The sequence below is a fragment of the Enterobacter sp. 4974935 genome (assembly GCF_058661735.1).
Window position 1 is genome coordinate 3305659 of record NZ_JBZWGT010000003.1, and the last position, 115343, is coordinate 3421001.

General features: G+C 55.6%; 106 protein-coding genes, 1 other RNA gene and 1 pseudogene (2 of these 108 only partly in view). 41 read left to right on the forward strand and 67 right to left on the reverse strand.

Going from position 1 to position 115343, the window contains the following annotated elements; all coding sequences use genetic code 11:
* Together AC4OVS_RS17130 and yczE are read right to left on the reverse strand one after the other, a co-directional pair.
* Window positions 1-247 carry the beginning of a LacI family DNA-binding transcriptional regulator gene (locus AC4OVS_RS17130; RefSeq protein ID WP_063163460.1) on the reverse strand. The gene continues 824 nt to the left of window position 1, outside the view, so only the first 247 of its 1071 coding nucleotides appear in the window; it begins with the start codon at window positions 245-247; its stop codon lies off the left edge, out of view.
* A gap of 75 nt (window positions 248-322) precedes the next feature.
* On the reverse strand, window positions 323-934 hold the full coding sequence (gene yczE, locus AC4OVS_RS17135) for a membrane protein YczE (RefSeq protein ID WP_022647263.1): 612 nt from the start codon (window positions 932-934) through the stop codon (window positions 323-325).
* A gap of 84 nt (window positions 935-1018) precedes the next feature.
* Between yczE and yczR the strand changes: the two genes are divergently transcribed.
* Window positions 1019-2440, forward strand: a complete 1422-nt coding sequence (gene yczR / locus AC4OVS_RS17140; RefSeq protein ID WP_045622302.1) for a MocR-like transcription factor YczR — start codon at window positions 1019-1021, stop codon at window positions 2438-2440.
* Between the two features lie 70 nt (window positions 2441-2510).
* Here yczR and AC4OVS_RS17145 read toward each other — a convergent pair whose 3' ends face one another.
* The 3 genes from AC4OVS_RS17145 to ffs form a co-directional block, all read right to left on the reverse strand.
* Window positions 2511-2726, reverse strand: coding sequence for a hypothetical protein (locus tag AC4OVS_RS17145; RefSeq protein ID WP_006809861.1), 216 nt, complete (start codon window positions 2724-2726; stop codon window positions 2511-2513).
* A complete protein-coding gene (locus AC4OVS_RS17150; protein WP_022647261.1) occupies window positions 2723-2974 on the reverse strand; it encodes a hypothetical protein in 252 nt (83 codons plus the stop codon). The genes AC4OVS_RS17145 and AC4OVS_RS17150 overlap by 4 nt, the downstream gene beginning before the upstream one ends.
* Window positions 2975-3221: 247 nt before the next feature.
* Window positions 3222-3318: signal recognition particle sRNA small type (ffs, locus tag AC4OVS_RS17155), an RNA gene on the reverse strand.
* 170 nt (window positions 3319-3488) lie between these two features.
* Here ffs and AC4OVS_RS17160 point away from each other — a divergent pair.
* Window positions 3489-3800, forward strand: coding sequence for an MGMT family protein (locus AC4OVS_RS17160; RefSeq protein ID WP_022647260.1), 312 nt, complete (start codon window positions 3489-3491; stop codon window positions 3798-3800).
* A 37-nt stretch (window positions 3801-3837) separates the two neighbouring features.
* Here the strand turns inward: AC4OVS_RS17160 and AC4OVS_RS17165 are convergent, their stop codons facing one another.
* Window positions 3838-4365: a YbaY family lipoprotein gene (locus tag AC4OVS_RS17165; protein ID WP_022647259.1), complete on the reverse strand. Its 528-nt coding sequence runs from the start codon at window positions 4363-4365 to the stop codon at window positions 3838-3840.
* Between the two features lie 203 nt (window positions 4366-4568).
* Between AC4OVS_RS17165 and tesB the strand changes: the two genes are divergently transcribed.
* Entirely contained in the window at window positions 4569-5429 is an 861-nt protein-coding gene (tesB, locus tag AC4OVS_RS17170) for an acyl-CoA thioesterase II (RefSeq protein WP_022647258.1), read from the forward strand.
* Between the two features lie 93 nt (window positions 5430-5522).
* Here the strand turns inward: tesB and amtB are convergent, their stop codons facing one another.
* The 5 genes from amtB to AC4OVS_RS17195 form a co-directional block, all read right to left on the reverse strand.
* A complete protein-coding gene (amtB, locus tag AC4OVS_RS17175; RefSeq protein ID WP_022647257.1) occupies window positions 5523-6809 on the reverse strand; it encodes an ammonium transporter AmtB in 1287 nt (428 codons plus the stop codon).
* A gap of 35 nt (window positions 6810-6844) precedes the next feature.
* The gene (glnK, locus tag AC4OVS_RS17180) at window positions 6845-7183 is read right to left on the reverse strand and encodes a P-II family nitrogen regulator (RefSeq protein WP_006809867.1); all 339 of its coding nucleotides are present in this window, start codon (window positions 7181-7183) and stop codon (window positions 6845-6847) included.
* Between the two features lie 211 nt (window positions 7184-7394).
* Window positions 7395-9176 carry a SmdB family multidrug efflux ABC transporter permease/ATP-binding protein gene (locus tag AC4OVS_RS17185; protein WP_023299457.1) on the reverse strand — a complete coding sequence of 594 codons (1782 nt, stop codon included), beginning with the start codon at window positions 9174-9176 and terminating at the stop codon, window positions 7395-7397.
* A complete protein-coding gene (locus AC4OVS_RS17190) occupies window positions 9169-10923 on the reverse strand; it encodes a SmdA family multidrug ABC transporter permease/ATP-binding protein (protein ID WP_045307882.1) in 1755 nt (584 codons plus the stop codon). Before AC4OVS_RS17190 ends, AC4OVS_RS17185 begins: the two co-directional genes overlap by 8 nt.
* A gap of 30 nt (window positions 10924-10953) precedes the next feature.
* The gene (locus AC4OVS_RS17195) at window positions 10954-11412 is read right to left on the reverse strand and encodes an Lrp/AsnC family transcriptional regulator (RefSeq protein ID WP_022647254.1); all 459 of its coding nucleotides are present in this window, start codon (window positions 11410-11412) and stop codon (window positions 10954-10956) included.
* 115 nt (window positions 11413-11527) lie between these two features.
* On the opposite strand from AC4OVS_RS17195, the gene AC4OVS_RS17200 reads away from it, so the two are divergent.
* Window positions 11528-12574 carry a PLP-dependent cysteine synthase family protein gene (locus tag AC4OVS_RS17200; protein WP_023299455.1) on the forward strand — a complete coding sequence of 349 codons (1047 nt, stop codon included), beginning with the start codon at window positions 11528-11530 and terminating at the stop codon, window positions 12572-12574.
* Window positions 12575-12615: 41 nt separating this feature from the next.
* Here the strand turns inward: AC4OVS_RS17200 and cof are convergent, their stop codons facing one another.
* Entirely contained in the window at window positions 12616-13434 is an 819-nt protein-coding gene (gene cof / locus AC4OVS_RS17205) for an HMP-PP phosphatase (RefSeq protein WP_023299454.1), read from the reverse strand.
* A gap of 101 nt (window positions 13435-13535) precedes the next feature.
* On the opposite strand from cof, the gene AC4OVS_RS17210 reads away from it, so the two are divergent.
* Both AC4OVS_RS17210 and queC read left to right on the forward strand, forming a co-directional pair.
* Window positions 13536-15236: an SgrR family transcriptional regulator gene (locus AC4OVS_RS17210; protein WP_199159589.1), complete on the forward strand. Its 1701-nt coding sequence runs from the start codon at window positions 13536-13538 to the stop codon at window positions 15234-15236.
* Between the two features lie 66 nt (window positions 15237-15302).
* The gene (gene queC, locus AC4OVS_RS17215; protein ID WP_022647250.1) at window positions 15303-15998 is read left to right on the forward strand and encodes a 7-cyano-7-deazaguanine synthase QueC; all 696 of its coding nucleotides are present in this window, start codon (window positions 15303-15305) and stop codon (window positions 15996-15998) included.
* Between the two features lie 62 nt (window positions 15999-16060).
* Here queC and AC4OVS_RS17220 read toward each other — a convergent pair whose 3' ends face one another.
* The 9 genes from AC4OVS_RS17220 to bolA form a co-directional block, all read right to left on the reverse strand.
* Window positions 16061-16459: a YbgC/FadM family acyl-CoA thioesterase gene (locus AC4OVS_RS17220; protein WP_017694410.1), complete on the reverse strand. Its 399-nt coding sequence runs from the start codon at window positions 16457-16459 to the stop codon at window positions 16061-16063.
* A 97-nt stretch (window positions 16460-16556) separates the two neighbouring features.
* The gene (locus tag AC4OVS_RS17225; RefSeq protein WP_022647249.1) at window positions 16557-16937 is read right to left on the reverse strand and encodes a helix-hairpin-helix domain-containing protein; all 381 of its coding nucleotides are present in this window, start codon (window positions 16935-16937) and stop codon (window positions 16557-16559) included.
* Window positions 16938-17085: 148 nt separating this feature from the next.
* Window positions 17086-18957 (reverse strand): peptidylprolyl isomerase, encoded by a 1872-nt coding sequence (gene ppiD, locus AC4OVS_RS17230; RefSeq protein ID WP_023299452.1) that lies wholly within the window; start codon window positions 18955-18957, stop codon window positions 17086-17088.
* Between the two features lie 212 nt (window positions 18958-19169).
* The gene (gene hupB / locus AC4OVS_RS17235) at window positions 19170-19442 is read right to left on the reverse strand and encodes a nucleoid-associated protein HU-beta (protein WP_002444653.1); all 273 of its coding nucleotides are present in this window, start codon (window positions 19440-19442) and stop codon (window positions 19170-19172) included.
* A gap of 210 nt (window positions 19443-19652) precedes the next feature.
* Complete coding sequence (gene lon / locus AC4OVS_RS17240; protein WP_006809878.1) at window positions 19653-22007, reverse strand: endopeptidase La; 2355 nt, start codon at window positions 22005-22007, stop codon at window positions 19653-19655.
* 184 nt (window positions 22008-22191) lie between these two features.
* A complete protein-coding gene (gene clpX, locus AC4OVS_RS17245) occupies window positions 22192-23466 on the reverse strand; it encodes an ATP-dependent protease ATP-binding subunit ClpX (RefSeq protein ID WP_006809879.1) in 1275 nt (424 codons plus the stop codon).
* A gap of 127 nt (window positions 23467-23593) precedes the next feature.
* Complete coding sequence (gene clpP / locus AC4OVS_RS17250) at window positions 23594-24217, reverse strand: ATP-dependent Clp endopeptidase proteolytic subunit ClpP (protein WP_006809880.1); 624 nt, start codon at window positions 24215-24217, stop codon at window positions 23594-23596.
* A 260-nt stretch (window positions 24218-24477) separates the two neighbouring features.
* Window positions 24478-25776, reverse strand: coding sequence for a trigger factor (gene tig / locus AC4OVS_RS17255; RefSeq protein ID WP_006809881.1), 1299 nt, complete (start codon window positions 25774-25776; stop codon window positions 24478-24480).
* 331 nt (window positions 25777-26107) lie between these two features.
* A complete protein-coding gene (bolA, locus tag AC4OVS_RS17260) occupies window positions 26108-26425 on the reverse strand; it encodes a transcriptional regulator BolA (RefSeq protein ID WP_003859051.1) in 318 nt (105 codons plus the stop codon).
* A gap of 303 nt (window positions 26426-26728) precedes the next feature.
* Here bolA and AC4OVS_RS17265 point away from each other — a divergent pair, with 303 nt between their 5' ends.
* The 7 genes from AC4OVS_RS17265 to cyoE all read left to right on the forward strand — a co-directional run bounded on the left by AC4OVS_RS17265 (window position 26729) and on the right by cyoE (window position 34091).
* A complete protein-coding gene (locus AC4OVS_RS17265) occupies window positions 26729-27307 on the forward strand; it encodes a lipoprotein (protein ID WP_022647246.1) in 579 nt (192 codons plus the stop codon).
* A gap of 45 nt (window positions 27308-27352) precedes the next feature.
* The gene (gene ampG, locus AC4OVS_RS17270) at window positions 27353-28828 is read left to right on the forward strand and encodes a muropeptide MFS transporter AmpG (RefSeq protein ID WP_022647245.1); all 1476 of its coding nucleotides are present in this window, start codon (window positions 27353-27355) and stop codon (window positions 28826-28828) included.
* A 478-nt stretch (window positions 28829-29306) separates the two neighbouring features.
* The gene (gene cyoA / locus AC4OVS_RS17275; RefSeq protein ID WP_006809886.1) at window positions 29307-30254 is read left to right on the forward strand and encodes a cytochrome o ubiquinol oxidase subunit II; all 948 of its coding nucleotides are present in this window, start codon (window positions 29307-29309) and stop codon (window positions 30252-30254) included.
* Between the two features lie 16 nt (window positions 30255-30270).
* The gene (cyoB, locus tag AC4OVS_RS17280) at window positions 30271-32262 is read left to right on the forward strand and encodes a cytochrome o ubiquinol oxidase subunit I (protein WP_006809887.1); all 1992 of its coding nucleotides are present in this window, start codon (window positions 30271-30273) and stop codon (window positions 32260-32262) included.
* Window positions 32252-32866, forward strand: coding sequence for a cytochrome o ubiquinol oxidase subunit III (locus AC4OVS_RS17285; RefSeq protein WP_022647243.1), 615 nt, complete (start codon window positions 32252-32254; stop codon window positions 32864-32866). The genes cyoB and AC4OVS_RS17285 overlap by 11 nt, the downstream gene beginning before the upstream one ends.
* Window positions 32866-33192, forward strand: a complete 327-nt coding sequence (locus AC4OVS_RS17290) for a cytochrome o ubiquinol oxidase subunit IV (RefSeq protein WP_006809888.1) — start codon at window positions 32866-32868, stop codon at window positions 33190-33192. Before AC4OVS_RS17285 ends, AC4OVS_RS17290 begins: the two co-directional genes overlap by 1 nt.
* An 11-nt stretch (window positions 33193-33203) precedes the next feature.
* On the forward strand, window positions 33204-34091 hold the full coding sequence (cyoE, locus tag AC4OVS_RS17295; protein ID WP_022647242.1) for a heme o synthase: 888 nt from the start codon (window positions 33204-33206) through the stop codon (window positions 34089-34091).
* Window positions 34092-34131: 40 nt separating this feature from the next.
* On the opposite strand, the gene fucU is transcribed toward cyoE, so the two are convergent.
* The 3 genes from fucU to fucI are packed head-to-tail and all read right to left on the reverse strand — an operon-like array spanning window position 34132 to window position 37784.
* The gene (fucU, locus tag AC4OVS_RS17300; RefSeq protein ID WP_023299449.1) at window positions 34132-34560 is read right to left on the reverse strand and encodes an L-fucose mutarotase; all 429 of its coding nucleotides are present in this window, start codon (window positions 34558-34560) and stop codon (window positions 34132-34134) included.
* Window positions 34553-35956, reverse strand: coding sequence for an L-fuculokinase (gene fucK / locus AC4OVS_RS17305; protein WP_491922592.1), 1404 nt, complete (start codon window positions 35954-35956; stop codon window positions 34553-34555). The genes fucU and fucK overlap by 8 nt, the downstream gene beginning before the upstream one ends.
* A 49-nt stretch (window positions 35957-36005) precedes the next feature.
* A complete protein-coding gene (gene fucI, locus AC4OVS_RS17310; RefSeq protein WP_491922593.1) occupies window positions 36006-37784 on the reverse strand; it encodes an L-fucose isomerase in 1779 nt (592 codons plus the stop codon).
* A gap of 407 nt (window positions 37785-38191) precedes the next feature.
* Here fucI and AC4OVS_RS17315 point away from each other — a divergent pair, with 407 nt between their 5' ends.
* The 7 genes from AC4OVS_RS17315 (at window position 38192) to AC4OVS_RS17345 (ending at window position 46483) form a co-directional block, all read left to right on the forward strand.
* Window positions 38192-39691, forward strand: a complete 1500-nt coding sequence (locus AC4OVS_RS17315) for a sugar ABC transporter ATP-binding protein (RefSeq protein ID WP_023299446.1) — start codon at window positions 38192-38194, stop codon at window positions 39689-39691.
* A gap of 2 nt (window positions 39692-39693) precedes the next feature.
* Window positions 39694-40677 carry an ABC transporter permease gene (locus tag AC4OVS_RS17320; RefSeq protein ID WP_022647237.1) on the forward strand — a complete coding sequence of 328 codons (984 nt, stop codon included), beginning with the start codon at window positions 39694-39696 and terminating at the stop codon, window positions 40675-40677.
* Window positions 40678-40723: 46 nt separating this feature from the next.
* Window positions 40724-41674, forward strand: coding sequence for an ABC transporter substrate-binding protein (locus tag AC4OVS_RS17325; RefSeq protein WP_000858088.1), 951 nt, complete (start codon window positions 40724-40726; stop codon window positions 41672-41674).
* An 11-nt stretch (window positions 41675-41685) separates the two neighbouring features.
* Window positions 41686-43275, forward strand: a complete 1590-nt coding sequence (locus AC4OVS_RS17330; protein ID WP_032670931.1) for an FGGY-family carbohydrate kinase — start codon at window positions 41686-41688, stop codon at window positions 43273-43275.
* Between the two features lie 60 nt (window positions 43276-43335).
* The gene (locus tag AC4OVS_RS17335) at window positions 43336-44331 is read left to right on the forward strand and encodes a LacI family DNA-binding transcriptional regulator (RefSeq protein ID WP_023299444.1); all 996 of its coding nucleotides are present in this window, start codon (window positions 43336-43338) and stop codon (window positions 44329-44331) included.
* Between the two features lie 28 nt (window positions 44332-44359).
* Window positions 44360-45007, forward strand: a complete 648-nt coding sequence (gene fucA, locus AC4OVS_RS17340) for an L-fuculose-phosphate aldolase (protein WP_017383181.1) — start codon at window positions 44360-44362, stop codon at window positions 45005-45007.
* A 114-nt stretch (window positions 45008-45121) separates the two neighbouring features.
* Window positions 45122-46483 carry an MFS transporter gene (locus AC4OVS_RS17345; protein WP_126490094.1) on the forward strand — a complete coding sequence of 454 codons (1362 nt, stop codon included), beginning with the start codon at window positions 45122-45124 and terminating at the stop codon, window positions 46481-46483.
* Between the two features lie 32 nt (window positions 46484-46515).
* Here AC4OVS_RS17345 and AC4OVS_RS17350 read toward each other — a convergent pair whose 3' ends face one another.
* The gene (locus AC4OVS_RS17350) at window positions 46516-47007 is read right to left on the reverse strand and encodes a YajQ family cyclic di-GMP-binding protein (protein ID WP_022647233.1); all 492 of its coding nucleotides are present in this window, start codon (window positions 47005-47007) and stop codon (window positions 46516-46518) included.
* Between the two features lie 125 nt (window positions 47008-47132).
* Between AC4OVS_RS17350 and panE the strand changes: the two genes are divergently transcribed.
* Window positions 47133-48044, forward strand: coding sequence for a 2-dehydropantoate 2-reductase (gene panE, locus AC4OVS_RS17355; protein WP_046620560.1), 912 nt, complete (start codon window positions 47133-47135; stop codon window positions 48042-48044).
* Window positions 48007-48597, forward strand: a complete 591-nt coding sequence (gene yajL / locus AC4OVS_RS17360) for a protein deglycase YajL (RefSeq protein WP_023305575.1) — start codon at window positions 48007-48009, stop codon at window positions 48595-48597. The genes panE and yajL overlap by 38 nt, the downstream gene beginning before the upstream one ends.
* Before the next feature lie 87 nt (window positions 48598-48684).
* Here the strand turns inward: yajL and thiI are convergent, their stop codons facing one another.
* Window positions 48685-50133: a tRNA uracil 4-sulfurtransferase ThiI gene (gene thiI / locus AC4OVS_RS17365; protein WP_022647230.1), complete on the reverse strand. Its 1449-nt coding sequence runs from the start codon at window positions 50131-50133 to the stop codon at window positions 48685-48687.
* Between the two features lie 178 nt (window positions 50134-50311).
* On the opposite strand from thiI, the gene xseB reads away from it, so the two are divergent.
* The 4 genes from xseB to AC4OVS_RS17385 all read left to right on the forward strand — a co-directional run bounded on the left by xseB (window position 50312) and on the right by AC4OVS_RS17385 (window position 54378).
* Window positions 50312-50554, forward strand: a complete 243-nt coding sequence (gene xseB, locus AC4OVS_RS17370) for an exodeoxyribonuclease VII small subunit (RefSeq protein WP_003859094.1) — start codon at window positions 50312-50314, stop codon at window positions 50552-50554.
* Window positions 50555-51454 (forward strand): (2E,6E)-farnesyl diphosphate synthase, encoded by a 900-nt coding sequence (gene ispA / locus AC4OVS_RS17375; RefSeq protein ID WP_038415485.1) that lies wholly within the window; start codon window positions 50555-50557, stop codon window positions 51452-51454.
* A 24-nt stretch (window positions 51455-51478) separates the two neighbouring features.
* Window positions 51479-53341 (forward strand): 1-deoxy-D-xylulose-5-phosphate synthase, encoded by a 1863-nt coding sequence (gene dxs / locus AC4OVS_RS17380; RefSeq protein WP_022647228.1) that lies wholly within the window; start codon window positions 51479-51481, stop codon window positions 53339-53341.
* A 62-nt stretch (window positions 53342-53403) separates the two neighbouring features.
* The gene (locus AC4OVS_RS17385; RefSeq protein WP_032624758.1) at window positions 53404-54378 is read left to right on the forward strand and encodes an aldo/keto reductase; all 975 of its coding nucleotides are present in this window, start codon (window positions 53404-53406) and stop codon (window positions 54376-54378) included.
* 69 nt (window positions 54379-54447) lie between these two features.
* Here the strand turns inward: AC4OVS_RS17385 and thiL are convergent, their stop codons facing one another.
* The 5 genes from thiL to nrdR all read right to left on the reverse strand — a co-directional run bounded on the left by thiL (window position 54448) and on the right by nrdR (window position 58053).
* Complete coding sequence (thiL, locus tag AC4OVS_RS17390; protein ID WP_046620562.1) at window positions 54448-55419, reverse strand: thiamine-phosphate kinase; 972 nt, start codon at window positions 55417-55419, stop codon at window positions 54448-54450.
* Between the two features lie 77 nt (window positions 55420-55496).
* The gene (gene nusB, locus AC4OVS_RS17395; protein ID WP_006809908.1) at window positions 55497-55916 is read right to left on the reverse strand and encodes a transcription antitermination factor NusB; all 420 of its coding nucleotides are present in this window, start codon (window positions 55914-55916) and stop codon (window positions 55497-55499) included.
* A gap of 21 nt (window positions 55917-55937) precedes the next feature.
* Window positions 55938-56408, reverse strand: coding sequence for a 6,7-dimethyl-8-ribityllumazine synthase (ribH, locus tag AC4OVS_RS17400; RefSeq protein WP_003859098.1), 471 nt, complete (start codon window positions 56406-56408; stop codon window positions 55938-55940).
* Window positions 56409-56495: 87 nt separating this feature from the next.
* A complete protein-coding gene (ribD, locus tag AC4OVS_RS17405; protein WP_022647225.1) occupies window positions 56496-57599 on the reverse strand; it encodes a bifunctional diaminohydroxyphosphoribosylaminopyrimidine deaminase/5-amino-6-(5-phosphoribosylamino)uracil reductase RibD in 1104 nt (367 codons plus the stop codon).
* A 4-nt stretch (window positions 57600-57603) separates the two neighbouring features.
* The gene (gene nrdR, locus AC4OVS_RS17410; RefSeq protein ID WP_003859099.1) at window positions 57604-58053 is read right to left on the reverse strand and encodes a transcriptional regulator NrdR; all 450 of its coding nucleotides are present in this window, start codon (window positions 58051-58053) and stop codon (window positions 57604-57606) included.
* A 152-nt stretch (window positions 58054-58205) separates the two neighbouring features.
* On the opposite strand from nrdR, the gene AC4OVS_RS17415 reads away from it, so the two are divergent.
* Window positions 58206-58745, forward strand: a complete 540-nt coding sequence (locus AC4OVS_RS17415) for a SadB/YajI family lipoprotein (protein WP_022647224.1) — start codon at window positions 58206-58208, stop codon at window positions 58743-58745.
* A 268-nt stretch (window positions 58746-59013) separates the two neighbouring features.
* Window positions 59014-59898, forward strand: coding sequence for a nucleoside-specific channel-forming protein Tsx (locus AC4OVS_RS17420; protein WP_032621817.1), 885 nt, complete (start codon window positions 59014-59016; stop codon window positions 59896-59898).
* Window positions 59899-59986: 88 nt separating this feature from the next.
* Here the strand turns inward: AC4OVS_RS17420 and AC4OVS_RS17425 are convergent.
* From AC4OVS_RS17425 to queA, 6 genes and pseudogenes are all read right to left on the reverse strand, one after another.
* A pseudogene (locus tag AC4OVS_RS17425) lies at window positions 59987-60097 on the reverse strand (DNA-binding transcriptional regulator); the annotation flags it as partial.
* Window positions 60098-60167: 70 nt separating this feature from the next.
* Window positions 60168-61139, reverse strand: coding sequence for a protein translocase subunit SecF (gene secF, locus AC4OVS_RS17430; RefSeq protein ID WP_003859105.1), 972 nt, complete (start codon window positions 61137-61139; stop codon window positions 60168-60170).
* 10 nt (window positions 61140-61149) lie between these two features.
* Window positions 61150-62997: a protein translocase subunit SecD gene (gene secD / locus AC4OVS_RS17435; RefSeq protein ID WP_032621613.1), complete on the reverse strand. Its 1848-nt coding sequence runs from the start codon at window positions 62995-62997 to the stop codon at window positions 61150-61152.
* 27 nt (window positions 62998-63024) lie between these two features.
* Window positions 63025-63357: a preprotein translocase subunit YajC gene (gene yajC / locus AC4OVS_RS17440; protein WP_003859109.1), complete on the reverse strand. Its 333-nt coding sequence runs from the start codon at window positions 63355-63357 to the stop codon at window positions 63025-63027.
* Between the two features lie 22 nt (window positions 63358-63379).
* Complete coding sequence (gene tgt / locus AC4OVS_RS17445) at window positions 63380-64507, reverse strand: tRNA guanosine(34) transglycosylase Tgt (protein WP_003859110.1); 1128 nt, start codon at window positions 64505-64507, stop codon at window positions 63380-63382.
* Between the two features lie 53 nt (window positions 64508-64560).
* Complete coding sequence (gene queA / locus AC4OVS_RS17450; RefSeq protein WP_022647221.1) at window positions 64561-65631, reverse strand: tRNA preQ1(34) S-adenosylmethionine ribosyltransferase-isomerase QueA; 1071 nt, start codon at window positions 65629-65631, stop codon at window positions 64561-64563.
* Between the two features lie 92 nt (window positions 65632-65723).
* Between queA and acpH the strand changes: the two genes are divergently transcribed.
* The gene (acpH, locus tag AC4OVS_RS17455; protein WP_038415474.1) at window positions 65724-66305 is read left to right on the forward strand and encodes an ACP phosphodiesterase; all 582 of its coding nucleotides are present in this window, start codon (window positions 65724-65726) and stop codon (window positions 66303-66305) included.
* Window positions 66306-66432: 127 nt separating this feature from the next.
* Window positions 66433-67035 (forward strand): peroxiredoxin C, encoded by a 603-nt coding sequence (locus AC4OVS_RS17460; protein WP_003859113.1) that lies wholly within the window; start codon window positions 66433-66435, stop codon window positions 67033-67035.
* Between the two features lie 50 nt (window positions 67036-67085).
* On the opposite strand, the gene AC4OVS_RS17465 is transcribed toward AC4OVS_RS17460, so the two are convergent.
* The 7 genes from AC4OVS_RS17465 to phoB all read right to left on the reverse strand — a co-directional run bounded on the left by AC4OVS_RS17465 (window position 67086) and on the right by phoB (window position 78769).
* Complete coding sequence (locus AC4OVS_RS17465; RefSeq protein WP_491922594.1) at window positions 67086-68465, reverse strand: DUF3999 domain-containing protein; 1380 nt, start codon at window positions 68463-68465, stop codon at window positions 67086-67088.
* The gene (locus tag AC4OVS_RS17470) at window positions 68462-71071 is read right to left on the reverse strand and encodes a DUF2339 domain-containing protein (RefSeq protein WP_491922595.1); all 2610 of its coding nucleotides are present in this window, start codon (window positions 71069-71071) and stop codon (window positions 68462-68464) included. The genes AC4OVS_RS17465 and AC4OVS_RS17470 overlap by 4 nt, the downstream gene beginning before the upstream one ends.
* A gap of 90 nt (window positions 71072-71161) precedes the next feature.
* Window positions 71162-72979 (reverse strand): maltodextrin glucosidase, encoded by a 1818-nt coding sequence (gene malZ, locus AC4OVS_RS17475; RefSeq protein WP_063137854.1) that lies wholly within the window; start codon window positions 72977-72979, stop codon window positions 71162-71164.
* A gap of 599 nt (window positions 72980-73578) precedes the next feature.
* Window positions 73579-74952 (reverse strand): proline-specific permease ProY, encoded by a 1374-nt coding sequence (gene proY / locus AC4OVS_RS17480; RefSeq protein WP_023299434.1) that lies wholly within the window; start codon window positions 74950-74952, stop codon window positions 73579-73581.
* 81 nt (window positions 74953-75033) lie between these two features.
* Window positions 75034-76353 carry a branched-chain amino acid transporter carrier protein BrnQ gene (gene brnQ, locus AC4OVS_RS17485; RefSeq protein WP_038415468.1) on the reverse strand — a complete coding sequence of 440 codons (1320 nt, stop codon included), beginning with the start codon at window positions 76351-76353 and terminating at the stop codon, window positions 75034-75036.
* A gap of 409 nt (window positions 76354-76762) precedes the next feature.
* Window positions 76763-78058 carry a phosphate regulon sensor histidine kinase PhoR gene (phoR, locus tag AC4OVS_RS17490; RefSeq protein ID WP_023299433.1) on the reverse strand — a complete coding sequence of 432 codons (1296 nt, stop codon included), beginning with the start codon at window positions 78056-78058 and terminating at the stop codon, window positions 76763-76765.
* Between the two features lie 21 nt (window positions 78059-78079).
* Window positions 78080-78769 (reverse strand): phosphate response regulator transcription factor PhoB, encoded by a 690-nt coding sequence (gene phoB, locus AC4OVS_RS17495; RefSeq protein WP_003859122.1) that lies wholly within the window; start codon window positions 78767-78769, stop codon window positions 78080-78082.
* Window positions 78770-78956: 187 nt separating this feature from the next.
* Between phoB and sbcD the strand changes: the two genes are divergently transcribed.
* Complete coding sequence (sbcD, locus tag AC4OVS_RS17500) at window positions 78957-80162, forward strand: exonuclease subunit SbcD (protein WP_038415466.1); 1206 nt, start codon at window positions 78957-78959, stop codon at window positions 80160-80162.
* The gene (gene sbcC / locus AC4OVS_RS17505) at window positions 80159-83290 is read left to right on the forward strand and encodes an exonuclease subunit SbcC (protein ID WP_491922596.1); all 3132 of its coding nucleotides are present in this window, start codon (window positions 80159-80161) and stop codon (window positions 83288-83290) included. The genes sbcD and sbcC overlap by 4 nt, the downstream gene beginning before the upstream one ends.
* An 87-nt stretch (window positions 83291-83377) precedes the next feature.
* Here sbcC and mak read toward each other — a convergent pair whose 3' ends face one another.
* On the reverse strand, window positions 83378-84283 hold the full coding sequence (gene mak, locus AC4OVS_RS17510) for a fructokinase (RefSeq protein ID WP_003859127.1): 906 nt from the start codon (window positions 84281-84283) through the stop codon (window positions 83378-83380).
* A 123-nt stretch (window positions 84284-84406) separates the two neighbouring features.
* On the opposite strand from mak, the gene rdgC reads away from it, so the two are divergent.
* The gene (rdgC, locus tag AC4OVS_RS17515; protein WP_006809928.1) at window positions 84407-85321 is read left to right on the forward strand and encodes a recombination-associated protein RdgC; all 915 of its coding nucleotides are present in this window, start codon (window positions 84407-84409) and stop codon (window positions 85319-85321) included.
* 47 nt (window positions 85322-85368) lie between these two features.
* On the opposite strand, the gene ppnP is transcribed toward rdgC, so the two are convergent.
* The 5 genes from ppnP to AC4OVS_RS17540 form a co-directional block, all read right to left on the reverse strand.
* Window positions 85369-85656, reverse strand: a complete 288-nt coding sequence (gene ppnP, locus AC4OVS_RS17520; protein WP_003859131.1) for a pyrimidine/purine nucleoside phosphorylase — start codon at window positions 85654-85656, stop codon at window positions 85369-85371.
* 71 nt (window positions 85657-85727) lie between these two features.
* Window positions 85728-86405, reverse strand: a complete 678-nt coding sequence (locus AC4OVS_RS17525; protein WP_003859133.1) for an AroM family protein — start codon at window positions 86403-86405, stop codon at window positions 85728-85730.
* A 236-nt stretch (window positions 86406-86641) separates the two neighbouring features.
* A complete protein-coding gene (gene yaiA, locus AC4OVS_RS17530; RefSeq protein WP_023305565.1) occupies window positions 86642-86833 on the reverse strand; it encodes a protein YaiA in 192 nt (63 codons plus the stop codon).
* A 44-nt stretch (window positions 86834-86877) separates the two neighbouring features.
* A complete protein-coding gene (gene aroL, locus AC4OVS_RS17535; RefSeq protein WP_023305564.1) occupies window positions 86878-87402 on the reverse strand; it encodes a shikimate kinase AroL in 525 nt (174 codons plus the stop codon).
* A gap of 144 nt (window positions 87403-87546) precedes the next feature.
* Window positions 87547-88005, reverse strand: a complete 459-nt coding sequence (locus AC4OVS_RS17540) for a YaiI/YqxD family protein (RefSeq protein WP_022647211.1) — start codon at window positions 88003-88005, stop codon at window positions 87547-87549.
* A 97-nt stretch (window positions 88006-88102) separates the two neighbouring features.
* On the opposite strand from AC4OVS_RS17540, the gene proC reads away from it, so the two are divergent.
* The gene (proC, locus tag AC4OVS_RS17545) at window positions 88103-88912 is read left to right on the forward strand and encodes a pyrroline-5-carboxylate reductase (RefSeq protein WP_023305563.1); all 810 of its coding nucleotides are present in this window, start codon (window positions 88103-88105) and stop codon (window positions 88910-88912) included.
* Window positions 88913-88928: 16 nt separating this feature from the next.
* Here proC and adrA read toward each other — a convergent pair whose 3' ends face one another.
* From adrA to AC4OVS_RS17570, 5 genes are all read right to left on the reverse strand, one after another.
* On the reverse strand, window positions 88929-90032 hold the full coding sequence (gene adrA, locus AC4OVS_RS17550) for a diguanylate cyclase AdrA (protein ID WP_023305562.1): 1104 nt from the start codon (window positions 90030-90032) through the stop codon (window positions 88929-88931).
* A gap of 102 nt (window positions 90033-90134) precedes the next feature.
* Window positions 90135-90455, reverse strand: a complete 321-nt coding sequence (psiF, locus tag AC4OVS_RS17555) for a phosphate starvation-inducible protein PsiF (RefSeq protein ID WP_491922597.1) — start codon at window positions 90453-90455, stop codon at window positions 90135-90137.
* Window positions 90456-90749: 294 nt separating this feature from the next.
* A complete protein-coding gene (gene iraP, locus AC4OVS_RS17560) occupies window positions 90750-91010 on the reverse strand; it encodes an anti-adapter protein IraP (protein ID WP_003859148.1) in 261 nt (86 codons plus the stop codon).
* Between the two features lie 199 nt (window positions 91011-91209).
* Window positions 91210-92433, reverse strand: coding sequence for a multidrug efflux MFS transporter (locus AC4OVS_RS17565; RefSeq protein ID WP_425968814.1), 1224 nt, complete (start codon window positions 92431-92433; stop codon window positions 91210-91212).
* Between the two features lie 169 nt (window positions 92434-92602).
* A complete protein-coding gene (locus AC4OVS_RS17570; RefSeq protein WP_250116712.1) occupies window positions 92603-93286 on the reverse strand; it encodes an extensin-like domain-containing protein in 684 nt (227 codons plus the stop codon).
* Window positions 93287-93390: 104 nt separating this feature from the next.
* Between AC4OVS_RS17570 and ddlA the strand changes: the two genes are divergently transcribed.
* Window positions 93391-94488: a D-alanine--D-alanine ligase gene (gene ddlA / locus AC4OVS_RS17575; protein ID WP_022647205.1), complete on the forward strand. Its 1098-nt coding sequence runs from the start codon at window positions 93391-93393 to the stop codon at window positions 94486-94488.
* A gap of 3 nt (window positions 94489-94491) precedes the next feature.
* Here ddlA and AC4OVS_RS17580 read toward each other — a convergent pair whose 3' ends face one another.
* Entirely contained in the window at window positions 94492-94710 is a 219-nt protein-coding gene (locus AC4OVS_RS17580; RefSeq protein ID WP_022647204.1) for a DUF2754 domain-containing protein, read from the reverse strand.
* Between the two features lie 248 nt (window positions 94711-94958).
* Here AC4OVS_RS17580 and AC4OVS_RS17585 point away from each other — a divergent pair, with 248 nt between their 5' ends.
* Window positions 94959-95261, forward strand: a complete 303-nt coding sequence (locus tag AC4OVS_RS17585; RefSeq protein WP_003859159.1) for a DUF2755 family protein — start codon at window positions 94959-94961, stop codon at window positions 95259-95261.
* Here AC4OVS_RS17585 and AC4OVS_RS17590 read toward each other — a convergent pair whose 3' ends face one another.
* The 3 genes from AC4OVS_RS17590 to AC4OVS_RS17600 all read right to left on the reverse strand — a co-directional run bounded on the left by AC4OVS_RS17590 (window position 95262) and on the right by AC4OVS_RS17600 (window position 98240).
* Window positions 95262-96359: a DUF1615 domain-containing protein gene (locus AC4OVS_RS17590; protein ID WP_491922598.1), complete on the reverse strand. Its 1098-nt coding sequence runs from the start codon at window positions 96357-96359 to the stop codon at window positions 95262-95264.
* A gap of 12 nt (window positions 96360-96371) precedes the next feature.
* Window positions 96372-97592 (reverse strand): peptide antibiotic transporter SbmA, encoded by a 1221-nt coding sequence (gene sbmA / locus AC4OVS_RS17595; protein ID WP_022647202.1) that lies wholly within the window; start codon window positions 97590-97592, stop codon window positions 96372-96374.
* 114 nt (window positions 97593-97706) lie between these two features.
* Window positions 97707-98240, reverse strand: a complete 534-nt coding sequence (locus tag AC4OVS_RS17600; RefSeq protein ID WP_320678479.1) for an isochorismatase family protein — start codon at window positions 98238-98240, stop codon at window positions 97707-97709.
* A gap of 204 nt (window positions 98241-98444) precedes the next feature.
* Here AC4OVS_RS17600 and ampH point away from each other — a divergent pair, with 204 nt between their 5' ends.
* Window positions 98445-99605, forward strand: a complete 1161-nt coding sequence (gene ampH, locus AC4OVS_RS17605; RefSeq protein WP_022647200.1) for a D-alanyl-D-alanine-carboxypeptidase/endopeptidase AmpH — start codon at window positions 98445-98447, stop codon at window positions 99603-99605.
* 2 nt (window positions 99606-99607) lie between these two features.
* Here the strand turns inward: ampH and AC4OVS_RS17610 are convergent, their stop codons facing one another.
* Both AC4OVS_RS17610 and AC4OVS_RS17615 read right to left on the reverse strand, forming a co-directional pair.
* Complete coding sequence (locus AC4OVS_RS17610; protein WP_022647199.1) at window positions 99608-100234, reverse strand: helix-turn-helix domain-containing protein; 627 nt, start codon at window positions 100232-100234, stop codon at window positions 99608-99610.
* A gap of 87 nt (window positions 100235-100321) precedes the next feature.
* Entirely contained in the window at window positions 100322-103096 is a 2775-nt protein-coding gene (locus tag AC4OVS_RS17615; protein ID WP_126291979.1) for an autotransporter outer membrane beta-barrel domain-containing protein, read from the reverse strand.
* Window positions 103097-103548: 452 nt separating this feature from the next.
* Here AC4OVS_RS17615 and hemB point away from each other — a divergent pair, with 452 nt between their 5' ends.
* Together hemB and olsF are read left to right on the forward strand one after the other, a co-directional pair.
* Window positions 103549-104523 carry a porphobilinogen synthase gene (gene hemB, locus AC4OVS_RS17620; RefSeq protein ID WP_003859169.1) on the forward strand — a complete coding sequence of 325 codons (975 nt, stop codon included), beginning with the start codon at window positions 103549-103551 and terminating at the stop codon, window positions 104521-104523.
* A 125-nt stretch (window positions 104524-104648) separates the two neighbouring features.
* Window positions 104649-106373 carry a bifunctional ornithine lipid synthase OlsF gene (gene olsF, locus AC4OVS_RS17625; protein WP_171932812.1) on the forward strand — a complete coding sequence of 575 codons (1725 nt, stop codon included), beginning with the start codon at window positions 104649-104651 and terminating at the stop codon, window positions 106371-106373.
* A 69-nt stretch (window positions 106374-106442) separates the two neighbouring features.
* Here olsF and tauD read toward each other — a convergent pair whose 3' ends face one another.
* The 6 genes from tauD to mmuP all read right to left on the reverse strand — a co-directional run bounded on the left by tauD (window position 106443) and on the right by mmuP (window position 112397).
* Entirely contained in the window at window positions 106443-107294 is an 852-nt protein-coding gene (gene tauD / locus AC4OVS_RS17630) for a taurine dioxygenase (protein ID WP_063163716.1), read from the reverse strand.
* Window positions 107291-108118 carry a taurine ABC transporter permease TauC gene (tauC, locus tag AC4OVS_RS17635; RefSeq protein WP_022647195.1) on the reverse strand — a complete coding sequence of 276 codons (828 nt, stop codon included), beginning with the start codon at window positions 108116-108118 and terminating at the stop codon, window positions 107291-107293. The genes tauD and tauC overlap by 4 nt, the downstream gene beginning before the upstream one ends.
* Window positions 108115-108882, reverse strand: a complete 768-nt coding sequence (tauB, locus tag AC4OVS_RS17640) for a taurine ABC transporter ATP-binding subunit (protein ID WP_022647194.1) — start codon at window positions 108880-108882, stop codon at window positions 108115-108117. Before tauB ends, tauC begins: the two co-directional genes overlap by 4 nt.
* Window positions 108883-108892: 10 nt before the next feature.
* Window positions 108893-109855, reverse strand: a complete 963-nt coding sequence (tauA, locus tag AC4OVS_RS17645) for a taurine ABC transporter substrate-binding protein (RefSeq protein ID WP_032624781.1) — start codon at window positions 109853-109855, stop codon at window positions 108893-108895.
* A 222-nt stretch (window positions 109856-110077) separates the two neighbouring features.
* The gene (gene mmuM, locus AC4OVS_RS17650) at window positions 110078-111010 is read right to left on the reverse strand and encodes a homocysteine S-methyltransferase (protein ID WP_063148328.1); all 933 of its coding nucleotides are present in this window, start codon (window positions 111008-111010) and stop codon (window positions 110078-110080) included.
* Window positions 110997-112397, reverse strand: a complete 1401-nt coding sequence (gene mmuP / locus AC4OVS_RS17655; protein WP_023305550.1) for an S-methylmethionine permease — start codon at window positions 112395-112397, stop codon at window positions 110997-110999. Before mmuP ends, mmuM begins: the two co-directional genes overlap by 14 nt.
* A 158-nt stretch (window positions 112398-112555) precedes the next feature.
* On the opposite strand from mmuP, the gene AC4OVS_RS17660 reads away from it, so the two are divergent.
* Both AC4OVS_RS17660 and AC4OVS_RS17665 read left to right on the forward strand, forming a co-directional pair.
* Window positions 112556-113665, forward strand: coding sequence for an AI-2E family transporter (locus AC4OVS_RS17660; RefSeq protein WP_022647190.1), 1110 nt, complete (start codon window positions 112556-112558; stop codon window positions 113663-113665).
* Window positions 113666-113779: 114 nt separating this feature from the next.
* Window positions 113780-115343 carry the 5' portion of a sensor domain-containing diguanylate cyclase gene (locus AC4OVS_RS17665; RefSeq protein WP_491922599.1) on the forward strand. Its footprint extends 221 nt past the window's final position, so 1564 of the gene's 1785 nt are visible here — the first part of the coding sequence; its start codon is at window positions 113780-113782; the stop codon falls past the right edge of the window.

Here is a 115343-nt window from a genome sequence, read left to right on the forward strand (position 1 = left end):
CAGCTGAGGCGATTTGCGACGGCGCATGCAGCGCCAGATCGCTGGTCATCAGCCCCAGCGTGCGGGTGCGTTTTCCGGCCAGCTGCTGTGCGCCACGGTTAGGTACATAGTGTAGCGCCGCCATGGCCTGTCGGACCTTTTCCCGCGTACGGGCAGAAACGTGTTCCGCGTCGTTAATCACCCGGGAAACGGTCTGATAAGAAACGCCCGCTACGCGGGCAACGTCATAAAGAGTGATCGCTTTCATAGATTCTGGCGTCGTAAAAGGTAGTCACTATTCTGACACAGTTACGCCATTATAGCCTGTGAGCGCTTCGCAAAATTAAGCAATCCGCTCCGGCTGCGCGGCTTTCTGCATGCGCGGTCTCTGGCGAAACCACGGCAAACAAAGCTGGATCAGCGGGCCGATGGTTAACGCATACAGCACGGTTCCGACGCCAAACGCTCCCCCGAGGAGATAGCCGACGATCAACACGGTCACCTCGATTGCGGTACGCACGCTGCGGATCGACCAGCCCAGCCGGGCGTGTATGCCGGTCATCAGACCGTCGCGCGGGCCTGCGCCAAAACCCGCGCCGATATACATTCCGGTGGCAAGGGCGTTAACCACAATGCCGGAAACCAGCAGGGTGATGCGCACGGGCAGCGAGGTGAGTTCCGGGATCAATGCCATTGACGCATCTGCCGCCAGGCCAATACAAATCACGTTACTGACCGTACCCAGCCCCGGAAGCTGACGCAGCGGGATCCATAGCAGCAGCACCGCAGCCCCGGTTAAAATCATCACCGTGCCGATGCTCATTCCGGCCTGGATGGCGACGCCAAGGTGAAAAACATTCCAGGGATCAACACCCAGATCCGAACGAATAAACATCGCGGTTGAAAGTCCGTAAAGGGCTAAACCGACATAAAGTTGTACCAGACGACGCACCATTTTCTCTTCTCCGAAGAACCAGCTTCCATCTTCGCTGAAAATGGCACTATGATTAATGTCCAGTTTTCAAATAGTGGACTGCACATGTCATCACGTCGTTTTGGAAGCCAGTCTCTGGTTCGCCTGTTAGGGCACTGGCAACAAACCTCTTCCCGCACCCCGCGGTGGCGCCAGCTGGCTGACGCGTTACGCCTGTTAATTCTGGATGGCAGGCTGGCGCTAAACACGCGCCTGCCCGGAGAGCGGGAACTGGCCGCCGCACTGGACGTCAGCCGCACCACCATCAGCAGCGCGCTGGCGCATCTGCGTGAAGAGGGTTTTCTGGAGAGCCGTCACGGCAGCGGTTCCCGGGCGATCCTGCCAGACAGCCGGGCCGTGCCCACGCTTTCCACTGCCAGCGCGGCGCTGGATCTCTCAACCGCCGCGCTCAACGCAGGGCCAGAGATCCATCAGGCCTACACCCACGCGCTGACGACCATTACGCCGAATCTGGCGCTGACCGGGTACGATCAGCTTGGGCTTCCAGCGCTGCGTGAAGCTATCGCCGCCCGCTACACCGCACGCGGTCTGCCCACCCGGGCAGACGAAGTGATGGTGGTGAACGGTGCCGTCAGCGGCTTCGCCCTAATCTTAAGAATGATGACCGGGCCCGGGGATCGCGTGGTGGTGGATCATCCCACCTACCCGCTGGCGATAGCCGCGATTCAGGGGGCGCAATGTCGGCCCGTGGGCGTCTCGCTGCCAGAAACGGGCTGGGATACCGATGGTTTTGCCGCAACGCTTGCCCAGACAGCCCCGCGTCTGGCCTATCTAATGCCGGATTTTCATAATCCGACCGGGCGCTGCATGGATGCCGCGACGCGTCAGAGCATAACCGACATCGCCGCGCAAACCCGCACCACGCTGGTGGTGGATGAAACCATGGTCGATCTCTGGTTCGATGCTCCCCCGCCGCCGCCGCTGGCCGCCTTTAACCCGGAGGCCGCGGTGATTACGCTGGGTTCCGCAGGCAAAAGCTTCTGGGGTGGGCTTCGTCTCGGCTGGATCCGCGCCTCGTCCCGCACTATCGCCACGCTCGCACAGACGCGCGACACGCTGGATCTGGGCTCTCCGGTGCTGGAACAGCTGGCCACGCTGTGGCTTATCGAAAACAGTGAAACCTTCCTGCCTGCCCGGCGGGAAATGCTGGCAGAACGGCGTGACCGCTGCGGCCAGATGTTACGGGAGCATTTCCCCGAATGGCGGTTTCAGGAAGCGGAGGGAGGACTTTCATACTGGATTGAACTACCCGGCATGCTGGCGACTCAACTGGCGGCACGTGCGGAAACGACAGGCATCATTATGGGCACCGGCACGCGCTTTGGGCTTTCAGGCGCGTTTGACCGCTACCTGCGTATGCCCTTCTCACTCAATTCGCCAGAACTTGAAGAGGCATTACTGCGTATCAAACCGCTGTGGCTTGCCTTAAATAAAAGTACACCGCCAGTAAAACGGAGCCTGGTGTAAATTATTCGCCAGAAACAATAAAAACAGCTGACTGTAACGCATGCAGTCAGCTGTTTTCATGAAGAACAACTTAATGTTGAGGAGGAATCGGGAAGCCTTTCAGCGAAATAATGAAATTTTCACCTTCTTTCTTTATTTTCGCACCGGTATCACACCAGTCAGACGCAATTCGAAAGAACTCATCGCTTCCGACATTCCAGCCAAGACGAACATGTTTCACATAGCCCGAACGTAACAGATTGCAGGCCTCGTTGTAATCGCTGGCAGTCGATAGTTGTTGTTTCATTTTCTCTTCTTCAGAAGTTTACGTAGTGCTTTGATTTCTTTAGGAGTAAATGGATTTACGCTCTCTTCTTCCGTATGCTGATTATCAACATCCTCTTCCGATACTCCCGCCTCTTCTACTGCTTCAAATGCCAGCAGCAGCAGTTTCTCTGTGGTCACGCTTAAATTCTCATTATTGTCTTCCGCATAGTGGCGGAGTCTTTCTTTTAGCGCTTCATCAATTTTAACGTTTAAAACCGCAGTTACCATGATTGTCACATCCTTTCGGAACACGTGTTTAATTTAATACACGAAGATAAGTTTGTTATCCAGATATATATTTTTTTGCTTATGACAACAAAAAGACGCCCGATAATAAAATGACAGTCTATTATTACAGGTTTATGACATTATTATTTCAGTTCAATGAAGGAGATATTGCACGAACAAAATAGGCACATAATTGAGAAGGTTTATATAGGGGGAAACTTCAGAGAAGAACACAAATGGGTGGGGGCCCTGCCAGCTACATCCCGGCACCCACGTCGTCTGCCCTGGCTGCTTCCTTCCGGACCTGACCTGGTGAACAGAGTAGCGTTGCGGGAGAACCAACAGAGCCCCCATTGAGAGCGTTGATAACCAACGCGCTGGCGCATTATCCCTGTGGAGCACCTCAATTGCAAGCCGCTGGCAACTGGATGCTGGATTATTGCGCAAACTGACCCGACAATCTTCTTTATCTTCGTATAACATTACCCTTCGCTGAATTCCCGCTGGAGAAACAATGGACGAACACGACTCTTTCCCACAGCGAGTGTGGCAAATCGTGGCCTCGATTCCGGAAGGCTGTGTTACGACCTATGGGGAAGTCGCCCGACTGGCGGGCTCTCCGCGCGCAGCGCGTCAGGTTGGCGGCGTGCTAAGAAGGCTTCCGGAGGGAAGTACGTTACCATGGCACCGGGTCGTTAATCGCCATGGTGCCATTTCCCTCACCGGGCCAGACTTGCAGCGCCAGCGTCAGGCATTACTCTCAGAAGGGGTGCAGGTGTCCGGGACGGGACAGATAGATATGCAGAAGTATCGCTGGGAATACTGACGCCCTCTCCCGTCAAGATGAAGAGGGCGAAAGAAAGTTACAACTGTGTTGGCGGTGTAGGCAAGGTCGGCTGATTGGTCTGCGTTGCCACAGGCACTTCAGTCTGCTGCACCGGGACCAGGGTCAGGTCGATTTTGGTGCCCCCTTTGTTGACCGCTTCCTGCACGGTATCGGTGATAAAGACCAGCTTATCGTTGATCGTTACCGCCGCGCTCAGGAGGATACGCGCGTTAGGCTGAACGTCAGACGGGTTGTACGGCAGCACAAAGCTGAACGGCGCCTGTTTACCCTCTGTACGAACTGCACGCTGTGCAAGGACTTTAGACGGTGCATCCGCCAGAGACGCATCGGATAACGTGACCGTTAAAACCGCGTCCGGCGGCAGAGCGACTTTCTGTTTGATCCAGATGGTACCGGACACGTTAGGCTGTCGAATAGCTTGCTGTGAAAGGGTGTTAATCCCGTTTGGGGTCGCCGTTGGCACCGCTACATCGGCACTCTTATCCGCACAGGCGGACAACGCCACCGCCATTGCAACACCGCTTAACATAGGCACGAGTTTCATTGAAGTCTCCTTATCATCAATGCACCGGCGGGATCGATCCCATCCGATGTCGTTTTATTCACATAACGTAAACAAGTGTGGCACAAATCACGGATTTATGCCTAATTTTGCCCAGGTATTAAGATAATTCTACCCATCGGACCACTATCGTTTCTGCGTTATACTCAGCGTATCTTTCGCCACGGCGTTTATTGAGGACCACTATGAGTCAGGCACTGAACAATCTGCTGACATTGCTGAACCTGGAAAAAATAGAAGAAGGGCTTTTTCGCGGACAGAGCGAAGATTTAGGCTTACGCCAGGTTTTTGGGGGCCAGGTCGTGGGGCAAGCGCTATATGCCGCTAAGGAGACCGTTCCGGCAGACCGTCTGGTGCACTCATTCCACAGCTACTTTTTACGCCCCGGTGACAGCGCTAAACCGATTGTGTACGACGTGGAAGTTCTGCGTGACGGCCAAAGCTTCAGCGCTCGCCGTGTGGCGGCCATCCAGCATGGGAAACCCATCTTCTACATGACCGCCTCCTTCCAGGCGCCAGAGCCGGGCTATGAGCATCAAAAACAGATGCCGTCTGCCCCATCGCCGGACGATCTGAAATCGGAAACCGAAATTGCCCGCGCACTCGCACATCTGCTGCCGCCGCAGGTAAAAGAGAAGTTTCTGTGCGATAAACCGCTGGAGATCCGCCCGGTCGAATTTCATAACCCAATGAAGGGGCATACTGCTGAGCCCACCCGCCAGGTGTGGATCCGCGCCAACGGCAGCGTACCGGCAGACTTGCGCGTGCATCAGTATCTGCTGGGTTATGCGTCGGATTTCAACTTCCTGCCGGTTGCGCTACAGCCGCACGGCGTGGGATTCCTGGAAAAAGGGATGCAGGTCGCCACGATTGACCATTCCATGTGGTTCCATCGTCCTTTCGATATGAACGAGTGGCTGCTTTACAGCGTAGAAAGTACCTCTGCGTCCAGCGCACGCGGTTTTGTTCGCGGGGAGTTTTACACCCAGGATGGTGTGCTGGTGGCTTCTACCGTGCAGGAAGGTGTGATGCGTAATCGCGGGTGAGGTAAAAAGCCCGGTCGCTACGCTTACCGGGCCTGCAAATTTCACTTTTTCAGGCCGGGTAAGGCGAAGCCACCACCCGGCAAGGCACTCAAATTATGCGTTGTACGCATTCTCGCCGTGGCTGTTGACGTCCAGACCTTCGCGCTCCTGCTCTTCCGGTACGCGCAGCCCCACGGTCATATCGGCCAGCTTGTAGCCGATAAAAGCTACAACTCCCGACCAGACAACCGTAATCGCGATACTTTCAAGCTGGACCAGCACCTGATGCATCATGGTCACGCCTTCAGCATAACCTACGCCGCCCAAAGATTGTGCAGCAAAGATTCCGGTCATGATACAGCCGATAATGCCGCACACACCGTGTACGCCGAATACATCACACGGATCGTCAACGCGCAGAATACGTTTCAGTGCGGTAACGCCCCACAGCCCCGCCAGACCCGCGACGATACCGATCAGCAATGCGCCGCCCACGCCCACGTAACCGCATGCTGGCGTAATACCTACCAGACCGGCAATCGCCCCAGAACAGGCACCCAGCAGGGATGGCTTGCCGCGAACGGCCCACTCGCCAAATACCCATGAGAGGATGGCCCCGGCAGTTGCCACCACGGTATTCACGAAGGCCAGCGCGGCGATTTCGTTAGCGGCGCTGGCTGAACCTGCGTTGAAGCCGAACCAGCCAAAGTAGAGGATGGCGGTGCCGGTAAAGACCATCGGCAGGTTGTGCGGCTTAAATGCTTCTTTCCCGAAGCCCACGCGCTTACCAATCAGGTATGCGCCTACCAGACCTGCTACGGCGGCGTTGATGTGAACAACGGTACCGCCCGCAAAGTCCAGAGCGCCATGGGAAGCCAACAGACCACCGCCCCAGACCATATGCGCAATCGGGACATAGGAGAGCGTCAGCCAGACCACCACGAAAATCAGTACCGCAGAGAAGCGGATACGCTCAGCCAGCGCGCCCACAATCAGCCCCACGGTGATGCACGCGAATGAGCCCTGGAACGCGACATGAATATACTGATAGAAGCTGCCCATTACCGCGGTCAGTTCGATATTTTTCAGCATCGCCCAGTTAACGTTGCCGAAGAAGGCGTTGCCCTCCCCGAAGGCCAGCGAGTAACCGTAAACCACCCACAGCACGCACACCAGCGCGAACGTGACGGCAACCTGCGTCAGCATGGAGAGTACGTTCTTGCCGCGGATCAGGCCGCCGTAAAACAGCGCGATCCCCGGAATCGTCATGAACAGCACCAGCGCGGTGCAAATCATCATAAAGGCGTTATCGGCTTTGTCTGCCACAGCAGGTGCAGCCATTGCCAGGCCCGGCAGCAGTGCCAGCGAACCCAGACCTGTTTTCATTGTTGCTTTCATCATTTTCTCGATCCCTATCACTGTGTGCCAGGAGTTACTTACAACGCCGCTTCGTCAGATTCGCCGGTACGGATGCGAATGACGCGCTGTAGTTCGGCAACGAAAATTTTGCCGTCGCCAATTTTTCCGGTGTAGGCCGCTTTGCTGACGACATCAATCACCTCATCAAGCTGATCGTCGGCAATCGCCACATCAATCTTCACTTTTGGCAGGAAGTTAACGCTGTATTCCGCCCCGCGATAAAGCTCGGCATGACCTTTCTGACGCCCAAAGCCTTTCACTTCGGTGACAGTCAGTCCCTGAATACCCATGGAAGACAGCGCTTCACGCACGTCTTCGAGTTTGAATGGTTTGATTACCACCGTAACCAGCTTCATATATCCCCTCCAGTCAGAATTCGGTAATGGCCGCAGCTAACACGAGAGGTATATTGCAAAGGGTGTGCCAGAAGTGAAATGTGAGGAGGAAAGCGCCGCGGCGCGCATGCGCCGCGAAGGGGTGAAAAAAAACGCACCATGGCAGTGCAGGGTGCGTTTCAGTTTTGCACCAACGGTTAAGACTGTTAGCGCATTGCCTTGTTATGGTGCATCAGGCGCTGAGCGACTCCTCCTCGCGCACGCTGGCGGCCAGCTCGTCGCCTGCCAGCTGCAACTGATACATCTGCCAGTAGCGTCCTTTCGCCTCGAGCAGCGCTTTGTGCGTACCCCGTTCAACGGCCTGGCCACGGTGCAGCACCAGAATGGTATCGGCATCGACGATCGTTGAGAGGCGGTGAGCGATCACCACCAGCGTAGTGCGATCCCGCACGGCAGCCAGCGCCAGCTGGATCGCCTGTTCGGTACCGGAGTCGATGCTTGCGGTCGCTTCATCCAGAATCAACACCTGCGGCGTCTCAATCAGCACGCGCGCCAGCGCCAGGAGCTGCTTTTGCCCGACAGAGAGGTTATTGCCTTGCTCGCCCAGCCGGGTATTGATCCCCTCGCTTAACCCGCGCGCCAGATCTGCCAGCTGCACCGTTTCCAGCACCTCCCATACCTGCTCAGGCGTGAAAGATCGTCCCAGCGTCACGTTGGCATAAAAGGTATCCGCCAGCACTACCGGATCCTGCTGCACCATCGCGACGCCTTTACGCAACGCGTTGTGGCTAAGCGCGGAAAGAGGCCGTCCATCCAGACGGATCTCCCCCTGCGTCAACGGATAGTAGCCCATCAGCAAACTGGCGAGCGTGCTTTTGCCGCTGCCGGTATGCCCAACCAGGGCGACAAAACCGCGCGACGGTACCTCGAGGTTGATATCCTGCAAGACAAGCTGATCGTCGCGGTAGGCAAACGAGACATGATCAAACGCTATGGATCCACTTTCCAGCGGACGTTCATCATCGCCATAGGTCTGACGCGGCCTGTCCATCAGCTCAAACACACGCTCACCCGCGACTACCGCCTGTTGCAGCATCGATTGCTGCGTAGTGAGTTCAATCAGCGGTTCGTTAAGACGGCCAAGGTAACTGATAAACGCGTACAGCACTCCCACCTCAATGGTTCCGCGCGTCGTCAGGCCAAACAGCATCAACATCCCGCACAGCACCAGCGCAGAGAAGAGGCTCAGCAGCGGGCGTAACAGGAAGCCGTCCAGACGTAACGTCTGCATCCGCGCCATATAGTGCGAGCGGCTGGCTTCTCCCATTCGCTCGCCAAAACGCGCCTGCTGGCGAAACTGCTGGATAACGCTCATGCCGTTGATCACTTCGTTGAAGCCATCATTGATATCTGCAAGGTAAGCGCGCACGCGACGAACAATCGGCGTGCTGTAGCGCTGGTAAATTACCATCACAATCAGCACCGCCGGGAAAATAGCGATCGCCACCAGCGCCATCCGCCAGTCCAGACTGAACATCGCCACCAGCATCGCGCCAATCAATGCGGCACTGCGCAGAACCGTTGCGACAACGGTCACATAAAGGTCGCGGATCACCTCGGTGTCATTGGTGACGCGCGAAATAACCTGCCCGACCGGCTGGGTATCAAACTCGCTCAGCGGCTGACGCAGCGCGGCATCCATCACATCCGTGCGTAGCTGCTGGACCACGCCCACGGCGGCCCGGTTAAACAGCAGCGACTGCGCATAGTGCAGCCCCGCCGCCGTCAGCTGTAGCCCGACATACGCCACACCCAGCCCCGCCACCAGCCCCAGCGGCAGATAGCTTTTCGCCACCATGTTATCGATAAAATAGCTGATAAGCAGCGGACCGGTCACCTCCGCAATCGCGGCGATCCACAGTAACAGCACGGCGATGGAAAGCGGTTTGCGCCACGGTGAGCCATAGGCGAGCAGCCGTTTTAACGTCGGCCACATCTGTCCAAACTTACGCATCGGTGACCTCCTCATCCAGCGCAGCTTCAAGCTGTTGATAGCGGTACATATCCCGATACCAGCCGGCCTGCCCGGCAAGCTGCTCATGCTGACCACGCTGAGCAATATGCCCGTGCTGAAGCACCAGAATTTCACTGGCTTCGGTAAGGGCCGACAGACGGTGCGCGCTGATGATGACCGTGCGCCCCTCCCCCCACTGGCGAAGGTTATGCAGAATTTGATGCTCGGTACGCCCGTCAACCGCGGACAGCGCATCATCCAGAATCAGGATCTCAGCGTCCAGCAGCAGCGCGCGGGCAATAGAGATACGCTGTTTTTGTCCACCGGAGAGCATAACGCCCCGCTCACCCACTTCTGTGTCGTAGCCCTGCGGCAGGCGCAGAATATCCTCATGGACGCTGGCTAAGCGCGCCACATGCTCGATCTGGTCCTGTGTCGCCGTCGGGCACCCGAGCGCGATATTGTTGGCTATGGTGTCTGAAAACAAAAACGGCGTCTGGCTGACGACCGCCAGGCGGCTGCGCCAGTCATCCAGCAGCAGACGTGGCAGGGGGACGTCATGGAAACGGATATCGCCTTCGCTCACGTCAAAATGGCGCTGAATCAGTGACAGAATGGTGCTTTTACCGGAGCCCGTCGGGCCGCAGATGCCCAGCATCTGACCAGGACGCAGCGTGAAACTGACGTTTTCAAGCACCGGATGTTCCGTTTGCGGGTAGATAAAGACGCGGATATCAGCCTTCAGAACACCCGGACCTTCCGGTACCGGCTCGCTGCCATCGTTCACTACCGGCACTTCCGCCAGCATGGCGCGGATACGGCTGTAGGCGGCGCTCCCACGTTCAACGATGTTAAACATCCAGGCCAGCGCCAGCATCGGCCAAATCATCAGCCCGAGGTACATCGCAAAGCTGGTTAACTGCCCGAGGGTCATGGTGCCTCGCACCACCATCCAGCTGCCGCCGCCCACCGCCAGCAGGTTCGCCATGCCAATCGCAATATAGATTGTCGGATCAAAGCGGGCGTCTATACGCGCCACGCGCATGTTTTTCGCACCGGTATCGGCGGCGTCGGCCGCAAACAGCGCGGACTGCCTGTCTTCCAGACCAAACGCTTTGATCATGCGGATGCTGGTCATGCTCTCCTGGGTGCGATCGTTTAACGACGAGAACGCCGCCTGCGCCAGCTTAAAGCGTTCATGGAGCTGCTCGCCGTAGCGGTTAATCGCCAGCGCCATCAGCGGCATCGGCAGCAGCGCCAGCAGCGTGAGCTCCCAGCTAATTTGCGTAGACATCACAATCAGTACCGCACAGCCCATCACCAGGGAATCCACCAGCGTTAACACCCCTTCACCGGCGGCAAACACCACACGGTCCACATCGTTTGTGGCGCGGGCGATGAGATCCCCGGTACGATGACGCAGATAAAACTCAGGGTGCTGGCGGCTCAGCTGGCGGTAAAAGTCCTCGCGCAGCTCAACGGCAAGCTGATAGGACGCGCCGAACAGCAGCACGCGCCAGACATAACGCAGCAGGTAAACCACCACGGCCGTCAACACCAGCGTACCGACCCACATCATCACCCGTGCGGCGGTGTAATGTTGTTCCGTAACACCATCCACGACGTATCCCACCACTTTAGGCGGGATCAGTTGCAAAATGGCAATGATAATAAGCAGGGCCACCGCGCCGAGGTAGCGTTGCCACTCCCGACGAAAGTACCAGCTTAATTGGGCAAATAATCGCACGCGGTCTTTTCCTGAAGATATTTTATGAATTTATTCAATGGGTAACGCTGTGGTGTATTTAATCTGTTCCATGGCGAAACTGGAGGTGACATCGGACAAGCCCGGTACGCTATTGACCAGCCGCTTGTAAAAATCATCGTAGCGCTTCATGTCTGCCACCTGAACGCGCATCAGATAGTCGTATTCCCCCGCCATGCGCCAGAAGCCGAGCACCTCGGGCATGTCGGAAACCTGGGTGACGAAGCGGCTGTACCATTCGCTGCTGTGATGCTGCGTTTTTATCAGGACGAAGGCGGTCAGTCCAAGCCCCAGTTTTTCGGGGTCCAGCAGCGCCACACGTCCCAGCAGAATGCCATCGTCTTCCAGCTTCTTGAGGCGCTTCCAGCACGGTGTGGTGGTCAGATTAACGGCATCTGCCAGCGCCTGCAAAGAGAGGGTGCAGTCGCTTTGCAGCAAAGAAAGCAGCTTGCGGTCAATTTTATCTAGCATATCCACCTCCCAGAGAAAATTATTCTCCTTACATTCTATTTTAAAGGCCAGATAGCAACAATTTTTTCTGTGCTTTTCGCTATGCTGGGCACAAAATGACAAACGGATAACTACGATGAATAGCACCTGGGTTAAACATGCCATCAGCGAAATAAATGCCGACTATCAGCGCTCGGCAGATACCCATTTGATCCGCCTGCCTTTGCCTGGATTTCCCGGCATCCAGCTTTACCTGAAGGATGAAAGTACCCATCCTACCGGCAGCCTGAAGCATCGCCTGGCGCGTTCACTCTTTTTATACGGTTTATGTAACGGCTGGATTAAAGAAGGCACCACGATTATTGAATCGTCGTCCGGATCAACTGCCGTCTCAGAGGCCTACTTTGCCCGCCTGCTGGGTCTGCCGTTTATCGCTGTGATGCCCTCCTGCACGGCGAAACGTAAAGTTGAACAGATCGAATTTTACGGCGGACGCTGCCACTTTGTGGAAAGCGCCTGCGAAATCTATGCGGCCTCCGAAATGCTGGCCCGCGAACTAAATGGTCACTATATGGACCAGTTCACCTTCGCCGAGCGCGCCACCGACTGGCGCGGCAATAATAACATTGCGGACAGCATTTTCCGCCAGATGACCCACGAGCCACATCCCGTCCCCTCATACATTGTCATGAGCGCGGGCACGGGCGGAACCTCCGCCACCATCGGACGTTATATCCGCTGTCAGGGTTATGATACGCAGCTGATGGTGGTTGACCCTCAGAACTCGGTGTTCCTTGATTACTGGCAATCTCGCGATGCCAGCCTGCGCAGCCCTGTGGGGAGCAAGATCGAAGGAATTGGTCGCCCGCGCGTCGAACCCTCGTTCATTCCGGACGTTGTGGATGAGATGCTCCGCGTGCCGGACGCCGCCAGCGTCGCGACGGCGCACTGGCTGGAGACACAGCTTGGCCGTAAGGTCGGAGCCTCTACCGGCACCAATATGTGGGGGGCGCTACAACTGGCCGCGAGAATGCGTGAAGAAGGCCTAAGCGGCTCTGTCGTCACGCTGCTGTGCGACAGCGGGGAACGCTACCTGGACACCTATTACAACGCAGAATGGGTACAGGCCAATATTGGCGATGTTGAACCGTGGAAAGCGCAGATTTTGCATCTGGTGAAATAAAAAAAAGCCAGGCTTTAGCCTGGCTTGCTGGAAGGATCTCGCTATTCGGGGGAATATGGGAGGTTATTTTTGTCCAGCCAATGCGTCAAAAAATGGGACACCGCTTCGTTACGACAGTGTCCGATAACCGGTAAATGCGGGAGCGCGGCGATAAGTTGCGGCATCGCGTTCCCCATAATCAGACCACGGCCTACGCTGCTCAGCATCTCGTGGTCGTTCATGGCGTCACCAAAGGCCATACAGTCCTGCATCGTCAGCCCCAGACGATCGCTCAGCACCGCCAGCGCAGATCCTTTGTTACAGCCCACCGGCAGCACTTCAAGACAGTCCACCGCCGAGAAGGTCAGGTGCGCCCGGTCACCCAGCGCCTCGTTAAGCTGAATACGCAGGCGGCAGAGATCGTCGTGATCGCCGCAGAAGCAGATCTTGGTTACCTTGTGGGCCGGAATGCGGCGCAAATCGATGAGCTGATATTTAAAGCCACTGTAAACGTGAGCGTGCAGCAAGGCCGGGATCTCACGCCCGGTAAACCAGCCTTCATCGTTAAAAACATGCACGCTGGCCTGCGTATCCCAGGTGCTGTGCAGGACGATGTCCGCCACTTCCGGATCCAGATCCTGACGGTGCAGCACATCGCCCTCGACGGAGTGAATGCGCGTCCCGTTGCCGGTGATCAGGAACGCATCGAGGGCAAATGTTCCCAGCAGATGGCGCATCTCCAGCACATGACGACCAGTGGCAAACGTCAGGGTGACTTCACGCTCGCGCAGGCGCTTAAGTGTGTTCAGGGTTTTCTCCCCTAAACGGTGATCCGGCATTAACAGCGTGCCGTCCATATCAAATGCAGCGAGCCGAGCCATAATTACTCCCGAAATGTGATGCGGTTAACTTGTGCATCAGTATTACGTGAGATATACGGAAGTAATAGTGAATAGATGATAATTATTGTTCCGGGTTTTTCATGCGCCAGCTTAACCGTCTTAACCAGTATCAGCGTCTGTGGCACCCCTCCGCCGGCGCAACGCAGCAGGTGACCATCAGTGAACTTGCCAGCCGCTGCTTTTGCAGCGAGCGACATGTACGCACCCTGCTGCGCCAGGCGCAGGAGGCGGGCTGGCTAAGCTGGCACGCCCGCTCCGGACGAGGAAAGCGTGGGGAATTACGCTTTCACGTCACCCCGGATTCGTTGCGTAATACGATGATGGAAGAGGCCCTGAAAAGTGGACAGCAGCACAACGCGCTGGAGCTGGCCCAGCTCGCGCCTGAAGATTTGCGAACGCTGCTGCATCCGTTTATGGGCGGGCAATGGCAGAACGATACGCCGACGCTGCGTATTCCTTACTATCGTTCGCTGGAGCCGCTTCAGCCGGGGTTTCTCCCTGGCCGGGCGGAGCAGCATCTGGCGGGACAGGTATTCTCTGGTTTGACGCGTTTTAATGGTAACAGCAGTGAACCCACGGGCGATCTGGCGCATCACTGGGAAGTCTCTGATGACGGCCTGCGTTGGCATTTCTACATACGCTCCACCCTGCACTGGCATAACGGCGATAAAATAGAGACGGCACAGCTCAGGCAAAGCCTGACGGCGCTGCTATCGCAGCCCGGCATGGACACGCTTTTCCGCAGCGTCTTACGTATCGAAACCACGCATCCGCAAAGCCTGACGTTTATTCTGCATCAACCTGACTATTGGCTGGCGCACAGGCTGGCAACCTACTGTAGCCGTCTGGCGCATCCTGATTACCCCGTGGTGGGCAGCGGTCCCTTTCGGCTGAGCGTTTTTGAGCCTGAACTGGTGCGTCTGGAAAGCCACGAGCAGTATCATCTTGGCCATCCGTTGCTTAAGGCTATCGAGTACTGGATCACGCCCCAGCTTTTTGACTACAGTCTGGGCACCAGCTGTCGCCACCCGGTGCAAATCGCCATTGGCGAGGCCGACGAGCTGGCCAGCCTGCGGCTGGTGAGTAACAGCACCAGTCTGGGCTTCTGCTACCTCACGCTGAAACAAAGTCCGCGTCTGAGCGAACTTCAGGCAAAGCGGCTGATTAATATCATTCATCTCTCAACGCTGCTTCACACGCTTCCCCTGAACGAAGGGCTCATCACTCCTACCGAAGAACTGCTTCCCGGCTGGGCGATCCCCCAGTGGACTGATTTAACCGACGTTGTGCTGCCAGAAGCATTGACGCTCGTCTACCACCTGCCGGTTGAGCTTCACACCATGGCCAGCCAGTTAAAAGCATACCTTGCGCGGCAAGGCTGTGAACTGACCGTCATCTTTCACGACGCCAAGACGTGGGACGGTTGCCAGCAGCTTGCCGATGCAGACATCATGATGGGAGACAGACTGATTGGCGAAGCGCCAGCGTACACCCTTGAGCAATGGCTCCGCTGCGATGCGCTCTGGCCGCATCTGCTGAGCGCACCGGCATACGCCCATTTGCAGGCCACGCTGGATGCGGTGCAGACGCAGGCCGACGAACGTGACCGACACGCAGGACTTCAGGCTATCTTCAGCCGATTAATGGAGACAGCCGTCCTGACACCGCTCTTTAACTACCAGTATCAAATCAGCGCGCCTCCGGGGGTCAACGGCATACGCCTTAACACTCGCGGCTGGTTTGACTTCACCGAAGCCTGGCTTCCTCCACCAAACGCGTGAAGAAGCTGGTCGCCGCTTTAGCCAGGCGTTAACATGACGCTTTTACCGTAACTGTCGAGATGATCTATGAAACGTGCCGTCGTCGTGTTCAGCGGAGGACAAGATTCCACAACCTGCCTGATTCAGGCACTTCACCAGTATGATGAAGTGCACTGCGTCACTTTTGATTATGGTCAGCGTCATCGCGCTGAAATCGATGTCGCTCGTGAACTGGCCCTCAAACTGGGCGCCCGCGCTCATAAAGTGCTGGACGTGACGCTGTTAAATGAACTGGCCGTCAGCAGCCTCACTCGCGACAGCATTCCGGTGCCTGATTACGAACCGGATGCCAGCGGCATTCCGAATACCTTCGTACCTGGGCGTAATATTCTCTTCCTGACCCTGACGGCAATCTATGCCTACCAGGTGAAAGCCGAAGCGGTGATCACGGGCGTGTGTGAGACCGACTTCTCTGGCTACCCGGACTGTCGGGATGAATTCGTGAAAGCACTCAATCACGCCGTCGATCTGGGTATGGCAAAAGAGACCCGCTTCGAAACGCCGCTGATGTGGCTGGATAAAGCCGAAACCTGGGCGCTGGCCGACTACTGGGGCAAGCTGGATATCGTTCGCAACGAGACCCTGACCTGCTACAACGGCATTAAAGGGGACGGCTGCGGGCAGTGTGCCGCCTGTAACCTGCGCGCGAACGGTCTGAATCATTATCTTGCGGATAAAGCGGGCGTGATGGCCGCGATGCAGAAAAAGACCGGTCTGAAATAAGGGCTAACTGTCCGCGCTGTCGTACAACAGGAGTCGACAGCGCGGGCATTCCTGAATATTACTTATGCGATCATCAGCTCCAGCTTTTCGCGCAACTCCCCTTCCAGCGGCAACGCTTTCTGGGTTTTGAGATCGATACAGACAAAGGTGATCAGCGCATCGGCCACCACCTGCCCTTCTGGCTCAAGCGTGACGACCTGGCTCAATACACCACTTTTGCCATTCAGTTGTTGGACCTCACTGGTCACGGTGAGCACATCCCCCAGCACAGCCGGGCGGCGGTAGTTAATGTTGATGTTGACGACCACAAACGCGATGTTGTGTGCGGTCAGCCACTGGAAGCTTTCGCTGTTCTCCAGGCCATCCCAGCGCGCCTCTTCAAGAAATTCAAGGTAGCGGGCGTTATTGACGTGCTGGTAAACATCGAGGTGATAACCACGGACTTTGATTTGTGTCTGCATAGCGCAATAGCCTTTCGTTGTTATAGGTTCAGAGGTCATAACTGGTATGACCTCTTTATCCTGGCAAATTTTTGCCGCAGTGCAAGTGATTACGCGATTACAGCGTCAGGTGTGCGAGATTGCGCTCAACCAGCGCGCTGCCCATACCCGGCACCTGCTTGAGATCGTCAAGGGTTTTAAAAGGACCGTACTCCTCGCGGTAGCTAACAATGGCCTGGGCTTTTTTAAGTCCCACACCGTTCATCACGCGCGCGAGCTCTTCTGCCGATGCCGAATTGATGCTGACTCGCGTACCGTCATCCTCTGCACTTTTACCGGCCTCAGTCGCTTTTGATTGCGTATGAGCCTGCGCAGCTGAGTCTGTTTTGGTCTGTGCAGCCTGCGCTTTAGCCGAGGGCGACGCCGCCAGCGCTCCCGCACTCATCCCGGAAGTGGCAATAGCCAGTGTAATTAACAGTGCTTTGATTCCACATTTCATGCTGTTTTCTCCTTGTTTGTTGACAGCCACGCCACGATAGCCGTACGAGAAAACAGGGACAAACAGCAGATTGCAGAAATGGAAAAGGCCGCGAAAGCGGCCTTTAGTTTTTGCAGAGCGTTACGAAAATCTGCGAGCAGGTACGTAATTATTGCTCCTGGGTCACCACATCACCCAGCTTGATTTTGGCTTCTTTACGCAGGTTGCTCATCATCGCTTCGAAAGCAATCTGGGCATTATTCTGGGTAATTCCCTGAACCATGGCCTTCTTCTGCGCGTCTGGCAGCGTGCCGGCTTTGACTTCATCCAGCGCCAGAATCACCACGTTACCCTGCATATCGGTCGTGGTGCCAAAGACAGGTTTGTCTTTCGCCGGCAGGCTCAGACCAAACGCCGCCTGGCTGACAGGATCCTGACCGGTACGGCTCAGCGTTTTGGCTTCGCCAAAGTTCAGGCCAGCCGCTTTCAGTGCATCGTTCTTACCGGCTTTCAGATCGGCCAGAATTTTCTCTGCATCCAGTTTTGCCTGCTGTGCCGCTTTGTTGTGTTTGACCAGCGCCACCACCTGATCTTTCACTTCCGCCAGGGGCTTCACTGCCTCGGCTTTGTGCTCGCTGACGCGCAGTACGAACGCACGGTCACCGTCAACGGTAATGATGTCTGAGTTGCTGCCCGGCGTACCGTTCTCACCTACCAGACCACCATTGAAAATGGCATCTGAAACCGGTTTGAAGTTCAGTTCTTCCGGCAGATTTTCATGGCTGAACCAGCCCGTCTCAACCGCTTTCACGCCAGCAGCCTGCTCAGCGCCCGCCAGTGATTCGTTGTCGTTGCTTGCGGCATCGCTCACTTTCTGTTGCAGAGCATAGAAGGCGTCCAGCGCTTTCTCCTGCTTCACTTTCGCAGCGATATCATCACGAACGTCAGCCAGCGGCTTGGTTTTCGCCGCTACGACATCGTCCAGACGCGCCACCAGGAAGCCAACGGAGGATTTGATTACACCAGACAGTTGGCCTTTCTCTTTAAGACCCGCATTTTTCAGCTCGTCCGGGGTAGTGGAATCTTCCAGCCAGCCCATATCACCACCGTTTTTGGCAGAAATAATGTCGGTGGATTTTGCTTTCGCCACGGTCGCGAAATCAGCGCCTTTGTTCAGCTCGTCCAGCACGGCTTTTGCTTCTGCTTCCGTTTTGGTCTGGATCACGCTGTAACGGTTACGCTGCGGCTGAGTGAACTGATCCTGATGCTGGTCGTAATAAGACTGGATCTCGGCGTCAGTCGCGTTTTTCTGCATCGCAGCTGCATCCAGCTTGATATAGCTTACGCGGAACTGTTCAGGAGAGATGAAGTTGTTCTTGTTTTGCTCATAGTAAGCATTAACTTCAGCGTCGCTAACCTGCTGTTTCGCCGCCAGTGCATTGACATCAATCGTCGCTTCACGCACCACGCGTTGCTGCGCCACCAGTGCCGCCAGCGCTTCAGTTTCGCCTTTCAGCATGAAATCGGTGCCCACCACCGCGTTGATCAGCTGTTGCGTGGTCAACTGGTTACGCAGCGCCTGTGCGTACTGGTCAGCCGTCATCCCCATCTGGTTAACAATGCTGTTGTAACGCGCGTTGTCGAATTTCCCATTAGACTGGAAAGCCTGCGTCGAGAAGATGGCTTTTTTAACCTGCTCATCGCTGATGCCCAGACCGAGGCTTTTCGCGTACTGGTCCAGCAGCGCTTCGTCGATAAGGCGGTTCAACGTCTGCTGACGCAGGTTTTTCATATAGCCTTCGTTGGCTGCAAGTTCAGAGTATTGGTCGCCCAGCTGTTGCTGCATGCGGTTACGTTCACCAGCAAAAGCGTTCTCGAACTGCCCACGGCTAATTTCCTGGCCATTCACTTTTGCGGCGTAGTTCGCGCCACCGCCGATGAGGTAACTACTCACACCGGTCAATATGAACGACACGATAATGATACCGAAAATAATCTTGAGCACGAGACTGTTAGCAGCCGTGCGTAAGCTGTCCATCATGGTGTAACAACACTCCGCTGTAGGTGACTGGTTACCTGACGCTGACGGAAAATCCTGACCGTCGCGCGTAAAGGCGTATTGTGACAAGAAAACAGGGCAATTGTCAGCCCACAACTCGCATAAACTCGCACAAATCAGGTCTGGACAAACAAAAAAGGCACATCAAACGATGCGCCCTTGTACTTTTCAGCTTCCCTGGAGCGGGAAAGCAATCAATTTACTGCGTCTTTCAGCGCCTTACCTGCACGGAAACCCGGCACTTTAGCGGCAGCAATGGTGATCTCTTTACCGGTCTGCGGGTTGCGGCCAGTACGGGCAGCACGCTCTTTAACCGCAAAAGTACCGAAGCCTACCAGTGCAACGTCGTCCCCAGCTTGCAGAGATTCAGTAACAGAAGCAATTAAAGCATCTAAAGCACGTCCAGCTGCAGCTTTAGAAATATCAGCACCCGCAGCAATTTTGTCAATCAGTTGAGATTTATTCACTGTTCTCTTCCTCTCTTTATAATTTATATCGCACCTGAATCCTTCACAGCGCGACCGCGCAGCAGTTATATCAGTCCTGCTATGACCTTACAACACCCGTTGTTGATGGCTAACCCAATCAGCAATCTAAATTAGCTATACAAAAAAAGGCTGGCAAGTACGAAATGACTTACCAGCCTTGTTTTTATTAGCGCTCTTTGCGCGAGGTCACTATTTTGCGGTTACAACCTGCATTCCGGACGGTTCATTTTGCAGTGCGAGAGTCAGAACTTCCTCAATGCGTTTCACCGGATGGATCTGCAAATCGGCAATAACGTTGTCCGGAATCTCTTCCAGATCGCGTTTATTCTCGTAAGGAATCAATACGGTTTTGATCCCACCACGGTGTGCCGCCAGCAGTTTTTCTTTTAACCCGCCGATGGGCAGTACCTGACCACGCAGCGTAATTTCACCAGTCATGGCCACATCAGCACGGACCGGGTTACCCGTCAGGCAGGAAACCAGCGCCGTACACATAGCAATACCCGCGCTTGGGCCATCTTTCGGCGTCGCCCCTTCCGGAACGTGAACGTGAATGTCGCGTTTTTCGTAGAAATCCGGGTTAATACCCAGTTTTTCCGCGCGCGCACGCACCACGGTCAACGCTGCCTGGATGGACTCCTGCATCACTTCACCGAGCGAGCCAGTGTAGGTCAGCTTGCCTTTACCCGGTACACAGGCGGTTTCAATGGTCAGCAGATCGCCACCCACTTCCGTCCACGCCAGTCCAGTCACCTGACCAACGCGGTTTTCGTTGTCCGCACGGCCATAGTCGAAGCGTTGAACGCCGAGGTAAGCATGCAGATTGTCGCCGTTAATCACGATGTGCTTCAGGCTCTTATCCAGCAGCAGCTGCTTAACCGCCTTGCGGCACAGTTTAGAGATCTCACGCTCAAGGCTACGCACGCCCGCTTCACGGGTGTAGTAACGAATAATGCCGACAATAGCGCTGTCCTCAACGGTCAGCTCGTTAGCTTTCAGCGCGTTACGCTCAATCTGCTTCGGCAGCAGGTGCTGCTTAGCAATGTTCAGCTTCTCGTCTTCGGTATAACCGGACAGACGGATCACTTCCATACGGTCCAGCAGCGGTGCCGGAATGTTCATGGAATTCGACGTCGCCACGAACATCACATCGCTCAGGTCGTAATCGACTTCCAGGTAGTGATCGCTGAACGCCACGTTCTGCTCTGGATCAAGCACTTCCAGCAGCGCCGACGCCGGATCGCCACGCATGTCCGAAGACATTTTGTCGATCTCGTCGAGGAGGAACAGCGGGTTTTTGACGCCCACTTTCGCCATCTTCTGGATCAGCTTGCCCGGCATAGAACCGATATAGGTACGGCGGTGACCGCGGATTTCCGCTTCATCACGCACGCCGCCCAGCGCCATACGGATGTACTTACGTCCGGTCGCTTTGGCGATGGACTGGCCCAGAGAGGTTTTACCCACCCCTGGAGGCCCTACCAGGCACAAGATTGGACCTTTGATTTTGTTCACACGGCTCTGTACCGCGAGGTACTCAAGAATGCGGTCTTTCACACGTTCCAGGCCATAGTGGTCGGTATCGAGGATTTCCTGTGCCTGACGCAGGTCTTTTTTGACCTTGCTGCGGGCATTCCATGGAACCTGAACCATCCACTCAATGTAGCCGCGTACAACGGTCGCTTCCGCCGACATCGGAGACATCATTTTCAGCTTCTGCAACTCAGCTTCGGCTTTCTCTTTCGCCTCTTTCGGCATCTTCGCCGCGTCGATCTTACGCTTCAGCGCTTCGTTTTCATCCGGCGCATCGTCCATCTCGCCGAGCTCTTTCTGAATGGCTTTCATTTGCTCGTTCAGATAGTACTCACGCTGCGATTTTTCCATCTGCTTTTTGACGCGGTTGCGAATGCGCTTCTCAACCTGAAGCAGATCGATCTCAGACTCCATCATCGCCATCAGGTATTCCAGACGTTCGTTAACGTCGGACATTTCCAGCACGGACTGTTTGTCAGCCAGCTTCAGCGGCATGTGCGCAGCGATGGTATCCGCCAGACGTGCAGGATCGTCGATGCTGTTCAGCGACGTCAGCACTTCAGGTGGGATTTTCTTGTTCAGCTTGATGTAGCCTTCAAACTGGCTGATCGCGGTGCGTACCAGCACTTCCTGCTCGCGCTCATCAAGTTCCGGTGAATCAAGGTACTCTGCCTTCGCAGAGAAGTGCTCGCCATCGTCTGACAGAGTGGTAATACGCGCACGCTGTAAGCCTTCCACCAGCACCTTCACGGTGCCGTCTGGCAGCTTCAGCATCTGCAAAATAGAGGCCACGGTCCCGACGGTGAAAAGATCGTTTACACCCGGCTCATCCGTTGATGCTTCCTTCTGCGCGACCAACATGATTTTTTTATCATGATCCATGGCGGCTTCGAGGCAACGGATAGATTTTTCCCGCCCTACAAATAAGGGTATGACCATGTGCGGATAAACCACCACATCGCGCAACGGCAATACGGGGATTTCAATGCGTTCAGAACGCTCAGGATTCATAGAGCTCTCTCTTAGTTTAGTGTCCGCCAGGTAAACTGGTCATGTAACTGTGCTTCACACAACCATTAACATGTAATCCAGTATATGGGGATGTTTCCCATACATTCAACGCCATGAATACGGAAAAAGTAAAGGGGAGATAAAATCCCCCCTTTTTGATTAACTGATTGTATGAAATGGTGAATTATTCGCCAGATGCCTGCTGCGCTTCCGGTTTACCGTAAATCAGTAACGGCTTGGTCTGGCCACCAATGACGGACTCGTCGATCACGACTTTTTCGACATCTTCCATAGAAGGGAGATCGTACATCGTGTCGAGCAATGCTGCTTCCACGATAGAACGCAGGCCACGGGCACCGGTTTTACGCGCCATCGCTTTCTTGGCAATCGCGTCCAGTGCTTCGTCACGGAATTCCAGCTCAACGCCTTCCAGATTAAACAGCGCCTGATACTGCTTGGTCAGCGCGTTTTTCGGCTCTTTCAGGATCTGAATCAGCGCGTCTTCGCTCAGTTCGTTCAGGGTCGCCACAACCGGCAGACGGCCGATAAATTCCGGAATCAAACCAAATTTGATCAGATCTTCCGGTTCAACCTGCGCCAGCAGCTGGCCTTCGTTTGGTTTTTCAGACGTAGCTTTCACCGTTGCGCCAAAACCAATGCCGGAGCCGGTTTCCACACGGTGTGAGATCACTTTATCCAGGCCTGCAAACGCACCACCACAGATAAACAGGATCTTGGAGGTATCAACCTGCAAGAATTCCTGCTGCGGATGTTTACGCCCACCCTGCGGTGGAACAGCCGCAACCGTACCTTCAATCAGCTTCAGGAGCGCCTGCTGCACGCCTTCGCCCGAGACGTCACGGGTGATGGATGGGTTGTCTGATTTACGGGAGATTTTGTCAATCTCATCGATATAGACGATCCCGCGCTGGGCTTTCTGTACGTCGTAATCGCACTTCTGGAGCAGCTTCTGGATAATATTTTCAACGTCTTCGCCCACATAACCGGCTTCGGTCAGGGTGGTGGCATCCGCCATGGTGAACGGAACATCCAGCAGGCGCGCCAGCGTTTCCGCCAGCAACGTTTTACCGGAACCCGTAGGCCCGATCAGCAGAATGTTACTTTTGCCCAGTTCCACGCCATTGCTGGTATCGCCGTTACGCAGACGCTTGTAGTGGTTGTATACCGCCACCGCCAGCACTTTTTTCGCCTGCTCCTGACCAATGACATAGTCGTCCAGGTGGTGGCGAATCTCGTGTGGCGTTGGTAACGCGCTGCGCTCACGGTGCGGCGCGACTTCTTTAATCTCTTCGCGAATGATGTCGTTACATAAATCGACGCATTCGTCGCAGATATACACGGACGGCCCGGCAATCAGTTTACGCACTTCATGCTGGCTTTTGCCGCAAAAAGAGCAGTACAGCAGTTTGCCCGAACCATCTTTGCGTTTATCTGTCATGAGTCCAAACCTCTTTTTAAGTTCTATGTGCCGCACATGACGACGCAAATGCCATACTCAGACGCAAGCTGCTTACAGGCAACGTGCCGCCCTAAATTAGTATAGCGGCACACTCGCGTCGCGGGCATCAATTACGATGGGTCAAAATGGAGTCGACTAAGCCGTACTCAACTGCCTCAGGTGCAGACAGGAAGCGATCGCGCTCGGTATCGCGCTCGATCTGCTCGAGTGGTTGACCCGTATGCTGCGCCATAAGTTCATTCATGCGCGCTTTTACTTTCAGAATTTCTCGGGCGTGGATTTCAATATCCGTCGCCTGGCCCTGGTAACCACCCAGCGGCTGGTGAATCATCACGCGGGAGTTAGGCAGGCAGAAACGCTTACCTTTCGCCCCTGCGGTTAACAGGAAAGCCCCCATGGACGCCGCCTGTCCCATACAGATGGTGCTGACATCCGGCTTGATGAATTGCATGGTGTCATAAATAGACATGCCCGCCGTAATCACACCGCCCGGCGAGTTGATGTACAGGTAAATGTCTTTTTCCGGGTTTTCCGCTTCCAGGAACAGCATCTGCGCCACGATCAGGTTAGCCATATGGTCTTCCACCTGGCCGGTCAGAAAGATAACGCGTTCCTTGAGCAGACGGGAATAGATATCGAAAGATCGCTCACCGCGTGAGGTCTGTTCAATAACCATTGGCACCAGCGCCATATGGGGTGCAAAGTTATCTCGTTCGCCACTGTATGACATTTCCGTCTCCTGGTTCAAAATTGAAAACACCTGCTGTACTGATTGTAACCTTATGGACGGATTATCAGCCAGTCTCAATCATCGTGATTACATACTAATGGGGGTCGCCATGCCCTATTTCAAGCATAACAACGTTTTGTTGTAACGCTAACACTGAAAGGGCGTTTTAGCACCCTTCCAGGACTAAAGCTGTGATAAAAAAAACCCGTCGCCGGAGGGCAACGGGTTTTTTGTTCAAACTTTAAACCGTTGGGGCGAAATTACGCCTGCTGGTTCATCAGTTCGGTGAAAGAGGTCTCTTTTTCGGTTACTTTCGCTTTCGCCAGTACCGCTTCAACAGCCTGCTCTTCCAGTGCAACGTTGCGCATGTTGTCCATCAGCTCTTTGTTCTTACCGTAGAACTCGATCACTTCTGATGGATCTTCGTATGCAGAAGCCATCTCTTCGATCAGGCCTTTCACACGCTCTTCGTCAGCTTTCAGCTCGTGGGTACGAATCACTTCACCCAGCAGCAGGCCAACAACAACGCGACGTTTCGCTTGCTCTTCGAACAGCTCGCGTGGCAGTTCCATCGCTTGCTGCTGGTTGCCACCGAAGCGCTGTGCAGCCTGACGGCGCAGAACGTCGATTTCGCTGTCGATCAGGGCAGCAGGAACGTCGATGTCGTTCGCTTTCACCAGACCTTCAATCGCCTGAGACTTCACACGGTTACGTACAGCGCCGTTCAGCTCGCGCTCCATGTTTTTACGCACTTCAGCACGCAGACCCGCAACAGAACCATCTTCCACGCCGAAACGCTTGATGAATTCTTCAGTCAGTTCTGGCAGTTCGCGCTCTTCAACTTTCTTCAGGTTGATGACGAACTTCGCTGCTTTACCTTTCAGGTTTTCAGCGTGGTATTCTTCAGGGAAGGTCACGTCGATGGTAAACTCTTCGCCTGCTTTGTGGCCTTTGATACCGTCTTCGAAGCCTGGGATCATACGACCCTGGCCCATCGCCAGTACGAAATCAGACGCTTTACCGCCTTCGAACTCTTCGCCGTCTACTGAACCGGTGAAGTCGATGGTTACGCGGTCTTCCGCGTCAACAGCGCCTTCTTTCTCTTTCCAGTTCGCCTGCTGCTTACGCAGGGTATCCAGCATGCCGTCAACGTCTTCGTCAGTCACGGAAACGATCGGTTTTTCAACTTCGATTGATTCCAGACCTTTCAGCTCAACTTCCGGGTACACTTCGAACTCTACGGAATAGGTGAAGTCTTCGCCCTGCTTGTATTCACCTGGAACGTAGTTTGGCGCGCCGGCTGGATTGATTTTTTCTTTGATGATCGCGTCGATAAAGTTGCGGCTCATCAGTTCACCCAGCACATCCTGACGCACGGAAGCGCCATAACGCTGAGCAACAACATTCATTGGTACTTTGCCCTTGCGGAAGCCGTCAATACGTACTTTTTTTGCTACGTTGACCAGCTCGCTTTTCACAGCAGTTTCGATGCTGTCAGCAGCGATAGTAATCGTTACACGGCGGCCAAGGCCTTGAGTGGTTTCAACTGAAACTTGCATCTTGTTACCTCAAAAAAATCACAGTGCTCGGTCAACTCTGAATCTGTCTGTTATACCGGGATGCTCTCTTATGTGCAGATTCACATTCCCTGTCGCCAGAATCATCCCGAAGACATTCAATAAGACGCGGCATTATAGCGGCATCACTTAGGTGAGTCGAGAACGGTTGGAGCATGTTGCTGCGGCTTTTTTCACACTTTAAGGCTATTTTTAGCCTTAAAAACGCGCCATCCGCTCAAAACTCAGACAAAACAAAACGGCCCGAAGGCCGTTTTGACGAAATCTGTAAGCAACATACTGGAAAAACTCCGGCGGTTGCAAATCCGATTTATCAGGCGATGGTGCCTGCACCCCGACAAGGCGGTGATGCGAATACCGTATCCTGCAGACCTTCCCATTCCTTAATGGTGTAGGTATGCAGCGCGAGCGCATGTACGGTTGTGGAGAGTTCTTCCGTCAAGGTGCTGTAGATCAAGCGGTGTCGGTTCAGGAAACGTTCTCCCGTGAAGCGATCGCTGACCAGAACCACTTTGAAGTGGCTTTCAGAACCTGCCGGCACGTTATGACGATAGCTTTCGTCGACAACTTCGAGAAACACAGGGTTGAACGCTGCCCTTAATTTTTCTTCTATCTGTTCACGTATCATCATGAAATCACTCCTCCGACAACGCTAAGATGTCACCCATCCCTTTAAATATTAGCCGCTTTTACCGGTTCCATTACACCGTGACAACAAATATTTAGCTTTCGTCTGATTTTCTCATCCAAACGGATGAAGTTCACTATGAGGTTCATACGTTTTGTCATTTACAGGTAGAGAAAAGCGGAAAGGTGGTCAGTTTTCGGACAAGGCGATGAATTTACATGCGTTGACCACTTCCCCTGGCCGTTGGCGATGTTATGATGGCGGCAATTTTTCTCTCTTTGCTTACGATTCGTTGAGAACCCGAAAATGTTAAAAAAAATCTTCTTTCCGTTGGTAGCACTCTTTATGCTCGCCGGTTGCGCAACCCCGCCGACGACCATTGACGTTTCACCAAAAATTACCCTGCCTCAGCAGGATCCAAGCCTGATGGGCGTGACGGTCAGCATTAATGGTGCCGATCAGCGTCAGGACCAGGCGCTGGCGAAAGTGACTCGCGACAACCAGCAGGTTACGCTGACCGCTTCCCGCGACCTGCGCTTCCTGTTGCAGGAAGTACTGGAAAAACAGATGACCTCCCGTGGCTACATGATTGGCCCAAGCGGCGCGGTTGATCTGCAAATCATCGTGAACAACCTGTACGCTGACGTCTCCCAGGGTAACGTTCGCTACAACATTGCGACCAAAGCCGATATCTCCATCATCGCTACCGCGAAGAACGGCAACAAGATGAACAAAAACTACCGTGCAAGCTATTCCGTTGAAGGCGCATTCCAGGCCTCCAACAAAAATATCGCTAACGCGGTTAACAGCGTGCTGACTGACACCATTGCCGACATGGCACAGGACACCAGCATTCACGACTTCATCAAGCAGAACGCACGTTAATCCTGCTGACTGACCCGGTGCTTCACCGGGTCAGTTCATAAGAACATGTCCAGTCACTACTTACGCATTTTCCAGCAACCGAAATCAGCTATTCTGCTGATCCTGGGTTTCGCCTCCGGTTTACCCCTTGCGCTCACCTCCGGCACGTTACAGGCGTGGATGACGGTTGAGAACATCGATCTTAAAACCATTGGTTTCTTCTCGCTCGTCGGCCAGGCTTACGTCTTTAAGTTCCTGTGGTCGCCAGTGATGGATCGCTATACCCCACCGTTCCTCGGGCGCCGTCGCGGCTGGTTAGTGATGACGCAGGTGCTGCTGTTGCTCGCCATTGCCGCAATGGGTTTCCTTGAACCGTCAACGCAGCTGCGCTGGATGGCCGCGCTTGCGGTGGTCATCGCCTTCTGCTCCGCCTCGCAGGACATTGTTTTTGACGCCTGGAAAACGGACGTCCTGCCAGCGGAAGAGCGTGGCGCCGGTGCGGCAATCAGCGTGCTCGGCTACCGCCTGGGTATGCTGGTTTCCGGCGGACTCGCACTGTGGCTTGCTGACCGCTATCTCGGCTGGCAGGGCATGTACTGGCTGATGGCAGCACTGCTGATCCCCTGCATTATTGCCACCCTGTTCGCGCCTGAACCGAGCGATGTGATCCCGGTTCCACGCTCGCTGGAGCAGGCCGTCGCCGCACCGCTGCGCGACTTCTTTGGTCGCAATAATGCCTGGCTGATCCTGCTGCTTATTGTCCTTTATAAGCTTGGCGACGCTTTCGCCATGAGTCTGACCACTACCTTCCTGATCCGCGGCGTCGGGTTTGATGCGGGCGAGGTCGGCGTGGTGAACAAAACCCTGGGGCTGTTTGCCACGATTGTCGGCGCGCTGTACGGCGGCGTATTGATGCAGCGCCTGACGCTGTTCCGCGCTCTGCTGATATTTGGCATACTTCAGGGCGCATCGAATGCCGGTTACTGGCTGCTGTCGATCACCGACAAGAATATGATCAGTATGGGGACGGCGGTATTCTTTGAGAACCTGTGCGGCGGTATGGGCACTGCGGCATTTGTCGCCCTGCTGATGACGCTGTGCAATAAGTCATTTTCCGCTACCCAGTTTGCGCTGCTCTCTGCCCTTTCCGCCGTCGGGCGCGTATACGTTGGCCCCGTCGCGGGCTGGTTTGTTGAAGCCTACGGTTGGCCGACCTTTTATCTCTTCTCGGTGGTGGCGGCCGTGCCGGGGATTTTATTGCTGCTGGTCTGTCGCCAGACGCTGGAATATACCCAGCGGACGGAACACTTCATGCCGCGCACGGAATATCACGCTGCCTATCGGTTTGCCCTGCGTCTGCTAATGGCAGGTTGTCTTGCCCTGGTAGGGTGGCTCACGGTGCTCATCATGAATGCGACTACCGACTTGTCACTTCCTTTTGAAACCCTTCTGCTTGATGCAGGTGTGTTTCTCGCCCTGGCGGGGATCCTGACGGGTGGGATGCTGGATTTCATGTCATTACGAAAGACGCAGATGACATGAAGTAAAAAGCGAAAGGTTATTTCCCGTTGTAATAACAGCCCGAAATTATAACGGTGAAATAACCGCCATCGACAAAAAAAATATTTGTTGTTTTGTGCGGGATAGCATTCGGAAATTATTGGAGCTTATTTCGCTACGCTATTTTTCATTAAACGATTCAGCATTCGAAACATTGAATTTTCGTTTTTTAGTTGTCTTTTTATTGATAATTAATTGTTAACTAATTGTGTGTTTTTCGCAATGGTTATACCAATTGTCCCTTTTGCGGTATGCTGGGACACCCTTTCGTTATAACGCCCACTCCGTGCGGCTTCCGTCTGGAAACGCGACATAATTTGCAACACTTGTGACATGTGCGGCAGAACCCGGTAACACCTTCCTGACACAGGGCTAATGATGTTTACAGTAATGTAACCTTCCCGTAAAATGCCCCCACACTTTAAACGCCACCAGACTCCCGTGGAATTGAGGTCGTTAAATGAGACTCAGGAAATACAATAAAAGTTTGGGATGGTTGTCATTATTCGCAGGCACTGTATTACTCAGTGGCTGCGATTCTGCACTACTAGACCCCAAAGGACAGATTGGACTGGAACAACGTTCATTGATACTGACGGCTTTTGGCCTGATGTTGATTGTGGTTATTCCTGCCATCTTGATGGCTGTTGGTTTCGCCTGGAAGTATCGTGCGAGCAATAAAGATGCGAAGTATAGCCCTAACTGGTCACACTCCAATAAAGTGGAAGCTGTGGTCTGGACGGTACCTATTCTGATCATCCTGTTCCTTGCTGTACTGACCTGGAAAACCACTCACGCACTTGAGCCGAGCAAACCGCTGGTTCACGATGAAAAACCCATTACCATTGAAGTGGTCTCCATGGACTGGAAATGGTTCTTCATCTATCCAGAACAGGGCATTGCTACCGTGAATGAAATCGCCTTCCCGGCGAACACTCCGGTTCAGTTCAAAGTGACCTCCAACTCCGTAATGAACTCCTTCTTCATCCCACGTCTGGGCAGCCAGATTTACGCGATGGCCGGTATGCAGACTAACCTGCATCTGATTGCGAATGAAGCAGGCACCTACGACGGTATCTCCGCCAGCTATAGTGGCCCGGGCTTCTCGGGTATGAAGTTCAAAGCTATCGCTACGCCAGACCGCGCGACTTTCGACCAGTGGGTTGCAAAAGCGAAGCAGTCTCCAAACACCATGTCTGACATGGCGGCGTTCGAAAAAGTGGCTGCACCTAGCGAATACAACAAGGTGGAGTACTTCTCTAACGTGAAACCGAATCTGTTCAAAGATGTTATTGGCAAATTTATGGATCACGGCATGAGCATGGACATGACCCAGCCTGAAGGCGAGCACAACACGCACCAGGGTATGGAAGGCATGGACATGAGCCACGCGGAAACCGCTCACTAAGGGGCCGAGGAAGAAAATGTTCGGAAAATTGACATTGGATGCGGTGCCGTACCATGAACCCATTATCATGGTTACGATTGCTGCAATTATCATTGGTGGCGCGGCCTTAGTTGGCCTGATCACTTACTTCGGTAAGTGGAGCTACCTGTGGAACGAGTGGCTGACTTCGGTTGACCACAAAAAACTCGGCATCATGTACTGCATCGTCGGTATCGTCATGTTAATTCGTGGCTTTGCGGATGCAATCATGATGCGTAGCCAGCAGGCGCTTGCGTCTGCGGGCGAAGCCGGATTCCTGCCACCGCACCACTACGATCAGATCTTTACCGCTCACGGCGTTATCATGATCTTCTTCGTGGCGATGCCGCTGGTAATCGGTCTGATGAACGTTGTCGTTCCGCTGCAAATCGGCGCGCGCGACGTTGCGTTCCCGTTCCTGAACAACCTGAGCTTCTGGTTCACCGTTGTCGGCGTTATCCTGGTTAACCTGTCACTGGGTGTGGGCGAATTTGCTCAGACCGGCTGGCTGGCCTACCCGCCACTTTCGGGAATTGAGTACAGTCCGGGCGTGGGCGTTGACTACTGGATTTGGGCGCTTCAGCTCTCCGGTGTCGGTACCACCCTGACCGGTATTAACTTCTTCGTGACCATCCTGAAGATGCGTGCACCAGGTATGACGATGTTCAAGATGCCAGTATTTACCTGGGCATCTCTGTGCGCCAACGTCCTGATTATCGCGTCGTTCCCAATTCTGACCGTCACCATCGCGCTGCTGACCCTGGATCGCTATCTGGGTACCCATTTCTTCACGAATGATATGGGTGGCAACATGATGATGTACATCAACCTGATTTGGGCCTGGGGTCACCCGGAAGTGTACATCCTGGTTCTGCCGGTGTTCGGTGTGTTCTCCGAAATCGCGGCAACCTTCTCGCGTAAACGTCTGTTTGGTTACACCTCTCTGGTGTGGGCAACCGTGTGTATTACCGTCCTGTCGTTCATCGTCTGGCTGCACCACTTCTTCACCATGGGTGCGGGCGCCAACGTAAACGCCTTCTTCGGTATTACCACTATGATTATCGCGATCCCGACCGGGGTTAAGATCTTCAACTGGCTGTTCACCATGTACCAGGGCCGTATCCAGTTCCACTCAGCGATGCTGTGGACCATCGGCTTCATCGTGACCTTCTCCGTAGGTGGGATGACCGGCGTGCTGCTGGCGGTTCCGGGCGCTGACTTTGTCCTGCACAACAGTCTGTTCCTGATTGCGCACTTCCATAACGTTATCATCGGCGGCGTCGTCTTCGGCTGCTTCGCAGGTGTGACCTACTGGTGGCCAAAAGCGTTCGGTTTCACCCTGAACGAAAAATGGGGCAAACGCGCGTTCTGGTTCTGGATCATCGGCTTCTTCGTGGCGTTTATGCCGCTGTACGTGCTGGGCTTCATGGGGATGACCCGTCGTCTGAGCCAGCAGATCGATCCGCAGTTCCATCCGATGCTGATGATTGCAGCGGGCGGCGCCGCGCTGATTGCCTGCGGTATCCTGTGCCAGCTGATTCAGTACTACGTGTCTATCCGTGACCGTAACCTGAACCGCGACCTGACCGGTGACCCGTGGGGTGGCCGTACGCTGGAGTGGTCTACCTCTTCTCCACCTCCGTTCTATAACTTTGCCGTAGTGCCGCACATTCATGAGCGTGACGCATTCTGGGAAATGAAAGAAAAAGGTGAAGCGTACAAGCAACCTGAACATTACGAAGAGATCCATATGCCGAAAAACAGCGGTGCGGGCATCGTGATTGCCGCCTTCGCAACGGTATTTGGTTTCGCAATGATCTGGCACATCTGGTGGATGGCGATTGTTGGCTTCGCTGGCATCGTAATCAGCTGGATTGTGAAGAGCTTTGACGAGGACGTGGACTACTACGTACCAGTCCGTGAAGTTGAAAAGCTGGAAAACCAGCATTTTGACGAGATTTCTAAAGCGGGGCTGAAAAATGGCAACTGATACTCTGGCGCACTCGACTGCCCACGCGCATGAACATGCGCACCATGATACAGGACCGACGAAAGTCTTCGGTTTCTGGATCTACCTGATGAGCGACTGCATCCTGTTCTGCTGTCTGTTCGCAACCTATGCCGTTCTGGTGAACGGCACAGCGGGCGGCCCGACCGGTAAGGACATCTTTGAACTGCCGTTCGTTCTGGTTGAAACCGCACTGCTGTTATTCAGCTCCATCACCTACGGCATGGCGGCTATCGCCATGTACAAAAACAACAAAAGCCAGGTTGTTTCCTGGCTGGCGTTGACCTGGTTGTTTGGTGCTGGCTTTATCGGGATGGAAATCTATGAATTCCATCACCTGATTGCGGAAGGCTTTGGTCCGGATCGCAGTGGCTTCCTGTCAGCGTTCTTCGCGCTGGTCGGCACCCACGGTCTGCACGTGACCTCTGGTCTGATCTGGATGGCAGTGCTGATGTTCCAGATCTCCCGTCGCGGCCTGACCAGTACTAACCGTACCCGTATCATGTGCCTGAGCCTGTTCTGGCACTTCCTGGACGTGGTATGGATCTGTGTGTTCTCTGTTGTCTATCTGATGGGGGCGATGTAATGAGTCATTCTAACGATCATGGCGCTTCCCACGGCAGCGTAAAAACCTACATGACAGGTTTCATCCTGTCGATCATCCTGACGGTGATCCCGTTCTGGATGGTGATGAACGGTTCTGCATCTAAGCCGGTTATCCTGGGCGCAATCCTGGTGACCGCGGTGATTCAGATTCTGGTGCATCTGGTTTGCTTCCTGCACATGAACACCAAGTCCGATGAAGGCTGGAACATGACGGCCTTTATCTTTACCGTGATTATCATCGCTATCCTGGTAGTCGGTTCCATCTGGATTATGTGGAACCTTAACTACAACATGATGGTTCACTAAGAGCGGCGAGTATGTTTAAGCAATACCTGCAAGTCACGAAACCAGGCATCATCTTTGGCAACCTGATCTCCGTAATCGGAGGGTTCCTGCTGGCCTCTAAAGGCAGCATTGATTACACCCTCTTTATTTACACGCTGGTCGGTGTGTCACTGGTGGTTGCGTCCGGTTGTGTATTTAACAACTACATCGACATGGATATCGACAAGAAGATGGAAAGGACCAAAAATCGGGTGCTGGTTAAAGGCCTGATTGCTCCTTCCGTCTCGCTGGTGTACGCCACCTTGCTGGGTATTGCTGGCTTTATGCTGCTGTGGTTTGGTGCTAACCCGCTGGCCTGCTGGCTGGGGGTGATGGGGTTCGTGGTGTATGTAGGCGTCTACAGCCTGTATATGAAACGCCACTCCGTCTACGGCACGCTGATTGGTTCTCTCTCCGGCGCTGCGCCGCCGGTGATTGGCTACTGCGCCGTCACGAACGAGTTCGACAGCGGTGCGCTGATCCTGCTGGCTATCTTTAGCCTGTGGCAGATGCCGCACTCCTACGCCATCGCGATTTTCCGCTTTAAGGATTATCAGGCAGCGAACATTCCGGTTCTGCCGGTCGTGAAAGGCATCTCAGTTGCCAAAAACCACATCACGCTGTACATCATCGCTTTTGCCGTGGCAACGCTGATGCTCTCTCTGGGCGGTTACGCCGGATATAAATATCTGGTGGTGGCCGCTGCGGTGAGCGTCTGGTGGCTCGGCATGGCTCTGCGCGGTTACAAAGTGGAAGATGACAAGGTCTGGGCACGCAAGCTGTTTGTGTTCTCGATTGTCGCCATCACCTCCCTGTCCGTGATGATGTCCGTAGACTTCATGGTGCCAGATTCACAAAGCCTGCTGACGTACGTCTGGTAAGAAGACTGAAGTGAAAACGCCGGGTTTAACCCGGCGTTTTTTATTGGTACGGCGTAACCCCTTTCTTTAACAGTATATTACCGTATTTCGCTGTCTCGCCTGTCACCACAATGGCGTACGCTTTCTGTGCCCGCGCATAAAACGCATAACGGTCAATACGCATAATCCCCTCCCCTTCCGCCTCACCAAAGAGTGCGTTGCGATAGCGTGCTTCTACCTGTATATCGAGCGTATCCCCGTCGACAGGGGCCATCATCACCAGCGGTGGCGCATAGCTGTCGAGTTCAAACAGCGGTATCACCGCGGCCAGCAAATCGCTGATGAGCAGGCCATCTGCGCGGATCGTCTTTGGCCCCAGGCTGTGCGCGGGAAAGTGAGCGTCTGCAAAAATAATCTCGTCACCATGGCCCATCTCTGCCAGCGTTTTCAGCAGCTCGGGTGAAATCAGTGGGGATATCGTTTTAAGCACGGCTTTGCTCCTCAGGATAGAAATAACGGTAACGATAGTGGACCCGATCGCGAGCAGCCTCAGCGCTGGCCGTTTCTCCGACGCCCCACCATCCGTACAAAGACGCCCCCAGCACGGTCGTATCTGCATCTTCAAGAACCTTCACCGGGATCCCAAGCGCATTGGACTTGAGCTGATTCCACAGCATATTGCGGCTACCTCCCCCCACCAGCAGGAGTTCACGCGCCTTAAATTGTGCGATCGCCTCCAGCGCCTGGAGTTTTTCTTGCAGATGCACCGTGAGTCCTTCCAGGGCTGCGCGGTAAAAATGGGCTGGCGTGGTGGTGAGCGTAACGCCCTGCCAGCCGGCGAGCGGAGAATCGAGCAACTGGGTATCCATCGTGACGCCATCCGCCCCGTACGGAATTGCCGCCGCCTGAGCCAGAATAGTGTCCCAGTTGACATCAGGCGACCAGAACAGCGCGCGGATCCACTCCAGTACGCCAGACGCCAGATATTGCATTCCCGGATTATAGAGCCTCGTCCGGCTATCCAGTTCGCAGGTCGCGCCCGGGTATTGCCCCAGTAAAGCGGTATCAACCTGCGAGGTGCGCGCCATTAAAATCTCCCAGGTTCCCGAAGAGAGAACCGGCTCATTAATTCCCGCACCGGCGCCAAAAAGGGCAAACTGCGTATCGTGCCCGGCGGAGATCACCGGCACACCGCAAGGCAATCCGAGTCTGGATGCAGCGTCGGGCTGCAGTTCACCCATCATCTCTCCGGGGGAAACCAGCGGCGGGAAAAGGGAATGAGGCACGCCGATCTTGCTTAAGATCGTTTCGCTGAAGCACCGCTGATGCAGATCGAACATCTGACTGGTACCGGCCATCGTGAGATCGGTCGTCATTTTTCCGGTCAGGCGATGGTTGATTAGCGAGGAGATAAAAAGCCAGGCGTGAGCACGCTGTAACAGATCGGGATGGTTGTCCTGAAGCCAGCCTAGCTTATACAACGTGTTGAAACTAAACTGCCCAACGCCGGTGATCTGCTGTAGTTCAGCCGGGGAGCTCAAACGGGCAACCGCTTCCATCACCGGCACGGTTCGTGGACATTTCCAGCTGATGATCGGGTAAAGCAGTTCTCCGCGCTCATCTACCAGCGCGCCATCCACGCCAAAGGTCGTCACACTCATTCCGCACAGTTGATGCTCGCTCAGCGCTGCGCTGATTTTCTGACAACAGACGGCAAACCGTTGCATGATGGCGTCGAGCGACCACTGGTGCCAGGCCGGATTTTCAGCGGCGCTTTCGCTTTCGTTCGCCACCGCGGCGCGCGCCACAATATTCCCTTCGGGATCCAGCGCAATGGCGCGCACGTTCGTCGCGCCACAATCGAGAACCAGAAAACATTTTTTCATCGCGGTCCCCACAGGCTGCCAGCCCGCCGGAGCAGGCTGGCAGGCCGGATTAATGTTTGTATAACGGTCCGTAATTTTCACAGGCGCGGTAATCCTGCCCTTCCGGATCCATACCGTGAGCGCCCCAGGCCGTCGGCCGATAAATCAGCGCCTCCGGTACGTTATGCATGCATACAGGGATGCGCAGCATGGACGCCAGGGTGATGAAATCAGCGCCGACGTGCCCGACGGTTAATACTCCGTGGTTAGCCCCCCAGTTCGCCATCACTGAATAGACGTTGCTGAACGGGCCTTTACCGGTCAGACGTGGGGCAAACCAGGTGGTGGGCCAGGTTGAATCGGTGCGCTTATTCAGAATGTCATGTACTTGTTCCGGCAGCTCAACACTCCAGCCTTCCGCTATCTGTAATACCGGGCCCACCCCCTTGATGAGGTTTACGCGGGTCATGGTAAATGGCACGCCACCTCGGGTGAGGAAGTTTGATGAGAAACCGCCCCCGCGAAAGTATTCATGCACCGCCGGACACCAGTGGGTTGCGGCCAGGCACGCGTTGGCTTCCTGCTCAGTAATGTCCCAGTGTGGTTTCAGGGTCGGTTTCCCCTCGGCGTCTTTCTGCTCCGCTGTACCGTCCAGTGCCGCCGAGCCGGAGTTGATCAGATGAATAATGCCCTGCTCAGCCCGTCCAGTGAGTTTCTGGCCGGTAACACGCTCAACCGACTCTGGCGACCAGTAGGTGCGCACGTCGGCAAAGATTTGCGCTGTACCGGTCATCAGATGTCCAAACAGCATTGCTACCCCGTTCAGGCTGTCATTTTCCGTCGCCACCACCAACGGCTGGCGAATACCGTTCCAGTCAAAGGAGCTGTTCAGCAGCGCCTCTGCGGTATCGCCATTTGGATACTGATCCGTCCAGTGGCGCTGTCCCTGGAATCCGGACGCGATGGCGTTATAGCCCAGAGATTCCTCCACTCGGCCCATCGCAGCGAGTTTTGGGTTACCCTGCATCATGTCGCGGATGCACATCGCCATCAGCAGACTCTCCCGCAGGATCGCGGCATTCTCCTGTTCATTGCGACGATACTGCTCCGCGTTTTTATCCTCGCCGAAACGGAAATGTGCTTGCGCCCAGTCCAGGGCCAGCTCAAGTTCTTGCTCGTCGTAAATCTTATGATCGATGCGGCGACGCAGTTCGGTCATATCCACCGCCTGCACCTTCATCCCCAGCCAGGATTCAAAGAAGTTGTGATCGACAATCGAGCCCGCAATCCCCATCGAGACGCCGCCCACCGACAAATAACTTTTCCCCTTCATGCTGGCGACCGCCAGGCCCGCGCGGGCGAAGCGCAACAATTTTTCCTCAACGTCTGCCGGGATGGTCTCGTCGCCCGCATCCTGTACATCGTGGCCATATATGGAAAACGCCGGGATCCCTTTCTGGTTATGCGCCGCCAGTGCCGCCGCGAGATATACTGCCCCCGGACGCTCGGTGCCGTTAAAGCCCCAGATCGCTTTCGGACGCAGCGGATCCATATCAATGGTTTCACTCCCGTAACACCAGCAGGGGGTGACGGTGATCGTCAGACCAACGTGGCACGTGCTGAACTTCTCTTCGCAAGCAGCGGCCTCCGCCATTCCGGCAATGCAGCTATCGGCAATTACGCACTCAACGGGCGTACCGCAGGGGTGGCGTAATTTTTCACTGACTAGCGCCGCCGTGGCTTTAGCCATGTTCATGGTCTGCTCTTCCAGAGACTCGCGTACGCCCATTCGGCGGCCATCAATAACAGGTCGAATGCCAATACGGGGTAACGCTTTTATCGTTTTCATAGCCCTTCCTCACGTTGGTTAACCTATCCGTCTCAGGGGCATAGCCGTGAAAAAGCGCCCAGGCAGCGCCGTGAACGGAAAGTGGTGAAATTTGCTAACTCGAATTAGCTTAGGGTTCACACTAAAAATGAGACAAGATAAATGTGCAGGATCTGTGAGCAGTTTCACGATGAGAGGTCAAAATTCGATCAGTGTCAGGTATTACGATTCAGCAAAAACTAAACATATCGTTTAAATTCAATCAAATAACAAAATACCTTTGCACGACGTCACAATTTGAATACAAATGATTTGGCTAAATTATAACCCTAAAATAGCTTTTAAGGACGAAAGCTAAGTCGAGTTAGCTTATTAACTAAATCACTGTGGCTTGTGATTCATTGCCTTTCCAACACAGGAATTTTGCAATGTCAGAGACTCTTATTCAGATGACGTGCATTACCAAACGCTTTCCCGGCGTGCTGGCGCTGAATCAGGTTGATTTCGATTTACGCTGCGGCGAAGTTCATGCCCTCTTAGGTGAAAACGGTGCCGGCAAATCGACGCTGATGAAAATATTATCCGGTGTTTACCAACCTGATGCCGGTGAAATTCGCTTTGAAGGGCAATCCGTATCATTCAGCGATCCGCTAAGTGCTCAGCATGCAGGTATTACGATTATCCATCAGGAATTTAATCTCTTCCCCGATTTAACCGTGGAAGAGAATATCTTTATTGGCCGTGAATTCTGCAAAAATAGTCGCTGGCAGTTAGATAAACGCGCCCAGCGACAGGCGGTTGAGAAAATACTGCACACGCTGAATTTAAAAATCGCCCCGGACGCCCGCGTCAGTGAATTAACCGTAGCCCAGCAGCAGATGGTGGAAATTGCCAAAGCGATTTCGGTCAATGCCAAAGTGCTAATCATGGATGAACCCACCGCCGCGCTGACCGAAAGTGAAATCGAGAGTTTGTTTGACGTCACGCGGATGCTCAAGGCTCAGGGCACGGGGATTGTCTACATCTCGCACCGTCTGGAAGAGCTGGCGCTGATCGCCGATCGCGCGACCGTCATGCGCGACGGACAATACATCGCCACCGTAGATTATGAAACGGTTCAGATCGGCGAGCTTATCGCCATGATGGTTGGCCGCAATCTCGATAACATCTACCCAAAACGCCCGCCGCATCAGCGCAGAGAAAAAGTGCTGGAGGTGAACGGCCTGACGCGTAATGGTGTACTGCATGACATCAACTTTACCCTCTGGCGCGGTGAGATCCTCGGTCTCGCTGGCTTAATGGGCGCAGGCCGAACTGAACTGGGCCGGGCCCTGTTTGGCGCCGATGCTATCGACGCTGGCACCCTGACGCTGAACGGCACCCCCACACGTATTAAAGACGTGGCTGACGCCATTGAGAAAGGCATCAGCTATTTAACAGAAGACCGCAAAAAAGAGGGACTCGCCCTCGGCCTTTCTGTTGAGATGAACATTATGCTCGGCAATTACCCGGACTACGCTGGCGCCGCGGGTAATGTTGATGAAAAACGCTGCCGGGAGTCCAGCCAGAAACTGGTGGATACGCTGCGAATAAAAACGCCACATCTGGAACAGGCGGCACTGAATTTAAGCGGCGGTAATCAACAGAAGATTATTATTGCCCGCTGGGTCTGCAAAGACACCGATATTTTAATTTTTGATGAGCCAACCCGGGGAATTGACGTTGGTGCCAAGCTGGAAATCTACGAATTAATGAATCGCCTTGTCGCTAAAGGTAAATCGATCATCATGATTTCATCCGAACTGCCGGAAGTATTAGGAATGTGCGACCGCATACTCGTGATGCGCAGCGGCCGCATTGCCGGCGAAATAGCGGCTGAGCACGCCACCCAGGAAAAAATCATGCAATACGCCACGCTGGAGGATTAATCATGTCCGTTACCGTTCCATCGCCGCAAAGCGGAAGTCATACGATGAAAATAAATAAAGCGCTCCTGATGCGTCTGGCGCCTCTTTTTAGCCTGGTATTGCTGGTTCTGTTTTTCAGCTTCAGCTCACCGTTCTTCTTTAATACTGAAAATATCATGACTATCGCCCTGCAAACGGCGGTGATTGGCATCATGGCCATTGGCGTGACCTTTGTGATTATTACCGCCGGGATCGACCTGTCACTCGGATCGGTGGTGGCGTTCTCAGGGGTTGCGGTGGGCATCGCCGCCGGGTTTGGTATGCCGTTGCCGGTCTGTATTCTGGCAGGCGTGCTCGCAGGCGGACTTTGCGGCTATGTGAACGCGTTTCTGGTCACCAAAATGACCATACCACCGTTTATTGCCACCCTCGGCTTAATGATGTCGGTACGCGGCATCAATATGGTGATGACCGATGGCCGCGCGATTTATTTTTCTGACTACCCGCAGTTCAAGCTGCTAGCACAGGGTCGCCTGTTCGACGTTCTGCCTTATCCGGTGTTCTACCTGGTCATCGTGGCACTGATCGCCATGTGGATCCTGAAGAAAACGGTGATGGGCCGCTATATCTACGCTGTCGGCAGCAATGAAACGGCGGCACACCTTTCCGGGATCAAAGTCCAGCGAGTGAAAATTTTCGTTTACGCCTTCTGCGGCCTGTTAACCGGCGTGGCCGGGGTGATCCTCGCCTCTCGTCTCAACTCAGGCCAGCCAACCGTGGGCGTGGGTTATGAGCTGGAAGCCATTGCGGCGGTAGTGATCGGCGGTACCAGTCTGATGGGCGGCGTGGGCACGATTGGCGGCACCATCATAGGCGCGTTCATTATGAGCGTGCTGAAAAACGGCCTCAATCTCATGGGCGTGTCCCAGTTCTGGCAGATGGTGGCGATGGGCGTGGTCGTCGTTGCCGCCGTCTACCTGGACACGTTACGTAAAAGAATGCGTTAGGTTCTCGATACAACAAGCCCTGCCAACCCTACAACGGAGCAAAATAATGAAAACCAGCCATATCCTGAGCGCCCTGTCGCTCGTTGCCATCCTGTCCAGCAGCGCGCTGGCAAAAGATTTAAACCTGCCGGTGGTCAGTAAAGGTTACCAGCACGAATTCTGGCAGACGGTCAAAATGGGAACGGAAGCTGCCGCAAAAGAGTTGGGTGACAAAACCAGCTACGTTGGCCCTGCCGATGAAACGCAAATCGCCGAACAGATCCAGTTAGTCGAAAACACCATGGCACAAAAGCCAAACGGCCTGTTGCTGGCCGCACTTGATGCAAACGCCCTTGCCCCGCTGGTCGAAACCGCCAACAGCCGGGGGATCAAAGTGGTGACCTTCGACTCGGGCGTGAACTCGGATATCCCGGCCAGCTTTGTCGCCACCAATAACCGTAAGGCGGGCGCACAGGCTGCGGATGCGCTGGCGGAGCAGGTAGGCCAGAAGGGGAAAGTGGGTATTATCGCTCACGTAGCCGGGACGACGTCCGCCATTGAGCGCTCTGAAGGGTTCAGCGAGCGGATGAAAGAGAAGTACCCGAATATTCAGGTACTGCCGGTGCAATACAGCGATGGCGACCCGCAAAAAGCGATGGATAAAACCATTGATATGGTTCAGGCCAACCCGGATATCGCCGGTATTTATGCCACCAACGAAGGCTCAACCCTGGGCGTTGCGAACGCTATCGACAGCCAGAATCTGAAGGGCAAAGTAAAAGTCATCGGTTTTGACAGCACCGAAGCCATCATTAACTTCCTTAAAAACGGTGTGATTCAGGGCTTCGTGGTGCAGGACGCCTATCAGATTGGTTATCAGGGCATAAAAGCGCTGAACGCGGTGATTTCCGGACAGACGGTGGCCAAAGAAATTGATATTCCAGTGAAATATGTCAATGCGCAGAATATCAACACGCCTGAAATTGATAAACTGCTGCATCCGTTTGGTAAAAAATAAGGAAGTTCATGATGAGTGACGGCTATTTCCTCGGGGTAGATGTAGGTTCAGCCAGCGTTCGTGCAGGGCTTTACTCTGCGCAAGGCGAGCGTTTGAGCTTCGCGACCCGTCCGATTTCGCAGTTTCACGCCAGCAATGCGCGCGTGGAACAATCCTCTGTGGAAATCTGGCAGCAGGTTTGTGCGGTGGTGCGGGAAGCCGTCGACTCCTCTGGGATTTCACCTGACGCCATTCGTTCGATTGGCTTCGACGCCACGTGCTCGCTGGTCGCGCTGGATGCTGACGGTAACGGCCTGAGCGTCTCCCCGGACAGTCCGGCATCGCAGGACATCATTATGTGGATGGATCATCGTGCTCACGAAGAAACCGTTCACATCAATGCCACACGCGATCCGGCCCTGTGCTACGTGGGCGGCGAGGTCAGCATCGAGATGGAGTTGCCAAAACTGCTGTGGTTGCAGCGGCATCATCCTGAAACCTGGAATCAGGCCTGGCGCTTTTACGACCTTGCCGATTTTCTGGTCTGGAAAGCGACGGGCCAGGACGTCGCCAGCCTGTGCACCCTCACCTGCAAATGGAATTACCTTGCGCATGAGGCGCAGTTCAGCGAATCGCTGCTCAGAGCGGTGGGGCTGGAAAACTTACTGACAAAAATTCCCGGCACTATTCTGGACGTCGCTGAATGCGTCGGGAAACTTAGCCCGCAGGCAGCGCAAGCTCTGGGTTTGTCCGAAGAAGTGGTTGTGGCAAGCGGCATGATCGATGCCCACGCGGGTGGCGTGGCGCTGACGGGCTCACACCCGGAAGGCACGCTGGCGCTCATCAGCGGAACCTCGAACTGCCATATGCTTGCCAGTCAGACGGAGATCCATACGCCCGGCGTCTGGGGACCTTACTGGAGCGCCATGCTGCCGGGCTACTGGCTGACGGAAGGCGGGCAAAGTGCTGCCGGGGCGCTGGTCGACTGGACGTTGCGCGAGCACGGAGTCAGCGCAGAGCTGTTTGCAAAAGCAGAAGCGGCGCAATGCCATCCAGTGGCATTACTCAACGACTGGGTAGCCGCGCTTGAACAGGAAGAAAAATATCCCACCCGCAACCTGCACATTCTGGCCGATCACCACGGCAACCGCTCGCCGCGTTCGCGTCCTGATGCCCGGGGCAGCGTAGTCGGTCTGACATTAGAGACCGGTGAGCGCGCGCTGGCGAGGCTCTATCTGGCCACGCTACAGGCCATTGCCTACGGCACACGACACATTATGGATACTCTGAAACATCATGGGCACACCTTGTCGCGCATTGTCATTTGTGGTGGAGCTACTCATAACCGGCTCTGGCTGCGGGAGTATGCCGATGCCACAGGCTGCGATATTCACCTTTTAGCCGAAGAAGATGCGGTCACTCTCGGCGCGGCCATTTGCGGCGCTGTGGCGAGCGGTGCATGGGCAACGCTTACCGACGCCACCCGGGAAATGGTCAAAGCCGGCGATATCATCCCCCGTCGGCCGGAAACCGCGGCCTTCCACCGGCAAAAATATGAGGCGTACCTGATGCTGTGGACCCAGCAACAGGCGCTTAATCTCCTGATGCAGCAGGAAATGTAATGGCAGGATGCGTATGCTTTATCAGCAGTTTTTACGTACGTTAAGGATTGAGGCGTAGCGATGGCCAAAACAGTTGAACAGATAGCGAAGGATCTGAATTTATCCGTCACCACCGTGCGGCTGGTACTGAGCGGGAAAGCCGAACAGTATCGGATCAGTGTGAAAACACAGTCCCGAATTAATGAACACGTCGAGCGCTTCGGCTATACCCTCAACCATTCGGCGCGCAGTCTGAAGTTAAACAAAACCGAGACGCTGGGGCTCATCGTGCCCAACATCTCAAACGTGTTCTTTGCAACGCTCGCCGAGAAACTCGAACTGCGCTGCCGCCGTTCGGGTTACCAGCTGATGATCAGCTGTACTTACAACGATGTGGATTACGAAAACAAGCTGGTAAAAGCTCTGATGGCGCGCAACGTGGACGGCTTATTTATCGTTCCCTCGACGCTGGAAAATCAGCAGCATCATTTGCGGCAGATCCAAAAGCCACTGGTGCTCCTTGACCGGGATTTTGGCTTTACTGACAACGCGCTGGTAGAGAGTCATAACGAGGCTGGGGGGGATGAACTGGCCCGCAATATGCTGGAAGAGTGCAAAACGCCGCTCTGGTTCCTTGTGGGCGATACCGCACTGCCCAGCATTACGGACCGTCTGAACGGCTATTTGCAGGCCCTGAAAACAGCCGGTATTCACCATCGCGAGTGGGTCATCGAAGGGCCGGACAATACGCCGGAGGGGGGATATGCCCTGATGGATTCGCTTATCGACAGCCAGGGTGTTCCGCAGGCGTTTATCGCCTCATCGTTACCCGTCCTGGAAGGGGCAATCGAAGCCCTGCGGACGCGTACCGGTACCGTGCCTCAACACATCAATATTGGCACCTTCGATGAGCACCCCATGCTGGGGTTCCTGCCTAACAGCGTCTGGTCCATGCAGCAGGATGAAGATACCTGGGCGGAAAAAGCGTTTGAACTGATGCAGCGAGCCATCGACGGCGAAGCGGTCAACGAGACGGCGAAAGTCGATATGAAGCTGGTCAAACGTTCCCGCCAGTAAAAATAAAACTGTACCCGGAGAATAAAAAATGGAACGAGCCCGATTAGCCAGAGACATTATCGACACCTGCCTTGAGATGACCCGCATGGGATTAAATCAGGGCACCGCCGGGAATATCAGCGTTCGCTATCGCGACGGTATGCTGATTACGCCGACCGGAATTCCCTACGAGCATCTGACCGAAGAGAGTATCGTCTATGTCGATGCACAGGGGCGACACGAAGAGGATAAACTGCCCTCCAGCGAATGGCGTTTTCATCAGGTTGTGTATCAGACCCGCCCGGATGCTAACGCCGTCGTCCATAACCATGCGGTTAACTGTACCGCCGTCTCGATACTCAACCGCCCCATTCCTGCTATTCACTATATGATTGCCGCCGCCGGGGGAAACTCCATTCCCTGCGCGCCTTACGCGACCTTCGGGACGCGCGCGCTGTCAGAGCATGTCGCGGTCGCGTTACGCGATCGCAAAGCGACGCTATTACAGCACCACGGCCTGATCACCTGCGAAGAAAATCTTGAGAAGGCACTGTGGCTGGCGCAGGAGGTAGAGGTGCTGGCAAAACTCTACCTGGCCACGCTGGCGATCGTGGATCCCGTTCCGGTACTCAGTGACGATGAAATTGCCATTGTTCTTGAGAAATTTAAAAGCTACGGGTTGCGCGTCGAGGCGTAATTTTTTATCCGGGGGTGCTTTTATCACACCCTCGTAATATCTCTTAAACAAACACCTATTTACCGCACTTATCACCCCGCCTAAACTATGGCCTGCTTTTTGGTAGAGGTGGTAATGAACGATTATAAAATGACGCCAGGTGAACTGCGTGCGACCTGGGGTTTAGGGACTGTTTTCTCGCTGCGGATGCTTGGCATGTTTATGGTCCTGCCCGTTCTGACCACATATGGCATGGCGTTACAGGGTGCCAGCGAAGCGCTGATTGGTCTGGCTATCGGTATCTACGGCCTGGCGCAGGCGATATTCCAGATCCCCTTTGGCCTGCTCTCCGACCGCGTGGGTCGCAAACCGCTGATTGTCGGCGGGCTGCTGGTGTTTGTACTTGGCAGCATCATCGCCGCCCTCTCCCACTCCATCTGGGGAATTATTCTTGGCCGCGCCCTGCAAGGTTCCGGGGCGATTGCCGCCGCCGTGATGGCGCTGCTGTCAGATTTAACCCGCGAGCAAAACCGCACCAAAGCCATGGCGTTTATTGGCGTCAGCTTCGGCGTTACGTTTGCCATTGCCATGGTGCTGGGGCCGATTATTACCCATTCACTCGGCCTGCACGCCCTGTTCTGGATGATAGCCGTGCTGGCAACCATCGGGATCGCACTCACGCTGTGGGTTGTGCCGGACAGTAAAAACCATGTCCTGAACCGTGAATCCGGGATGGTCAAAGGCTGCTTCAGCAAAGTCATCGTAGAGCCGCGCCTGCTTAAGCTGAACTTCGGCATTATGTGCCTGCACATTCTGCTGATGTCCACCTTTGTCGCCCTGCCCGGTCAACTTGCCGCAGCAGGTTTCCCGGCGGCAGAGCACTGGAAAATTTATCTGGTCACAATGCTGATCTCGTTTGTCTCCGTTGTGCCCTTCATTATTTACGCCGAAGTGAAGCGCAAAATGAAACGCGTCTTCGTGGGCTGCGTGGCGTTACTGTTGATTGCCGAGATTGTGCTGTGGGGCGCCGGCCCACATTTCTGGGAGCTGATCGCAGGTGTACAGCTGTTCTTCCTGGCGTTTAATCTGATGGAAGCCCTGCTGCCGTCGCTTATCAGCAAAGAGTCTCCGGCAGGATACAAAGGCACCGCGATGGGCATTTACTCCACCAGCCAGTTTCTCGGCGTGGCGATCGGCGGGTCCCTCGGCGGCTGGGTGGACGGCCTTTTTGATTCTCAGACCGTGTTCCTCGCCGGTGCGCTACTGGCGATGCTCTGGCTGTTTGTTGCCAGCACCATGAAAGAGCCGCGCTATGTGAGTAGCCTGCGGGTAGAAATTCCCGATGACGTGGCAATCGGTGACTCGTTACAACAGCGTCTGGAAGCGACAGAGGGCGTGAGCGAAGTGCTGATTGTCCCGGAAGAGCGCAGTGCGTATGTCAAAATTGACAGCAAAGTGACTAACCGCTTTGAGGTAGAGCAGGCGCTGAAGGCCTGAAAAAATGCCCGGTTTAGCCGGGCATAATTGTCTTAATCGCGGAAGTTTTTAAATTGGAATGGCTGACCGAGATCGCCGCCACGCACCAGCGCCATCACGGATTGCAGGTCATCACGGGATTTTCCGGTCACGCGGATCTCTTCCCCCTGGATCTGCGCCTGCACTTTCAGCTTGCTGTCTTTGATAAGCTTAACGATTTTTTTCTGTACCGCGCTTTCAATCCCCTGCTTCAGCTTCGCTTCTACAAACCAGGTTTTGCCGCTGTGAACAAAATCTTCCGGTACATCAAGTGAGGTCCCTTCAATGCCGCGCTTGAGCAGCTTGGCGCGCAGGATATCCAGCAGTTGGTTGACCTGGAAATCAGACTCACTCAGGACTTTGATTGTCTTGTTCGCGTCGTTCAGTTCAATGGTCGCCTCAACGCCACGAAAATCGAAGCGTGACTCCACTTCACGAATAGCATTATCTACGCCGTTACGCGCTTCCTGCAGATCAACTTCAGAAACAATATCGAAAGATGGCATCTTTTCTTCTCCCTTCATTTTTGTTGCGTTGCATAATACCTGCAACGAGGCATAACGAGAAGCTTAGCTGATGGCGCTATACTTAGCGTCTTAGCACCTGGCGCAGTTGCAGGTGAGGAGGAACAATGAAAGTAACAGTGCTTGGATGCGGCGCCCTTGGTCAACTCTGGCTCAGCGCGCTATGCAAACAGGGACACGACGTTCAGGGCTGGCTGCGAATTCCCCAACCCTATTGCAGTGTGAATGTGATGGGTACAGACGGTTCAATTTTTAACGAGTCTTTGACGGCAAACGATCCGGAATTTCTCGCGAGCAGCGATCTGCTGCTGGTCACGCTGAAGGCCTGGCAGGTCTCCGATGCGGTGAAAAGCCTGGCCGCCCAATTACCTGAAAGCACGCCAGTCCTGCTGATTCACAACGGTATGGGTACCATTGAAGAGCTAAAGTCTGTCCGGCAACCGCTGCTGATGGGAACAACCACCCACGCGGCACGCCGCGACGGTAACGTCATTATTCATGTTGCCAGTGGCATCACCCATATCGGCCCGGCGCGTGAACAGCCCGGCGATTACAGCTATCTTGCGGATACCCTGCAAAGCACGCTGCCTGACGTCGCCTGGCACAATAACATTCGCGCAGAACTGTGGCGCAAACTGGCGGTCAACTGCGCGATCAATCCGCTGACTGCCCTGCTGGATTGCCCTAACGGTGATCTGCGCCAGCATCCCGATCGGTTAGCGCTGATTTGCCGGGAAGTTGCCGCCGTCATTGAACGCGAAGGCTACCACACCTCAGAGTCTGATTTACGTTATTATGTCGACCAGGTCATTGAGAGTACGGCAGAAAATATCTCTTCAATGTTGCAGGATGTCCGGGCGATGCGGCATACCGAAATTGATTACATTACCGGTTATCTGTTAAAACGCGCCCGGGCACACGGCATTACCGTTGCGGAAAACAGCCGTCTGTTTGAGTTAGTAAAACGAAAGGAGAGTGAGTATGAGCGCATCGGCACTGGTATGCCTCGCCCCTGGTAGCGAAGAGACAGAAGCGGTCACCACCATTGATTTGATGGTACGTGGTGGTATTAAGGTTACCACCGCCAGCGTCGCCAGCGACGGAAGTCTGGCGATTACCTGCTCGCGGGGGGTCAAGATCCTGGCAGATGCACCGCTTGTACAGGTGGCGGACGGTGATTACGACATTATCGTACTGCCGGGCGGTCTGAAGGGCGCGGAGTGTTTCCGCGACAGCCCGCTGCTGGTTGAAACCGTTCGTCAGTTTCATCTTTCCGGGCGTATCGTCGCGGCAATCTGTGCGGCCGCAGGTACGGTACTGGTTCCGCACAACATTTTCCCCATCGGCAATATGACCGGCTTCCCAGGCCTGAAGGATACGATTCCGGAAGACCAGTGGGTGGATAAACGCGTGGTCTGGGATCCGCGCGTTAACCTGCTCACCAGCCAGGGGCCGGGTACCGCCATTGATTTTGGCCTGAAGATTATTGACCTGCTGGTCGGGCGTGAGAAAGCGTATGAAGTGGCGTCATCGCTGGTGATGGCGGCAGGGATTTATAACTACTACGAGTAAAAAAAGCCGGGTGGCGGCTACGCCTTACCCGGCCTACAAGTGTACGGTACCGTAGGCCCGGTAAGCGAAGCGCCACCGGGCAATAGGCTACGGGCGATACACCTTCACGTTCGCGAAGCCCTGCTCACGCAGGTACAGCGCCTGCAAACGGCTCATCACCCCGCGCTCACACCACAACAGATACGTTTTGCTCTGGTCGAGATCGCCAAACTGGGTGCTCAGCTTGTAGAACGGCAGCGAAACCACCTCCACGCCTTCCACCTGCAACGGCTTGTCATCCTGCTCATCAACAGAACGTATATCCAGAATCGTATCGTTAGCACCGAAGCCGCTGACCGTCTCCACCTCAACCACGTCCTGCTCGGTCTGCTGGGCGATCTCACGGATATCGATGTTCGACGCTTCCGCCACCACTTTTTCCAGGATGCTGAAATCGAAGTTCTCTTCTTCCGCTTCGATCTTCGCCTTCACCGCTTTAATGGTTGGACTTTTTGAGATCACGCCGCAATATTCCGGCATGGTGCGGGCAAAATCTTCAGTACCGATTTTACGCGCCAGATCGATGATGTGCTCTTTATCGTGAGAGATCAGCGGACGCAGGATCAGCGTATCAGACACGTTGTCGATAAGACGCAGGTTGGTCAGCGTCTGGCTGGAGACCTGCCCCAGTGCTTCACCGGTGACCAGCGCTTGCACGCCGTAGCGCTCAGCCACTTTGGACGCCGCACGCACCATCATACGTTTCAGGACCACGCCCATCTGGCCGTCATCCACTTTCTCAAGAATTTCGCCGACCACCGGCTCAAAGTTGATCGCCACGAAACGCACGCGGTGAGAGCTGCCGAAGCGGTTCCACAGGTAATGCGCCACCTGACGTACGCCGATTTCGTGCGCCGCGCCGCCCAGATTAAAGAAGCAGTAGTGCACGCGGCAGCCGCGACGCATCAGCATATAGCTGGAAACGCCGGAGTCGAACCCGCCGGAGATCAGCGACAGCACATCTTCTTGCGTGCCGATCGGGAAGCCGCCAATACCTTCATAACGGCCCTTAACCAGCAGCAGGCGATCGTTTTCGATCTCAAGATTAACGGTAACGTCCGGATTAGTCAGGCGCACGCGCGCCGTCTCAACGTGCTGGTTCAGACCGCCGCCGACATAGCGCTCAACGTCAATGGAGCTAAACTCATGCTTACCACGGCGCTTCACGCGTACGCAGAACGTTTTCCCTTCGATCTGATCGCGGTACTGTACCAGCGCCTTTTCGAAGATATCGTGCATATCGGTGAAGGGAACGTCTTCCACTTCCAGAATATGGTGAATACCCGGGATACGGGTCAGCGCGTCGCGAATATCAAGACGTTTGTTTTCGTCTTTCGCGCGGACTTCAACGTGGTCCCAGTGACGCACCACGGCGAGCGTTTCGTCGTAGTGTTTTAATACGTTACGAATGTTCCCGGTGAGAATTTTAATAAAGCGCAAACGCACGGATTGGCTTTTGATGGTGATTTCAGGGAACAATTTAATGATAAACTTCATGGCGGCAATGTTTCTTAGGCAAGCTTATAAAGGCTTGTAGTGGAAAATGATACAGCAGCCCACACCCGTGGCTGCATCCAGGCGCGCAAGTATACCACCATCGCGCCACTCGCGTTATTTGATAATTGCCCCGAGTCCGTTACCATGTCAGGGCGAAAAATTTAAGAGTCAATTCACTATGCCGAAGAAAAACGACGCACCGGCCAGTTTCGAAACTGCGCTGAGTGAACTGGAGCAGATCGTTACCCGTCTTGAGAGCGGCGATCTCCCGCTGGAAGACGCGCTCAACGAATTTGAACGCGGCGTGCAGCTCGCGCGCCAGGGGCAGGTAAAACTCCAGCAGGCCGAGCAGCGTGTGCAGATCCTGCTTTCCGACAGCGAAGACGCTAAAACCACGCCATTCACACCGGACGCCGAGTAAATGGATTTTTCCAACGCGCTTCAGGCGCGCGTCATCCGCGCCAACGACGCGCTGCGCCGTTTCATTGAGCCGCAGCCTTTTCAGAACACTCCTCTGGTTGAAGCCATGCACTATGGCGCACTCTTGGGGGGTAAACGCCTGCGTCCGTTCCTGGTGTATGCCACGGGCAATATGTTCGGTATCAGCGATAACACGCTGGACGCCCCGGCAGCCGCTGTGGAGTGTATCCACGCCTATTCGCTGATCCACGATGATTTGCCGGCCATGGACGACGACGATCTGCGTCGCGGTCAGCCGACCTGCCACATTAAGTTCGGCGAAGCGAATGCCATTCTGGCGGGTGATGCGCTGCAAACCCTGGCGTTCTCTATTCTGAGCGATGCGCCGATGGTTGAAGTGAGCGATCGCGATCGTCTGGCAATGGTGTCCGAACTGGCAATGGCCAGCGGCGTCGCCGGGATGTGCGGCGGCCAGGCGCTGGATTTAGAGGCTGAAGGTCGTCAGGTGACTCTGGAACAGCTGGAACGCATCCACCGTCACAAAACGGGCGCCCTGATTCGGGCAGCCGTTCGTCTGGGCGCGTTGAGCGCGGGTGAACGCGGGCGTAAAGCCCTGCCGGTTCTGGACAGATACGCAGAAAGTATCGGTCTGGCATTCCAGGTTCAGGATGACATTCTGGATGTGGTGGGCGATACTGCAACATTGGGAAAACGTCAGGGTGCGGATCAGCAGCTTGGCAAAAGTACCTACCCCGCCCTGTTGGGCCTTGAGCATGCCCAACGTAAAGCCCGGGATCTGATAGACGATGCCCGCCGGTCACTGAATGAGCTGGCCGCGCAATCGCTGGATACCTCGGCACTGGAAGCGCTAGCGGACTACATAATCCAGCGTAATAAATAAACTATATATCTCGATGAGCCTTTGATGAGTTTTGATATTGCCAAATACCCGACACTGGCGTTAGTTGACTCCACTCAGGAGTTACGTCTGTTGCCGAAAGAGAGTCTGCCGAAGCTGTGTGACGAGCTGCGTCGCTACCTGCTCGACAGCGTTAGCCGCTCCAGCGGCCACTTCGCCTCCGGACTTGGCACGGTTGAGCTGACCGTGGCGTTGCATTACGTCTATAACACGCCGTTCGATCAGCTGATCTGGGATGTTGGCCACCAGGCCTATCCGCACAAAATTCTGACCGGACGTCGCGATAAGATTGGCACCATTCGCCAGAAAGGCGGCCTGCATCCGTTCCCGTGGCGCGGCGAGAGCGAGTTTGACGTGTTAAGCGTCGGCCACTCTTCCACCTCCATTTCTGCGGGCATTGGTATTGCCGTTGCCGCTGAAAAAGAGAATAAACAACGCCGTACCGTCTGCGTGATTGGCGACGGGGCGATCACCGCCGGGATGGCTTTTGAGGCCATGAACCACGCGGGCGATATCAAACCGGACATGCTGGTGATCCTCAACGATAACGAAATGTCGATCTCCGAGAACGTCGGCGCGCTGAATAACCATCTGGCGCAGCTGCTGTCCGGTAAGCTTTACTCCTCACTGCGCGAAGGCGGGAAAAAAGTCTTCTCGGGCGTACCGCCGATCAAAGAGCTGCTTAAGCGTACCGAAGAACATATCAAAGGCATGGTCGTGCCGGGTACGCTGTTTGAAGAGCTGGGCTTTAACTATATTGGCCCGGTGGACGGCCACGATGTGTTAGGTCTGGTGACGACGCTTAAAAACATGCGCGACCTGAAAGGCCCGCAGTTCCTGCATATCATGACCAAAAAAGGGCGTGGTTACGAACCGGCGGAAAAAGATCCAATCACCTTCCACGCGGTGCCCAAGTTCGACCATACCAGCGGTTGTCTGCCGAAAAGCAGCGGCGGAATGCCGAGCTACTCAAAAATCTTTGGCGACTGGTTGTGCGAAACGGCGGCGAAAGACAACACGCTGATGGCGGTGACGCCTGCCATGCGTGAAGGCTCCGGCATGGTCGAGTTCTCCAAAAAGTACCCGGACCAGTATTTCGACGTTGCCATTGCCGAGCAGCACGCGGTGACCTTCGCAGCGGGCCTGGCGATTGGCGGCTACAAGCCGGTGGTAGCGATTTACTCTACCTTCCTGCAACGCGCCTACGATCAGGTGATCCATGACGTTGCCATCCAGAAGCTGCCGGTGCTGTTTGCTATCGACCGTGCGGGCATCGTGGGGGCTGACGGCCAGACGCACCAGGGCGCATTTGACCTCTCCTTCCTGCGCTGCATCCCGGACATGGTGATCATGACGCCAAGCGACGAAAACGAGTGTCGTCAGATGCTGTATACCGGTTACCACTATCAGGACGGTCCCTGTGCGGTACGTTATCCACGCGGCAATGCCCTTGGCGTTGAATTACGGCCGCTGGAAAAACTGGATATCGGTAAAGGTCTGGTGAAACGTCGCGGTGAAAAAGTGGCGATCCTGAACTTTGGTACGCTGATGCCGGAAGCGGCAAAAGTCGCTGAAACCCTGAATGCGACGCTCGTCGATATGCGATTTGTGAAGCCGCTCGATGAATCTCTGATTCTGAGCATGGCGGAAAGCCATGAGGTGCTGGTCACGCTGGAAGAGAACGCCATCATGGGTGGCGCGGGTAGCGGCGTGAACGAAGTGCTGATGGCGAACCGTAAAGTCGTTCCGGTGCTTAATCTCGGCCTGCCGGACCACTTCATCCCGCAAGGCACTCAGGACGAGGCGCGCGCCGACATTGGCCTGGACGCCGTCGGTATCGAAGCTAAAATCCGCACCTGGCTGGCCTGATCCCTCCCCTTTTCTGCTCCTGCTATGCTTAAACGTATTGTTTAAACAGCAGGAGCGGAACCATGCAATACACGACATTAGGAAAAACAGACCTCAAGGTGTCCCGGCTTTGCCTGGGCTGCATGACGTTTGGCGAGCCTGACCGGGGAAATCACGCCTGGACGCTGCCGGAAGAGAGCAGCCGCCCTATCATTAAGCGCGCCATTGACGGCGGCATCAACTTCTTCGATACCGCCAACAGCTACTCCGACGGCAGCAGCGAAGAGATTGTGGGCCGCGCCCTGCGAGATTTTGCCCGTCGGGATGAGATTGTGGTCGCCACCAAGGTGTATTACCCGTCAGGCGATCTGGCGGAAGGCCTTTCTCGCGCGCAGATCCTGCGCTCCATTGATGACAGCCTCAGACGCCTGAACATGGATTACGTCGACCTGCTGCAAATTCACCGCTGGGATTACAACACGCCGATCGAAGAGACGCTTGAAGCGTTGAACGACGTCGTGAAAGCCGGTAAAGCGCGCTACATCGGCGCATCGTCCATGCATGCCTCACAGTTTGCTCAGGCGCTCGATCTCCAGGCGCAGAACGGCTGGGCGCGCTTTGTCACTATGCAGGATCACTACAACCTGATTTACCGGGAAGAAGAACGCGAGATGCTGCCGCTCTGCTACCAGGAAGGCGTGGCGGTGATCCCGTGGAGCCCGCTGGCGCGCGGAAGGTTAACCCGTCCGTGGGGTGAAACTACCGCCCGGCTGGTATCGGATGAAGTAGGTAAAAATCTGTATGACGATACAGAAGCCAGCGATGCGTTAATTGCCGAACGATTAGCCGGGATCGCCGACGATATCGGTGCAACGCGCGCGCAGGTAGCGCTGGCGTGGCTGCTGAGCAAGCGCGGTGTCGCCGCGCCGATTGTGGGCACATCGCGGGAAGAACAGCTGGACGAGTTGTTGAGTGCGGTGGACTTATCGTTGACGCCGGAGCAGATTGCCGAGCTGGAGACGCCGTATCAGCAACATCCGGTGGTAGGGTTTAAATAAACAATTCAGGGAACAAAATCCGTAGGCCGGGTAAGCGCAGCGCCACCCGGCAATACAGAGCGCACAAAATTACGCGAAGTGATCGTACCCTTTCCAGTCAAGCGTAACCGGGGCGCCGCCGCGGACAAACAGCAGCCCTTCACTTTCCGGCATAACCTGCCCGATGCAGGTAAATTTCGCCCCCAGATGCGCTAACGCCACATCCAGCGTCCCGCGATTCAGCTCGGGAACGGTAAAGCACAGCTCATAATCTTCCCCACCGGATAGTGCCCAGCGCAGCGCCTGTTCAGGCTCGGCATGGCGACGCAACGGCTCTGACAGTGGGAACAGATCCAGATCGATCCGTGCGCCCACGCCACTGGCCTTCAGGATATGGCCGAGATCGGAGATCAGCCCGTCAGAGAGATCGATAGCAGAACTGGCCCGCTCGCGCAGCGCCTGACCGTGCAAAATACGCGGTGTGGGCCGCAGGTGGCGCTTCACCAGGTACGCCGCATCGTCAGCATCTTCAACTGCTAAACGGTTCTGAAGGATCGCCAGCCCGGCCGCGCTATCCCCCGGCGTACCGGTCACGTAGATCCAGTCGCCCGGTTTTGCGCCCGAACGCTTCAGCGCGCGCCCCGCTGGCACATAGCCGTGGATTGCCAGGGTCATCGACAGCGGCCCGGCGGTGGTATCACCGCCAATCAGCTGCATATCGTAATAATTCAGCTGTTCAAACAGGGCATCGCTGAAGGCTTCAAGCCAGGCTTCATCCACCTCCGGCAGGGTCAGAGCCAGCGTCAGCCAGGCCGGGTCGGCGCCCATTGCCGCCAGATCGCTAACGTTTACCGCCAGAGCCTTATACGCCAGGTCGGCAGGATCGATATCGGGCAGGAAGTGACGCCCACATACTAAGGTGTCGGTGCTGATTGCCAGCGTCTGTTTTTCGGGAATATTGAGAAGTGCGCAGTCATCGCCAATGCCGGTTTCAACATCAAGACGAGAGGTTCTGACACGGTCGAAATAACGGGCAATCAGGGAGAATTCGCCGCATGCCATACGTTATGCCTCAGCAAATAAAAGAAAAAACCGGAGCCGCACTGCCAAAAAGGCAATGCAAGACTCCGGTTTGCGGATCACTTTTTGTGGGGACGGATCGCAGGTGCGGCTTTATCCAGCACGCCGTTTACAAACTTGTGGCTGTCTTCAGCGCCGAAGGTTTTTGCCAGTTCGATCGCTTCGTTGATGGCCACTTTGTACGGCACATCATCACGTTTAGACAGCTCAAACAGCGCGATACGCAACACTGCTTTTTCGACCTGGCCCAGCTCTTCGAGCAGACGGGACAGGTATGGCTTCATCAGACCATCGAGATACGCGCTATTAGTCGCCACTCCCGACAGCAGTTCACGGAAGTACAGAACGTCAACGTCTTTCACGTCCTGTTCTGACAGGAACTGGTATTCAACATCAGCGATGTCGTTCTGGGACAACTGCCAGGAGTAAAGTGCCTGGACGGCACATTCACGGGCGCGGCGACGAGCAGCAGGTTTCACGGAATTCCCCTTACAAAAAAATCAGGCCTTGATGGCTTTCAATACATTGATCATTTCAAGCGCGGTCAGTGCAGCTTCTGCACCTTTGTTACCGGCTTTGGTGCCAGCACGTTCGATGGCTTGTTCAATACTTTCGGTAGTCAGTACGCCGAACGCGACAGGAATTTCAGCATCCTGTGCAACGTGCGCCAGACCATTGCTTGCACCGCCCGCAACGTATTCGAAGTGCGCAGTGCCGCCACGAATAACAGTACCCAGTGCAATCACCGCGTCGTATTTACCGGTTTTCGCCAGCGCGCCCGCTGCCAGTGGCAGTTCGTAAGCACCTGGTACCCAAACGACGGTAATGTTGTCATCTTTAACCTGGCCGATACGTTTCAGGGCGTCAACCGCACCTTCCAGCAGGCTGTCGTTGATGAAGTTGTTGAAACGCGCAATGGTGATGGCGACGCGAGCGTCCGGGGTAGCTACAGCAGCTTCAATAATGTTCATACTCTTCCTTTACGGGTTCATTTGGCCCCGCAGGGGGGCGGATTTTATCATAATACTTTGCGCACTGCTTCCCTATTTCAGGAGCAATTACGCTGTCGTTAAATGGAGGCAGACATCCGGGCCTACCGGACGAATCTCGCTGAATGAGAGTTGCGGCGCATCGGCCAGTTTTTCAAGGCCGGGCAGCACAAACAGGCCGCGCGCGTCGTTACCTAACAGTTTAGGCGCAACGTAGACCAGAAGCTCATCCACCAGCCCTGCCTGGAGCAGCGCGCCGGCGAGCGTCGGACCGGCTTCAACCCAGATGCTGTTGACCTGCTGTTTACCCAGCAGCATCATCAGCACCACCAGATCGAGATGCCCGTTGTGTTCCGGCACCATAATGCTGCGCACGCCTTGCGGCCATTCGCGCGTATCTTCTTTGGTGCGGGCAATCCAGGTTTCCCCCGGCTGCTGCACGATGCGGTGCTCCGGCGTCACGCGGTTCTGGCTATCAATAATAATGCGCAGCGGCTGACGCAGGTTCTCCTGCGGATAGAGTGCCTGGGTATCCGCATTCAGCTCATCCCAGCGCACGGTCAGGACCGGATCGTCAGCCAGCACCGTTTCACTGCTGGTGAGAATAGCATGGCTTTGTGCGCGCAGACGTTGCACATCGCGCCTTGCCTGTGGCGAGGTGATCCACTGGCTCTCGCCGTTCGCCATCGCCGTGCGGCCATCCAGTGACGCGCCAAGCTTAAGCTGGATAAACGGGAAACCGGTGCGCATACGCTTCAGGAAGCCTTTGTTGATGGCTTCGGCATCCTGCATCATCAGGCCGTGACTGACGTCGATCCCTTCCTGTTGCAGACGATACAGCCCGCGGCCCGCCACCTGCGGGTTAGGATCCTGCATGGCGGCGACAACGCGCGAGACTCCCGCCGCAATCAGTGCTTCGCAGCACGGAGGCGTGCGCCCGTGATGACTGCATGGCTCCAGCGTCACGTAGGCCGTCGCGCCACGCGCCCTCTCCCCCGCCATGCGCAGGGCATGCACTTCAGCGTGCGGCTCGCCTGCGCGGTAGTGAAAACCTTCACCCACGATCTCGCCATCTTTAACAATGACGCACCCGACATTAGGGTTAGGGTGAGTGGTAAACCGACCGCGCTGCGCCAGCTTCATGGCTCTCGCCATGTACATCTCGTCCTGCATAGGCTTAATCCTGTAAGCGGGCGATCTCTTCGCCAAACTCTTTAATGTCTTCGAAGCTGCGGTAAACGGAGGCGAAGCGAATATAGGCGACTTTATCGAGCTTTTTCAGCTGTTCCATCACCAGGTTACCGATCATTTTGCTCGGCACTTCGCGCTCACCTAGCCCCCGCAGATAAGATTTAATATGATTTAACGCCATTTCGACGTCATCGGAGCTGACGGGCCGTTTTTCCAGCGCCTTGAGCATCCCGCTACGCAGTTTTTCTTCATTGAACGGTTCGCGCACATCGTTACTTTTTACCACGCGCGGCATTACCAGCTCTGCCACCTCGAAGGTGGTAAAACGCTCGTTGCACACCAGGCACTGCCGACGACGACGCACGGAAGACCCTTCGCCTACAAGACGTGAGTCGATGACTTTGGTATCCACAGCGGAGCAAAATGGGCAATGCATACGATGTCCCTGTTATCTGGTTAACTGATTTCTATTTTACCCTGAACTGGCCCGACAACAAAGGAAGAGCTTTTTGAGACAAAGGATCTATGCCTGACGCCACTATCCTGTCTACCATTGCAGCAATGTGTGATTTCAAGGAATTAAACGCAATGACAAGACGTTACCTGAAAATAGTGCTGGTTGGGAGCCTGTTCACGCTCAGCGCCTGCGCACAGCAAAGTGAAGTTCGCGAGATGAAACAAAGCGTGAATACGCTCAATGTGGCGATGGACAAACTTAATAAAGAAACCGTGAAGATCACCCAGCAGAACGCGCTGAATGCCAAATCCAGCAATGGCGTTTATTTATTGCCGGGCGCAAACACGCCCGCGCGTCTGAACAGCCAGATTGGCACGCTAAGGATGTCTCTGGTGAATGTTGCAGCGAATGCCGATGGTACGCGCGCAACATTACGCATTCAGGGTGAATCCAACGATCCGCTTCCCGCCTTCAGCGGCACCGTAGAGTGGGGCCAGATTCAGGGCACCACGGAGAGCTATCAGGAGGTGAATGTGAAGAATCAGCTCTTCACCGCCCCCGCCAGCACGCTGGCACCGAGCGATGTTGATATCCCGCTCCAGCTGAGCGGACTGACGCCAGAACAGTTGGGCTTTATCCGCATTCACGACATTCAACCTGCCGCGCAATAACCCGCCCTTTTAGCGGAGTGAAATGTCACTCCGCTAACATTTACATTTCGTATGGATTGGCAACATAAATGATTGCCGCTACAATCCCGGCCGTTTAAAGTACGCAAACGTGAACGCAATCGATTACGTATGTGAGAGATATGTGAAACAACACATATTTTTGTGAGCAAGGATTCCTATAATAGGCTCCGCAGAAACACGAAATATTTAGAAACGCAATTCGCGCATTTTTCACTCCCGGAAGGGAATTTCAATCAGTGGCATGATTATGAAAAAAACATTACTCGCAGCTGGCGCCGTGCTGGCACTGTCCTCCTCTTTCACTGTTAACGCAGCGGAAAACGACAAACCACAATATCTCTCCGACTGGTGGCACCAGAGCGTTAACGTGGTAGGCAGCTACCACACCCGTTTCGGGCCGCAGATCCGCAACGATACCTACCTGGAATACGAAGCGTTTGCCAAGAAAGACTGGTTTGATTTCTACGGCTACGTCGATCTGCCGGTATTCTTCGGCGGTAACTCCGATGCGAAAGGTATCTGGAACAATGGCTCCCCGCTGTTCATGGAAATCGAACCGCGTTTCTCTATCGACAAACTGACCGGCACCAGCCTGGCGTTTGGTCCGTTCAAAGAGTGGTACTTCGCGAACAACTACATCTATGACATGGGTCGCAACGATTCTCAGGAACAGAGCACCTGGTATATGGGTCTGGGTACTGACATCGAAACCGGCCTGCCAATGAGCCTGTCACTGAACGTGTATGCGAAATACCAGTGGCAGAACTATGGCGCATCAAATGAGAACGAGTGGGATGGCTACCGTTTCAAAGTGAAATACTTTGTGCCAATCACTCAGCTGTGGGGCGGTAACCTGAGCTATATCGGCTTCACCAACTTTGACTGGGGTTCAGACCTGGGCGACGATAACTTCTATGACAACAACGGGAAGCATGCTCGTACCAGTAACTCCATCGCCTCCAGCCACATTCTGGCGCTGAACTACGATCACTGGCACTACTCTGTTGTTGCGCGTTACTGGCACAACGGTGGCCAGTGGAACGACGACGCCAGCCTGAACTTCGGCAACGGCGACTTCAGCGTTCGCTCTACCGGTTGGGGTGGTTACCTGGTCGTGGGTTACAACTTCTAACCTGTGCGGACTTCGCCCGGTGGCGCTGCGCTTGCCGGGCCTACGATCCGAATGTAGGCCGGGTAAGGCGTAGCCGCCACCCGGCTTTTTACTGCTTCACCTTCCGCAAAAAATCTGCCAGAGCTCTGTCCGCACTTTCGCTAAAGCGTCTCTCCGTCTGCACAATATTGAGGCACCTGTCGAGCCGGAAGCAGCGGTATGCATACTGTCAGGAGTAGACAAAAAAAATCCCGGCCAGCAGGCCGGGATTTCGATACCGCATAAGACTCTTACGGCAGGATGGACGGCTGATCCGCCCCTTCTTTCTCGACTTTCTGCTGGATCAGATGCTCGCGCTTCATGCCCAGCTTCAGCGCCAGCGCGGACGCGACGTAGATAGACGAGGCCGTACCGATTGACACACCGATCAGCATGGTCAGCGAGAAGCCTTCCAGCACCGGGCCACCGAACAGGAACAGCATCAGGATCACCATCAGGGTGGTGCCGGAGGTGATCAACGTACGGTGCAGCGTCTGGGTCAACGACACGTTAAAGATTTCGTACGGCGTGCCGCGACGGATCTTACGGAAGTTTTCACGAATACGGTCAGATACCACGATACTGTCGTTCAGTGAGTAACCGATAACGGACATCAGGGATGCCACAATCGTCAGGTCAATCTCAATGTGGAAGAGAGACAGTATGCCCATGGTGATCACCACGTCGTGCGCCAGAGCGATAACCACGCCTGCCGCCAGTCGCCACTCAAAGCGGAAACCGACGTAAATCAGAATCGAGATCAGCGCCACCAGCAGCGCCATCGCACCGGTCTGTGCCAGGTCAGCACCAACGCTCGGGCCGACAAACTCAATACGCTTAACCGTTGCATCCTGGCTGGTCGTTTCGTTAATAACCTGAACGACCTTGCTGCCCAGCTCCTGGCTGCCGTTGGCATCGTGTACCGGCGGCATACGCACCATGATGTCGCGGCTGCTGCCGAAGTTCTGTAGCAGCGGCTCTTCAAAGCCCGCTTTTTGCAGAGACTCACGCATCTGGTCCATATCGACCGGTTTTTCCAAGGTAATTTCGATCACCGTACCACCGGTGAAATCCAGACCCCAGTTAAAGCCTTTCACGCCCATAATGACGATGGACAAGATCAGCAGAAAACCTGAAATGCCGAAGGCCCAGTAGTCCCAGCGCATAAAGTCCCAGACTTTACGGCCGTGGTTCAATTGTTCAACAGTATATTCCTGTGCCACAACGCACTCCTCAGATAGACAGCTTTTTGACGCGCTTGCCGCCGTACAGCAGGTTCACGATGGCACGGGTGCCGACAATAGCGGTAAACATCGACGTTGCGACACCGATACCGGTAGTAATCGCAAAGCCTTTGATCGCGCCAGTACCCACTGCATACAGGATAAGAACCTTAATCAGTGTTGTTACGTTCGCATCGAAGATGGAGCTGAACGCCCCTTTGTAGCCTTCTTCAATCGCCTGCTGTACAGAACGACCGTTGCTCAGCTCTTCTTTAATACGTTCGTTTATCAGTACGTTGGCGTCGACCGCCACCGCAAGGGTTAGAACGATACCCGCGATACCCGGCATGGTTAGCGTCGCCCCCGGCAGCAGGGACATGATACCGATGATCAGCACCAGGTTGGCAATCAGCGCGGAGGTCGCAATCAGGCCGAACTTCTTATAGAAGAAGATCATGAAGATGATGGACACCGCCAGACCGGCCAGACACGCTTCCAGACCCTGCTTGATGTTCTGCATACCCAGGGTTGGACCGATGGTACGCTCTTCAACAATCTGAATTGGCGCAATCAGCGCACCGGCACGCAGCAGCAGAGAGAGCTGACGCGCTTCGTTCGGGTTGCTGATACCGGTAATACGGAAGCTGTTACCCAGACGAGACTGGATGTTGGCGATGTTAATCACCTCTTCCTCTTTCACCAGCACAGCACGGCCATTGGCATCTTTCTTACCGCTGTCTTTGTACTCCACGAACAGGGTCGCCATCGGCTTGCCGATGTTGTCCTTGGTGAAGTTAGACATGATGTTGCCACCTGCGCTGTCCAGCGAGATGTTAACCTGCGGCTGGTTGTACTCATCCTGGCTTGAAGTGGAGTCGGTGATATGGTCACCGGTCAGGATCACGCGTTTGTACAGCACAACCGGCTGGCCTTCGCGGGTCTGTTTCACTTCGGAATCGCCCGGCACACGGCCTGAAGCCGCAGCAGCCTGGTCAACGTTGGCGTTAACCAGACGGAACTCCAGAGTCGCCGTCGCGCCCAGAATCTCTTTCGCACGGGCGGTATCCTGGATACCTGGCAGTTCGACCACGATACGGTCAGCACCCTGACGCTGTACCAGTGGCTCAGCCACGCCCAGCTGGTTTACACGGTTACGCAGAATGTTAATGTTCTGCTGAACGGCGTACTCACGTGCTTCACTCAGACGCGCGTCGGTCATTACCGCACGCAGCTGGTTGCTGCCCTGAGAGGTGATCACCAGATCGCGGTGACGTTGAGACAGATAGGTCACAGCCTGATCGCGTGCCGCGCTGTCGCGGAACGTGATGCTCATGCCGTAGTTATCTTCTTTACGTACGGTGGTGTACGGAATGCCTTTATCGCGCAGATCGCTGCGCAGGCTGTCGATATTCTGTTCCTGTAGCTTGCCGAGCGCGGTATCCATATCCACTTCCATCAGGAAGTGAACGCCGCCACGCAGGTCAAGACCCAGTTTCATTGGCTCTGCGTTCAGCGCAGCCAGCCAGCGTGGGGTTGCAGGAGCAAGGTTAAGCGCCACGACATATTTATCACCCAGCACGCCCATCAGCGCTTCACGTGCGCGGAGCTGCGTGTCGGTGGTGTCGAAGCGAGCAAGAATTGCGCCCTCTTCCAGTGCCACAGACTTAGCGGTAATTTTTTCTTCTTGTAACGTTTTCTGGACCTGGATCAGCGTTTGCTCACTGGCGGCGACACCGCGCGCGCCAGTGATTTGAACGGCCGGATCCTCACCATACAGGTTGGGAAGCGCGTACAGCAGGCCGACGATAATCACGACGACCAGCATGATGTACTTCCACAAAGGATAACGGTTTAACACGGCAGTTCCCTTTGGGAAAAGTTGGGATTACAGCGCCTTCATGGTGCCTTTCGGCAGAACGGCAGCTACGAAGTCACGTTTGATAACCACTTCAGTGGTGTCGTTCAGGGCGATAGCAATGTAGCCGTTTTCCGCTACTTTGGTTACGCGACCCACCAGGCCACCATTGGTCAGGACTTCATCGCCCTTCGCGATGGAGTTCATCAGGTTTTTGTGCTCTTTAGTACGCTTCTGCTGTGGACGCAGGATCATGAAGTAGAAGATCAGACCGAACACAACCAGCATCAGAATCAGAGACATCGGGCTGCCCTGCGCTGGTGCACCCGTTGCTGCTACCGCATCAGAAATAAAAAAGCTCATTCAAATTCCCTCATTATTAAAATTAATCAACGTTCAACGGTGGAACATCCCGCCCCTGACGTTGGTAGAAATCGGTCACGAAGCTCTCTAATTTACCCTCTTCGATAGCCTTACGTAAACCAGCCATTAAGCGCTGATAATAACGAAGATTATGAATGGTATTGAGACGCGCCCCCAAAATCTCGTTGCAACGATCGAGATGATGCAGATACGCGCGAGAATAATTGCGACAGGTATAGCAATCGCACTCGGAATCGAGCGGGCTGGTGTCACTCTTATGCTTCGCGTTACGGATTTTCACCACGCCATCGGTAACGAACAGATGACCGTTACGTGCGTTTCGGGTTGGCATAACGCAGTCGAACATATCAATGCCGCGACGTACGCCTTCCACCAGATCTTCTGGTTTACCCACACCCATCAGGTATCGTGGTTTATCCGCCGGGATTTGCGGGCAGACATGCTCCAGAATACGGTGCATATCTTCCTTCGGCTCACCCACAGCCAAACCGCCGACAGCGTAGCCATCAAAGCCTATCTCTACCAGACCTTTAACCGAGATATCGCGTAAATCTTCGTAAACGCTGCCCTGGATAATGCCGAACAGCGCATTTTTGTTTTGCAGGGAGTCAAAACGGTCGCGGCTACGCTTCGCCCAACGCAGGGACATCTCCATGGAACGTTTGGCATAGTCCCAGTCCGCCGGGTATGGCGTACATTCGTCGAAGATCATCACGATATCGGAGCCGAGATCGTACTGAATCTCCATAGACTTTTCCGGATCGAGGAAGATTGGATCGCCGTTGATCGGGTTACGGAAGTGTACGCCCTGCTCGGTGATCTTACGGATATCGCCCAGGCTGAAGACCTGGAAACCGCCGGAGTCGGTGAGGATGGGGCCTTTCCACTGCATGAAGTCGTGCAGATCGCCGTGGAGCTTCATGATCTCCTGGCCTGGACGCAGCCACAGGTGGAAGGTGTTGCCGAGAATAATCTGTGCGCCAGTGGCTTCAACTTCTTCCGGCGTCATTCCTTTTACGGTGCCGTACGTGCCCACAGGCATAAACGCGGGGGTTTCTACCACGCCGCGATCAAACACCAGGCGACCGCGACGCGCGCGGCCATCGGTGGTATCGAGTTCAAATTTCATTTTTTCTCCGACGTCAGAAAAACAGTCCAACGTTGTAACACGGTGCCGCGGACTTATTCCCCGACACGCTCATTCAAAGCCTGCGGATTGTACGTGATAAACATCGCGTCACCGTAGCTAAAAAAGCGATATTTTTGTTCTACCGCAGACTTGTAGGCGTTCATCGTATGCTGATACCCCGCAAACGCGGAGACCAGCATAATCAGCGTCGATTCAGGCAGATGGAAGTTGGTCACCAGCGCATCAATGACTTTGTACTGATAGCCCGGGTAGATAAAGATCTGCGTATCGCCAAAGAAGGGCTCAATCAGCTCTTTTTTCGCGGCCTGCGCAGCGCTCTCAAGGGAACGTACCGACGTTGTACCGACGGCCACGACGCGGCTACCGCGCGCTTTCGCCGCCAGCACCGCATCCACAACCTCCTGCGGCACTTCGGCATACTCAGAGTGCATGATGTGGTCTTCGATGCTGTCCACGCGCACCGGCTGGAACGTCCCCGCGCCGACGTGCAGCGTCACGAAGGCCATCTCAATACCCTTGGCGCGCAACTTTTCCAGCAGCGGTTCATCAAAGTGCAGGCCCGCCGTTGGCGCCGCCACTGCGCCAGGCTTCTGGCTGTAGACGGTCTGATACAGCTCGCGGTCGGCTTCTTCATCCGGGCGTTCAATGTACGGCGGCAGCGGCATGTGGCCGATGGCGTTGAGGATATCCAGCACCGTGCGCTCGTCGTTGAACTCCACCTCGAACAGCGCGTCGTGACGCGCGGTCATGGTCGCTTTGATGCTCTCGTCATCACCCAGCAGCAGTTCAGCGCCCGGCTTCGGCGCTTTGGATGCGCGAATATGTGCCAGAATACGTTTATCATCGAGCATACGTTCGACCAGCACCTCAATCTTGCCGCCGCTGGCTTTACGGCCAAACAGACGCGCTGGGATCACGCGGGTATTGTTAAAGACCAGCAGATCGCCAGGGTTGAGCTTGTCGAGCAGATCGGTGAAAGTACCGTGCGTCAGCGCGCCCGTTGGCCCGTCCAGTGACAGCAAGCGACAGCTGCTACGCTCAGGCATGGGGTAGTGAGCAATCAGGGATTCAGGTAGTTCAAAGGAGAAATCGGCGACGCGCATGACGTATACTCGTGACTTAAAAACAGGCGGCATAGTCTAGTGCTCACACCCTTTTGCTGCAACAACTAGCCGCCACCGGACAAATAAAACGCATGAATTTTCTCGCTCACCTGCATCTCGCTCACCTCGCGGACAGCTCCCTCTCCGGCAATTTGCTGGCCGATTTCGTACGCGGCAACCCCGCGGAAGATTATTCCCCCGAGGTTATCGACGGGATTTTTATGCACCGCCGCATCGACGTGCTGACCGATAACCTGCCGGAAGTGACGGAAGCCAAAGCCTGGTTCCGCCCCGAAACGCGACGCGTGGCGCCGATCACGCTCGACGTCATGTGGGATCATTTCCTGTCGCGCCACTGGTCCCTGCTGTCGCCTGATATGTCGCTGCCTGAGTTTGTGCGCTACGCCCACGCGCAGGTGTCGATCATTTTGCCGGACTCCCCACCGCGCTTTGTGAATCTGAATAACTATCTGTGGTCTGAACGCTGGCTGGAGCGTTACCGCGAGATGGATTTCATTCAGAACGTGCTCAACGGCATGGCCAGCCGTCGACCGCGTCTGGACGCGCTGCGCGACTCCTGGCACGACCTGGACGAACATTATGACGCGCTGGAGACGCGCTTCTGGCAGTTCTACCCGCGCATGATGGCGCAGGCGAAAAATAAAGAACTGTGATGCCGGTTCGATTGATAGGTAAAAGCTGGTGGAACGATTGTTACCACCTCTTTGTCTTATTCCCGCGCTGCCTCTATACTGGCCCGCGTTGCGTTCCAAATAACCTTAGTATCTACAGGAGAATCATATGGTTCTGGTAACTCGTCCGGCTCCGGATTTTACAGCTGCCGCCGTTCTGGGCAACGGTGAAATCGTTGAAAACTTCAACTTCAAACAGCACACCAACGGTAAAGCGACCGTTCTGTTCTTCTGGCCAATGGACTTCACTTTCGTTTGCCCGTCTGAGCTGATCGCGTTCGACAAACGTTACGAAGAATTCCAGAAGCGTGGCGTGGAAGTGGTTGGCGTCTCCTTCGACTCTGAATTTGTACATAACGCATGGCGTAACACCCCTGTCGAAAACGGCGGCATCGGTGCGGTGAAATACGCGATGGTTGCGGACATCAAACGCGAAATCCAGCAGGCTTACGGTATCGAACATCCGGACGCTGGCGTTGCGCTGCGTGGTTCTTTCCTGATCGACGCGAACGGCATCGTTCGTCACCAGGTTGTGAACGATCTGCCGCTGGGTCGTAACATTGACGAAATGCTGCGCATGGTTGACGCGCTCCAGTTCCACGAAGAGCACGGTGAAGTGTGCCCGGCTCAGTGGGAAAAAGGTAAAGAAGGTATGGCGGCTTCCCCAGACGGCGTAGCTAAATACCTGTCTGAGAACGTATCCAGCCTGTAATCGGCACGGTTTACGAAAAAAACCCGCGACTACGCGGGTTTTTTTATGGCTTATGCTGCGCCGTCTTTTTTTACCTCGCGCCAGATGCGCCATGCCATACCCGCAAGCACCATCACCCCGACGATCAGTACGCCCCAGACCATCAGCGTTTTCATTCTGCTTTCCTGCTCAGCCGCAGACGTCGCGGTTAAACGCGCCTCGCCGCCCAGCGGGACAGGTTCCAGCGTATCCGCCATCGGCAGGGCTGCCAGAGCGTAGGTTTTACGCAGTTCGGTCGGGATCAGCATATCCGTCTCCACGCTTGCCGGTTTCGCAGCCCCGTTCCCCCACGCAAGCAGATACGGCCCCTTCCCCTGCGCGTTGAACACCAGATCATAGCGCACGCGTTGCCCGATCACGCCCGGCAGGTTCTCTGGCAAACGGGCATTGTAGGTCTTGATTTTTACCACCTCGACCAGCCCGCCCGGGAGCGGAACAGGTTCAGACGTTTTGCCGCCGAGCTGGTAGATCACCTCTTTTTTCAGCGTATGCCACCGATCCTTGTCCGCCCCCCGCCAGGCTATTTCTGCCGGGAGAACGCCGTCGCCATTCAGCATGAAGGCGATCGCACTCAGAGGCTGCGGATGCGTCCAGCGCCACACGGCTTCGCTATCGGATAGCCGCTCCCCCTCTCCCGCCAGGCTAATGTGCTCTGATTCCGGCTGCGCAGGAGCGTTAATCGCGTTGACGCCGGTTAACGTCAGGGCTGAACGCCCCGTGTTCAGCACCAGCAGCAGATAGCGATTCGCCTCAGGAGATAACACCAGATCGGTATCGATGCGGTCGAGCTTCAGGCGATCCTGTCCACTCATCACGTCCAGCAGGGGCATCTCTTCGCGCAGGGTATACCAGTTTTTCAGATCCTCGCTGTAATAGACCGATGCCGTCCCCTGCCACGAGCCCTGCGGCGTGTCCCAGAAAAGCTGGAGCTGAGAGAGCGGAACCTCCGTCGCGTTTTCCGGCAGGGTCAGCAGATAATGCTGTCCGGCAGCCGCCGCGTGTTGCCCTTCCAGCACAATCTCCACGCCGTTTCTGGCACGTAATATAATTTTATCGCCACTGCCCTCTTCCCCGCCCGTCGAGGCGTTAAGCGCAAAGAGGCGCAGCGCCGTGGTGGTCGGTGCTGGCTGCGGACGCGTCGTGGTAACCAGGCTGAACGGTACCGGCTCGCCCGACTGATTAAACACGCGCACGTCGCGCAGATCGGGCGATGTGCTCTGCTGATAAACCGCCAGCGGCAGCATGACCCGATACCACGGCGAAGAGGCAGAGGTATCAAGGGACAGGCCATAGGCATAATCCCGCGGGGATTCCACCGGCGCGCCCTCGCTGAATGCCGGACCGGCCACGGCCAGCAGTGCCGCACAAACAACCGCATTCATCCATTTCATTTTTCTTCTCCTGCTTTAGGCGGTAGCGGCGAGAAATAGCCCACAATCAGGACCAGGATCGCCACGCCAATAAACGCGACAGCACGCGCCAGGCCGCCACCGCCCGCGCTGTCCACCAGCATCAGTTTGAGCATGACCACCCCCAGCAGCACCGCACCGGCAAGCCACTGCTGACGGGAAGCCTGACGGGTGGCGCGGATCATGACCACCAGCGCGCAGAACATCCAGAACAGGGCAAAGGTGGTCTGGATAAGCCGCGAATGCCACAGCGACTCCATATTCCAGGCCACCTCGCCGTACCACGCCAGCGCGCGCAGCAGCGCGCCGTTTAGCCACCAGAAGCCAAGCGCCATCAGCACAACGGCGGGCCACGGTCGGGACTGAGCAAGCGATGCCGGATAGTGGCGATCCACTGCCCGATAAAACACCACCAGCCCCAGCAGCGCGAACGCCGCCCCTTCCTCAAGCGGGTTCACCAGCGGCAGCCAGGTCTGTCGATAGACCACCCCGTCCTGGAAATTAGTCACGACCAGCAATACCACCAGCGCCACAACCACAGGGATCATGGCAAGGCAGGCGTAGAGCGCAGGCCATACCCGGAACGGCCACCCGCGACGCCGTACGGCCGCGGAGAGCGCCATAATCACCCCACCGCCGACAGCCATCGCAATGCCGCTTCCCCAGGCCGCCATGCCCCATGGCAGGGAGCGGGCAAACCAGTAAAGCTCAGCGGCCATGGCGAGTAAAATCATCCACAACAGCGACAGATGCAGCCCCATTGCGATGCGCGGAAGAAGTTTATCTTCGTCGCGCCGCAGCATCATCAGGGCGGCAGGCAGCGCAATAGCCCATGCCAGATTTGCCCAGCCGGCTGCCAGGATCTGCTGTTGCCAGACCTGATAAAGCACCATCAGCAGCATCACCGGCCACAGCAGCCATTTGCTGGCATCCAGCTCCCGCCATGCCAGACGAGCGGCAGCCTGCCGCCATCCCCAGGCCGACACCGCCGTCAGCGCCAGCACGCCCGCCAGAACCGATAATTCTGTCTTGAGGATCAGTTGCGACGCACCCAGTTGCGCCACTAACCAGAACAGCAGCCCACCGACCAGCAGCGCCCAACTGCCCGACAGCACGATTTTCTGCCACAGCCAGGCCGCAGCCAGCCAGCAAAGACTGAGCACTGCGAAAATAAGCAGCAGGCTCAGGGAGGTGACGCCGTCCATCTGCGCCCATATCGCGCTGCCGAGCGCCAGCACCAGCAGCGCCGTCCCGCTATAGCTCATACGCCGCTGCTGCTGTTGCACGCCCAGCCAGAGGATACCCAGCCCCTCCAGCGCCCAGGCCATCGCCGTCCAGCGCGCCGAAAGCGCCAGCGGAATGGCAAGCGTGGCAAACCCGCCGCCAATCGCCAGCGCCGCCATAATCAGTGGTCGCCCAATGGAGGGGTAACGTCGCAGCGCGAGGAACGCCAGTGAGAGATAAAACGCACCATAACCCAGCGCGCTGAGCGCCGGGCCGTACGTCCAGTGCGACGTCATGCCGTACTGCATCCCAAAACCAATCAGCGGCGGTGCAAACAGCAGTACGCCGTCAATAATCTGTTTGCCTTTTTCCTGCGCCCGCAGCGACAGCGCTACGCTAAACACGCCAAAAATAAGCGTATTGGCAATCAGGAACAGCTGACAGATAACATAGTTTTCAGGCTGGTAGTCGCTCAGCCCCCACACTCCGCCAACGCCAAACGTGAAGAACAGCCCGAGCAGGTTGAGCTCGCGCCAGTGCTGCCAGATGCTGATGACGAGAATGCCGATGGAGAGCAGAAGATAGAAGGAGAACAGCGCCACAAAGCTACCGCCCCCGGTAGACAGGAGCAGCGGCGCAAGATATCCGCCCAGGCTCGCCAGCATGGCAAGGCTCAGCGCCTTTTGCAGCACGGCCAGCCCGACGCTCGCCGCGCAAATCACTACCAGCAGCGCAAACGCCAGCGTCATCGGCAGCATCTGCCACAGCCGGAATGCGCCAAAGACGGTCAGGTAAAGCACGCCGGTCGCCCCGCCCTGGAGGATCAGCGCGTAGATCCGCTGCCTGTGCCGCAGCCGCCATCCAACGGCCAGCAGACCCATGGCAAACAGCGCCGTGGCGGCAAGACGCAGCTCAAGCGGAAACAGTGAATGTTCAACGGTATAGCGCAGCAGGAAAGAGAGGCCGAGGAAGAGCAGTACAATCCCCAGTTTTGCCAGCGGATTGCCCTGCATAAACCAGCGCGTCAGCGAGGACAGGATGCCGCCAAAGGCGGAAGGCCGTTTTGCCGCCGGGACAGGCGCAGGTTCTGCTTCAGTGACGGGCGGTTCGGGACGCCAGGGATCGACAGGTGCGTTAACGGCCTCTGGCACCGGCACTGGTGTCTCCACTGGCGCGGCGGTCTGCACCGGCTCCGGCGCTTTCTCAGCTACACCATGCTGCTCAAGCGCCTCAATGCGCTGGCGAAGCCGGGCGATCTCCTGCCGCGCCGCCGTGCTTCGATTAAAGCCTATCACCGCAAGCACGGGGGCCACGACCAGCGCAAAAACCAGGAACAAACAGCCAAGGATGTAAAGCTCGTCCATGTTTCCACCTTCACCGTAAAAGATCCGTTAAGATTGACACAAATAGTTGCATTTGCGCCATCTAAAAGGTGAAAACCATGCTGCCTGCGCTTAGCTGCCGAACCAGACCGTAGCGGAGATCGCCGGCAGCGTGAGCACGCTCTCCTGTAACGTCGCTTTCCCCTCTTTGCTCTTCCACGTTTTACCGGCCAGCAGCGGTGAATCTTCCAGCACCACTTCACACGCCTCGCCCCGGTTGATCGCCACCAGCACACGCTGCTGGTTGTAGACGCGGACAAATACCACCACATTATCTTGGGCGTACATCACCTGACAGCCCCCGTAGCGCAGGGCCTGGCTCTGCTTGCGTAGTGTCGCCATACGCTGGTACAGGCTGAACAGATCCTGATCCTGCTTTTCAGGCTCCCATGGGAAGGTTTTGCGGCAGAACGGATCGTTGTTACCGTCCAGCCCCACTTCATCTCCGTAATAGATGCACGGCACGCCCGGCCAGGTGAAAAGCCAGGTCACCGCCAGCGGCAGACGCGCCACATCTTTACCCAGCAGCGATTTAAAGCGCGCGGTATCGTGGCTGTCGAGCTGGTTAAACATCCGAAGCTGCTGCTGATGAGACAGGCCAGCGCGATAGTTCTCCATCCACGCCATGCAGGTTTCGGCGTCAATATGCTGCGGATCGTAAGAGATATCGGTGTTAGCGAGGAAGCCCCACAGCGGGAAGGTGAAGCCGCGATAATTCATCGACGCGTCTTCTGCATCTGCCTGCAACCACTGACGCGCGTCGCCAAAGTGCTCCCCGAAGACGAATGCTTCCGACCGGGCCGCTTTTGCCGACCGGGTAATGGCGGCGACATGCTGAAGGTTATTCCGCGCCCCGCCTGCTTCACCCAGCATATGCACCACGTCCAGCCGCCAGCCGTCCATATTCCACGGCGCTTTCAGCCAGTGGCGCACGATGCTGTCTTCGCCGCCGTAGATTTCATTCACAAGCGTTGACGACTGGAAATCGAGCTTCGGCAGACTCGGGTAGCCCAGCCAGTCCAGGGCGCGGCCATTCTCGTCAAAACTGTACCAGTCACGCTGGGGGGAATCCGGATTATGGCATGCGCCGCCCATCGACTGATTGTGGCGGTCGAACCACGCATGAGAATCACCGCTGTGATTGAACACGCCATCAAGGATCAGGCGCATACCTTCTTTTTGCGTGTTGTGGCGCAGCCGCAGCAGCGCCTCGTCACCGCCAAACTGCTCGTCAACGTGGCGGTAGTCCTGCGTATCGTATTTGTGAACGCTTGGCGCTTTAAACACCGGGTTCAGGTACAGCGCCGTCACGCCGAGCTTTTTCAGGTACGGCAGTTTTTCGCTGATACCGTCGAGATCGCCGCCGTAAAAGGTCGATCCCCCCGCCTGGGCGGTCAGCGGCTCGTCCCATTTTTTCAGAATGATGTCGTGACCGACCGCATGATGGTAATAAACCTTGTCCTGGTCGGCGGTGCGCTTTTCACTGCGCGCAAAGCGGTCCGGGAAAATCTGGTAAAAGACCTGATCGTTAACCCACTGCGGGCCGTTATCCGGGTGATCCACGGCAAACTGCTCCAGCCTGGCCGGAGGGAAACGGCTGAAGCCCTGCGGGGTAAACCACAGCTGGCGGTTGTTCCACAGCAGCTTGAAGCCGTAGCGGCGACGCGGCTGTCCGCTGCGCAAATCGATATTCGCCCGCCACGCCGTAATACCAGGCTGAGGCTGGCTGCGCACCTTGTGCATTTTCAGCGATGTCTCTTCGTTATCCACTTCGGCGCGCAGGGTCACACGTTCAGGCTGATTTTCCCCTGCCAGCCAGAGCGTAATCACAAGGTTGTCTTTGTTTTGCTTAACAAATGGGGCAACCGGAAGGTGCCAGGCGTTTAACATCACGAATCCCCTTTGATGAAATTGACGTCACCTTGCCACAGGGTTGTTAAGGTTAGCTCACCATGACGGAATTTATTGGGGGAGGAGGACGGGGGAGGAGGCATCAGTGCGGCCTGATGCCCTCACCCTAACCCTCTCCCACGGGGCTGAGGGATCCCCAGTAATTTTTTTATGCAGAAGCAATAAAGTTGCTTTCTAAATGACTGAGGGCTGTCAGCGATGCCCTGGTCCGGCTGTAAATCGCTGAGGCGTTTGCCTTCCGGCCGGGGCGAGGCGCAGGGATGCGCCGAGAGGGCGGCTTTACAGGGACGTTGCCTCCGCCCGTACCCGATAAGCCGGAAGGAATAAGCCGAGGGCACCGCGAAGCGGCGATTTACCGCCGGGAGCACGGGTCGCCAGGGTGGTGGCGACTGAGCCATCCTGGCACGTTCACCGGTCATGTCGTTACAGAGTAGCAAGGAACATAAAGTGAACGGAATGACCACCACCGCCGTATGTTCCCCTCACCCTAACCCTCTCCCCGGAGGGGCGAGGGGATTGCTCAGTGCTCGCATTAATTTGTGGGGAACCCTCTCCCACGGGGAGAGGGGAAAAGAATGTTACTGTGCTTCCGCCAGCTGACGATCGCGGCGACATTTAAACATCCAGCCCACCAGCAGCAGGACGATCCACGCGAAGCCCACGTACAGGGAAATACGGGTATCCGGGTGATAACCAATCAGGCCGATGATAAACACCAGGAAGATGAGGCCAACGACGGTCGTCGCAACACCGCCCGGCACTTTAAACTTCAGCGCTTTGGCCTCTTCTGGCGACAGGCGGCGACGGAACGCAATCTGCGACAGCAGGATCATGATCCACACCCACACCGTCGCAAAGGTCGCCAGCGACGCAATCACCAGGAAGACGTTCTCCGGCATAATGTAGTTCAGGTAGACCGAGAACAGCAGCGCCACGGTCATGACCAGCACCGTTACCCACGGGGTACCGCGACGCGACGTTTTGGCAAACACCTTCGGCGCACTGCCCTGCTCCGCCATGCCGTGCAGCATACGGCCCACGCCGAACACGTCACTGTTGATGGCCGACAGCGAGGCGGTCAGCACCACAAAGTTGAGAATGCTGGCGGCAAACGCAATGCCCATATGCTGGAAAGTCAGGACAAACGGGCTGCCGTTGGTGCCCACCTGGTTCCACGGGTAGATGGACATAATCACAAACAGCGTGCCCACGTAGAACACCAGGATGCGCATCGGCACCGAGTTGATGGCGCGCGGAATAGACTTCTCCGGATCTTTCGCTTCCCCGGCGGTGATGCCGATAATCTCGATTCCGCCATAGGCGAACATGACCATCTGCAGCGACATGACCATCCCGAGCCAGCCGTTGCTAAAGAAGCCGCCGTTGCTCCACAGGTTGTGAATGCCGGTTGGCTGTCCACCGTTGCCGATACCCCAGATGATAATGCCGAAACCGGCGAGGATCATGATGATAATGGTCGCGACCTTGAAGAAGGAGAACCAGAACTCCAGCTCGCCAAACACCTTCACGCTCATCAGGTTAACGGCGCAGATAATCAGCACCACGCTCAGCACCCAGATCCAGTGCGGCACGGCGGGGAACCAGACCCCCATATAGATACCAAACGCCGTCACATCGGCAATGGCAACAATCAGGATTTCGAAGCAGTAGGTCCAGCCGGTGATAAACCCGGCCAGCGGGCCTAAATTTTCCTGCGCGTAGCGGGAGAAGGAACTGGCAGAGGGGTTGTGAACCGACATTTCGCCAAGGGCGCGCATGATGATATACGCCGCCACGCCGCCGATGATGTAGGCCAGCAGAACGCTTGGACCGGCCATTTTGATGGCATCTGCCGAGCCATAAAAAAGACCGGTACCGATAGCCGAGCCCAGCGCCATAAAGCGGATGTGGCGGGTGCTCAATCCACGTTTAAGTTTGTTAGTGCTTTCCATTAAAATCTTGCCATTCAACACGAAAAAAACAAAAAACCACGGGGCCTTAAGCCCCGTGGTTAAACAATTTGTTGCCGTTGATTAATGGGCGTTGGATGTCACCTGACGCCCTGCCGCACGGTCCCAGATAATCGCCAGAACCAGCGCTACAACGGAAGGCATCAGCCAGGCCAGGCCCTGCTCGGACAGCGGCAGACGCTGTGTCCAGGCTGGCAGGATTTCTGCAAATGCTGATGCTTTGATCCCGTCAAGGATACCAAAAATCAGGCTGATAAACATGGCTGGCGCAATAATTCGCGTGGAGTTATGCCACCACGAACGGGTGAAGCTCAGCACTACCAGCACGATACATGGCGGATAGATCGCCGTCAGCACCGGAATTGAGACCTGAATCAGGTGGCTCAGACCGAGGTTTGACACCGCCATGGAGAAGATGCCGAGGATAAACACCAGCGTGCGGTAAGAAAGCGGCAGATACTGAGCGAAGAACTCCGCGCAGGCGCAGGTCAGACCCACCGCCGTCACCAGACAGGCCAGGAAAATCAGCGCCGCCAGCAGCATGCTGCCTGCACCACCAAAGGTGTGCTGCACGTAAGCATGCAGGATCGCCGCGCCGTTTGCGCTCTGATCGACCAGCGTTGCGCTATCTGAACCCAGGCGGAACAGCGCCAGATACAGCAGCGTCAGGCCGACACCGGCCATCAGGCCAGCCCAGATGGTGTAGCGAGTCAGCAGACGCGCTTCGGTCACCCCGCGGGAACGCGCGGCGTTAACGATAACGATACCAAACACCATCGCGCCAAGCGTATCCATCGTCAGATAGCCGTTCACGAAACCGTTTGAGAACGCCGCGTTCTGGTAGGCGTCCATCGCGGAGCTGATGGGCCCCGCAGGCCAGACGATGGCCGCAACCGCCAGCACAATCAGCGCCACAATTTTCAGCGGTGCCAGGAAGTTACCCACAGTATCCAGCAGTTTGCCCGGATAGAGAGAAACCAGAATCACGATGGCGAAGTAAATGAGGCTGTAAATAAACAGCGGCATCGCGCCGTCACCGGTCAGCGGGGCAATACCCACTTCAAAGGAGACGGTCGCCGTACGCGGGGTTGCGAACAGCGGGCCAACGGCCAGATAGCAGACGGTTGCCAGCAGAACGCCAGCCACTTTGCCAATCGGGGTGCTGAGGCTGTCCACACCGCCACCGACTTTCGCCAGCGCGATAACGGTCAGTACCGGCAGGCCCACGGCAGTAAGCAGGAAGCCAAACGCAGCCGTCCAGACGTGTTCACCCGCCTGTAAGCCAACCATTGGAGGAAAAATGATGTTACCTGCGCCAACGAACAGCGCAAATGTCATAAAGCCCAGCGCGATAATGTCACGCGATTTCAAGTGATGGGTCATAAAACCTTACTGCCTGTGGATGTGGTGTTGAATACGTTGAGATTTTCGCCATCCCTGACGGGACGATACAGCGGAAAATTTGCTCAATTTCAGCGGGATATGCTCCCGTCCAGGCGTGGCGAAGAATAGTTTTTCGATTTACCACGCAAATACAGTCGGTCTGACAGTATATGGGGGGCAATTTAAACGCTTATAACGTTTAAAGGCAAGAAGGGATCGTAAAACCAGAACAATATGCCAGCATGAAAATTCAGACCAAAATAATATGCCATGTATAAGAAAAACTCATGGCTAATCATGCGAACAAAAAAGCACCAGCCGTATAATATTCACTCGCGTTTCGCTTGACTGCAAAGCAAACGGGCCAGCAATCGCTGGCCCGTGGAAAGGTAGCCTGACACACACGCTGTCAGGCACTTTTTTTGGCAATTAATCGTTCCGGAATCACGAAGCTAAAGCGCGTGCCCTTACCCAGGGTGCTTTCGATATTGAGCCGGCTTTCGTGGTGGCTGACGGCATGCTTCACAATTGCCAGCCCCAGTCCGCTCCCGCCGGTCTGCCGCGAGCGCGCCTTATCCACCCGGTAGAACCGTTCGGTGAGACGCGGGAGGTGTTCAGGCCCAATCCCCGGCCCGTTGTCCTCGACGCTAAACTCAGCCCCTGCCGGAGTATGCTGCCACCGCACCGCGATATGCGTCCCTGTCGGGGTATGATTCACGGCGTTATAGACCAGGTTTGAGATAGCGCTTCGCAGCTCATCTTCACTGCCGAGCACTTTCAGCGTGTTATCAACATCAAAACTCAGGGTGTGTTGATTATGGCTCAGCGTTTGGGCTTCGCGCTCCACCACTCGCAGCATCATCGGCACATCAATGATGTCGTTTAGCGCCAGCGACGGGGCAGCCTCAATTTTTGAAAGCGTTAGTAGCTGTTTGACCAGCCCTTCCATGCGGAACGTCTGTTCCCGCATGGTATGCAGCGCTTTCTCACGCGGCGCCCCCTCAAGCGTTTGCTCCTGCATCATCTCCAGATAGCCCTGAAGCACCGTCAACGGCGTACGCAGCTCGTGGCTGACGTTGGCAAAGAAGTTACGTCTCGCGCCCTCAAGCTGATGCATCTGGGTGACATCCCGCGCCACCATCAGCCACTGCCGATCGCTGTAGGGCATCACGCGAATTTCAAGATGGCGACCGTTATTGAGCTTCAGATTGTGCGGACGACTAAAATCACGCGTTTTCAGATACAGCGTGAACTCGGGATAGCGCAGAAGGTTGAGGATGTTCTGACCGTTATCATCCGGCCAGCGCAGGCCCAACAGCTGCTGTGCGAGGCCATTGCACCAGAAGATGGTCCCTTCTTCCGTCGTCAGGATCACTGCGTCCGGCAGCGACTCCGCGCCGCTGCGAAAGCGTTTTATCAGGCTTCCCAGCTCACGACGGCGCTTTTTATTACGCATCTGCATCTGGTGCAGGCCGTAGAGTAGCGGTTCCCAGCTCCCGCTTCCCGGCGGGGGTGTCATACTTCTGTCGACCCACAGCCACCAGGAAAGACGCAGTAAATTCCAGAAATGCCAGACGAGCAACCCCGTCACGGCCACCAGTAAAAACCACGGCAGATAGCCAAAAATAGCCCCCAGAATGAGGGCCGGAATACAGCATAAGATCAGTTCAAAGACGAGCCTTTTCCATGACAGACGTTCCAGCACGCGTCACACTCCTGTCATTGTTCAGAAACGGGTCGAGAAGCGATAACCCGTGCCGCGGACCGTCTGTACCATGCGATCGTGGCCGCTCAGTTCCAGTGCTTTACGCAGGCGGCGAATATGGACGTCAACCGTTCGGTCTTCGACATAGACGTTAGTTCCCCAGACGTTATTCAGCAACTGTTCGCGGCTGTAAACGCGCTCCGGGTGTGTCATAAAGAAGTGCAGGAGTTTAAATTCGGTGGGGCCCATATCGAGGGGATTTTCACCGGTCATGACCCGGTGTGAGGTAGGATCCAGGCTCAGGCCCTGCATCTCAATCACCTCTTCCACCGCCATCGGTGAAATACGGCGCATCACGGCTTTGATACGCGCCACCAGCTCTTTTGGAGAGAACGGTTTGGTGATGTAATCGTCCGCGCCGGTTTCCAGACCGCGCACGCGATCCTCTTCCTCACCGCGCGCCGTCAGCATCACCACCGGGATATCGCGGGTCATCGCCTCGCGTTTGATATGCTTGATAAACTGCAATCCGGAACCGCCAGGCAGCATCCAGTCCAGCAGGATCAGATCGGGCCAGGGTTCATTCAGCTGGTTCACCGCGCTGTCATAATCTTCCGCTTCAACCGGCTGGAAGCCATTTTGTTCAAGCACGAAGCACACCATTTCACGGATCGGAGCTTCATCTTCTACGACCAGAATACGTCTCGCCATACTTTGCCCTGTCTTATCGTATTTAAGTTACAAGTCTGTAATGCGGCGTCATTATGCGTCAGATTTATGACAGATTTATGAAAAACATTACCACGATAAATAGCAAACTGTTGTTTTATTACAGCGGTTATTTTCCGTTCCCCGAACGTTTATAATCCTGCTTTCTTATTATTGCCACGGATCTCTTATGCGCATACTTCACACCTCAGACTGGCACCTGGGTCAAAATTTTTACAGCAAAAGCCGCGCCGCGGAACATGAAGCGTTCCTGAACTGGCTGCTGGAGACGGCTCAGGCTCACGAGGTGGACGCAATTATTGTGGCGGGCGACATTTTTGATACCGGATCGCCGCCGAGCTATGCGCGTGAGCTGTACAACCGTTTTGTGGTCAACCTCCAGCAAACCGGTTGTCACCTGGTGATTGTCGCCGGAAACCATGACTCGGTGGCGACGCTGAATGAATCCCGCGATATTCTGGCGTTCCTCAATACCACCGTGGTGGCCAGCGCCGGACACGCGCCGCAGATCCTGAAAAAACGTGATGGCACGCCGGGCGCGGTGCTATGCCCAATTCCGTTTTTACGCCCGCGCGATATCGTGCAAAGCCAGGCAGGCCTGTCCGGGAGCGAAAAACAGCAGCATCTGTTGCAGGCCATCACCCGCTATTATCACCAGCAGCATACGGAAGCCTGCGCCCTGCGCGGCGAACAGGCCATTCCGATCGTTGCCACCGGGCACCTCACCACCGTCGGGGCCAGTAAGAGTGATGCGGTGCGCGAGATTTATATCGGTACGCTGGACGCGTTTCCAGCGCAAAACTTTCCTCCCGCCGACTACATTGCCCTCGGGCATATTCACCGGGCCCAGATCGTCGGCGGCTGCGAGCATATTCGCTACTGCGGCTCGCCCATTTCCCTCAGTTTTGACGAAACGGGCAAAGCCAAATCCGTGCATCTGGTGAGCTTCACCGAAGGCAAACTTAGCGCCGTTGAGACGCTTGAGGTGCCGGTCACCCAGCCGCTGGCAGTGCTGAAAGGCGATCTGGCCGCCATTACCGCTCAGCTTGAGCAGTGGCGCGGCGCAGTGCTTAATCCCCCCGTCTGGCTCGATATCGAAATCACCACCGATGACTACCTGTACGATATGCAGCGTAAAATTCAGACGCTGACGGAAGACCTTCCCGTGGAGGTGCTGCTGGTACGTCGCAGCCGCGAGCAGCGCGAGAAAATTCTGCTGAACGCCCAGCGTGAAACGCTTAGCGAACTTCGGGTTGAAGAGGTGTTCGCGCGGCGGCTTGCGCATGAAGAAGTGGACGAGGCCAGGCGCACCAGGCTTAACGAGCTGTTTGCCCATACCTTGCATTCCCTCAATGACGAGGACGAAAACGCATGAAAATTCTGAGCCTGCGTCTGAAAAATCTGAATTCGCTAAAGGGTGAGTGGAAAATCGATTTCACCGCGGAGCCTTTCGCCAGCAATGGGCTGTTTGCCATCACCGGCGCAACCGGCGCGGGTAAAACCACGCTGCTGGATGCCATCTGCCTGGCGCTTTACCACGAAACACCGCGTCTTAATAAGGTCTCTCAGGCACAAAACGACCTGATGACGCGCGATACCGCCGAATGCCTGGCTGAAGTGGAATTTGAGGTCAAAGGCGTTGCTTATCGCGCTTTCTGGAGCCAGAACCGCGCCCGCAACCAGCCAGACGGGAACTTACAGGCACCGCGCGTTGAGCTGGCCCGCTGCGAAGACGGCAAAATTCTGGCCGATAAAGTCACGGATAAGCTGGAACAAACCGCCGCACTCACCGGGCTGGACTATGGTCGCTTTACCCGCTCGATGTTGCTCTCTCAGGGGCAGTTTGCCGCCTTCCTGAATGCTAAACCGAGCGATCGGGCAGAGCTGCTGGAGGAACTGACCGGCACGGAAATTTACGGCCAGATTTCCGCCATGGTTTTTGAAAAACACAAAGCGGCACGCAACGCGCTGGAGATGTGCGAAGCGCAGGCCGCAGGCGTTGTGCTGCTGAGCGAGGAACAGCAGCAGCACTTGCAGCAAAGTTTGCAGGCACTTACTGACGAAGAAAAAATCCTGCTGGCACAGCAGCAGAGCCAACAGAAAGATTTTCAGTGGCTTACGCGTAACGACGAGCTGATACGTGAGCAGCAGCGCGTAGCCGCTTCGCAGCAGCAGGCGCAACAGGCTCTGACGGACGCCGCGCCGCAACTGGCGAAGCTCCAGCTGGCACAGCCCGCCGCCCAGCTACGTCCGCTGTGGGAGTATCAGCAGGAGCAGACCACCCGCCTGGCGCAGACAACAGCGCGAATTGTTGAAGTAAATACTCGCTTACTCGACAGAGCGGCGCAGCGCTCGCGTATTCGCAACGGTGCGCTGCACAACCGTGAACAGTTGCGGACAGAACACACGGTACTGACGCAGTGGCTAACCGAACACGATCGTTTCCGTCAGTGGGGGCAGGAAATTGCCGGCTGGCGGGCGCATTTTACGCAACTGAGTCGCGATAAAAATCAGCTTGTGGCCCAGTCAGCGCGTATGGCTGAGCTTCGTCAGAAACTGGCTGAGATGCCGGAGAGTACGCTGACGCTGACGGCTGAGGATCTCGCGACGGCAATGGAGCAACAGGCACAATCGCGGGCGCTCCGCCAGCGCCTGACTGCGCTTCACGCTCGCTATCAGCCGCTGCAAAAACGGCTGCGCCATAATGCGGAAAGCGTGCAAAAAGCGCAGGCTGAGCAGGCTAAGCTCAATGAAACGCTGATCCTGCGGCGTCAGCAGTTCAAAGAGAAAAATCAGCACTATGCCGACCTGAAAGCGCTCTGTGAGCGTGAGGCAACAATCAAGGATCTTGAGAACTATCGTGCACTGCTCGAAGCGGGTAAACCTTGCCCGCTCTGCGGTTCAAGCGAACACCCGGCAGTTGTGCAGTATCAGGCGCTTGAACTGACCGACAATCAGCGCCGCCGCGACGCGCTGGAGAAAGAGGTTGCCGCGCTAAAAGAGGAAGGATTGCTGGTGCTCGGGCAGGTGAATGCGCTCACCCAACAGATCCAGCGCGAGACAGAGGAAGTACAGGCCCTCTCTCAGGAAGAGCAAGCACTCACTAAAGAGTGGCTGGAGGTCTGCACCTCCCTGAACATAGCGCTGAATATTCAGGATGATATTGCCCCCTGGATGAGCGAACAGGAGCAGTATGAACGCCAGCTGTATCAGCTTAGCCAGCGTCTGACGCTGCAAAACCAGCTCAATGAACAGGAAGATCAGGCGCGCCAGTACCAGCAGCAGCTGACGGCGACGCGTCAGGCGCTGGCAGCCTCGCTAGAGTCGCTGTCGCTTAGCGTGCCCGATGAAGGGGCCGAAAGCGCCTGGCTGAGCGCACGCGAAGCTGAATATACCCGCTGGCAGGAAAAACAGGCCCAGCACGGTACGATTCAGGAACGTATTAACGCCCTGATGCCCATCCTGGAGACGCTGCCGGATTCTGATGACGCAGAAGCCGACGCGGTTATCCCTGAGAACTGGCGCGGCATCCATGACGAATGCGTGTCGCTACAAAGCCAGCTCGCCACCCTACAGCAGCAGGAGACGCTTGAGCGTGAACGGCTTCAGCAGTCGCAGGCTCAGTTCAGCGCCGCGCTGACCGCGAGCTGCTTTGCCAGTCAGGAGGCATTTCTCTCCGCCCTGCTGGATGAAGCGTCGATCCGCCAGCTTGAACAACAAAAGCAGACGCTGGAGAACCAGCTCCAGCAGGCCACGGCGCTCTCCGTACAGGCAAACCAGCAGCTTCAGGCGCATCAGGCACAACGCCCGGAGGGGCTGGAAACCGACGCCGCAACCCTTCAGGCGCAGTTACACCAGCTGGCGCAACAGCTTCGTGAAAACACCACGCGTCAGGGGGAGATCCGCCAGCAGCTCAAACAGGACGCCGATAACCGTCTGCACCAGCAGGCGCTTATGCAGCAGATTGAGGAGGCGGCGCGTCAGGCTGACGACTGGGGCTATCTCAATGCGCTGATAGGCTCCAGCACCGGCGATAAATTCCGTAAATTCGCCCAGGGGCTGACGCTGGATAATCTGGTGTGGCTTGCCAACCAGCAGCTCAACCGTCTGCATGGCCGCTATCTGCTTCAGCGTAAAGCAAGCGACGCGCTGGAGCTGGAGGTGGTTGATACCTGGCAGGCCGATGCGGTACGCGATACCCGTACCCTATCCGGCGGGGAAAGTTTCCTCGTCAGTCTGGCGCTGGCTTTAGCGCTTTCCGATCTGGTCAGTCACAAAACGCGCATTGACTCGCTTTTCCTGGATGAAGGGTTCGGCACACTCGACAGCGAAACGCTGGACACCGCGCTGGATGCGCTCGACGCGCTGAACGCCACCGGGAAAACCATTGGCGTGATCAGCCACGTAGAGGCAATGAAAGAACGTATTCCGGTGCAGATCAAGGTGAAGAAGATCAACGGGCTGGGGTATAGCAGGCTGGACAGGGAGTTTGCGGTGCAGTAAATGGGGGATGTTGCCCTCACCTTGGCCCTCTCTCTGTGGGAGAGGGTACAAACATCAAAAACGGCAACGCAAGTTGCCGTTTTGCGTTTATTCCGGCCAGAGCCACGCCGCGCCGCGCACACCGCTGGAATCTCCATGGACGGCTTTGCGGATCGGCGTTTCGCATTCGCCCCCAAATACCCACTGTTTCACCAGCGTTGGCACCGTCGCGTACAGCCGGTCAACGTTGCTCATGCCGCCGCCCAGCACAATCACGTCCGGATCGAGGATATTGATCACATGCGCCAGTGATTTAGCCAACCGCATTTCGTAGCGGCTGAGCGCCAGTTCAGCCACCGGATCCTGTTCCTCAACCAGACGCATAATCTCGTTGCCTTTCAGCGGCTGGCCGCTCAGACGATGATAATCGGTGGCAAACCCCGTGCCGGAAATAAAAGTCTCAATACAGCCCTGCTTGCCACAGTAGCACGGCACCTCGGCACGGTATTTGAGTTCATCTTCGTCCATCCACGGTAACGGGTTGTGCCCCCACTCACCTGCGGTGCCGTTGCCGCCAATATGCGAGCGCCCACCGAAGGCCACGCCCGCCCCGCAGCCGGTACCGATAATGACCGCAAATACGGTCTGCGCGCCAGCCGCTGCGCCATCTACGGCCTCAGAGACCGCCAGGCAGTTAGCGTCATTTGCCAGACGCACTTCCCGGTTCAGACGCTGGCTTAAGTCTTTATCAAACGGCTGACCGTTGAGCCAGGTAGAGTTGGCATTTTTCACCACGCCGGTATACGGCGAAATGGAGCCGGGGATCCCCATCCCGACCGTGCCCGTCTCGCCCGTTGCCTGCTCTGCCATATCGACCAGACGGGCAATCGTCTCTATGGTCTGGTGATAATCATCGCGCGGCGTAGGCAGACGGTGGCGAAACAGTTGCTCCCCCTGCTCGCTCAACGCAATAACTTCTGTTTTGGTGCCGCCCAAATCAATCCCAATACGCACAAGACACTCCTCATTATTTTGATTATCAACAGAGTAGAAGCCCGCTTCCCGATTAGCAATGCAAGCGATGCGACAATTCGTTATCATGCCCGCTGATTTAACGACAAGGCCGTGGAAATTATCATGCTGTGGTTCAAAAATTTGATGGTTTACCGTCTCAGCCGCGACGTTTCGCTGCGTGCAGAAGAGATGGAAAAACAGTTAGCCGCTTACTCCTTTACCCCTTGCGGTAGCCAGGATATGGCAAAAACCGGCTGGGTTCCGCCAATGGGTTCTCAAAGCGATGCGCTGACCCACGCCAGCAGCACGGGGCAAATCATCGTTTGCGCCCGCAAAGAAGAGAAGATCCTGCCGACGCCTGTGGTGAAGCAGGCGCTCGAAGCGAAGATCTTCAAGCTGGAAGCTGAACAGGGCCGTAAGCTTAAAAAAACCGAAAAAGATTCACTGAAGGATGAAGTGCTGCACTCGCTGCTGCCGCGCGCCTTTAGCCGCTTTAGCCAGACCATGATGTGGATCGACACCGTGAACGGGCTGATCATGGTCGACTGCGCCAGCGCCAAAAAAGCGGAAGATACGCTGGCGCTGCTGCGTAAGAGCCTTGGCTCATTACCGGTGGTACCGCTGGCACTGGAGACGCCGATTGAGCTGACCCTGACTGAGTGGGTGCGCAGCGGGACTGCCGCGCAGGGCTTCCAGATCCTTGATGAAGCAGAGCTGAAAGCGCTGCTGGAAGATGGCGGCGTGATCCGCGCGAAGAAACAGGATCTGGTGAGCGACGAGATCGCCGTGCACATTGAAGCGGGCAAAGTGGTGACCAAACTGGCACTCGACTGGCAGCAGCGCATTCAGTTTGTGATGTGTGATGACGGCTCCGTGAAGCGCCTTAAATTCTGCGATGAACTGCGCGATCAGAACGAAGATATCGACCGCGAAGATTATGCTCAGCGCTTTGACGCAGACTTTATCCTGATGACCGGCGAGCTGGCGGCGCTGATCCAGAACCTGGTGGAAGGTCTCGGCGGCGAAGCGCAGCGTTGACAGGCAAAACGTAGGCCGGGTAAGCGAATGCGCCACCCGGCATGCTTTTATTTCAGATAGCGGCACAGATAAGAGGTTGGCTCTGCAACCTGCAAATGGAACTCGCTGTGGCCCGGCACGTTGAACACCTGCCCGGCACTATAGACTTTCCACTCCGTTTCACCCGGCAGCAGGACGTTCAGCGCACCACTGACCACCGTCATCTCTTCCGCTTCTGCGGTGCCAAAGGTGTATTCCCCTTCCGCCATGACGCCGACACTGGCGCGGCCAGTGCTGCTGCTGGTAAAACCAATGGATTTCACTTTACCGGAAAAGTATTCGTTACTTTGAAGCATGAACTGGCCCTTATATTTATAGAGAAAAATCCACTATAGGGGCCATGCTCATGACCTGTCACGCAAAATCATTACACCAGTAATTCTGACGCCAGACGCGCCATCAGGACGTTAGAGAGCAGCACCGGAACATCCAGCGCCTTTTGCAGTAAATCACGATGCCGTTGATGGAAGCCCAGGCAGTCCAGCATCAGGACATCCGCCCCTCTGTCAATCAACTCCTGCCCGGCCGCAATCAGCTTCGCTTCGCTGTCCCAGAACGGGTTTGCCAGCGCGTACAACGGGGTGTGCTCCAGCGCGGCCCACTTCACCGTCTGGTTATCCAGCAGTTCTTCTACGGGAACGATCACGCCCACCTGATGACCATCAACAATTGACGCCACCAGCGGGGGGATAATCCGCATCGGTTCGAGCAGAATGGCATTACGCGCGCTGAGTCCTTTAACGGGTGCTGTGCTCATCAGCAAAATGACGTCATAGTCCTGATTGTCGAGCACTTCGATCACACCCTGTAGCGCGCGCTCAATTTTCTGGCGTGACACGTGCGCCAGTTTACCGTCACTGAGTAACGTTGCCAGGGGATCTTCCCCCTCCCCGACTGCGTAGTCTTCCATGACCTCTTCCCGACTCAGCTTCCCTAACAGACTGAGATGCGTAATTTGTTGTTCAGAGACATGCTCGGTTAAGAGCGGTAATACTTCGCTTACAGGCACCACACCAATCGTGAGGATCGCCAACGTCGCCTTCATTTTGATCGCCTTCCGTTACTACCACTACTGCCACACAGGTACAGGCTCACTACGCTGCACTGTTCATTTATTCAACAAAACAGCACCAAGCGTAGCAGGGGATCTCTACACCGTAATGTAAAGATCGACTGGCCTTTCCGAATCCACCTGTAATAACTAAATATTAACTGCTGCTTAACATCAGCGATATGTTAAAAGTGTGATTCAGGCACGGTTGTAACGAATTCGGATTCCTGTCAGGACTTCTCAGGATCCTCATAGCGCCGTTTCGCATCCAGCGCTTCTTGTTCGGTTTCATGTTCGCTGATCAGCGAATCAGGTTTAGGGTGATCGGCACGCAGCTGGTACCAGGTTACGGTCTGATCGCTATTACCTTTTTCAACGGTAACGATGCGGGCTTCACGTGGATAGGGAGGTCTGGTTGGCATAGCTCATCCTTTTTTTATGTCTGAGCTATGAGTATAGACGGCTGTCAGCTGGCGCAAGCCAAACGCAGGGCGGTAATAATCTGAATCGCAACTTTCTCGGGTGACGCTGACGCATCCACAACGTGGTGTGCCGCCTCGCGGTACAGTGCATCGCGTTCGGCGAGGACCTCGCTGACCTCTTCACTCAGCGGTTTCGCGGTCAGCGCCGGGCGCTGCCCTTCTTCCGGAAACGCCTCCAGCCGCCCCACCAGCGTAGAAACCGGGGCACAGAGGTAGATTACGACACCCTTTTCGCGCATAAACTGGCGGTTATACGGCGCCAGAATAATGCCTCCACCGGTCGCAATCACGGTTGACGGCGCGGTCACCGCTTCCAGCGTGGCCGTTTCGCGCGCACGAAAGCTCTCCCACCCCTCATTCTCCACGATATCGGCGATGGTCTTACCGGCATTCTCCTGGAGCCAGTGGTCAGTATCGACAAACTGACTCTGGCACAGACGCGCCAGCTCCAGACCAACGGTGGTTTTCCCACAGCCGCGAGGGCCAACTAAAAAGATGGGTGGGTTCATAACCAGGTGTTCCCCTTGCTGCCGGATAACTGAAGGCTGTAAAGAAATGATTGCAGAAGATGTTGCGCTAACTTTACTGCAAAGCGGTACGGAATGACAAGCCTGTGGAAGTCACACTGTACCACAAAACAGCCCGGAGGTGGGCTACGCCGGGCGGCGCTTCACTTCCAGCAGCCATTTATCCAGCTCGGCGGCAAACTGCTGGCGATCGCGCTGCGACAGGCTGTCCGGCCCACCGGTTTGCACGCCGCTGGAACGCAGGGTATCCATAAAATCACGCATGGTGAGCTTCTCCCGGATCGTTGCCGGAGAGTAGCGCTCGCCGCGCGGGTTAAGCGCCGCGGCCCCCTTCGCCAGCACGTCGGCAGCCAGCGGGATATCCGCCGTGATCACCAGATCTCCTGCGTCACACAGGCGTACTATCTCATTATCTGCCACGTCGAACCCGGCCGGCACGCGCAGAGAACGAATAAACCTGGAGGGCGGCACGCGGATATTCTGGTTCGCCACCAGCGTCATCGGCATCTGCACCCGCTCGGCGGCGCGGAATAAAATCTCTTTAATCACATTCGGACACGCGTCCGCATCAACCCAAATCGCCATAGTGTCTCCCCATTATGATTCTGGCGACTATTGTCGCCTGCATTTCGTTGTTAAGCTATCAATGAGAGATAACAACGCATAATAACGGAGAGACGTGATGGATAAGAAAATCGGGTTTATCGGCTGCGGAAACATGGGTAAAGCTATCCTCGGTGGACTGATAGCCAGCGGCCAGGTGCTGCCGGGGCAGATTTGGGTCTTCACCCCATCCCCGGATAAAGTCGCGGCGCTGCGTGATGAGTATGGTATCAACGCCGCCGAAAGCGCGCAGGAAGTGGCTCAGGTGGCGGACATTGTCTTTGGCGCCGTTAAGCCGAATATCATGATTAAAGTCCTGAGCGAGATCACCTCCAGCCTGAACAAAGAGAGCCTGGTGGTGTCGATTGCCGCAGGCGTGACCCTCGATCAGCTCGCCCGCGCGCTGGGGCACGACCGTAAGATTGTTCGCGCCATGCCAAACACCCCGTCGCTGGTAAATGCCGGTATGACCTCCGTTACCCCGAACGCGCTGGTTACTTCTGAAGAGGTGGCGGATGTATTGAACATTTTCCGCTGCTTCGGCGAAGCGGAAGTGATTGCCGAACCGATGATCCACCCGGTTGTCGGCGTGAGCGGTTCTGCCCCGGCGTATGTCTTTATGTTTATCGAAGCCATGGCCGATGCCGCCGTACTTGGCGGTATGCCGCGCGCGCAGGCCTACAAATTTGCGGCGCAGGCGGTGATGGGCTCGGCCAAAATGGTGCTGGAAACGGGTAAACATCCGGGCGAACTGAAAGATATGGTGTGCTCGCCGGGTGGCACAACCATTGAAGCCGTGCGCGTGCTGGAAGAGCGCGGGTTCCGCTCCGCCGTGATCGAGGCGATGGAAAAATGCATGGAAAAATCAGAGAAGCTGAGTAAGTCCTGATGCGTTACGCCGGGCGTCAGGCGGCCACTTCGGTGCGACCCCGTCCGGCATTTTTGGCTTTATAGAGGGCCACGTCCGCGGCCTTTAGCCATTCACGATAGTGCGTGAACTGCGCCCCCCAGGGGGCAACCCCAACGCTGATACACAACCTCGCCATAGGTGCTCCGTGCAGCGGCATGTTGACCAGCCTTTCATGGACGCGCGCCATCGCCGCAATCGCGTTGTCGGCAGGCGTGCCGGACATGATCACCGCAAATTCATCTCCCCCGAAGCGGCCAATATAATCGCCTGCGCGCAGGGTCAGCTGAAGCTGGCGCGTGATGGCGACAATCGCTTCATCCCCCACGTCATGCCCCCAGGTGTCGTTGATCGTCTTGAAGTGATCGATATCGATGAGCAGTATCGTCGCCTGTCGATGGCTGCGACGGCAGGCCTCAAATTCGTTACGCAGCAACGTTTCCCAGTGACGGCGATTGAACACGCCGGTCATTCCGTCGCGGGTACTCATCAGCTCAAGCCGACGCTTATGCTCTGCCAGCCGGATCGCCGTGCGGTGGCTGAGCCAGGCAAACAGCATGGGGTAGACCACCAGCACGGGGAGCGTCAGCCACAACGCCAGCGGTTCAGAGGTCAATAGCACAGGAGTACCCGTGGATTGCACGGTGAGCAGGGCAGACAGAGCAAGCAGCGCAAGTCCTGTCAGAAATAAGCGGCATCCCCCCGATCCCATCATGTTCATGCCGATCATCACGATCAGCGCCGCCGTTGGCAGCGCATTGAACCCTATTAATCCCATCCAGACGCCAGCAATGATGGCATCGATTTTCAGATTAACGATTTCACCGCTGTGGGGGCAGGTCGAACGAAAAGCCAGCTGCCAGGCCAGATGGGGCCAGACAAAGACCCAGCCCACCAATAACAACCACCAGACGCCAGAAAGAAGCTGACTCACCAGAACGCTGGCAAGCGGAACAAACAGCGCCGCCAGACCAACGATGCGTGCCAGCCGTATTCGCCGGGCAAATCGCAGACCGGAACGGTATGAGTCATCCTGAGAAAGCTGCTGATACCACGCTTCCCGAATGTTCTCGTGATTGTCATAAAACTCATCATTCATCATTTTTGGGAATATTCTGAAACATTTTCCCAAATTATAGAGAGGGGGATAGCGGGGAAAGTATGAAATTTTGGGTGAGCCACAGCCGTGACTCACCCGTTAGCACTACGCCTGTTTTTTCAGGCACGCGCTCATAAATTTGCTGCGATCGTCGCCTTTAAGCATCTGCTGTGTCGCCTGGGCATTGCACTCGCGCATTTTTTGCTGCTGCGGGGTCAGGCTTTTTTCACCCGGTTTGGTCGTACCATTTTTAAGGCAGTCGCTAATATACGTTTTACGGGCATCCCCTTTCAGACTTTGCGAGGTCGCCTGTTGGTTACAGGTCGTCATGCGCTGCTGCTGGGGCGTTAACGTTTTCTCTTCCGCATGTGCTGAGGCGATCAGACACAGGCCAGAGAGCAGGGTAACCAGTATTGTTGTTTTCATTGCACCATCCTTTATGTGAAGTTCCACGTTAAGTCTGGTTCGTTACGGGAAAAAAACCACCCTGCGGCCATGATTTTCACCGTGATTCAGGGTTATTTCAGTCCCGTCGCAGCGCGATTATTATTAACCGGTTTCGCAGGAACGGAGGAGGTAATTACGAGCGAGTTTAATGCGGTGAAAAGTGTGCTCTGCTTCATTTTAATTTCCCCATGGTAACGGGGTAAAAATAAAAACAGAGCGACGCCAAGCATCCGGCATGACAATTCTGTGACACGTCATTTCACCTCTGGCCGTTTAACTGCGAGGATGCCTTAAAAGCTTCTTTACGTATTGCTGAAGCAGCTCCGCGTCCTCTGCAGGCACCTGTGAATCAGGGCGAGCTTTTTCCAGCGCGCCTTCAACGTTGTCGATCAACGCCTCCTGCTCTGGTTTTGCCATCTGTCGCAGCAGCGCCGTCACAACGATCTCCAGCGCCTCGACCTGGGCAACCAGCTCTTTCGACTCTTCTTCCTTTTGGGCAAGCTTAACCAACAACTCAGCAATGAGATTTTTCATGGTGCTATGTCCTTATGTGATTTCCCCTGAAATTAACACCCTCACTGAATAATGAAAAGCATGGATTGGTTTTATCTTATGCAAAAGTGACATTGCTGCCAAAAAAGATATTTCGGAGCGCAAGCGAAACGTTTTTCTAAAAGACAGAAGCCGCATTTCGTTATATAAAAATGCGGCCATCATAAGAATTAATAATATATTATCGTGTTTGCCGGGCTGACATTGCCTCAGCGATTCGCCGGCGACGGCGCAAGGCAAAGGCCAGTTGAATAATATTAAGAAGCACCACCACCGCCGTCGCGGCAAATACCCAGCGGAAACCCGCCATCGCCGAGACCGAGGCGCCAATAAGCGGGCCCGCTACGTTGCCTAAATACATGAACGACTGGTTGTAGCCAAAAATGCGGCCGGTTACCTGGTCACTGGAATATTTCACCAGCAGCGTCTGTACAGCGGGCAGCATAGCACCATCCGCGAAGCCAAGCAGGAAGCGCAACACCCCGAGCTGAAGCGGTGTTGTGACGAACGACATGGCAAAGAAAAGGATCACCGCAATGATGAGCGTTGCCATCAGAATGCGTGCCGTACCGATCCTGTCGCCCAGTTTCCCCAGACGCGGAGCGGACATCAGCGCCGACACGCCCGGCACGGCGGCAATCATCCCGCTCAGAAAAGCAATGTTGCTGCTGTCCGGTGCCATCGACTTGATAAACAGCGCCAGAATCGGTCCCACCGAGCCGTTACAGAGCTGGATCACCATCGTTGTCACAAAAAGGCTAATCATCAGGCCAGGATAAGGTAGCGAGGCGAAAACCGCCTTTCCGCTCAGGCGTTCTGATTTGCTGACGACAGGCCGACCGCCCTCTTTAATCAGAAAAAGGGTGACCAGAAAGCTGACCGTTAGCAGGATGGCGGTAATGATAAAGACCGCACGCAGCCCAACATGGTCAGCCAGGAAGCCGCCGAGCAGGGGGCCGCCAATTACACCGCTAATCTGGGCCGTGGAAAGCGTGCTGAGTGCCCAGCCGCTCCGCTCGCGCGGTACCTGTGAGGCCACCAGCGCCATGGCATTCGGAATGTACCCGGAGGTCAGCCCCATTATCGCCCGCAGAATAAACAGCTGCCAGACGTTGGTGGCGAAGGCCTGGAGCAAAATGGCTATCGCCATCCCCAGCGAGGCGCGGAGCAGCATCAACTTGCGCCCCTTGCGATCCGCAAGGCTGCCCCACATCGGTGACACAATGGCGGACACCAGAAACGTCACGCTGAACGTCAGGCCGGACCACATAGAGAGCGCTTCATGGGAAGTGACCCCCAGCTGCGACACGTAAAGCGGCAGGAAGGGCAATATCTGGCTGATAGCCAGTCCGGTGAAGAAGCAGCCGAACCAGACTGAAATGAGGTTAACTTTCCAGGATTCCATAACAGAAATAGTCTTCATTTTTAGGCGAATTCGCCGACAGATTAGCAAGTTACGCGCAATGACATAGCGCCAGAGATGCGGCCTTGCAGACTTTGGTGTTTTATCTTCCCAGTCATCATATTTGTGAGATAAGTCACAATCTATCCAATTTTCGGCGGAAGATTATGCTTCATCGACATAAGCCATAGCCGCGCATTCCCAGATGGAAATGGTTGGCATGGGCGGCATTGTAGTCCGGCCCCAGACCGTTACCGTAATAGCCGCAGCTTGCCGACAGCAGCGCCTGTAGCCAGGGCTGCGTCTTTTCCGCTTTCCAGCCGTTGAGGACGGTAACACGCTGTCCGTTTGCCAGCCTGAAAGCGCTGATATCCAGCGCATCCGCCGTGGCATGTTCGCTGCGCCGCGCATCCGGGCGGCTGTAGATATTGCGGCAGGCGAAGCTGCCCAGATGTTCAATACGCGTAAGCTCGCTGCCGGTCCAGGTTTTGGTGAGCGGCCGGGCCTGCTGGCTGACAAACAGCGCCGAGCTTAACGCCAGCGGGCAACTGGCAAGGAAGCTGCCGTTCAGGCTGACCGGGCCAAAATCGCGCACGCGCACCACGTTACTCAGCGGACACTCACCGGCGCTGTCAGCGACCGCCTGGGTACGGATAAGCTGGCGTTGATTCGCCTGCGCTAACAGATTTTCGCACGCCTGCGGCGTTAAGTGCCGGAGTTTAAACTGGGTTATTTTTCCAGGCGGATCGTCAAGCGTAAGCGGCACGAAAGGGTTGTAATGCGGCGGCAACCAGCGGTAGCCCACCGTGGCGATCCCGGCAATAACAATAAGAATAAGCAGACCTTTTCCTTTCACGCGCCCCCCTTCAACATCCCTCAAAACATTATGGCAGAAGGCCGCGAAACCCGCCGGGCATCGTGGTATGTTATTGGCTTTTCGTCAGACTGGAAGAGAGTGAGATGGCAAAGCAGCGCGTAGGTATTGTCTTTGGGGGAAAATCATCAGAGCACGAGGTGTCATTGCAATCGGCTAAAAATATCGTTGATGCGATTGATAAAAGCCGTTTTGACGTGGTGCTGCTGGGCATTGATAAACAGGGCCAATGGCATGTTAACGATGCCAGCCAGTATCTGTTACACGCTGACGATCCGGCGCGCATCGCCCTTAATCCTTCTGATATCAGCGTCGCAACGGTTCCAGGCGTGGCACAGGGACAGCTTATCGATGCCGGGAACGCGCAGGCGCTGGCACAGATTGACGTGGTGTTCCCTATCGTTCACGGCACGCTGGGCGAAGACGGCTCCCTGCAAGGCATGTTGCGGATGGCGAACCTGCCGTTTGTCGGCTCCGATGTGCTGGGTTCTGCCGCCTGCATGGATAAAGACGTCACTAAACGTCTGCTGCGCGACGCCGGTCTGAATATTGCACCGTTCGTCACGCTCACTCGCGCCAACCGCGATAAACACAGCTTCGCGCAGATCCAGGCGCAACTCGGCCTGCCGCTGTTCGTGAAACCGGCGAATCAGGGCTCGTCCGTCGGCGTCAGCAAAGTCACCAGCGAAGCACAGTTTAACGATGCCGTTCGTCTGGCCTTTGAGTTTGACCACAAGGTGGTGGTTGAGCAGGGAATTAACGGGCGCGAAATTGAGTGCGCCGTACTGGGTAACGACTTCCCGCAGGCGAGTACCTGTGGTGAAGTGGTGCTGAATAGCGACTTCTACTCCTACGACACCAAATATATTGACGACAAAGGTGCCCAGGTTGTGGTTCCCGCCGCGCTCGATCCTGACGTTAACGACAAGATCCGGGCGATCGCCGTTGAAGCCTATCAGGCGCTGGGATGCAGTGGGATGGCGCGCGTCGATGTGTTTCTGACGGCGGATAACGAGGTAGTGATTAACGAAATCAACACCCTGCCGGGCTTTACCAATATCAGCATGTACCCGAAATTGTGGCAGGCCAGCGGAATAAGCTATCCGGAACTGATCACCCGCCTGATTGAACTGGCGCTGGAGCGTCACGCCGCTGACAGCGCCCTGAAAAGCTCTGTTAACTGACGGTTAGTCGGCTTTCTCTGCCGTCGTCTCATCGGGACGACGGCGGATAATGAATCCCGCCAGCCAGAAACTGATTACCCAGGTCACCAGCCCAACCGCATAGGTTTGCCAGCCCTTCGCTTCAAATCCCAGCAGCCCGACAACACCGTTGAGTATAAAGATCAGCCCGATCGCAAAGGCGTAGTAATGCCAGTCACGGCGTAGTTTGGAAGTGAGCTTCATGACAACTCCGGCAGAAAAAAAACTATCCTCTCACAGTTTGATAAAGCCGTCTGTGGCGGATACGTAAATTCTGAAAAGCAGCGTAGTTTCACTTATGTTATCAATTTGTGACGTGATGCAGAAATCGACAATCCAGGAGAAATCCTGAGCCGAATTTCCCACGATTCTGATATTGACAAATGCTATGACCTGTCACACTCACCCTGTACGACGCGTATTAAAACAGAGTGATATTTTCGGGAGGTCTTATGGCAGACTTTACATTGTCGAAACCGATTTTTGGCGGAAAACAACCAAAAACCTCCACGGCGGGGAATATCGCCTATGCCCTGTTTGTTCTGTTTTGTTTCTGGGCAGGAACCCAACTGCTGAATATGCTGGTGCATGCCCCTGGCGTGTATGAGCATCTGATGCAGGTACAGGATACAGGCCGCCCGCGCGTTGAAATCGGTTTAGGCGTGAGCACCGTATTCGGGCTCATTCCCTTCCTCGCGGGCAGCATGGTTCTGGGCGTGATTGCGCTCGTGCTGCGCTGGCGCAACCGCCACTGATTACAGTCCCATACAGCGAGCCCGACGATCGTCCACGCGTTTTGCGAACCATGCGGTCGTCAGGTTACGCGTGATCTTCGGGCTTTCAAGCTGAATGCCTGGCAGAATGGCTCTGGGTAGTGCCTTTCCACTTTTCTTCTCTGCAAGCGCGAAAACCTGCTTATACAGATCCGTTTTCTCAAACGCCAGGCTGTCACCCTTCTCCAGCTGTCGGCGAATGTCACTGTTTCTCATCTCCAGCTTCGTCGAAAGTTTTCGCACTGCCCGTTCGGTGGACCCTGCCTCGCTGCTGCCGTAAGCAATGAGATCGCCATCCAAAGCGAGCTTCACACCGCTGGCACGGCTTACCGCATTCTGGAAGGCTGCATTTCGGCTGGCATACCAGCCCGCGTTAAAGTCGGCAAAGCGATACAGCGGTTTATCGTAGTTGGCCGGATAATTCAGCAGGTGATACGTCCCAAACCACAGCCCACCGCGCAGGGAGAAGACTTCCTGACGCACCGTACCGTCGATATCCCACGGATAGCCGTCGGTATGCTTTTCCGCAAATGCGATGCTTACCTGCATCGGACCGCCGGTATGTACCGGATTCAGCGAGCCAAACAGCTTCTGCCCCATCGGAACCATATTGATGAAATCATCGAAAATGGCGCTGAGCTGCCTCTCGGTTTTCACCGTATCCAGCCGTTCGCTGTAGCTTTTACCGTTTGGCGAGGTGATTTTAAGGGCGGTATGTACCAGGAAAACCGGGATATGCATCGATTCGGCCCGGCGGTCGATCTCCTTCCAGGCGATTTTGTTCAGGCCAGGCACAACAGGATCTGACTGATACATCGATTCCTGCTGCGCCACCGCCAGCACCGAGCAGATGTTCTCCTCGGTAGGCGCGATCTTCTGACTTTTGAAGGTCGTTGCCAGCGCATCAGCCCACTCACTGCGATCCTTCACGCTGGCGGGCATTTTTTGCCGCACCACGCTCGCCACATCAACGGGCTTCTCCCCTTCTTTGAGCGGGGTAGCCCCTTTCTCGGCACAGCCCGCCAGCACGACGGCGGCGAGTAACGTCAGCGGTAATGCACGTGGTACGGCAAATGGCATAGCAATTCCTTTTTAACCTAATGTATGGGTGACTTCCTGCAAATCCTTATCGTCCAGCTCACGCTCGAAACTGCGTAAACGTTTGTAGATGGACATCAGCTCCACCAGCGTAGTCCAGGAGCTAATCAGGTACTGGAACGAACCGCGAACCTGACCAAAAACGTTAGTGATCTGGGTCATCAGACCGAGCGTAATCGTACCCGCAACGATGGACGGGAACAGCAGGAACAACCCGAAAACGTTATCAACCTGAAGATAAAGGATGCGCGCGATATTGAAATACATGTAATGGAAATAGAGGCGGAAGTAATTACGACGTACGGCGCCAAACAGCTCACGCACGGTAGGCGGTGACGCACGGTTGGGATCGTCTTCACCATACACCAGCTCTTTACGGTAGGCCGCTTCCACGCGCTGGTTTTTAAATTCCAGCCCCGGCAGCTTGATCCCCACCACTGCCAGCAGTCCCGTTCCCATCAGCGACCAGACAATCGCGGCAATGACCAGGCCGTACGGCAGATGGCCGACAATCGGCAGTTCCGGAACGTGGGATGAGAGCGTCACCAGCACCGGCAGGAAGGCGATCAGCGTCATGATGGCATTAATAAAGCTCACGCCCATATCTTCGAGTGTAGAGGCAAAACGCATGGTGTCTTCCTGCACACGCTGTGCGGCACCTTCGATATGACGCAGGTGCTGCCAGTGCGCCATATAGTGTTCGTTCATCGCGGTACGCCAGCGGAACACATAGTGACTGACGAAAAAGTTATTCATCACGCCGATCACCACGGCGATGAGGGCGATGCCGAGGAAGATCCCCACCTCATGGTAGAACTGGTTAATGGTCACTTTATGCGGCGAACTCAGCGCCGTCTGGATCAGATCGTAAAACGGCGCATACCAGGCGTTGACCGCCACGCCCACTTCCACCAGGAACCAGGTGACAAAGATGATTAACGACGTGCCGAGAATCGACCAGTATTGCCAGCGGTGAGGCGAATAGATAAACCAGAACATGGCAAAAAGCCCCACGCAGAGCATGTAATAGGCGTAGAAAAGCAGATAGCTCATGGACCAGAAGCGCGCAGCGCTAATGGGAATGTCGCCCGTTGCCCCCGTAAGACGGGTCAGCCACGCGCCGCCACCGGCCTGCCAGAAAATGACAGCCAGCAGTGCCCAAATAAATGCCGACAGGAAAAAGGGCCCCGGCTTTGGGAAAAAAGACTTAAACATTGTGCTTCCTTCTTGTTGTTATGGCTGTTGCTGTGTTTAACATATCGCCACACGAAACCTTGCCTGGGCCAGCCTCCCGGCTCAGGCAAAAAAGTCAGACCTGCGGGTGAATTATTAGTTCGCTTTCCAGTTTTCAAGAATTGTTTCGGTGCGTTTCACCGAAGGCGGGTTGGCAGGGGCGATGAAGTTACGCCAGACATCGTTATAGTGCGCGATCAGAACCTGGGCATCGGCCGCTGGACGATTGGCCGTGGTGTGGGCATCCTCCGCAACCGTGATGTGGTAGCCCCGGCTGACACCGTTTTTAAAGGTGGCATCGACACAATAATCCGTCGCGCAGCCGCAGATAATAAATTCATCGATCCCCTGTTCGCGCAACAGTGCCTCGAGCGAAGTGTTATAGAAGGCATCGCAAGCGGTCTTCGTGACGTAAAACGCCCCTGCCGGCTGGTTGAGCTCGGGCAGCAATGCAAACCCTTCGCTCCCCTCCTCTAGCCCGCCAGCTTCAGTATGCTGTATGAAAATAACGGCCTCAGCAGCCTGGGTAAGCTGATTGATCAGTGAGACACATTTCTCACTCTGATGGCGCGGCGTCTTAAACACCCCATTCTGCATATCAACCACCAAAACCACACGCTTTTCAGACATACCGTTCTCCGCAATAATGAATGTAACTGGTGACTATCATAAGCCCGATGTCACAAAATGGGAGTCTGGCCGTAAGTAAATTGTGCAAATTTACCCACGGTTACGTTTTTCTCGCTATCGTTATGCAAATCGGACGATTGCCCAACGCCGATTAGTAGTATAACTACCCGTAACTCTCCTTATTCACTGGATGGATGCTTTTTGTTGAAACGTTGTCTGCTCTCTTTCGCCGCGCTGTGTGCGGTGAGCCTGTCCACCGCCCAGGCAGCACAGCCTCTGACGGCACCGGTTCTGGCCTCTGACATTGCCGATCGCTATGCGAACCTTATTTATTACGGCAGTGGTGCGACGGGAATGGCGCTGGTCGTGATCGACGGTAACCAGCGGGTGTTTCGCAGCTTCGGTGAAACACGACCGGGAAATAACGTTCGCCCGCAGCTGGATTCCGTTATCCGTGTCGCGTCGATAACCAAGCTGATGACCAGCGAAATGCTGGTGAAATTGCTCGATCAGGGCGTGGTAAAACTCGACGATCCGCTCAGCAAATATGCGCCACCCGGCGCTCGCGTTCCGACATATCAGGGAACGCCGATCAGGCTGGTGAACCTGGCGACCCATACCAGCGCCCTGCCGCGAGAACAGCCCGGTGGCGCTGCGCATCGCCCTGTCTTTGTCTGGCCAACTCGCGAACAACGCTGGAACTACCTGAGCACCGCAACGCTGAAATCGGCCCCGGGTTCTCAGGCTGGCTATTCTAACCTGGCGTTTGATCTGCTGGCCGACGCGTTAGCAACGGCATCAGGTAAGCCTTACCCTCAGCTGTTTGAAGAGCAAATCACGCGTCCGCTCGGGATGAAAGATACTACTTACACCCCCTCCCCGGACCAGTGCAAGCGTCTGATGGTGGCGGAAAAAGGGGCCAGCCCGTGTAATAACACGCTGGCAGCCATTGGCAGCGGTGGGGTTTACTCTACGCCTGGCGACATGATGCGCTGGATGCAACAGTTCCTCTCATCGGATTTTTACGCGCGCAGTAATCAGGCCGACCGAATGCAGACGCTCATCTACCAGCGTGCTCAGTTACGTCGCGTCATTGGTATGGATGTTCCCGGTAAAGCCGATGCCCTCGGCATGGGCTGGGTATATATGGCGCCAAAAGATGGTCGCCCGGGTATTATTCAAAAAACCGGTGGGGGTGGCGGATTCATCACCTACATGGCGATGATTCCGCAATCAAACGTGGGCGCTTTTGTGGTGGTCACCCGGTCACCGAACACCCGCTTCGTGAATATGAGTGATGGCGTAAATAACCTTGTAGCCGAGCTGAGCGCCAATAAAGCGCAGGTACTTACGGCCGCTAACTGAGCTTAATAGTCCGTGGGCAAACGGTTAATACTGATCAGTTTGCCCCGGCTCATATTGATGTAGTTCCCCTGACGCAGCGCCGCCAGAACCTCCGCAACCACCGAACGTGATATACGCGTGCTACGCTGAATATGATTCATCACACCAATTTTTGAGCGTAGCGTGTCATCCCACTCGGCCATATTGATTAGCATCGCCCGAATTTGGCTATACGAATTATTTCCGACCAGCTGGATATCACGTTTTCCCAGTAAATGATTTAGCCATGAAAGCCAGCAGAATGCTTCTTGCCAGAGTTGCGCTTCTTGAATAATTTCGCATGCAGTAGAGGCTGGCAAATAAAATCCGGTACAAGGTGTTTGTGCCATCAGGGAATATTCAAGATAGCTGTCATTAATCCATGCACTTAATCCATGAATATAGGGTGCCCGTGCAATACCCACGAGTAATTCATCTGATTTACGGTGAACGACTGTCAGGCCGGATTGTATTACAAATGTCAATGGTTCATCATCATTATTGCCGGTAGTTATAAATTGTTGTGGTTCCGTTTTAAATGGGGTACCGGCGACTTCCAGACACTTTATGAGCCGGCTTAATTCAGAAAGTGGTTTCGCATTAACGTTCATGCATACCTCAAGTCATCTGTATATGTCGGTTCTTTATTATTTTTAAAGCACATAAAAAAGCGGGGGCAAAATCCCCCGCGTTTTTTCTTACCAGGTATATTTCACACCCAGGTTTGCTCCCCAGTTCTGGTCAACGTCGCCGCCGCCCAGATAAGTCGCATCAGTGTAAGCACTGAAGTTTTTCGTGAAGCTGAACTGAGTGCCCAGTCCCACGCGAACCGCAGAGCCTTCCACGCCGTTGTCAATGCTGTCATTGTTGATATCAGCATTGTTGTCGGCATCGTCATACACGTAAGCCAGCTTGAAGTAAGGGGTTAATGCCTGCTCGCCACCGTAGTTGAAGGTATAACCTGCATCCACGCCGAGCTCATAACGCATACTGTCGTAAGACTGGCCATCGATACGCATGTCGTTGCTTAACTGATAGTCATCACCGGACTGGAACAGGCCAGAGATCGCCGCGTAAGGCGTGACGTAGCCAGACAGGTTTGGTTTCCAGTCATAGCCCAGTTTCATCCCGAAACCAACGGCGTCAGTCGTGGTATTACCGTCAACATACTGACCGTTGCTCATGGTAGCAGAGAGGTCGTTGTTGAAGCGGGTGTAGCTCATGGAGCTGTCGAGGAAGATGTCGTTCATGAACTTCGCCGACGCGTAGATCATCGCAGTCTGGCTGTCCTGATCGACCTGACCAGTACGATCGCTGATATCACCCTTCGCGAAACCAGCCGCACCACCGACAATCCACTTCGCGTTATTACCGTCGATCTGAGTATCCAGACCCACCATAATGCCGCTTACGTCCTGATCGTAGCTAACGGTGCCATTATCCGCGTCAAAGTTGCCGCCAAAATAGCTCACCCATGCGCCGCCGTTATCTGCCAGGCCATGACGGCTGTTGGTCAGACGGGTACCCACGGTATCCTGTTGCAGATTCCAGATGTTGGTATTAGCAGAAGGAATGCTCAGCGCCATGTTGGCGTAGTCAGTCAGCTCTTCCTGCTGGAGAACAACGGTGTCACCCTTCTGCTGCGCCTGATAGGTGTATGCACCTAAATCAGCTTTGTTTGCCGCAGTAAAGCTGGCAGCGGTATCCGCGTTATTGTCATAGACGCGAATGATCTCTTTGTTTTTGTAGTCAGCTACGGAGCCTGCACCGGTCGCATCGTCGATGCGCACTTTATAGTTACCGGCAACGTCACCGTTCACCGCCAGATGGCCGTCAGAGTTCAGCGCGACAACACCATAGTCGTAGTCCGCTTTATGGCTATCGTTGGTGATATAGCGTGCGTTGTTCAGGTCGCTGTTCAGCACATAATCGCGGCTGGCAACGTTGAGCACACCGCCATCGGTCAGCACCATATTGTGCGTATCAACCTGACCCAGACCCAGCGCCAGCTCTGCACCGTTGTCTACAGTAATGGTGTTGGCATACAGTTCTGCCGTCTCTTCAGTCAGTGCCGCACGGCTGTAGCTATCCAGATACAGACTGTCGGTTGCCACGGCACCGCTGTCGCCAATATTCAAGGTTGAAGCATTGGTCAGGGTGATGGAATCTGCCAGCAGGCCGGAGTTTTCAACATTGACCTGAGACTGGTTGTTCACCGTCAGTGCATCGATGTTGGAGATCTTGCGGGTATCCCACTCGGAACCGTTATCCAGCGCCACGTTGAACAGGCCGCTCTGATACACCTCTTCACCGGCAACGTGACCGTTGCTGTCAAAGGTAGAATCAGGCCAGATGCTATTCGGGGACAATGCGTGCCAGTCTACGTTGCTGTAGCCCTGGCCATACATCTGCGCAGTGCCGATAGCTTCAACGCTGGACTGCGCTGCACCCACCCACTTACTGCCATTGGTCAGCGTGACATCCAGTTTATCGGTACCATCCCAGCCGTTGGTGGTTGGGTTATAGACGCCATCTTCTGTGGTATCCGTTGCCGGATCGCCATTCTCGTAGAAGTTGTTATCAAAGGTGCTGGAGAAAAGAATGTCACCCGTAACGGTAGAGTGATCGAAGGTAGCGGTGGTCTGCATGGCGTTATCAGACGCACTGGCAGCAACGATCAGCGCCGCATCATCCGCAGCCGTGGCGTTGGTTTCACCGTAGTCGCTTGGCTTCGCCGTTTGACCGTAGAAGCCGCTGGTACCCAGATCGCTGTATGCGCCAGAGGTCAGCACAGAGTCTTTCACCACCAGCGTATCGGTAAAGATATTGCTGCTGTTAGCAACGCCTTCAACACCGTCGTATGGCGTGTTATCAAGCTCCTGATAACCCTGCGTCAGCGTGATGCCCGCGATGTGGGAATTGTTCTGAATAACGATATCAGACTCAACATCCAGGGTGATGGCGTTACCCAGACCATAGGTGTCCAGATAATGCGTTTCAGTGGTATCGCCATTAACGACATCATACGCATAATGCTCGTAGGTATCGTTGATGGTGGAGTTATCAACAGTCAGGCTAAAACGATCGTACTGAGTATGCGTAGTGCCGTCAGTATCTACGCCATCTGCACACGTCGTGGTCATACACTCTGACGTGATCATGCCGTTAATGGTACTGTTAGAAATACTCAACGCGTTCGCACGGCCATTGACACCATCATCCAGATAGTATGTCGAAATAACTCCGTTTACGGTTGATTTATTGACGACCGGATAAATGTCACCATCATGTGTGGCATCTGAATAATCCCAGTCAGCATAACCATAATACCAGGGCGTGGACGCAGTATTGTCATATCCAAAAGTATTATATGTCGTGCCGGATATATCTTTCGCATTGGCCTGAGAAGCGATAGCCAGTGTGCAGGCTAATGCAAGTTGTGATACAACCAGTTTCTTTTTCCATGTTTGCATTGGGTCATCCCTCCTCAGGGACGTAAGCAAGTTTGTCCATCAAATCATTTGGCAACGTTTAATTGCGGAAGGAATTATGCAGTTTCACTTCGAAAAGGTTCAATGAATGATTCCATTAAGTCCGTATTCAGACAAATAAGCTTATAAACCCAGGACAATATCAATCATTATGAATAAATATTATAAATTCAACTGATTGCAAACTACTTTAGTTGCTTCGACACATATAATAAAAAGCAATAAATCATTTATATTTATAATCCCAAACCAATATAGAAGCCTCACCAATATCACATACCACTCTGGACACCATAATAAGATTTATAATATATACAAAATACATGTAGCGTATATTAATCGATTTCGAAAATCTAAAAGACAACTTTAGTAAAACACCACTCTCCGCTTTCAGGTACACTAAGCCTCTTTGTTCCACAAACATCAGGCATACCATGACCGATTTAATTGCTCGTCCCCGTCGCCTGCGCAAGTCACCCGCACTGCGCGCCATGTTTGAAGAGACAACACTGACCTTAAACGATCTGGTGTTGCCGATTTTTGTTGAAGAAGAGATCGATGACTACAAAGCCATCGACGCGATGCCGGGCGTGATGCGCATTCCTGAAAAGCATCTGGCCCGCGAGATCGAACGCATTGCGAATGCGGGCATCCGCTCGGTGATGACGTTCGGTATCTCCCACCACACTGACGCAACCGGCAGTGATGCATGGAAAGAAGACGGCCTCGTGGCACGCATGTCGCGCATCTGCAAAGAGAGTGTGCCGGAGATGATCGTCATGTCCGATACCTGCTTCTGCGAATACACCTCTCATGGCCACTGCGGTGTGCTGTGCGATCACGGAGTGGACAACGATGCGACCCTGCTGAATCTGGGCAAACAGGCGGTGGTTGCCGCCGCCGCGGGTGCGGATTTTATTGCACCTTCTGCGGCAATGGATGGTCAGGTTCAGGCTATTCGTCATGCGCTGGATGCGGCAGGCTTTACCGACACCGCCATCATGTCCTACTCCACCAAATTCGCCTCCTCCTTCTACGGCCCGTTCCGTGAAGCGGCAGGTACGGCGCTGAAGGGCGATCGTAAAACCTATCAGATGAACCCGCTGAACCGCCGCGAAGCGATTCGTGAATCTCTGCTCGATGAAGCACAGGGCGCAGACTGTCTGATGGTGAAACCGGCCGGCGCGTATCTGGATATCCTGCGCGACATTCGCGAACGCACCGAACTGCCGCTGGGCGCATACCAGGTGAGCGGCGAGTACGCGATGATCAAATTCGCCGCGCAGGCGGGTGCCATCGACGAAGAGAAAGTGATCCTCGAAAGCCTGGGGGCGATCAAACGCGCGGGCGCGGATCTAATCTTCAGCTACTTCGCGTTGGATCTGGCTGAGAAGAAAATTCTGCGTTAATCCGCTTTAGCGCCGGGTGGCTTCGCCATACCCGGCCTACTCTCTGCGCGAATCTTCACTAAACTGCAATACAACCGACATCTCCTCCTTCTACTGTCTGGGCAAGACGGCAGGAGGAGTGATCAATGTTTAGTCTCGACAGCGTTCTTGATGACCTTTGGCCTCAGGCGAGGCCCGCACCCTGGCAAAAAAGTCTGTTAAAAAGACTGCTCCACGAAGACGAATTTCAGCAGTTTGCCGCCAGCCACCGCCACCTGAAAGGGCTGGATATGGTAGAGCAGGTTCTGGAACACCTTGATATTCTCTGCACCATTTCCGCCCGAGACCTCGAACAAATCCCCGAACACGGCCCACTCATTGTGATAGCGAACCACCCGACGGGCACCCTGGATGGGCTGGCGCTACTGTATGCCGTTTCGCGCGTGCGCCGGGACGTCAAGGTTGTCACCAACCGGATGCTGTCTCACCTTGAGCCCCTCAGCTCGTTGTTTATCCCCGTGGACAATATGGGCGGCAGAACCGCAAAAGCATCTCTGGTGAAGATGGAGCAGCACCTGCAAAACGCCGGCGTGCTGATCTTCTTCCCGGCGGGCGAAGTCTCCCGCCCAACGCGTAAAGGCATCCGCGATAAAAAGTGGCATCCGGGCTTTATCAAGCTGGCCAGCAAACTACGGGTACCGCTGCTACCGGTACATATTCAGGCCCACAACAGCCTGCTGTTTTATGCCAGCACCCTGGTATCGCCGACGGTATCCCTGCTGCTGCTGATGCAACAGATGTTTCGCCGCCGTCACAGCCAGCTGCCGATCAAAATTGGCCAGCAGATTGCCTGGAATGATCGGTTTAGCTCTACCCTTTCATCGCGTGAGATGGCCGAGCAGTGCCGTCAGCACGTGATACGACTTGGCAAGGGATTGCCTGGCGTCTTTAAAACCCAGTGCGCCATTGCCCGCCCGGAAGACAGGGCCACGCTGAAGCGGGAGCTGGCGCAGGCCGAATGTCTGGGCAAAACCAGCGATGGTAAAACCATCTATTTGTGGCAGCGCAACGGGCAGGAAGAGGCGCCTCTGCTGCGCGAGCTGGGGCGACTGCGCGAGATTGCCTTTCGCGCCGTGGAGGAAGGCAGCGGAAAGCGCCGGGATACCGACAGCTACGATGATGACTATCTGCACCTTATTCTGTGGGATGATGATGACCTCGAGATTGTCGGCGCGTACCGCTTTATGCCAACGGCCATGCAGGTGGAAAAGTGCGGCGTCGAGGGATTGTACAGTTACAGCCTGTTCCACTACGACGAAAAAATGCAGGACATACTGGAGCACGGCATTGAGCTGGGGCGCAGCTTTATACAGCCGCGCTACTGGGGACGTCGCGGTCTGGACTACCTGTGGTCAGGCATTGGCGCCTATCTGGCGCGCTATCCACATTACCGTTACCTGTTTGGTCCGGTGTCCATCTCCGGCGGCTTACCGCCTGCCGCCCGGGATCTGCTGGTCGCGTTTTATCGTCTCTGGTTTCCGGCCAGCCACCCGTTAGCCGCCTCGCGTCAACCCTACCCGGCGTCACTCCCGGACGTGCTGGCGCAATTTAGCGGGGTGGATTACGTGGATGACCTGACAAAGCTCAAATCCCTGCTCGGCAATCTGGGCTGCGGTATTCCGCCGCTTTATAAACAATATTCCGAGCTATGCGAGCCAGGCGGCGTGCAGTTTATCGATTTCGGCAGCGATCCGGCGTTCAATAACTGTATCGACGGGCTGGTGCTGGTGGATCTGTGTTATCTGAAGGCGAACCGCTATCAGCGGTATATAGAGGCGCACTTAATACCCTCACCCCTGCCCTCTCCCTAAAAGGGAGAGGGTGAAAACCGCACCGGTCAGTCCCCTCGCCCCTTTGGGGAGAGGGTTAGGGTGAGGGGCTCAAACCGCACGGTAGAACGGCTTATCCCCCAAAATCGTCGCCCGCTGCATAATCCTTCGCTGCGGCAGGTAATCCGCATTGGCGTAATGCTGCGTGACGCGGTTATCCCAGATCGCCAGATCGTTCTCCTGCCAGCGCCAGCGCACCTGAAACTCCGGCTTCGTGATATGCGCAAACAGGAAACTGAGCAACGCCTCGCTCTCTTTTTCCGTTACGTCCACAATGCGCGAGGTAAACCCTTCGTTCACAAACAGCGCCTGCTTGCCGGTCACCGGATGGGTACGCACCACCGGGTGCAACAGCGGCGGATGTTTTGCGACCGCATCCAGCCAGCGCTGGTGCTCCTCTTCCGTTTTACGGTACTTATACTCCTGGAACGATTTTTTAAAATCATGCTCCGCCCGCAGGCCACTTAGCAAGGTCTGGAACGGCGCGGAGAGCGCCTCAAACGCCGCAATGCCGCTCGCCCACAGCGTATCGCCGCCGGTCTCTGGCAGTAGTTTTGCTGCCAGAATCGCCCCGGCTGGCGGTGTGTCGATAAAGGTAACATCCGTATGCCAGTTGTCATTATCGGGCGGGTTATCGTTATGAGTGTCCAGCACGATAATTTCCTCCACCCCTTCCGCATGCGGGTAGACCGGGTGGATATGCAGGTCGCCAAAACGCAGGGCCAGCGCGCGCTGCTGTTGCGGGGTGATGGCCTGATCGCGCAGGAACACCACCTGATGGCGCAGCACCGCGTGGTACAGCTGCTCAAACTGGTTATCGCTCAGCGGACGGGTTACGTCCAGGCCCGACACCTGCGCGCCAATGTACGGCCCCAGCGGGACAATCGTCAGACGTTCACTCATTGTATTTCTCCATGCCAGGGCGTCAGGCGACGCTGTAGCGTGCGCAGTCCCAGTTCTAATCCAAAGGCGATCGCGGCGATGACCGCGATCCCTGCCAGTACCACGTCAGTCGCCAGGAACTCTCCCGCCGACTGCACCATAAACCCAAGGCCGCGCGTGGCGGCAATCAGCTCTGCCGCCACCAGCGTTGACCAGCCCACCCCAAGGCCGATGCGCAACCCGGTCAATATCTCCGGCAGCGCACCTGGTAAAATGACGAACAGCAGTACCTGCGCGCGGCTGGCGCCGAGCGACTGCGCCGCACGTATGCGTACCTGCTGCGCACTCTTTACGCCAGCCAGGGCCGACATTGCTACCGGCGCAAAAATAGCCAGATATATCAGTAAGATCTTTGACGTCTCGCCGATGCCAAACCAGATCACCATCAGGGGCAGATAAGCCAGCGGCGGTACGGGACGGTAAAGCTCTATCAGCGGGTCGAGAATGCCGCGCACCGTCGGGCTCAGTCCCATCGCAATCCCCACCGGAACGCCAATAATGACCGCCGCCAGCAGCGCCACCAGAATACGCGTCAGACTGGCGCCTAAATGCTGCCAGAGGGTGGCATCCATAAAGCCCTGCGGTCCGGCGATGGCGATCAGTTTTTCCAGAACCTGGCCTGGCGGGGGCAGAAACAGCGGGCTGATCCACTGCTGCGCGGCAACCGCCCACCATACCGCCAGCAACACCACCAGCGTGCTGACGCTTAAGGTGAGCTGGCGAGAGAACGGCCAGCGTAAGGCACGGCGCGTCCGCCGCGTTTTTTCACTGAAGACAATGCTCATGAGAACGCCTCCCGCTGTTCAAACACACGGCTCAGGATGTATTCCCGTTTTTCGATAAATAGCGGGTCTGATTTGATGCTGCGTACTGGCTCTCCCGCCACATAGCGCCGGGCAAACTCAAGCGGCAGACGCTCCAGCACGCGTCCCGGTCCCGGTGAGAGCAGCACCAGCTCCGTCGCCATAAACACGGCCTCTTCGATATCGTGGGTGATTAACAGCACCTGCTTGCCGGTTTCGTGCCACAGGCGCAGCAGCAGGGTTTGCATCTGCTCACGGGTAAAGGCATCCAGCGCCCCGAAAGGTTCGTCCAGCAACAGCAGCTGAGGGTTAGCCGCCAGCGCACGGGCAATCCCGACGCGCTGACGCTGCCCGCCTGAAAGCTGCCAGATAAAGCGTTTTTCAGCCCCCTCCAGCCCGACCTTTTTCAACATGTCGCGCGCCGTATTCAGACGCTGTTCACGCGCTACGCCGGCCAGTTGCAGACCAAACGCAACGTTTTCCTGCACGTTTCGCCACGGAAGTAGCCCTTCGTTCTGGAAGACCACGCCGCGCTCTGCGCCCGGCCCCGTTACCCGTTTTCCTTCGAGTTGGATCGTGCCGTGCTGATACGGTACAAACCCGGCGATCAGGTTCAGCAGCGTCGTTTTCCCGCAGCCGGACGGCCCCAGTACGACCAGCAGTTCACCGCTGTCCAGCGTCAGGTTGATCTCTTTCAGGGCGGGTTTGCCGCCGTAATCGGCAGACAGGTTTGTAATGTTCAGCATCGCAGCCCCCTTATTTCACAAAGCGGTCGGTCACGAACCGGCTGTAATCCGCTGCCACCGCAGGCACTTTGCCCTGCTCTTTCAGGAACGTCGCAGTGTCGACAATCGCTTTGCTCACCGGCCCGTTCAGCTGCTGGACCTGCTGCGCAGGTGTCAGATAGGTGTTGCCTTTCACCAGCCCCGGCACGTCAGCTTCCGGCACACCGCTCAGACGTGAGAGCTTCTCCAGGTTGGCGGGCTGTTTCAGCCATTCATCCGGGTTGCTGATGTAAGGCTGCTGGGCGTCGATGGCGCTTTTGGCGAAGGCTTTCACCACTTCAGGGTGTTTTTCGGCAAAGTCCTTACGAACGACCCAGACATCAAGTGTTGGCGCCCCCCATTGCCCCACTTTTTCGGAGTCGGTCAGCACGGTGCCGTCTTTTTCCAGCTCGTTGACGGCGGGCGCCCAGACGTATGCTCCGTCAATGTCGCCACGCTGCCAGGCGGCAATAATCGCTGGAGGTTGCAGGTTGATGATCTGCACCTGGCCCGGCTTAATGCCCCAGTGTTTCAGCGCTGCCAGCAGGCTGTAATGCGTGGTGGAGATAAACGGCACCGCGATGCGTTTGCCAATCAAATCTTCGGGTTTCGTGATGCTTTTCTTCACCACCAGCGCTTCGGAATTTCCGAGCTGCGATGCCAGCAGGAAGACTTCAATCGGCACCTGCTGGCTGGCGGCAACGGCCAGCGGGCTGGAACCCAGGTTGCCAATCTGCACGTCGCCCGAGGCTAACGCCCGCACAATTGCCGCGCCGCTGTCGAACTTGCGCCAGTCGACGTTCGCCCCGCTCGCTTTGGCGAAGGTGTTATCCGCCTGCGCGACTTTCGCCGGTTCCGCGGAAGTCTGATACGCGACGGTGACGTCCACCGCCTGCGCCTGAAATGCCCACAGCGCCAGTGCACCAAGTAACGTGATTCGCGATGAAATTGCCATACCGTCTGCTCCCCTTGTTGTTATAAGGGCAGTATTTCCGGCGTGGGATTTTTGATAAAGGAATAAAAAAGAATCGCTAATGACGATTCGTTTTTAGAAAAAAAGCGGGAAAGGATAGTGAATTTTGTGCGGTTGTTTCGCAGGGTGGCGCTGCGCTTACCCGGCCTACGGTTCGTGCAATTTGTAGGCCGGGTAAGGCGCAACCGCCGCCCGGCAAAGGCCTCAGCGCTGAACCGTCAGCGCAGCAATATCCTGCGGCGTGGTCCGACAGCAGCCGCCAATCAGCTTCGCGCCTGCTTCCAGCCACTGCGGTAAATACCCCGCCAGCGTCACGCACGTTTCACCGTGGTGATGCCAGGTTTTACTCACCGCATCGTAATGCTCGCCGGAGTTCGGATAGACCACCAGGGGCAGCGACGTCAGGCTGTGCAGATGCGTCAGCGCCGCCGTGGTGTTTTCCAGCGCGATACAGTTAATCCCCAGCGCGACAACCTGCGGGTAGCTTTCCAGCGCAGAAACAACATCCCGCAGCGGCGTTCCGTCGCTCAGGTGCTCACTGTCACGCAGGGTAAATGAGAACCATGCCCGGGCGCGCGGATATGCCGTCAGCAACGCCGCCAGCGCCTTAATCTCAGTGAACGAAGGCAGCGTTTCACAGGCCAGGAGGTCCGCGCCCGCATCCAACAGCGCCTCTACACGCGGGCTGTGGAAGGCGGTAAATTCTTCAGCGCTACGCACATAATCGCCGCGATACTCGGAACCATCGGCCAGATACGCGCCGTAAGGGCCCACAGATCCCGCCACCAGCAGCGTGCCCGCCTGCGCATTCTCTGCCAGGTACGCTTCGCGCGCTTTGCGTGCCAGCTCTACGCTTTTGCCGATCAGCGTCCGGGATTGCGACTCGTCCAGCCCGCGAGCGGCAAAGCCTGCGGGTGTCGCCTGATAGCTGGCGGTGATCGCCACCTGTGCACCCGCGCGGTAGTAGTCGAGGTGTACGTCGCGGATCAGCTCCGGATTTTCCATCAGCACTTTGGCCGACCAGAGACTGTCGGCAAGGTTACAACCGCGCGCTTCCAGCTCCGTTGCCATCGCCCCATCCAGCACGACAAACGGCTGGTTTTCAAGGAGGGCGGTAAGCGGATTATTCTGCGACATGTTCAGGCTCCTGCGTGGTCAGGTTTCGGGTCAGGTAGTACGCACCATAACACAGGGCGACAAACGGAAGCCCGCAATAAAGGGCAATACGCTGGCTGGGGTCAAACCACAGGCCGACGCAGGCCACCAGACAGAGGATAAAGCCAAGCACGGGCACCAGCGGATACCATGGCGCGCGATACTGCAACGCCGAAAGTGGCTGCCCGGACTGCACGTGACGGCGACGAAACACGAAGTGTGACGCGCAGATGCTGATCCACACCGCCACCACCGCAAAACCGGAAATGGCTGACAGGGCCACAAACACCGTATCCGGCGCGACCACGCTGGAGAACAGCGCCAGCACGCCACCCAGCATGGAAACGGAGAGCGCCGTCAGCGGCACACCGTTTTTGTTGACGCGGGCAAAGCAGCGCGGCAGCGTTTTCTCGTTAGACAGAGACCACAGCATACGGCCAGAGGCGTACAGGCCCGAGTTCGCCGCCGAGAGGATCGCCGTCAGGATCACGAAGTTAAAGATATCCGCCGCATACGGAATGCCGACCTTTTCAAACACCAGCACAAACGGACTTTTCTCCACGCCAGCCTGCTGCATGGGGATCAGCGCCGCCAGCACAAACACGGTGCCAATAAAGAAGATGATGAGCCGGGCGATGGTGGTGCGAATAGCAACCGGAATAACCTTGTGTGGGTTTTCCGTTTCCCCTGCCGCGATGCCGATAAGCTCCGTTCCTGAGAAGGCAAAGTTGACCGCCACCATGGTCATCAGGATCGGCAGGCCACCGTGCGGGAACCAGCCTTCGGCGGTAATGTTGCTTAGTCCCGGCGCGGCAGAGCCGTCCGCCATCGGGATAAAGCCAAAGATGGCCGCGCCGCCGAGAATAATAAAGGCGACGATGGTGATAACCTTGACCAGCGAGAACCAGAATTCCCCTTCCGCGAAAAAGCGCGTGGAAATCACGTTAAGACCAAAAATCACAGCGCAAAAGACAACGCACCACGTCCAGACGGGAACCTGTGGGAACCAGTACTGCATGCAGAACCCGGCCGCGGTAAAGCTCGATCCCAGCGCCACTGTCCACGTAAGCCAGTAGAGCCACGCCACGGTATACCCCGTCGCCGGGCCGAGATAGCGGGCGGCATAGACGTGAAACGCGCCGGTTTCCGGCATCGCCACGGAAAGTTCGCCCAGACATTGCATGACCAGCCAGACCACCAGCGCACCGATAAGATATGCCAGCAGCGTGCCCGCCGCGCCGGTTGTCGAGATGATATATCCGGTATTGAAGAATAACCCTGTGCCGATAACGCCACCCAGCGAGAGCATAATCAGGTGGCGGGTTTTCATGGTGCGCTTAAGTTGCCCGTTTTCTTGTTGTGTTTGCATGTTACCTTCTAAACGTATGGACATCTAAACATCCAAAGAAGGAGTGTTATACCGCGATTGTTAACAAAAAGCCACCCGGCGCGACTTCAGCGCAATTATTGGTAAATCCTTAAATCAGTTCTATAGTCGACACAGTTTCTTCTTCACCAGGACTCATTATGCGATTTAACGGACTGACCAAAGGTTTCTTTATTCTCATCCTGGCCCTTGTAACCTGGGCCTTCTTTGACGTGCTGTCTCCCTATTTCTCGGCGATTCTGTGGGCCGCGATCCTGACCATCATTTTCAACCCGGTGAAAAACAAACTGCGTACCGCGCTGGGCGATCGCAACGGGCTGGCTTCACTCCTCACACTCGGCATTATCTGCCTGATCGTGTTTATTCCGTTGATGGTGATCCTTTCCTCGCTCGCGGTGGAACTGAACATGGTTTACACCAGGCTGCAACAGAACAACACGCAGTTCCCGGAAGTGATCGCCGGTATCTTCAACCGCCTGCCGGACTGGGCCAGCGGCTTCCTGGCGGATCACAACCTGACCAACGCCGCGCAGATCCAGAAAAAACTCTCCGATGTCGCGTTACAGGGCGGGCAGTATCTGGCGGGCAGCGCGTTCCTGATTGGGAAAGGGACGTTCGGCTTTGCCATCAGCTTTGGCATTATGCTGTATCTGCTGTTTTTCTTGCTGAAAGACGGGCCGTATCTGGTGCGCCAGATCCTCGACTCGCTGCCGCTGTCTGACTTCGTCAAACAGCACCTGTTCGCTAAGTTTGTCGGCGTGTCGCGCGCCACGGTAAAAGGCACGGCGGTCGTGGCGGTGGTTCAGGGCACGCTTGGTGGTATTGCCTTTGCTATTGTCGGTATTGACGGCAGCGTATTGTGGGGCGCACTGATGGCATTTCTCTCCCTGGTGCCTGCCGTTGGGTCGGCCATCGTCTGGGTTCCCGCCGCCATCTTCCTGTTTGCCACTCACCAGCTGTGGCAGGGTCTGTTCATTGTGGGCTTCTTCGTCATTATCGTCGGGCTGGTGGACAACCTGTTGCGTCCGCTGCTGGTGGGCAAAGACACCAAAATGCCGGACTACCTGATACTGATTACCACGCTCGGCGGTATGGAGCTGTATGGCATCAACGGCTTTGTGATTGGGCCGCTGATTGCCGCTCTGTTTATCGCCTGCTGGAACCTCTTCTCCGGCCGCGACCACGCAGGCAACGCCGAGGAGCTGGACGCAGACTTTATCGAAGAGGGGAGAAATTCTCCGGATCTATAAATAAACGCGTTCTGTGAGGCGGCCCTGTGCCGCCTTTTTTTTCGCGATAAATCAGAGGTTTTCTATAATCTGAAATGAACGCTCTTCCACATTTGTCGTAGAAGGATCCAACAGGTGCGAATCGCCACGATCACGAACTGGGCTTATGGTGTCACGGTGTGCCTGACCATTGCCTCCGGCATCGTCATGCTGATGGCTTCCCACGCCGATAACATCGAACGTGAAGCCGTTAAACAACGCCAGGTCTTCGATCAGCTGACGGAGGAGATCGAGACAGACACCTGGATGCTCTCCGATCTGGCGCGGCTTTACGTCATCCAAAAAGAGCCCGAGGTGCTTGAGAAATATCAGGCGAAAGAAGCCGAGCTGAAGAATATCGAACACACGCTGCGACAGCTCAAAAATACGGGGGCATCGGGCGAAGAGCTGGCGCTGCTGTACGACGGACTGAAAATTGTAGACGATCTCCAGGATGAACAGCAGGCAGCCATTGACGGTATCGCCCGTGGCGAGGAACAGCAGGCCGTTTCGCTGCTGTTTGGTAAGAGCTATGAGCTGGAACTCGAACGGGCACACAACACTATCGAACGCTTTCGCATGCTGCTGGACAAGCGCATTATTGCCGACGTGCAGGCCGCAACCAAAACGTCCAAAACGCTTCGAACGGCCTCTGAGGTGATGGTCGGCCTGACCGCCCTGCTCTTCCTGTTTGTGATGGTTTTCATCCTCAAGCGCCGCGTACTCCGTCCGGTGGTGCGTCTGAGTGACATAGTTCATCGTCTTGCATCGCAGGATTACGCCGTCGAAACGCCGAACTTTACCCAGGTTGATGAAATCGGTGATATGGCGCAGGCCATCCGCATCTTCCGTGAGAACGGGCTGGCAAGGCAGCGGCTGGAAAAAGAGCGCGATGCTGACTGGGCCATCCGCGAACTGCTGGCGCGAATGACCCAGCGGTTGCAGGGCTGTGAAAACTTTGCCGACGTGATGAATGTGGCGGAGCTGTTTGCACCCAATATTGCGCCGGGGGTTTCAGGGCGCCTGTATATTCTGGAACGCGAGCCGTGGCAGATGCGCTGTACGGCCGAATGGCTATCGCCAGAAGGGGATAAAAAGCCGTTCCATCCTGACGAATGCTGGGCCGTCCGGCGTGGTCAAAGCCATCCGCCAGTGAACGGCGAGCCGGATATCGGCTGTTATCATCTGCCCGAATCACAGGCGCAGCAATCGCTGTGCGTTCCCCTGATTGCTCAGGGCGAGGCGATTGGATTGCTCTCATTCCAGGATATCACGCCTGAAACCGCGCCGTCCCGCGCCTATCTGGAACTGATGGCCGAGGCGCTGGGACTGGCGCTGGCCAACCAGCGGCTGCGCGATGCGCTGCTGGAAAAAGCCCTGTTCGATCCCTTGACGGGGCTGCGTAACCGCCACCATCTGGAAGATACGTTACGTACTCAAATGAAGCAGGCCGTGCGTAACGAGAAGCCGGTAAGCTGCCTGATGATCGATATCGATCACTTCAAGAGCATTAATGACCGCTTTGGTCATGAGGCTGGCGATCTGGTGATCAAAAGCGTGGCAGCCATTATTCAACGGGCGGTACACGATAGCGGGCTGGCCTTCCGCTATGGGGGGGAAGAGTTTTTGGTGCTTCTTACCGGTGCAGATGAGGAAGCAG

Bases quoted from the DNA above. Each gene is read 5' to 3' on its own strand.
- tesB (WP_022647258.1), top strand. From the start codon at position 4,569: ATGAGTCAGGCACTGAACAATCTGCTGACATTGCTGAACCTGGAAAAA.
- AC4OVS_RS17145 (WP_006809861.1), bottom strand. From the start codon at position 2,726: ATGAAACAACAACTATCGACTGCCAGCGATTACAACGAGGCCTGCAAT.
- clpX (WP_006809879.1), bottom strand. From the start codon at position 23,466: ATGACAGATAAACGCAAAGATGGTTCGGGCAAACTGCTGTACTGCTCT.
- proY (WP_023299434.1), bottom strand. From the start codon at position 74,952: ATGGAAAGCACTAACAAACTTAAACGTGGATTGAGCACCCGCCACATC.
- AC4OVS_RS17185 (WP_023299457.1), bottom strand. From the start codon at position 9,176: ATGCGTAAGTTTGGACAGATGTGGCCGACGTTAAAACGGCTGCTCGCC.
- tauB (WP_022647194.1), bottom strand. From the start codon at position 108,882: ATGCTGAACATTACAAACCTGTCTGCCGATTACGGCGGCAAACCCGCC.
- tauC (WP_022647195.1), bottom strand. From the start codon at position 108,118: ATGAGCATTGTCTTCAGTGAAAAAACGCGGCGGACGCGCCGTGCCTTA.
- sbcD (WP_038415466.1), top strand. From the start codon at position 78,957: ATGCGCATACTTCACACCTCAGACTGGCACCTGGGTCAAAATTTTTAC.
- queA (WP_022647221.1), bottom strand. From the start codon at position 65,631: ATGCGCGTCGCCGATTTCTCCTTTGAACTACCTGAATCCCTGATTGCT.
- panE (WP_046620560.1), top strand. From the start codon at position 47,133: ATGAAAGTAACAGTGCTTGGATGCGGCGCCCTTGGTCAACTCTGGCTC.
- lon (WP_006809878.1), bottom strand. From the start codon at position 22,007: ATGAATCCTGAGCGTTCTGAACGCATTGAAATCCCCGTATTGCCGTTG.
- fucI (WP_491922593.1), bottom strand. From the start codon at position 37,784: ATGAAAACGATAAAAGCGTTACCCCGTATTGGCATTCGACCTGTTATT.
- AC4OVS_RS17290 (WP_006809888.1), top strand. From the start codon at position 32,866: ATGAGTCATTCTAACGATCATGGCGCTTCCCACGGCAGCGTAAAAACC.
- adrA (WP_023305562.1), bottom strand. From the start codon at position 90,032: ATGATGAATGATGAGTTTTATGACAATCACGAGAACATTCGGGAAGCG.
- cyoB (WP_006809887.1), top strand. From the start codon at position 30,271: ATGTTCGGAAAATTGACATTGGATGCGGTGCCGTACCATGAACCCATT.
- psiF (WP_491922597.1), bottom strand. From the start codon at position 90,455: ATGAAAACAACAATACTGGTTACCCTGCTCTCTGGCCTGTGTCTGATC.
- yczR (WP_045622302.1), top strand. From the start codon at position 1,019: ATGTCATCACGTCGTTTTGGAAGCCAGTCTCTGGTTCGCCTGTTAGGG.
- brnQ (WP_038415468.1), bottom strand. From the start codon at position 76,353: ATGACCCATCACTTGAAATCGCGTGACATTATCGCGCTGGGCTTTATG.
- AC4OVS_RS17660 (WP_022647190.1), top strand. From the start codon at position 112,556: ATGCGATTTAACGGACTGACCAAAGGTTTCTTTATTCTCATCCTGGCC.
- mmuM (WP_063148328.1), bottom strand. From the start codon at position 111,010: ATGTCGCAGAATAATCCGCTTACCGCCCTCCTTGAAAACCAGCCGTTT.
- aroL (WP_023305564.1), bottom strand. From the start codon at position 87,402: ATGAACCCACCCATCTTTTTAGTTGGCCCTCGCGGCTGTGGGAAAACC.
- AC4OVS_RS17385 (WP_032624758.1), top strand. From the start codon at position 53,404: ATGCAATACACGACATTAGGAAAAACAGACCTCAAGGTGTCCCGGCTT.
- sbmA (WP_022647202.1), bottom strand. From the start codon at position 97,592: ATGTTTAAGTCTTTTTTCCCAAAGCCGGGGCCCTTTTTCCTGTCGGCA.
- acpH (WP_038415474.1), top strand. From the start codon at position 65,724: ATGAATTTTCTCGCTCACCTGCATCTCGCTCACCTCGCGGACAGCTCC.
- ribH (WP_003859098.1), bottom strand. From the start codon at position 56,408: ATGAACATTATTGAAGCTGCTGTAGCTACCCCGGACGCTCGCGTCGCC.
- AC4OVS_RS17585 (WP_003859159.1), top strand. From the start codon at position 94,959: ATGGCAGACTTTACATTGTCGAAACCGATTTTTGGCGGAAAACAACCA.
- hemB (WP_003859169.1), top strand. From the start codon at position 103,549: ATGACCGATTTAATTGCTCGTCCCCGTCGCCTGCGCAAGTCACCCGCA.
- amtB (WP_022647257.1), bottom strand. From the start codon at position 6,809: ATGATGAAAGCAACAATGAAAACAGGTCTGGGTTCGCTGGCACTGCTG.
- AC4OVS_RS17525 (WP_003859133.1), bottom strand. From the start codon at position 86,405: ATGAAGGCGACGTTGGCGATCCTCACGATTGGTGTGGTGCCTGTAAGC.
- thiI (WP_022647230.1), bottom strand. From the start codon at position 50,133: ATGAAGTTTATCATTAAATTGTTCCCTGAAATCACCATCAAAAGCCAA.
- AC4OVS_RS17465 (WP_491922594.1), bottom strand. From the start codon at position 68,465: ATGAAATGGATGAATGCGGTTGTTTGTGCGGCACTGCTGGCCGTGGCC.
- cof (WP_023299454.1), bottom strand. From the start codon at position 13,434: ATGGCTCGGCTCGCTGCATTTGATATGGACGGCACGCTGTTAATGCCG.
- AC4OVS_RS17580 (WP_022647204.1), bottom strand. From the start codon at position 94,710: ATGAAGCTCACTTCCAAACTACGCCGTGACTGGCATTACTACGCCTTT.
- AC4OVS_RS17160 (WP_022647260.1), top strand. From the start codon at position 3,489: ATGGACGAACACGACTCTTTCCCACAGCGAGTGTGGCAAATCGTGGCC.
- AC4OVS_RS17540 (WP_022647211.1), bottom strand. From the start codon at position 88,005: ATGGCGATTTGGGTTGATGCGGACGCGTGTCCGAATGTGATTAAAGAG.
- malZ (WP_063137854.1), bottom strand. From the start codon at position 72,979: ATGTTAAACGCCTGGCACCTTCCGGTTGCCCCATTTGTTAAGCAAAAC.
- cyoE (WP_022647242.1), top strand. From the start codon at position 33,204: ATGTTTAAGCAATACCTGCAAGTCACGAAACCAGGCATCATCTTTGGC.
- AC4OVS_RS17610 (WP_022647199.1), bottom strand. From the start codon at position 100,234: ATGAACGTTAATGCGAAACCACTTTCTGAATTAAGCCGGCTCATAAAG.
- tgt (WP_003859110.1), bottom strand. From the start codon at position 64,507: ATGAAATTTGAACTCGATACCACCGATGGCCGCGCGCGTCGCGGTCGC.
- ribD (WP_022647225.1), bottom strand. From the start codon at position 57,599: ATGCAGGACGAGATGTACATGGCGAGAGCCATGAAGCTGGCGCAGCGC.
- ppnP (WP_003859131.1), bottom strand. From the start codon at position 85,656: ATGCTTCAAAGTAACGAATACTTTTCCGGTAAAGTGAAATCCATTGGT.
- AC4OVS_RS17195 (WP_022647254.1), bottom strand. From the start codon at position 11,412: ATGCTAGATAAAATTGACCGCAAGCTGCTTTCTTTGCTGCAAAGCGAC.
- AC4OVS_RS17600 (WP_320678479.1), bottom strand. From the start codon at position 98,240: ATGTCTGAAAAGCGTGTGGTTTTGGTGGTTGATATGCAGAATGGGGTG.
- AC4OVS_RS17210 (WP_199159589.1), top strand. From the start codon at position 13,536: ATGCGCCAGCTTAACCGTCTTAACCAGTATCAGCGTCTGTGGCACCCC.
- yajC (WP_003859109.1), bottom strand. From the start codon at position 63,357: ATGAGCTTTTTTATTTCTGATGCGGTAGCAGCAACGGGTGCACCAGCG.
- xseB (WP_003859094.1), top strand. From the start codon at position 50,312: ATGCCGAAGAAAAACGACGCACCGGCCAGTTTCGAAACTGCGCTGAGT.
- AC4OVS_RS17420 (WP_032621817.1), top strand. From the start codon at position 59,014: ATGAAAAAAACATTACTCGCAGCTGGCGCCGTGCTGGCACTGTCCTCC.
- AC4OVS_RS17590 (WP_491922598.1), bottom strand. From the start codon at position 96,359: ATGCCATTTGCCGTACCACGTGCATTACCGCTGACGTTACTCGCCGCC.
- ampG (WP_022647245.1), top strand. From the start codon at position 27,353: ATGTCCAGTCACTACTTACGCATTTTCCAGCAACCGAAATCAGCTATT.
- AC4OVS_RS17200 (WP_023299455.1), top strand. From the start codon at position 11,528: ATGAATAGCACCTGGGTTAAACATGCCATCAGCGAAATAAATGCCGAC.
- AC4OVS_RS17330 (WP_032670931.1), top strand. From the start codon at position 41,686: ATGAGTGACGGCTATTTCCTCGGGGTAGATGTAGGTTCAGCCAGCGTT.
- AC4OVS_RS17220 (WP_017694410.1), bottom strand. From the start codon at position 16,459: ATGCAGACACAAATCAAAGTCCGTGGTTATCACCTCGATGTTTACCAG.
- AC4OVS_RS17470 (WP_491922595.1), bottom strand. From the start codon at position 71,071: ATGGACGAGCTTTACATCCTTGGCTGTTTGTTCCTGGTTTTTGCGCTG.
- AC4OVS_RS17165 (WP_022647259.1), bottom strand. From the start codon at position 4,365: ATGAAACTCGTGCCTATGTTAAGCGGTGTTGCAATGGCGGTGGCGTTG.
- AC4OVS_RS17565 (WP_425968814.1), bottom strand. From the start codon at position 92,433: ATGGAATCCTGGAAAGTTAACCTCATTTCAGTCTGGTTCGGCTGCTTC.
- dxs (WP_022647228.1), top strand. From the start codon at position 51,479: ATGAGTTTTGATATTGCCAAATACCCGACACTGGCGTTAGTTGACTCC.
- thiL (WP_046620562.1), bottom strand. From the start codon at position 55,419: ATGGCATGCGGCGAATTCTCCCTGATTGCCCGTTATTTCGACCGTGTC.
- AC4OVS_RS17265 (WP_022647246.1), top strand. From the start codon at position 26,729: ATGTTAAAAAAAATCTTCTTTCCGTTGGTAGCACTCTTTATGCTCGCC.
- phoB (WP_003859122.1), bottom strand. From the start codon at position 78,769: ATGGCGAGACGTATTCTGGTCGTAGAAGATGAAGCTCCGATCCGTGAA.
- AC4OVS_RS17335 (WP_023299444.1), top strand. From the start codon at position 43,336: ATGGCCAAAACAGTTGAACAGATAGCGAAGGATCTGAATTTATCCGTC.
- AC4OVS_RS17415 (WP_022647224.1), top strand. From the start codon at position 58,206: ATGACAAGACGTTACCTGAAAATAGTGCTGGTTGGGAGCCTGTTCACG.
- nrdR (WP_003859099.1), bottom strand. From the start codon at position 58,053: ATGCATTGCCCATTTTGCTCCGCTGTGGATACCAAAGTCATCGACTCA.
- proC (WP_023305563.1), top strand. From the start codon at position 88,103: ATGGATAAGAAAATCGGGTTTATCGGCTGCGGAAACATGGGTAAAGCT.
- clpP (WP_006809880.1), bottom strand. From the start codon at position 24,217: ATGTCATACAGTGGCGAACGAGATAACTTTGCACCCCATATGGCGCTG.
- yaiA (WP_023305565.1), bottom strand. From the start codon at position 86,833: ATGCCAACCAGACCTCCCTATCCACGTGAAGCCCGCATCGTTACCGTT.
- queC (WP_022647250.1), top strand. From the start codon at position 15,303: ATGAAACGTGCCGTCGTCGTGTTCAGCGGAGGACAAGATTCCACAACC.
- AC4OVS_RS17325 (WP_000858088.1), top strand. From the start codon at position 40,724: ATGAAAACCAGCCATATCCTGAGCGCCCTGTCGCTCGTTGCCATCCTG.
- rdgC (WP_006809928.1), top strand. From the start codon at position 84,407: ATGCTGTGGTTCAAAAATTTGATGGTTTACCGTCTCAGCCGCGACGTT.
- AC4OVS_RS17350 (WP_022647233.1), bottom strand. From the start codon at position 47,007: ATGCCATCTTTCGATATTGTTTCTGAAGTTGATCTGCAGGAAGCGCGT.
- sbcC (WP_491922596.1), top strand. From the start codon at position 80,159: ATGAAAATTCTGAGCCTGCGTCTGAAAAATCTGAATTCGCTAAAGGGT.
- yczE (WP_022647263.1), bottom strand. From the start codon at position 934: ATGGTGCGTCGTCTGGTACAACTTTATGTCGGTTTAGCCCTTTACGGA.
- glnK (WP_006809867.1), bottom strand. From the start codon at position 7,183: ATGAAGCTGGTTACGGTGGTAATCAAACCATTCAAACTCGAAGACGTG.
- AC4OVS_RS17225 (WP_022647249.1), bottom strand. From the start codon at position 16,937: ATGAAATGTGGAATCAAAGCACTGTTAATTACACTGGCTATTGCCACT.
- AC4OVS_RS17615 (WP_126291979.1), bottom strand. From the start codon at position 103,096: ATGCAAACATGGAAAAAGAAACTGGTTGTATCACAACTTGCATTAGCC.
- fucA (WP_017383181.1), top strand. From the start codon at position 44,360: ATGGAACGAGCCCGATTAGCCAGAGACATTATCGACACCTGCCTTGAG.
- ispA (WP_038415485.1), top strand. From the start codon at position 50,555: ATGGATTTTTCCAACGCGCTTCAGGCGCGCGTCATCCGCGCCAACGAC.
- AC4OVS_RS17345 (WP_126490094.1), top strand. From the start codon at position 45,122: ATGAACGATTATAAAATGACGCCAGGTGAACTGCGTGCGACCTGGGGT.
- yajL (WP_023305575.1), top strand. From the start codon at position 48,007: ATGAGCGCATCGGCACTGGTATGCCTCGCCCCTGGTAGCGAAGAGACA.
- ddlA (WP_022647205.1), top strand. From the start codon at position 93,391: ATGGCAAAGCAGCGCGTAGGTATTGTCTTTGGGGGAAAATCATCAGAG.
- cyoA (WP_006809886.1), top strand. From the start codon at position 29,307: ATGAGACTCAGGAAATACAATAAAAGTTTGGGATGGTTGTCATTATTC.
- mmuP (WP_023305550.1), bottom strand. From the start codon at position 112,397: ATGCAAACACAACAAGAAAACGGGCAACTTAAGCGCACCATGAAAACC.
- tauD (WP_063163716.1), bottom strand. From the start codon at position 107,294: ATGAGTGAACGTCTGACGATTGTCCCGCTGGGGCCGTACATTGGCGCG.
- tauA (WP_032624781.1), bottom strand. From the start codon at position 109,855: ATGGCAATTTCATCGCGAATCACGTTACTTGGTGCACTGGCGCTGTGG.
- AC4OVS_RS17460 (WP_003859113.1), top strand. From the start codon at position 66,433: ATGGTTCTGGTAACTCGTCCGGCTCCGGATTTTACAGCTGCCGCCGTT.
- AC4OVS_RS17150 (WP_022647261.1), bottom strand. From the start codon at position 2,974: ATGGTAACTGCGGTTTTAAACGTTAAAATTGATGAAGCGCTAAAAGAA.
- AC4OVS_RS17285 (WP_022647243.1), top strand. From the start codon at position 32,252: ATGGCAACTGATACTCTGGCGCACTCGACTGCCCACGCGCATGAACAT.
- ppiD (WP_023299452.1), bottom strand. From the start codon at position 18,957: ATGATGGACAGCTTACGCACGGCTGCTAACAGTCTCGTGCTCAAGATT.
- iraP (WP_003859148.1), bottom strand. From the start codon at position 91,010: ATGAAAAATCTCATTGCTGAGTTGTTGGTTAAGCTTGCCCAAAAGGAA.
- tig (WP_006809881.1), bottom strand. From the start codon at position 25,776: ATGCAAGTTTCAGTTGAAACCACTCAAGGCCTTGGCCGCCGTGTAACG.
- AC4OVS_RS17315 (WP_023299446.1), top strand. From the start codon at position 38,192: ATGTCAGAGACTCTTATTCAGATGACGTGCATTACCAAACGCTTTCCC.
- fucK (WP_491922592.1), bottom strand. From the start codon at position 35,956: ATGAAAAAATGTTTTCTGGTTCTCGATTGTGGCGCGACGAACGTGCGC.
- AC4OVS_RS17320 (WP_022647237.1), top strand. From the start codon at position 39,694: ATGTCCGTTACCGTTCCATCGCCGCAAAGCGGAAGTCATACGATGAAA.
- bolA (WP_003859051.1), bottom strand. From the start codon at position 26,425: ATGATGATACGTGAACAGATAGAAGAAAAATTAAGGGCAGCGTTCAAC.
- olsF (WP_171932812.1), top strand. From the start codon at position 104,649: ATGTTTAGTCTCGACAGCGTTCTTGATGACCTTTGGCCTCAGGCGAGG.